The sequence below is a fragment of the Acinetobacter terrae genome, assembly GCF_013004375.1.
GTDB classification, from domain to species: domain Bacteria; phylum Pseudomonadota; class Gammaproteobacteria; order Pseudomonadales; family Moraxellaceae; genus Acinetobacter; species Acinetobacter terrae.
Window position 1 is genome coordinate 57672 of record NZ_JABERI010000041.1, and the last position, 115343, is coordinate 173014.

The 115343-nt window shown below is 39.6% G+C and carries 111 protein-coding genes, 4 pseudogenes and 1 riboswitch (1 of these 116 only partly in view); of the genes and pseudogenes, 61 read left to right on the forward strand and 54 right to left on the reverse strand.

Features of this window, described 5'->3' with window-relative positions:
* The 3 genes in view from HLH14_RS15050 to HLH14_RS15060 are tightly spaced (at most 13 nt apart) and all read left to right on the forward strand, a layout consistent with a single transcriptional unit that may run on beyond the window.
* Nucleotides 1-438, forward strand: the 3' end of a protein-coding gene (locus HLH14_RS15050) for a DUF2271 domain-containing protein (RefSeq protein WP_171533382.1). 1122 nt of this gene lie to the left of the window's left edge; only the last 438 of its 1560 coding nucleotides appear in the window; its start codon lies beyond the left edge, outside the window; its stop codon occupies nucleotides 436-438.
* A gap of 10 nt (nucleotides 439-448) precedes the next feature.
* Complete coding sequence (locus tag HLH14_RS15055; protein ID WP_171533383.1) at nucleotides 449-1039, forward strand: PepSY-associated TM helix domain-containing protein; 591 nt, start codon at nucleotides 449-451, stop codon at nucleotides 1037-1039.
* Nucleotides 1040-1052: 13 nt separating this feature from the next.
* Nucleotides 1053-2531, forward strand: a complete 1479-nt coding sequence (locus tag HLH14_RS15060) for a sulfite reductase subunit alpha (RefSeq protein WP_171533384.1) — start codon at nucleotides 1053-1055, stop codon at nucleotides 2529-2531.
* A gap of 198 nt (nucleotides 2532-2729) precedes the next feature.
* Here HLH14_RS15060 and HLH14_RS15065 read toward each other — a convergent pair whose 3' ends face one another.
* The 7 genes from HLH14_RS15065 to HLH14_RS15095 form a co-directional block, all read right to left on the reverse strand.
* Nucleotides 2730-3359, reverse strand: coding sequence for a CoA transferase subunit B (locus HLH14_RS15065; protein WP_171533385.1), 630 nt, complete (start codon nucleotides 3357-3359; stop codon nucleotides 2730-2732).
* The gene (locus tag HLH14_RS15070; RefSeq protein WP_171533386.1) at nucleotides 3360-4067 is read right to left on the reverse strand and encodes a CoA transferase subunit A; all 708 of its coding nucleotides are present in this window, start codon (nucleotides 4065-4067) and stop codon (nucleotides 3360-3362) included.
* 82 nt (nucleotides 4068-4149) lie between these two features.
* Nucleotides 4150-5052, reverse strand: a complete 903-nt coding sequence (locus tag HLH14_RS15075) for a hydroxymethylglutaryl-CoA lyase (RefSeq protein ID WP_171533387.1) — start codon at nucleotides 5050-5052, stop codon at nucleotides 4150-4152.
* A complete protein-coding gene (locus tag HLH14_RS15080) occupies nucleotides 5049-7043 on the reverse strand; it encodes an acetyl/propionyl/methylcrotonyl-CoA carboxylase subunit alpha (protein WP_171533388.1) in 1995 nt (664 codons plus the stop codon). The genes HLH14_RS15075 and HLH14_RS15080 overlap by 4 nt, the downstream gene beginning before the upstream one ends.
* Before the next feature lie 13 nt (nucleotides 7044-7056).
* Nucleotides 7057-7857 carry an enoyl-CoA hydratase/isomerase family protein gene (locus tag HLH14_RS15085; RefSeq protein WP_171533389.1) on the reverse strand — a complete coding sequence of 267 codons (801 nt, stop codon included), beginning with the start codon at nucleotides 7855-7857 and terminating at the stop codon, nucleotides 7057-7059.
* A gap of 12 nt (nucleotides 7858-7869) precedes the next feature.
* Complete coding sequence (locus HLH14_RS15090; protein ID WP_171533390.1) at nucleotides 7870-9471, reverse strand: carboxyl transferase domain-containing protein; 1602 nt, start codon at nucleotides 9469-9471, stop codon at nucleotides 7870-7872.
* Nucleotides 9472-9513: 42 nt separating this feature from the next.
* Nucleotides 9514-10686, reverse strand: a complete 1173-nt coding sequence (locus HLH14_RS15095; protein ID WP_067722818.1) for an isovaleryl-CoA dehydrogenase — start codon at nucleotides 10684-10686, stop codon at nucleotides 9514-9516.
* 147 nt (nucleotides 10687-10833) lie between these two features.
* On the opposite strand from HLH14_RS15095, the gene HLH14_RS15100 reads away from it, so the two are divergent.
* Together HLH14_RS15100 and HLH14_RS15105 are read left to right on the forward strand one after the other, a co-directional pair.
* Entirely contained in the window at nucleotides 10834-11469 is a 636-nt protein-coding gene (locus HLH14_RS15100; protein ID WP_171533391.1) for a TetR/AcrR family transcriptional regulator, read from the forward strand.
* 93 nt (nucleotides 11470-11562) lie between these two features.
* Complete coding sequence (locus tag HLH14_RS15105) at nucleotides 11563-13254, forward strand: AMP-binding protein (RefSeq protein ID WP_171533392.1); 1692 nt, start codon at nucleotides 11563-11565, stop codon at nucleotides 13252-13254.
* 213 nt (nucleotides 13255-13467) lie between these two features.
* Here the strand turns inward: HLH14_RS15105 and HLH14_RS15110 are convergent, their stop codons facing one another.
* The 4 genes from HLH14_RS15110 to HLH14_RS15125 all read right to left on the reverse strand — a co-directional run bounded on the left by HLH14_RS15110 (nucleotide 13468) and on the right by HLH14_RS15125 (nucleotide 18800).
* Entirely contained in the window at nucleotides 13468-13905 is a 438-nt protein-coding gene (locus HLH14_RS15110) for a DUF2147 domain-containing protein (RefSeq protein WP_378320585.1), read from the reverse strand.
* A gap of 607 nt (nucleotides 13906-14512) precedes the next feature.
* Nucleotides 14513-16225: an electron transfer flavoprotein-ubiquinone oxidoreductase gene (locus tag HLH14_RS15115; protein WP_171533393.1), complete on the reverse strand. Its 1713-nt coding sequence runs from the start codon at nucleotides 16223-16225 to the stop codon at nucleotides 14513-14515.
* Between the two features lie 124 nt (nucleotides 16226-16349).
* Complete coding sequence (locus HLH14_RS15120; protein ID WP_171533394.1) at nucleotides 16350-17588, reverse strand: MFS transporter; 1239 nt, start codon at nucleotides 17586-17588, stop codon at nucleotides 16350-16352.
* 57 nt (nucleotides 17589-17645) lie between these two features.
* Nucleotides 17646-18800, reverse strand: coding sequence for an acyl-CoA dehydrogenase family protein (locus HLH14_RS15125; RefSeq protein WP_171533395.1), 1155 nt, complete (start codon nucleotides 18798-18800; stop codon nucleotides 17646-17648).
* 309 nt (nucleotides 18801-19109) lie between these two features.
* On the opposite strand from HLH14_RS15125, the gene HLH14_RS15130 reads away from it, so the two are divergent.
* The 5 genes from HLH14_RS15130 (at nucleotide 19110) to HLH14_RS15150 (ending at nucleotide 24842) form a co-directional block, all read left to right on the forward strand.
* Nucleotides 19110-19889 (forward strand): enoyl-CoA hydratase, encoded by a 780-nt coding sequence (locus HLH14_RS15130; protein WP_171533396.1) that lies wholly within the window; start codon nucleotides 19110-19112, stop codon nucleotides 19887-19889.
* A 3-nt stretch (nucleotides 19890-19892) separates the two neighbouring features.
* Nucleotides 19893-21410 carry a 3-hydroxyacyl-CoA dehydrogenase gene (locus HLH14_RS15135; RefSeq protein ID WP_171533397.1) on the forward strand — a complete coding sequence of 506 codons (1518 nt, stop codon included), beginning with the start codon at nucleotides 19893-19895 and terminating at the stop codon, nucleotides 21408-21410.
* 23 nt (nucleotides 21411-21433) lie between these two features.
* Nucleotides 21434-22636 carry a 3-oxoadipyl-CoA thiolase gene (locus HLH14_RS15140; protein WP_171533398.1) on the forward strand — a complete coding sequence of 401 codons (1203 nt, stop codon included), beginning with the start codon at nucleotides 21434-21436 and terminating at the stop codon, nucleotides 22634-22636.
* Nucleotides 22637-22648: 12 nt separating this feature from the next.
* On the forward strand, nucleotides 22649-23866 hold the full coding sequence (locus tag HLH14_RS15145; protein ID WP_171533399.1) for a CaiB/BaiF CoA transferase family protein: 1218 nt from the start codon (nucleotides 22649-22651) through the stop codon (nucleotides 23864-23866).
* 130 nt (nucleotides 23867-23996) lie between these two features.
* A complete protein-coding gene (locus tag HLH14_RS15150) occupies nucleotides 23997-24842 on the forward strand; it encodes an IclR family transcriptional regulator (RefSeq protein WP_067722553.1) in 846 nt (281 codons plus the stop codon).
* An 81-nt stretch (nucleotides 24843-24923) separates the two neighbouring features.
* Here HLH14_RS15150 and HLH14_RS15155 read toward each other — a convergent pair whose 3' ends face one another.
* Both HLH14_RS15155 and HLH14_RS16310 read right to left on the reverse strand, forming a co-directional pair.
* The gene (locus HLH14_RS15155) at nucleotides 24924-25358 is read right to left on the reverse strand and encodes a PaaI family thioesterase (protein ID WP_171533400.1); all 435 of its coding nucleotides are present in this window, start codon (nucleotides 25356-25358) and stop codon (nucleotides 24924-24926) included.
* Between the two features lie 540 nt (nucleotides 25359-25898).
* A complete protein-coding gene (locus tag HLH14_RS16310) occupies nucleotides 25899-26075 on the reverse strand; it encodes a CoA transferase (RefSeq protein ID WP_155859773.1) in 177 nt (58 codons plus the stop codon).
* A 369-nt stretch (nucleotides 26076-26444) separates the two neighbouring features.
* Here HLH14_RS16310 and HLH14_RS15165 point away from each other — a divergent pair, with 369 nt between their 5' ends.
* The 7 genes from HLH14_RS15165 to HLH14_RS15195 all read left to right on the forward strand — a co-directional run bounded on the left by HLH14_RS15165 (nucleotide 26445) and on the right by HLH14_RS15195 (nucleotide 30572).
* Nucleotides 26445-26729, forward strand: a complete 285-nt coding sequence (locus tag HLH14_RS15165; protein WP_171533401.1) for a hypothetical protein — start codon at nucleotides 26445-26447, stop codon at nucleotides 26727-26729.
* Nucleotides 26730-27107: 378 nt separating this feature from the next.
* Entirely contained in the window at nucleotides 27108-27374 is a 267-nt protein-coding gene (locus HLH14_RS15170) for a hypothetical protein (protein WP_067722547.1), read from the forward strand.
* A gap of 130 nt (nucleotides 27375-27504) precedes the next feature.
* Nucleotides 27505-27939, forward strand: a complete 435-nt coding sequence (locus HLH14_RS15175) for an I78 family peptidase inhibitor (RefSeq protein ID WP_171533478.1) — start codon at nucleotides 27505-27507, stop codon at nucleotides 27937-27939.
* Between the two features lie 164 nt (nucleotides 27940-28103).
* The gene (locus tag HLH14_RS15180) at nucleotides 28104-28373 is read left to right on the forward strand and encodes a hypothetical protein (protein WP_131272194.1); all 270 of its coding nucleotides are present in this window, start codon (nucleotides 28104-28106) and stop codon (nucleotides 28371-28373) included.
* Nucleotides 28374-28855: 482 nt separating this feature from the next.
* Nucleotides 28856-29074: a hypothetical protein gene (locus tag HLH14_RS15185; RefSeq protein ID WP_171533402.1), complete on the forward strand. Its 219-nt coding sequence runs from the start codon at nucleotides 28856-28858 to the stop codon at nucleotides 29072-29074.
* A 286-nt stretch (nucleotides 29075-29360) separates the two neighbouring features.
* Complete coding sequence (locus HLH14_RS15190; RefSeq protein ID WP_086193225.1) at nucleotides 29361-29585, forward strand: hypothetical protein; 225 nt, start codon at nucleotides 29361-29363, stop codon at nucleotides 29583-29585.
* Nucleotides 29586-30329: 744 nt separating this feature from the next.
* Complete coding sequence (locus HLH14_RS15195; protein WP_171533403.1) at nucleotides 30330-30572, forward strand: hypothetical protein; 243 nt, start codon at nucleotides 30330-30332, stop codon at nucleotides 30570-30572.
* Nucleotides 30573-30892: 320 nt separating this feature from the next.
* Here the strand turns inward: HLH14_RS15195 and xseB are convergent, their stop codons facing one another.
* Entirely contained in the window at nucleotides 30893-31087 is a 195-nt protein-coding gene (gene xseB / locus HLH14_RS15200; RefSeq protein WP_171533404.1) for an exodeoxyribonuclease VII small subunit, read from the reverse strand.
* Nucleotides 31080-32342: an exodeoxyribonuclease VII large subunit gene (gene xseA / locus HLH14_RS15205; protein ID WP_171533405.1), complete on the reverse strand. Its 1263-nt coding sequence runs from the start codon at nucleotides 32340-32342 to the stop codon at nucleotides 31080-31082. The genes xseB and xseA overlap by 8 nt, the downstream gene beginning before the upstream one ends.
* 467 nt (nucleotides 32343-32809) lie before the next feature.
* Between xseA and HLH14_RS15210 the strand changes: the two genes are divergently transcribed.
* A complete protein-coding gene (locus tag HLH14_RS15210; protein ID WP_171533406.1) occupies nucleotides 32810-33103 on the forward strand; it encodes a hypothetical protein in 294 nt (97 codons plus the stop codon).
* A 640-nt stretch (nucleotides 33104-33743) separates the two neighbouring features.
* Here HLH14_RS15210 and HLH14_RS15215 read toward each other — a convergent pair.
* Nucleotides 33744-34343: a hypothetical protein gene (locus tag HLH14_RS15215; RefSeq protein ID WP_171533407.1), complete on the reverse strand. Its 600-nt coding sequence runs from the start codon at nucleotides 34341-34343 to the stop codon at nucleotides 33744-33746.
* Nucleotides 34344-35049: 706 nt separating this feature from the next.
* Between HLH14_RS15215 and urtA the strand changes: the two genes are divergently transcribed.
* The 5 genes from urtA (at nucleotide 35050) to urtE (ending at nucleotide 40703) form a co-directional block, all read left to right on the forward strand.
* Complete coding sequence (urtA, locus tag HLH14_RS15220; RefSeq protein WP_171533479.1) at nucleotides 35050-36330, forward strand: urea ABC transporter substrate-binding protein; 1281 nt, start codon at nucleotides 35050-35052, stop codon at nucleotides 36328-36330.
* A gap of 86 nt (nucleotides 36331-36416) precedes the next feature.
* Nucleotides 36417-38090, forward strand: coding sequence for an urea ABC transporter permease subunit UrtB (gene urtB, locus HLH14_RS15225; RefSeq protein WP_171533408.1), 1674 nt, complete (start codon nucleotides 36417-36419; stop codon nucleotides 38088-38090).
* Between the two features lie 5 nt (nucleotides 38091-38095).
* Nucleotides 38096-39166 carry an urea ABC transporter permease subunit UrtC gene (gene urtC, locus HLH14_RS15230; protein WP_171533409.1) on the forward strand — a complete coding sequence of 357 codons (1071 nt, stop codon included), beginning with the start codon at nucleotides 38096-38098 and terminating at the stop codon, nucleotides 39164-39166.
* The gene (gene urtD, locus HLH14_RS15235) at nucleotides 39167-39994 is read left to right on the forward strand and encodes an urea ABC transporter ATP-binding protein UrtD (protein WP_171533410.1); all 828 of its coding nucleotides are present in this window, start codon (nucleotides 39167-39169) and stop codon (nucleotides 39992-39994) included. It abuts the gene before it with no gap.
* Between the two features lie 10 nt (nucleotides 39995-40004).
* Nucleotides 40005-40703, forward strand: coding sequence for an urea ABC transporter ATP-binding subunit UrtE (gene urtE, locus HLH14_RS15240; RefSeq protein ID WP_171533411.1), 699 nt, complete (start codon nucleotides 40005-40007; stop codon nucleotides 40701-40703).
* Between the two features lie 434 nt (nucleotides 40704-41137).
* Here the strand turns inward: urtE and HLH14_RS15245 are convergent, their stop codons facing one another.
* Together HLH14_RS15245 and HLH14_RS15250 are read right to left on the reverse strand one after the other, a co-directional pair.
* Nucleotides 41138-42559 (reverse strand): cryptochrome/photolyase family protein, encoded by a 1422-nt coding sequence (locus HLH14_RS15245; RefSeq protein WP_171533412.1) that lies wholly within the window; start codon nucleotides 42557-42559, stop codon nucleotides 41138-41140.
* A 107-nt stretch (nucleotides 42560-42666) separates the two neighbouring features.
* A complete protein-coding gene (locus tag HLH14_RS15250) occupies nucleotides 42667-43254 on the reverse strand; it encodes a lipocalin family protein (protein WP_171533413.1) in 588 nt (195 codons plus the stop codon).
* 469 nt (nucleotides 43255-43723) lie between these two features.
* Here HLH14_RS15250 and HLH14_RS15255 point away from each other — a divergent pair, with 469 nt between their 5' ends.
* Nucleotides 43724-43945 carry a hypothetical protein gene (locus tag HLH14_RS15255; protein WP_171533414.1) on the forward strand — a complete coding sequence of 74 codons (222 nt, stop codon included), beginning with the start codon at nucleotides 43724-43726 and terminating at the stop codon, nucleotides 43943-43945.
* A 107-nt stretch (nucleotides 43946-44052) separates the two neighbouring features.
* Here HLH14_RS15255 and HLH14_RS15260 read toward each other — a convergent pair whose 3' ends face one another.
* From HLH14_RS15260 to HLH14_RS15275, 4 genes are all read right to left on the reverse strand, one after another.
* A complete protein-coding gene (locus tag HLH14_RS15260; protein WP_328703908.1) occupies nucleotides 44053-44886 on the reverse strand; it encodes an SDR family oxidoreductase in 834 nt (277 codons plus the stop codon).
* A gap of 212 nt (nucleotides 44887-45098) precedes the next feature.
* Nucleotides 45099-45407, reverse strand: coding sequence for a hypothetical protein (locus tag HLH14_RS15265; RefSeq protein WP_171533416.1), 309 nt, complete (start codon nucleotides 45405-45407; stop codon nucleotides 45099-45101).
* Nucleotides 45408-45500: 93 nt separating this feature from the next.
* Nucleotides 45501-45758 (reverse strand): hypothetical protein, encoded by a 258-nt coding sequence (locus HLH14_RS15270; RefSeq protein ID WP_171533417.1) that lies wholly within the window; start codon nucleotides 45756-45758, stop codon nucleotides 45501-45503.
* 223 nt (nucleotides 45759-45981) lie between these two features.
* Nucleotides 45982-46455: a CinA family protein gene (locus tag HLH14_RS15275; RefSeq protein ID WP_171533418.1), complete on the reverse strand. Its 474-nt coding sequence runs from the start codon at nucleotides 46453-46455 to the stop codon at nucleotides 45982-45984.
* Between the two features lie 239 nt (nucleotides 46456-46694).
* Between HLH14_RS15275 and HLH14_RS15280 the strand changes: the two genes are divergently transcribed.
* Together HLH14_RS15280 and katE are read left to right on the forward strand one after the other, a co-directional pair.
* Nucleotides 46695-48113 carry an iron-containing redox enzyme family protein gene (locus HLH14_RS15280; protein WP_171533419.1) on the forward strand — a complete coding sequence of 473 codons (1419 nt, stop codon included), beginning with the start codon at nucleotides 46695-46697 and terminating at the stop codon, nucleotides 48111-48113.
* 93 nt (nucleotides 48114-48206) lie between these two features.
* Nucleotides 48207-50333: a catalase HPII gene (gene katE, locus HLH14_RS15285; protein WP_171533420.1), complete on the forward strand. Its 2127-nt coding sequence runs from the start codon at nucleotides 48207-48209 to the stop codon at nucleotides 50331-50333.
* 215 nt (nucleotides 50334-50548) lie between these two features.
* Here katE and HLH14_RS15290 read toward each other — a convergent pair whose 3' ends face one another.
* Nucleotides 50549-50872, reverse strand: coding sequence for a pyrimidine/purine nucleoside phosphorylase (locus HLH14_RS15290; protein WP_067723577.1), 324 nt, complete (start codon nucleotides 50870-50872; stop codon nucleotides 50549-50551).
* 716 nt (nucleotides 50873-51588) lie between these two features.
* On the opposite strand from HLH14_RS15290, the gene HLH14_RS15295 reads away from it, so the two are divergent.
* Complete coding sequence (locus HLH14_RS15295) at nucleotides 51589-52779, forward strand: MFS transporter (protein WP_171533480.1); 1191 nt, start codon at nucleotides 51589-51591, stop codon at nucleotides 52777-52779.
* A gap of 95 nt (nucleotides 52780-52874) precedes the next feature.
* On the opposite strand, the gene HLH14_RS15300 is transcribed toward HLH14_RS15295, so the two are convergent.
* From HLH14_RS15300 to HLH14_RS15320, 5 genes are all read right to left on the reverse strand, one after another.
* A complete protein-coding gene (locus HLH14_RS15300; RefSeq protein WP_171533421.1) occupies nucleotides 52875-54308 on the reverse strand; it encodes an alpha,alpha-trehalose-phosphate synthase (UDP-forming) in 1434 nt (477 codons plus the stop codon).
* Nucleotides 54296-55144 carry a trehalose-phosphatase gene (gene otsB, locus HLH14_RS15305; RefSeq protein WP_171533422.1) on the reverse strand — a complete coding sequence of 283 codons (849 nt, stop codon included), beginning with the start codon at nucleotides 55142-55144 and terminating at the stop codon, nucleotides 54296-54298. Before otsB ends, HLH14_RS15300 begins: the two co-directional genes overlap by 13 nt.
* 1134 nt (nucleotides 55145-56278) lie before the next feature.
* Complete coding sequence (locus tag HLH14_RS15310) at nucleotides 56279-56827, reverse strand: hypothetical protein (RefSeq protein WP_171533423.1); 549 nt, start codon at nucleotides 56825-56827, stop codon at nucleotides 56279-56281.
* Nucleotides 56828-56913: 86 nt separating this feature from the next.
* The gene (locus HLH14_RS15315; protein ID WP_171533424.1) at nucleotides 56914-57510 is read right to left on the reverse strand and encodes a hypothetical protein; all 597 of its coding nucleotides are present in this window, start codon (nucleotides 57508-57510) and stop codon (nucleotides 56914-56916) included.
* Nucleotides 57510-58661: a hypothetical protein gene (locus HLH14_RS15320; RefSeq protein WP_171533425.1), complete on the reverse strand. Its 1152-nt coding sequence runs from the start codon at nucleotides 58659-58661 to the stop codon at nucleotides 57510-57512. Before HLH14_RS15320 ends, HLH14_RS15315 begins: the two co-directional genes overlap by 1 nt.
* Before the next feature lie 790 nt (nucleotides 58662-59451).
* Here HLH14_RS15320 and ureE point away from each other — a divergent pair.
* The 14 genes from ureE (at nucleotide 59452) to HLH14_RS15390 (ending at nucleotide 70804) form a co-directional block, all read left to right on the forward strand.
* Entirely contained in the window at nucleotides 59452-59934 is a 483-nt protein-coding gene (gene ureE, locus HLH14_RS15325; RefSeq protein ID WP_171533426.1) for an urease accessory protein UreE, read from the forward strand.
* Nucleotides 59921-60586, forward strand: a complete 666-nt coding sequence (locus HLH14_RS15330) for an urease accessory protein UreF (RefSeq protein WP_171533427.1) — start codon at nucleotides 59921-59923, stop codon at nucleotides 60584-60586. The genes ureE and HLH14_RS15330 overlap by 14 nt, the downstream gene beginning before the upstream one ends.
* Before the next feature lie 35 nt (nucleotides 60587-60621).
* On the forward strand, nucleotides 60622-61236 hold the full coding sequence (gene ureG, locus HLH14_RS15335; protein WP_171533428.1) for an urease accessory protein UreG: 615 nt from the start codon (nucleotides 60622-60624) through the stop codon (nucleotides 61234-61236).
* Between the two features lie 11 nt (nucleotides 61237-61247).
* A complete protein-coding gene (locus HLH14_RS15340; RefSeq protein WP_171533429.1) occupies nucleotides 61248-61814 on the forward strand; it encodes a HupE/UreJ family protein in 567 nt (188 codons plus the stop codon).
* Nucleotides 61815-61842: 28 nt separating this feature from the next.
* Entirely contained in the window at nucleotides 61843-62727 is an 885-nt protein-coding gene (locus HLH14_RS15345; protein WP_378320528.1) for an urease accessory protein UreD, read from the forward strand.
* 146 nt (nucleotides 62728-62873) lie between these two features.
* Nucleotides 62874-63176, forward strand: coding sequence for an urease subunit gamma (ureA, locus tag HLH14_RS15350; protein ID WP_067723553.1), 303 nt, complete (start codon nucleotides 62874-62876; stop codon nucleotides 63174-63176).
* Nucleotides 63177-63190: 14 nt separating this feature from the next.
* Entirely contained in the window at nucleotides 63191-63502 is a 312-nt protein-coding gene (locus tag HLH14_RS15355) for an urease subunit beta (RefSeq protein ID WP_067723551.1), read from the forward strand.
* Between the two features lie 33 nt (nucleotides 63503-63535).
* Complete coding sequence (gene ureC, locus HLH14_RS15360) at nucleotides 63536-65236, forward strand: urease subunit alpha (RefSeq protein ID WP_067723549.1); 1701 nt, start codon at nucleotides 63536-63538, stop codon at nucleotides 65234-65236.
* A gap of 284 nt (nucleotides 65237-65520) precedes the next feature.
* Nucleotides 65521-66564 (forward strand): hypothetical protein, encoded by a 1044-nt coding sequence (locus tag HLH14_RS16105; protein ID WP_235940531.1) that lies wholly within the window; start codon nucleotides 65521-65523, stop codon nucleotides 66562-66564.
* Nucleotides 66565-66643: 79 nt separating this feature from the next.
* On the forward strand, nucleotides 66644-67606 hold the full coding sequence (gene puuE / locus HLH14_RS15370) for an allantoinase PuuE (RefSeq protein ID WP_067723545.1): 963 nt from the start codon (nucleotides 66644-66646) through the stop codon (nucleotides 67604-67606).
* Between the two features lie 142 nt (nucleotides 67607-67748).
* Nucleotides 67749-68252 (forward strand): 2-oxo-4-hydroxy-4-carboxy-5-ureidoimidazoline decarboxylase, encoded by a 504-nt coding sequence (uraD, locus tag HLH14_RS15375; RefSeq protein ID WP_067723543.1) that lies wholly within the window; start codon nucleotides 67749-67751, stop codon nucleotides 68250-68252.
* Nucleotides 68249-68569 carry a hydroxyisourate hydrolase gene (gene uraH, locus HLH14_RS15380; RefSeq protein WP_067723541.1) on the forward strand — a complete coding sequence of 107 codons (321 nt, stop codon included), beginning with the start codon at nucleotides 68249-68251 and terminating at the stop codon, nucleotides 68567-68569. Before uraD ends, uraH begins: the two co-directional genes overlap by 4 nt.
* A 32-nt stretch (nucleotides 68570-68601) precedes the next feature.
* On the forward strand, nucleotides 68602-69960 hold the full coding sequence (locus HLH14_RS15385; RefSeq protein WP_067723539.1) for a nucleobase:cation symporter-2 family protein: 1359 nt from the start codon (nucleotides 68602-68604) through the stop codon (nucleotides 69958-69960).
* Between the two features lie 130 nt (nucleotides 69961-70090).
* Nucleotides 70091-70804, forward strand: coding sequence for an outer membrane protein OmpK (locus tag HLH14_RS15390; protein WP_067723604.1), 714 nt, complete (start codon nucleotides 70091-70093; stop codon nucleotides 70802-70804).
* Between the two features lie 58 nt (nucleotides 70805-70862).
* On the opposite strand, the gene HLH14_RS15395 is transcribed toward HLH14_RS15390, so the two are convergent.
* Together HLH14_RS15395 and alc are read right to left on the reverse strand one after the other, a co-directional pair.
* Nucleotides 70863-71360 (reverse strand): ureidoglycolate lyase, encoded by a 498-nt coding sequence (locus HLH14_RS15395; protein WP_067723537.1) that lies wholly within the window; start codon nucleotides 71358-71360, stop codon nucleotides 70863-70865.
* A gap of 14 nt (nucleotides 71361-71374) precedes the next feature.
* Nucleotides 71375-72379 (reverse strand): allantoicase, encoded by a 1005-nt coding sequence (alc, locus tag HLH14_RS15400; RefSeq protein ID WP_067723534.1) that lies wholly within the window; start codon nucleotides 72377-72379, stop codon nucleotides 71375-71377.
* Nucleotides 72380-72586: 207 nt separating this feature from the next.
* Between alc and hpxO the strand changes: the two genes are divergently transcribed.
* Together hpxO and HLH14_RS15410 are read left to right on the forward strand one after the other, a co-directional pair.
* On the forward strand, nucleotides 72587-73744 hold the full coding sequence (gene hpxO / locus HLH14_RS15405) for an FAD-dependent urate hydroxylase HpxO (protein ID WP_067723532.1): 1158 nt from the start codon (nucleotides 72587-72589) through the stop codon (nucleotides 73742-73744).
* Nucleotides 73745-73908: 164 nt separating this feature from the next.
* Complete coding sequence (locus tag HLH14_RS15410; protein ID WP_067723530.1) at nucleotides 73909-74796, forward strand: DMT family transporter; 888 nt, start codon at nucleotides 73909-73911, stop codon at nucleotides 74794-74796.
* Nucleotides 74797-75074: 278 nt separating this feature from the next.
* On the opposite strand, the gene HLH14_RS15415 is transcribed toward HLH14_RS15410, so the two are convergent.
* Nucleotides 75075-76007, reverse strand: coding sequence for a LysR family transcriptional regulator (locus HLH14_RS15415; protein ID WP_171533430.1), 933 nt, complete (start codon nucleotides 76005-76007; stop codon nucleotides 75075-75077).
* 280 nt (nucleotides 76008-76287) lie between these two features.
* On the opposite strand from HLH14_RS15415, the gene HLH14_RS15420 reads away from it, so the two are divergent.
* The 7 genes from HLH14_RS15420 to HLH14_RS15450 all read left to right on the forward strand — a co-directional run bounded on the left by HLH14_RS15420 (nucleotide 76288) and on the right by HLH14_RS15450 (nucleotide 84756).
* Nucleotides 76288-77343: an aromatic ring-hydroxylating oxygenase subunit alpha gene (locus tag HLH14_RS15420; protein WP_171533431.1), complete on the forward strand. Its 1056-nt coding sequence runs from the start codon at nucleotides 76288-76290 to the stop codon at nucleotides 77341-77343.
* Nucleotides 77344-77518: 175 nt separating this feature from the next.
* Nucleotides 77519-78004: a nucleoside deaminase gene (locus tag HLH14_RS15425; protein WP_171533432.1), complete on the forward strand. Its 486-nt coding sequence runs from the start codon at nucleotides 77519-77521 to the stop codon at nucleotides 78002-78004.
* A gap of 408 nt (nucleotides 78005-78412) precedes the next feature.
* Nucleotides 78413-79513, forward strand: a complete 1101-nt coding sequence (locus HLH14_RS15430) for a BMP family ABC transporter substrate-binding protein (protein ID WP_171533433.1) — start codon at nucleotides 78413-78415, stop codon at nucleotides 79511-79513.
* A gap of 127 nt (nucleotides 79514-79640) precedes the next feature.
* On the forward strand, nucleotides 79641-81242 hold the full coding sequence (locus HLH14_RS15435) for an ABC transporter ATP-binding protein (RefSeq protein ID WP_171533434.1): 1602 nt from the start codon (nucleotides 79641-79643) through the stop codon (nucleotides 81240-81242).
* Between the two features lie 39 nt (nucleotides 81243-81281).
* Nucleotides 81282-82379, forward strand: a complete 1098-nt coding sequence (locus HLH14_RS15440) for an ABC transporter permease (RefSeq protein ID WP_171533435.1) — start codon at nucleotides 81282-81284, stop codon at nucleotides 82377-82379.
* 33 nt (nucleotides 82380-82412) lie between these two features.
* Complete coding sequence (locus tag HLH14_RS15445; protein ID WP_171533436.1) at nucleotides 82413-83333, forward strand: ABC transporter permease; 921 nt, start codon at nucleotides 82413-82415, stop codon at nucleotides 83331-83333.
* A gap of 49 nt (nucleotides 83334-83382) precedes the next feature.
* Nucleotides 83383-84756, forward strand: a complete 1374-nt coding sequence (locus HLH14_RS15450; RefSeq protein WP_171533437.1) for an amidohydrolase family protein — start codon at nucleotides 83383-83385, stop codon at nucleotides 84754-84756.
* Nucleotides 84757-84930: 174 nt separating this feature from the next.
* On the opposite strand, the gene HLH14_RS15455 is transcribed toward HLH14_RS15450, so the two are convergent.
* Nucleotides 84931-85380, reverse strand: a complete 450-nt coding sequence (locus HLH14_RS15455) for a universal stress protein (protein ID WP_171533438.1) — start codon at nucleotides 85378-85380, stop codon at nucleotides 84931-84933.
* Between the two features lie 150 nt (nucleotides 85381-85530).
* Nucleotides 85531-85920, reverse strand: coding sequence for a hypothetical protein (locus HLH14_RS15460; protein WP_067723509.1), 390 nt, complete (start codon nucleotides 85918-85920; stop codon nucleotides 85531-85533).
* Between the two features lie 317 nt (nucleotides 85921-86237).
* Nucleotides 86238-86349: riboswitch (guanidine-I (ykkC/yxkD leader) on the forward strand.
* Between the two features lie 28 nt (nucleotides 86350-86377).
* Between HLH14_RS15460 and HLH14_RS15465 the strand changes: the two genes are divergently transcribed.
* Genes HLH14_RS15465 through uca form a run of 3 tightly spaced genes read left to right on the forward strand, consistent with a single transcriptional unit; the run spans nucleotide 86378 to nucleotide 91416 of the window.
* Nucleotides 86378-87118, forward strand: a complete 741-nt coding sequence (locus HLH14_RS15465) for an urea amidolyase associated protein UAAP1 (protein ID WP_171533481.1) — start codon at nucleotides 86378-86380, stop codon at nucleotides 87116-87118.
* Nucleotides 87119-87134: 16 nt separating this feature from the next.
* On the forward strand, nucleotides 87135-87788 hold the full coding sequence (locus HLH14_RS15470; protein ID WP_067723507.1) for an urea amidolyase associated protein UAAP2: 654 nt from the start codon (nucleotides 87135-87137) through the stop codon (nucleotides 87786-87788).
* A 16-nt stretch (nucleotides 87789-87804) separates the two neighbouring features.
* On the forward strand, nucleotides 87805-91416 hold the full coding sequence (uca, locus tag HLH14_RS15475; RefSeq protein WP_171533482.1) for an urea carboxylase: 3612 nt from the start codon (nucleotides 87805-87807) through the stop codon (nucleotides 91414-91416).
* A 40-nt stretch (nucleotides 91417-91456) separates the two neighbouring features.
* Here the strand turns inward: uca and HLH14_RS15480 are convergent, their stop codons facing one another.
* Nucleotides 91457-93247, reverse strand: coding sequence for a GmrSD restriction endonuclease domain-containing protein (locus tag HLH14_RS15480; RefSeq protein ID WP_171533439.1), 1791 nt, complete (start codon nucleotides 93245-93247; stop codon nucleotides 91457-91459).
* Between the two features lie 994 nt (nucleotides 93248-94241).
* Here HLH14_RS15480 and HLH14_RS15485 point away from each other — a divergent pair.
* The 3 genes from HLH14_RS15485 to HLH14_RS15495 are packed head-to-tail and all read left to right on the forward strand — an operon-like array spanning nucleotide 94242 to nucleotide 97525.
* Nucleotides 94242-94682: a CopG family ribbon-helix-helix protein gene (locus HLH14_RS15485; protein ID WP_086193177.1), complete on the forward strand. Its 441-nt coding sequence runs from the start codon at nucleotides 94242-94244 to the stop codon at nucleotides 94680-94682.
* Nucleotides 94683-94694: 12 nt separating this feature from the next.
* On the forward strand, nucleotides 94695-96506 hold the full coding sequence (atzF, locus tag HLH14_RS15490) for an allophanate hydrolase (protein WP_171533440.1): 1812 nt from the start codon (nucleotides 94695-94697) through the stop codon (nucleotides 96504-96506).
* Nucleotides 96503-97525 (forward strand): ABC transporter substrate-binding protein, encoded by a 1023-nt coding sequence (locus HLH14_RS15495; RefSeq protein ID WP_067723494.1) that lies wholly within the window; start codon nucleotides 96503-96505, stop codon nucleotides 97523-97525. Before atzF ends, HLH14_RS15495 begins: the two co-directional genes overlap by 4 nt.
* A gap of 110 nt (nucleotides 97526-97635) precedes the next feature.
* On the opposite strand, the gene HLH14_RS15500 is transcribed toward HLH14_RS15495, so the two are convergent.
* From HLH14_RS15500 to HLH14_RS15520, 5 genes are all read right to left on the reverse strand, one after another.
* Nucleotides 97636-97965: an SMR family transporter gene (locus HLH14_RS15500; RefSeq protein WP_067723492.1), complete on the reverse strand. Its 330-nt coding sequence runs from the start codon at nucleotides 97963-97965 to the stop codon at nucleotides 97636-97638.
* A gap of 9 nt (nucleotides 97966-97974) precedes the next feature.
* A complete protein-coding gene (locus HLH14_RS15505; RefSeq protein ID WP_171533441.1) occupies nucleotides 97975-98862 on the reverse strand; it encodes a hypothetical protein in 888 nt (295 codons plus the stop codon).
* Nucleotides 98859-99866 carry an isopenicillin N synthase family dioxygenase gene (locus HLH14_RS15510; RefSeq protein ID WP_171533442.1) on the reverse strand — a complete coding sequence of 336 codons (1008 nt, stop codon included), beginning with the start codon at nucleotides 99864-99866 and terminating at the stop codon, nucleotides 98859-98861. Before HLH14_RS15510 ends, HLH14_RS15505 begins: the two co-directional genes overlap by 4 nt.
* 72 nt (nucleotides 99867-99938) lie before the next feature.
* Nucleotides 99939-100832, reverse strand: coding sequence for an ABC transporter ATP-binding protein (locus HLH14_RS15515; protein ID WP_067723485.1), 894 nt, complete (start codon nucleotides 100830-100832; stop codon nucleotides 99939-99941).
* Nucleotides 100832-101776 carry an ABC transporter permease gene (locus HLH14_RS15520; protein WP_067723483.1) on the reverse strand — a complete coding sequence of 315 codons (945 nt, stop codon included), beginning with the start codon at nucleotides 101774-101776 and terminating at the stop codon, nucleotides 100832-100834. The genes HLH14_RS15515 and HLH14_RS15520 overlap by 1 nt, the downstream gene beginning before the upstream one ends.
* Before the next feature lie 378 nt (nucleotides 101777-102154).
* Between HLH14_RS15520 and HLH14_RS15525 the strand changes: the two genes are divergently transcribed.
* Complete coding sequence (locus HLH14_RS15525; RefSeq protein WP_067723482.1) at nucleotides 102155-102370, forward strand: cold-shock protein; 216 nt, start codon at nucleotides 102155-102157, stop codon at nucleotides 102368-102370.
* A 382-nt stretch (nucleotides 102371-102752) separates the two neighbouring features.
* On the opposite strand, the gene HLH14_RS15530 is transcribed toward HLH14_RS15525, so the two are convergent.
* The 4 genes from HLH14_RS15530 to HLH14_RS15545 form a co-directional block, all read right to left on the reverse strand.
* Nucleotides 102753-103097 carry a helix-turn-helix transcriptional regulator gene (locus HLH14_RS15530; protein ID WP_171533443.1) on the reverse strand — a complete coding sequence of 115 codons (345 nt, stop codon included), beginning with the start codon at nucleotides 103095-103097 and terminating at the stop codon, nucleotides 102753-102755.
* Between the two features lie 78 nt (nucleotides 103098-103175).
* Nucleotides 103176-104326, reverse strand: a protein-coding gene (locus tag HLH14_RS15535) for an IS3 family transposase (protein WP_235940532.1) whose coding sequence is annotated in 2 segments (ribosomal slippage) — nucleotides 103176-104086 and nucleotides 104086-104326 — 1152 coding nt in all. Because the reading frame shifts where the segments join, the coding sequence is not laid out codon by codon here.
* A 121-nt stretch (nucleotides 104327-104447) separates the two neighbouring features.
* Nucleotides 104448-104684: a VF530 family protein gene (locus tag HLH14_RS15540; RefSeq protein WP_067724253.1), complete on the reverse strand. Its 237-nt coding sequence runs from the start codon at nucleotides 104682-104684 to the stop codon at nucleotides 104448-104450.
* 284 nt (nucleotides 104685-104968) lie between these two features.
* Nucleotides 104969-105274 (reverse strand): transposase family protein, encoded by a 306-nt coding sequence (locus tag HLH14_RS15545; protein WP_171533444.1) that lies wholly within the window; start codon nucleotides 105272-105274, stop codon nucleotides 104969-104971.
* 76 nt (nucleotides 105275-105350) lie between these two features.
* Here HLH14_RS15545 and HLH14_RS15550 point away from each other — a divergent pair.
* Nucleotides 105351-105773: pseudogene (locus HLH14_RS15550) on the forward strand (transposase family protein); the annotation flags it as partial.
* A 316-nt stretch (nucleotides 105774-106089) separates the two neighbouring features.
* Here HLH14_RS15550 and HLH14_RS15555 read toward each other — a convergent pair.
* Together HLH14_RS15555 and HLH14_RS15560 are read right to left on the reverse strand one after the other, a co-directional pair.
* Nucleotides 106090-106806, reverse strand: a pseudogene (locus tag HLH14_RS15555) (OmpA family protein).
* Between the two features lie 50 nt (nucleotides 106807-106856).
* Nucleotides 106857-107494: pseudogene (locus tag HLH14_RS15560) on the reverse strand (type VI secretion system-associated protein TagF); the annotation flags it as partial.
* On the opposite strand from HLH14_RS15560, the pseudogene HLH14_RS16110 reads away from it, so the two are divergent.
* A pseudogene (locus HLH14_RS16110) lies at nucleotides 107493-107618 on the forward strand (M15 family metallopeptidase); the annotation flags it as partial. The pseudogenes HLH14_RS15560 and HLH14_RS16110 overlap by 2 nt on opposite strands.
* A 48-nt stretch (nucleotides 107619-107666) precedes the next feature.
* Here HLH14_RS16110 and HLH14_RS15570 read toward each other — a convergent pair.
* The 8 genes from HLH14_RS15570 to HLH14_RS15605 all read right to left on the reverse strand — a co-directional run bounded on the left by HLH14_RS15570 (nucleotide 107667) and on the right by HLH14_RS15605 (nucleotide 112618).
* On the reverse strand, nucleotides 107667-108431 hold the full coding sequence (locus HLH14_RS15570) for an alpha/beta fold hydrolase (RefSeq protein ID WP_171533445.1): 765 nt from the start codon (nucleotides 108429-108431) through the stop codon (nucleotides 107667-107669).
* A 298-nt stretch (nucleotides 108432-108729) separates the two neighbouring features.
* Entirely contained in the window at nucleotides 108730-109599 is an 870-nt protein-coding gene (locus HLH14_RS15575; protein ID WP_171533483.1) for an MBL fold metallo-hydrolase, read from the reverse strand.
* A complete protein-coding gene (locus HLH14_RS15580; RefSeq protein WP_171533446.1) occupies nucleotides 109599-110021 on the reverse strand; it encodes a DUF6691 family protein in 423 nt (140 codons plus the stop codon). Before HLH14_RS15580 ends, HLH14_RS15575 begins: the two co-directional genes overlap by 1 nt.
* A gap of 1 nt (nucleotide 110022) precedes the next feature.
* On the reverse strand, nucleotides 110023-110439 hold the full coding sequence (locus tag HLH14_RS15585) for a YeeE/YedE family protein (RefSeq protein ID WP_171533447.1): 417 nt from the start codon (nucleotides 110437-110439) through the stop codon (nucleotides 110023-110025).
* 182 nt (nucleotides 110440-110621) lie between these two features.
* A complete protein-coding gene (locus HLH14_RS15590) occupies nucleotides 110622-110825 on the reverse strand; it encodes a hypothetical protein (protein WP_067724280.1) in 204 nt (67 codons plus the stop codon).
* Nucleotides 110826-110924: 99 nt separating this feature from the next.
* Complete coding sequence (locus HLH14_RS15595) at nucleotides 110925-111677, reverse strand: zeta toxin (RefSeq protein WP_171533448.1); 753 nt, start codon at nucleotides 111675-111677, stop codon at nucleotides 110925-110927.
* 4 nt (nucleotides 111678-111681) lie between these two features.
* Nucleotides 111682-111939, reverse strand: a complete 258-nt coding sequence (locus HLH14_RS15600) for a hypothetical protein (RefSeq protein ID WP_171533449.1) — start codon at nucleotides 111937-111939, stop codon at nucleotides 111682-111684.
* Between the two features lie 328 nt (nucleotides 111940-112267).
* Nucleotides 112268-112618 carry an immunity protein Imm33 domain-containing protein gene (locus HLH14_RS15605; protein WP_171533450.1) on the reverse strand — a complete coding sequence of 117 codons (351 nt, stop codon included), beginning with the start codon at nucleotides 112616-112618 and terminating at the stop codon, nucleotides 112268-112270.
* Nucleotides 112619-112743: 125 nt separating this feature from the next.
* Between HLH14_RS15605 and HLH14_RS15610 the strand changes: the two genes are divergently transcribed.
* Nucleotides 112744-113352, forward strand: coding sequence for a LexA family protein (locus HLH14_RS15610; RefSeq protein WP_171533451.1), 609 nt, complete (start codon nucleotides 112744-112746; stop codon nucleotides 113350-113352).
* Between the two features lie 149 nt (nucleotides 113353-113501).
* Here HLH14_RS15610 and HLH14_RS15615 read toward each other — a convergent pair whose 3' ends face one another.
* Nucleotides 113502-113663: a hypothetical protein gene (locus HLH14_RS15615; protein WP_165493752.1), complete on the reverse strand. Its 162-nt coding sequence runs from the start codon at nucleotides 113661-113663 to the stop codon at nucleotides 113502-113504.
* Between the two features lie 319 nt (nucleotides 113664-113982).
* Here HLH14_RS15615 and HLH14_RS15620 point away from each other — a divergent pair, with 319 nt between their 5' ends.
* A complete protein-coding gene (locus HLH14_RS15620) occupies nucleotides 113983-115299 on the forward strand; it encodes a Y-family DNA polymerase (protein ID WP_171533452.1) in 1317 nt (438 codons plus the stop codon).
* The last annotated feature ends 44 nt before the right edge of the window (nucleotides 115300-115343 follow it).

Sequence of the window (115343 nt, forward strand, 5' to 3'; positions counted from 1 at the left end):
GGTTATCAAGCCATTATTGACCTGACGATTCCTAAAATTGCGGTTGAAAAATACCGTGCCCCATATGTTTCGGTTTGGGTGACAGATGCCAATAAAAAAATTGTCCGTACCTTGGCAGTTTGGGGAAAAGATGAGAAATGGATTAACTCGAACTATGTCTGGTATCGCCGTTATGGACGCCAAATGCCAAATTTGGATGCCGTAGCGAAACCTTCACGTCAACCGGGTCATTACAAATTGGCTTGGGATGGTAAAGATGAAACCGGTAAAGCGGTAGCAGCAGGTCAGTACCTGATTCATGTTGAAACCTCGCGTGAGCATGGTGAACATTCTTATCAAACATTCAATCTGGATGTAAAAGCCAAAGGCTCAAATCAGATGTTACCTGCGCAAAAAGAAATTGGTGCAGTACAACTCAACTTTCAAAAAGTGAACTAAGGCCGAATACGTGTATCAACGTCGTGATTTTTACCGCCATGCACGCTATGTGCATGGTTGGCTTTCAGCTTTTGCATTTATCACTTTACTGTTTTTTTCTGTGACGGGCTTGTTGCTGAATCATCCCGAATGGTTTGAACCGGCTAAAACAGAAGAAACGACTAAATTGACTTTACCTGCGTCTGTTCTAAAGTCGATTGAGCAGCAAGAAAACCCAAGCGATACTATTTTGAATTATGTCCGCCAACAGCAAAATCTGGTGGGACGTTATCAAAGTAGCGAAGTCATGGACAACGAAGTGATGATTCGCCTGGAAAGTCCAGCCGGAGCGACCGATATTTTTGTGACTACCGATACTGGTGAAACTGAAATTACCCAAAAGCCCGCGTCTACAGTATCGATGCTGAATGATTTACACCGTGGTAAAAATTCAGGTTTGGGTTGGAGCTGGCTGATTGATATCAGTGCGATTATTTATATTGTGTTGTCATTAGTAGGTTACATTTTGTTTTTAAGCATTAAAACACGACTCGTCACCCACCTTGTGCTCACAGCAGTCAGTCTGGCGATGATTATTTTGCTGATCTGGTCTGCGGTATAGGTAATCTCATCTAATGACACATTCTGTTGCTGTGGTTTTAATTGCACTCGCCATTTTATTACTGCTTTATGCCGTGATTATTGCTTACTTGATTTTAATCAATCGTAAGCAAAAACAAGAAACGATATTTAATCAAAACGATTATCTGATTGTTTTTGCAAGTCAGTCGGGTCAGGCAGAAAATTTTGCTCGGCACAGCGCCCAACAGTTAAAAAATATTGGGCAAACTGTCACCGTGGTCGATATTCAATATTTGACTGTTGAACAATTACTGCAAGCTAACAAAGTCTTATGGTTTGTGAGTACCTATGGAGAAGGCGATGCACCTGATACTGCACGAATGGTGGTAAAGAATATCTTTAGCCATCCGGCTTTAGACCTTTCCCATCAGTCTTATGCGATTTTAGCCTTGGGTGATAAGCGCTATAACAATTTCTGTCAATTTGGACAGCTTTTAAATCAATATTTGCAGCAGCATCAGGCACAGGCTTTATTTGAAATGGTCTGTGTTGACCATTTGAAGCAGGTAGATTTAAATCTCTGGACACAACGTTTAGAACAGCTCACGCAGCAACAATTAACACCGGTAGAACAAAAGCAAAACTGGCATTCCTTTATCTTAAAAAATCGGGTGTATTTAAATAGCGGCAGTCATGGCAATCCAATTTATCAAATTCAGTTGTCTTATGCGGAAGGACTTATCTGGTCATCTGGAGATATTCTAGAAGTTCAAAGTGGTAATCGGCTTGAAGATATACAGGCATTTTTACAAGCCCAGCAAAAAACAGTCAATGAAGATGTATTAGCGGCATTGCAGTTTAAGAATTTAAGACAAATCCCCGAACAGTTGCCGAATGAATCCTTTGCGAATTGGCTGCAACGCTTTGATGACTTAGCCATTCGTGAATATTCAATTGCCAGTATTCCTGAACAAAGCATTCTAGAACTGGTGGTGAGACAGGAAAAAACGGCAACAGGTTTAGGTCTAGGTTCTGGTTGGTTAACTGAACATGCCTTGCTTGGACAAGCGATTGTTGCAAAAATCCGCTCTAATCCTACATTCCATTTAAAACCGACCCACAAACCTTTAATTCTAATTGGCAATGGAACGGGAATCGCGGGTCTAGTCGCTCATTTAGCGCAAAGACAGCAATGGGGCGATCAGCAAAATTGGCTTATTTTCGGTGAACGCCAGCAGCAGTTTGACCATCTGTATAAAGAGCAGATCCAACTGTGGAAAACGCAAGGTTTGCTGCCTTATGTGGATTATGCATTTTCCCGTGATCAAACTGAAAAAATCTATGTACAACATATCTTGCAGCAAAAATCTGAACTGCTTTTGCATTGGGTTGAAACTGGTGCATCCATTTATGTTTGCGGTAGCTTAAAAGGCATGGCGCAAGAAGTAGATCAGACCTTGTTAAATATTTTAGGTACTGAACAATTAGAGCAGTTGAGCATCGAAGGGCGCTATCAACGAGATGTTTATTAAAGCTAGGTTTATTTATTGAGTTGAATTAGTCATAAAAAAGGGCATGTTTACATGCCCTTAATTCTATATTTTATTGTTAAAAAGTAGCTGGAATATAGCTAAACGTTCGACCTGATATTCATGCCCAAATGATTTCCCCTTAAAACTTTAGTCAGCTTTAAGGGGAGAAAGAGAATAGAGTTTCACATCAAGACAGCATTATTGAAGCAGTTTTACACCGGTAACTTTTTGAATCTCTTCAAAGCTGACGTCTTTCGCCAGTTCAACCAGTTTGACCCCGTCAGCGGTAATATCGAGTACACCCAAGTCGCTAATAATGCGGTGTACTACGCCTTTACCGGTCAGTGGCAGGGCACATTGCTCAACAATTTTTGGCGTGCCATCTTTGGCGCAGTGTTCCATCAACACCACCACTTTTTGCACACCCGCAACCAAATCCATGGCACCGCCCATACCTTTGACTTTTTTACCCGGAATCATCCAGTTGGCCAAATCGCCAGTTTGGGAGACTTCCATGGCACCTAAAATGGCAATGTTGACATGACCGCCACGAATCATGGCGAAAGAGTCAGCACTGGAGAAAAAAGCCGCTCCTTTGCGAGCAGTAACGGTTTGTTTACCGGCATTAATTAAATCAGCATCGACGGTTTCCTGCGTTGGAAATTCACCAATCCCGAGTAAGCCATTTTCCGACTGTAACCAGACATCCATATTTTCAGGGATATAGTTCGCCACCAATGTCGGTAAGCCAATGCCTAAATTGACATAGAAACCATCTTCAAGTTCCAAAGCGGCACGTTGTGCCATTTCATTACGAGTCCAAGCCATTTATACAGCCTCCGCTTTTAATGTCATTTGTTCGATGCGTTTTTCAGGATGGGTATTTAAAATAATCCGGTTGATATAAATGCCGGGAAGATGAATTTCATCGGGATCTAAATCGCCAATTTCAACAATTTCTTCCACTTCGGCAATGCTGATTTTACCGGCCATGGCACACACCGGATTAAAGTTTTGTGCAGTTTTGCGGAAAATCAAATTGCCGGCTTTATCCGCCTTATACGCTTTAACCAGGGCAATATCGGCAGTTAAGGAATTTTCCAAAATATATTCCTTGCCCTCAAATTCACGAACTTCTTTACCTTCGGCAATTAAAGTGCCGACACCCGTTTGGGTGAAAAATGCCGGAATACCGGCACCACCGGCACGAAGTTTTTCCGCCAATGTGCCTTGCGGTGTCAGTTCAACTTCCAGTTCGCCGTTTAAATACTGACGTTCGAATTCTTTGTTTTCACCCACATAAGATGAAATCATTTTTTTGATTTGTTTAGTTTCGAGCAAAATACCCAAACCAAAACCATCGACGCCGGCATTGTTGGAAATGCAGGTCAATTGTTTGGCACCGGTGTCTTTGAGTGCCGCAATTAATGCTTCCGGAATGCCACATAAACCGAAACCACCGACTGCTAAGGTTTGACCGTCTTTGACGATATCTTGTAATGCCGCTTGTGCACTTTCATAAACTTTATTTGGCATTTAATCCCTCTTTTTATCCATGGTCAGTCCTTTGTATGACCAACTTTAATTTTTTTATCAGTTTAAAAATCGCCGCTTTGTGTCAGGCACACTGGGTTTGCCAATAGGCATTGGCATAGTTCGATGGATTATTGCGCTTTAATACCTGACTGATATTTTGACTTGCATGCATTAATGCATCCAAGTTGATACCGGTTTCAAAACCCATCTTGGACAATAAATAGTACAAGTCTTCTGTGGCCACATTGCCCGAAGCACCTTTGGCATAGGGGCAGCCACCTAGACCCGCAATCGACGAGTCAAATATCCGAATGTTTTGATTAAGCGATTGATAGATGTTGGCAATCGCCATGCCGTAAGTATTATGAAAATGACCCGCCAAAACCTGACTGTCTAATTCAGCAAGGCAGGCATCCCACACCTTTTTGACCCGATCAGGAGTTGCAGTGCCAATGGTTTCACCCAAAGACACTTCATAGCAGCCCATATCCAATAATCGCTTGCTGACTTTGGCCACTTGCTGAGGATCAATTGCGCCTTCATAGGGACAATCAACCATACAGGAGACATAGCCGCGAACCTTAATATCATTGGCTTTGGCTGCTGCCATGACATCTGCAAACTTTTCAAAGCTTTCGTCAATGGAACAGTTGATGTTCTTGCGGGTAAAGCTTTCAGAAGCTGCGGTAAAAACCGCAACCTCTTTACAGCCGACCGCTAACGCAGACTCAAAACCTTTTAAATTCGGTGTCAGCAAGCTGAACTGAATATTGGGATCTTGCGGCAATTGGGCAAAAAGCACGTCACTTTCTGCCATTTGCGGAACCCACTTTGCCGAAACACAAGAACCGACTTCAATAGACTTCAAGCCTGTTTGCATGAGGTCCAGAATAAAGTCTTTGCGTTGTTCAAGCGTAAGAGGCGTCTTTTCGTTTTGCAAACCATCCCGAGGACCGACTTCAACGATTTTGACAAATTCACTCATGCAACTTCCTCCACGAGGGCTTGAAATTCCACAAGTTCATCACCGGCTTTCACTTGGTCACCGGCTTGGAAGTAAGAAGCCGAAATGATGCCGTCATGCGGCGCACGAATTGAATATTCCATTTTCATGGCTTCAAGGGTCATCAGCACATCGTCTTTTTTCACCTGATCATTGGCAGCAACCAGTACTTGGGTAATTACACCTGGCATTGGCGCTTTTAAGTTGCCTTCAGTACTTTGTGCATCCTCAGAACTAAATTTCTGATTCAGATAACCAAACTTGTGGCTTTGACCATTTTTAAAAATGGTGATGCCGTGTATATTTCGACTAAACGCAATTTTGTCTTGTTTGCCATTAATATTGAAATGTGCCGTATTGGCATTTAGAAGCTGTCCGGAAATATGGAATTTTGCACCTTGATATTCAGCAATAAAACCTTCTTTTTCAGCACTTAAGTTAACTTGAAAAAGTGCTTCATCGAGCTTTAATTTAATGGCATAGCTTGGGCTGATATTAACGCGCCATAGCGTTTCACTTTGCCAAACCGGATTGCTTGCAGGTTTATTCTTACTGAAACGTAGCAGCAACTCTGTCAATGCCGTTGCAACTACCAACTCAGGTTGCAGCGATGGAATATTTTTAAACAGGAACTCATCTTCACGCTGAATCAGATTGGTATCCAATTCGGCTTTTTTAAATGAATCACAACGAATGATCCTATCCAAGAAGGCAATATTATTACCCAAACCATCAACATGGAACTGACCTAAGGCATGATGCATTTGCAATAAAGCGGCTTCGCGGTTTTCGCCCCAGACAATCAGTTTGGCAATCATCGGATCATAATAGCTGCTGATTTCATCGCCTTGAACAATCCCGCTGTCAACACGGACATGCTGATTTTGTTCAGGGTAGTGCAGATAGCTGATTTGCCCAATCGCAGGAATAAAGCCTTTTTCAGGTTCTTCAGCATAGACGCGGGCTTCAATGGCATGACCATGAATTTTTAACTGATCTTGCTGTTTCGGTAATGGTTCGCCAAAGGCAACACGCAATTGCCATTCCACCAAATCAACGCCGGTGATCATTTCAGTGACCGGATGTTCAACCTGTAGGCGGGTGTTCATTTCCATGAAATACGCGGTGCCGTCTTGCTCGACAATAAACTCGACCGTGCCAGCACCGACATAATCGACCGCACGCGCGGCATCAATGGCAGCTTGGCGCATGGCATCAAGTTTGTCTTGTGAAACCAATGGGGCAGGCGCTTCTTCAAGGACTTTTTGATGACGGCGCTGCACTGAACAATCCCGTTCAAATAAATGCACATAATTGCCGTGTGAGTCGCCAAATACCTGTACCTCAATATGACGTGGATTAATTACATAGCGTTCAATCAGAACTTCATCATTACCGAAGCTGGATTTGGCTTCGCTTTTACAAGAAGCCAGTGAGCTCAGGAAATCTTCACTGCGTTCTACCAGACGCATACCTTTACCGCCACCGCCAGCACTGGCTTTAATCAGTACTGGATAGCCAATCGCATCAGCCTGTTGTTTTAAAAATTCAGCCTCTTGATTGCTGCCATGATAGCCTGGTGTCAGCGGAACACCTGCTTTTTCCATTAAGGCTTTTGAGGTCGCTTTTAAACCCATGGCTAAAATGGCCGCTACCGGTGGACCAATAAAAGTAATGTTATTGGCTTGGCAGGCTTCGGCAAACTGGTCATTTTCCGACAAGAAACCATAACCCGGGTGAATGGCTTGTGCACCAGTTTTTACAGCTGCCTGAATAATGCGATCAATCTGTAAATAGCTTTGTGCCGCAGGGGATTCACCAATATAAATGGCTTCATCAGCCAGTTTGACATGTTGCGATTGTGCATCGGCATCGGAATAAACTGCCACTGTCGCAATACCCAGTTTTTTCGCGCTACGAATGACACGGCAGGCAATTTCACCACGATTTGCAATTAAGATTTTTTCAAACATTGTATGATCCTTATTATTGTTGTGCTGTAGAGATAATCCAGGAAGGACTTTGCTTATCTAAAAAAGCACTCAAGCCATTTTTCGCCTCTGATCCTTGGCGTACATGAGCAATATGTTGCGCTGTTTGCAGCAGTAATTCTTCAGTTAAAACCTGTTGGTCGACCAGTTGAATCAGCTGTTTGGATGCTGCCTGTGCTTCAGGGCCACCCAAGAGCAAGGCTTGAATAATTTCATCAATCTTGCTATCCAGCTCTTCAATAGCAGCGACTTCATGCACCAGACCTATTTTTTGTGCTTGCTCGGCAGTAATGCGTTCGGCGGTTAAGAAATAACGTGAAGCCTGACGGGCACCAATGGCACGAATTACATAAGGGCTAATTGTTGATGGCGCCAAACCTAAACGAACCTCTGAAGTAGCAAATTTGGCATCCGTGCTCGCAATACAAATATCACAAGCTGAAGCCAGACCCATACCGCCGCCAAAGGCAATACCGTGTACCCGGGCAATGGTGGGCTGTTTTAAAGTCGCCAAACTTTGCAACATTTTCGCCAGTTTCAGCGCATCAGCTTCATTTTCTGCTTGCGAAGCATGACCTGCCTGTTTCATCCAGTTCAAATCAGCACCGGCCGAGAAGCTCTTGCCTCGACCCGCCAAAATCACCACACGCACATCATCACGACTATTTAAAGCTTGAAAGCAGGCATGCAGTTCTTCAATCACTTGGGTATTAAAGGCATTGTGCAATTCAGCACGGTTAATCCAGACCGTTGCCACCTGATTCTGTTGTTCGAGTTGTAAAAATTGATAGGTCATTTTTTTCATCCCTTACATGCGGAACACGCCAAATTTGGTTGGTAAAATTGGTGCATTCAGCGCAGCTGCCAAACTTAAGCCCAAAACCTGACGCGTTTGCGCAGGATCAATCACACCATCATCCCAAAGGCGCGCTGAAGCATAATAAGGATGACCTTGGCGCTCGTATTGATCACGAATCGGTTGTTTAAATTGATCTTCCTGTTCGGCTGACCAGACTTCACCTTTTTGTTCAATCTGATCGCGCTTTAAAGTGGATAAGACGCTTGAAGCTTGTTCACCGCCCATCACCGAAATACGTGAATTCGGCCAAGTCCACAGGAAACGCGGAGAATAGGCACGACCACACATGCCATAGTTACCGGCACCAAATGAACCACCAATCACCAAGGTCAGTTTAGGCACATTGGCATTGGCAACCGCCATCACCAGTTTGGCGCCATTTTTGGCAATGCCTTCATTTTCATACTGGCGACCGACCATAAAGCCAGTGATATTTTGAATGAACAACAGGGGAATATTGCGTTGGGTACACAGTTCAATGAAATGCGCACCTTTTTGTGCAGATTCCGAAAACAAAATGCCGTTATTGGCAATAATGCCGACTTTCATACCAAAAAGTTCAGCGAAACCTGTAATCAACGTGTTACCAAAACGGGCTTTAAATTCATCAAAACGCGAACCATCGACAATACGGGCAATGACTTCACGCACATCAAATGGCTTACGTGCATCACTTGGTACAATGCCGTACAGCTCATCTGCATTAAATAATGGCGCTTCAATTTCATCTGCAGTTTTATTGGGTTTTTTATTTAAATTCGCCACAATATTTCGGGCAATGGCAATCGCATGTTCATCGCTTTCAGCCAGATGATCGGCAACCCCAGAAAGTCGGGTATGGACATCACCACCGCCCAAGTCTTCAGAGCTGACCACTTCACCAGTCGCTGCTTTTACCAAAGGTGGGCCACCCAAGAAAATGGTACCTTGATTGCGGACAATAATGGTTTCGTCCGACATCGCAGGGACGTAAGCACCACCTGCGGTACAACTGCCCATCACCACGGCAATTTGGGCAATGCCTTGACTCGACATACGCGCCTGGTTATAGAAAATACGTCCGAAATGATCACGATCTGGAAACACCTCATCCTGCATTGGTAAGTACGCACCGCCTGAATCGACCAGATAAATACACGGCAAATGGTTTTGTTCTGCAATTTCTTGGGCACGTAAATGTTTCTTCACTGTCAGCGGATAATAGGTTCCACCTTTCACCGTGGCATCATTGGCGACAATCATGCAGGTCACGCCATTTACCTGACCAATTCCGGCAATCACGCCAGCAGCTGGGACATCATCCGGATAGACTTGATAAGCCGCCAGTTGACCAATTTCTAAAAAGGCAGTTCCGGCATCAATCAGATGATCAACCCGTTCACGTGGTAAAAGTTTGCCGCGTGCCAAATGTTTTTCACGGGCTTTTTCGCCACCGCCTAAAGCAATTTGTTGCGCTTTTTGTTTTAAATCATCCACCAAAATCTGCATGGCAGTCTGGTTGGTTTTAAAATCTTCGCTTCGAATATTAATTTTGCTTTGTAATATATTCATTCTCGAACTTCCTTGTGATTCATTATGCAGACAGACTGTGCTTTAAGCTGTTTCATTGAACAGTTCGCGACCAATCAACATGCGACGGATTTCAGAAGTTCCCGCACCAATTTCATAAAGTTTGGCATCGCGCCATAAACGACCTGCTGCAAATTCATTGATATAACCATTGCCGCCTAAGGTTTGAATAGTTTCACCTGCCATCCAGGTGGCTTTTTCAGCTGCATATAAAATTGCACTGGCTGCATCTTTACGTAGGCTGCGGCTATGTTCCGCCTTGTCACATTCAGCACCCACTGCATACACCAGTGCTTTACATGCCAGCCAAGTCGAGTACATATCTGCAATTTTGCCTTGCATCAACTGGAACTCACCGAGTGCCTGACCAAATTGTTTGCGGTCATGAATATAAGGAATAACGGTATCTAAACAGGCATCCATAATGCCCAATGGGCCTGCACTTAAAACTGCTCGTTCATAGTCCAAACCGCTCATTAAAACTTTGGTGCCATTACCTACGCCACCCAGCACATTTTCTTTCGGCACTGCAACATTGTCGAAGAAAAGCGGGTAGGTGTTTGAACCGCGCATTCCTAATTTATCTAAATGGGTACCATGGCTAAAACCCGGCATGCCTTTTTCAACCAGAAAAGCTGTCATGCCTTTAGAACCGGCTTTCAGGTCAGTTTTGGCATAGACCACCAATACGTCAGCATCACCACCATTGGTGATCCACATTTTTGAACCATTCAGCAGGTAATGATCGCCTTTGTCTTCGGCTTTTAATTTCATGCTCACCACATCCGAACCCGCATTTGGCTCCGACATCGCGAGGGCACCGACAAAATCACCGGAAACCAGTTTAGGTAAATATTTTTGCTTTTGTTCTTCACTACCATTTCGCTTAATTTGGTTTACACATAAGTTAGAATGGGCGCCGTAGGACAAGCCAATCGATGCTGATGCGCGGGAAATTTCTTGCATGGCAATAATATGGGCCAAATAACCAAGGTTAGTACCACCGTATTCTTCACTTACAGTTAGACCAAGCAGTCCCATATCACCAAACTTTTTCCATAGGTGAGCAGGAAATTCATTGTCTTGGTCAACTTGCTGAGCAATCGGTGCAATCTCCTTTGCACAGAATGCTGCGATTGAATCTTGTAAGGCAACTAGCGTTTCATCCAAACCGAAATTTAAGCTTTGTAGATTCATTTCTTCATTCATCCTGATGGTTATATTTGTTGTTCCAAAAAGCATTTTTGTTGTGCTTGATTTTTACAATACAACTATTTTTCAAAAAAGTGAATCTAAATTCACAAAATGATTTACAATTCATTTTATCTGGTTGAGAATACGATTATGAGTTATAAAAGATCATCATTGATGCAGGAACGAATGGAACAAAATCGTCAAACGATTTTGCAGTCTGCTCGTGAACTGATTGCTCAAGGGGGATTTAAAGATGCACAAATTCAGGCGATTGCTGAGCGTGCTGGCGTTTCCAGTGGTCTGGTTTATCGTTATTTCGATAATAAAAGCCAAGTGTTAATTGAAGTATTGTCAGATGCTATTCAGTATGAAATTCAAATTTTGAATAACATTGCTGCAAGTGATCTGCCCGTCGCTGAAAAATTACATAAGGCAGTATCAACTTTCGTTAAACGTGCATTAAACAGTCCTCAGCTTGCGTATTCGCTGATGTTTGAACCTGTCGATCCTTCGATAGAACATGAGCGTTTTCGTAGTAAGCAGCTGATTAAACAAAGCATTAATGAAATACTTGCCGAAGGTAAAATCAATGGTGAGTTTGGATTTGAAGATTTAAATACCGCAGCGCTGTGCGTGGTTGGCGCAATGACTTTTGTGGTAATTGAACCGTTAAATCCTTCTAAAAATGTGAGGTTTGATCAGGCCTATAAAGACTATTTTGTCAAACAAATTGCCGATTTTTGTGTCAGTGGAGTTTGCTTAAAAGGAGGGAGATTGGTCGGTTAAACACAAAAAATAAGGCTGTTTTGGAAAGTTGTCTGAGTCAAAACAATTAAAGTGAAAGAATCATAATTACAAAGAATCAAGGAGAGTGATTCAATGACACAAGTACGGTTAAGTTATGCCTATGGAACAAGCAGTCAGCCTTTACTTGGGATGACCATTGGTGAAAAGTTTGATCAGGCCTGTCAGCAATATGCTGAACAAGATGCTGTGGTCAGCGTGCATCAAAATGTACGCTTAAGCTATAAACAGCTACAGGATCAAGTCAATGCATTTGCTTGCAGCCTGCTTCAATTAGACCTGGAAAAAGGCGATCGAATCGCGATTTGGTCACCCAATTGTGTGGAATGGACCATTACACAATTTGCAGCCTTTAAAGCCGGCATGATTTTAGTCAATTTGAATCCAGCGTATAAAAGCAGTGAACTTGAATATGTGCTGAATAAAGTATCCTGTAAGGCATTGGTCATTGCACCTCAATTTAAGAGTAGTAATTATCAGGATATCTTGACTAAAATTGCCCCTGAAATTACCCAATCGATAGATAAACTGCTTTCTTCTCAAAGACTCCCGCATTTAAAACACATTATTAAAATTGACCATGAACAGCATACCGGTATTCACCGTTTTGCTGATTTATTGCCAGAACCGACGGCTGCACAGTTAGATCAATTACAAGCGATTGCCGCTGATTTACAGTTTGATGAAACCATTAATATTCAATTTACTTCTGGCACCACGGGTAATCCGAAAGGAACCATGCTGACGCACAATAATATTTTGAATAATGGCTATTTTGTCGGTGAAGCGATTCATCTAACCTCGCAGGATCGGGTGTGTATTTCGGTTCCATTATTCCACTGTTTTGGCATGGTGATGGGCAATTTGGCCTGCATTACCCATGGTTCAACCATGGTGTATCCATCGGCTGTGTTTAATCCGCTAGATACCCTGAAAACTATCCAGCAAGAAAAATGTACCGCGGCGTATGGTGTACCCACCATGTTTATCGCCATATTGGAACATGAGCAGTTCGATGAATTCGATCTTTCAAGCTTACGTACCGGTATCATGGCGGGCAGTCCGTGTCCGCGTGAAATTATGCAGCGCGTGATTGAACGCATGCACATGACAGAAATCACCATCTGTTATGGTATGACTGAAACAGCACCTGTGAGTGCACAAAGTTCAACGGCAGATTCTGTGGAACGTCGTGTAGGTACGGTTGGCCGAGTCCATCCACATCTTGAAATCAAAATTGTCGATGAAAATGGAAAAGTTGTACCGCGTGGAAACCTCGGTGAACTCTGTGTACGCGGTTATTCAGTGATGCTCGGTTATTGGGAAGATACGGACAAGACTCAAGAAGTGATTGATGTTGCCAAATGGATGCATACCGGTGATATTGCCGAAATGGACGAAGAGGGTTTTGTAAAAATCAAAGGCCGGATTAAAGATATGGTTATTCGTGGCGGCGAGAATTTATTCCCGAAAGAAATTGAAGATTTTCTGTATACTCATCCAGATGTTTCGGATGTACAGGTGATTGGTCTGCCAGATGCACGTTATGGTGAGGAACTTTGTGCGTGTATTATCCTGCACGAGCATCATCAGATCAATGAAGAAGCGATTCGTAAGTATTGTGCAGAGCATATCTCGCACAATAAAGTACCGCGATATGTACGCTTTTTTACTGAATTTCCAATGACCGCCTCAGGCAAGGCACAGAAATTCAAATTGCAGGAATTGATGCGTCAGGAACTAAACTTACTGGAAGATATTGCTTAACATTAATTCAATATTTGCTTTTAAGATCTGTATACCTCCCGATATTATTAAATAACGGGAGGAGCAGATATCTGCTGAAATCAAGATATTAAAAATGATTCAGGTTGAATAACATAGGTATTCATTGTCATGAAAGATGATTAATCATGAGGATAGACACCCATAAAAAAGCGACTTTAATAAGTCGCTTTTTTTGATACATCAACCAGAGAATTAGTTTATACGAATCCAGGTTTGGCTACGTCCTAAAGCAGAAATACCAATATAGCCACGTCCCGCTAAGGTTTTACCATCATTGGATATCTTTGCACTAAAGCTATAAGTTTTACCATTTTTAGGGTCGGTAATTTTTCCGCCATCATAAACATTATTGGCAGTCTTTTTCAGACCTGAAACAATCTGTATACCTTCAATTGATTTGTTATGGAATTTACCTGCACATTTCGTGCATTTTTCACCTTCAGTACCGTCCAGTACATCTAGAATTTTTGCAGAAAGTACACCGTTCGAGGTTTCAGAAAATTGAACAATCGATAATGGCTTTTTGGTTTCATCATCGATGGTTTTCCATTTAGTGCCATGTAATGGATCAGAAGCTAAAGCAAGGCTAGAAACTAGAGATAGTCCTAATACACTTAGAGTTGTTTTTATCATCATTAGACCTCAACTGATTTGAGTAAGTTTTTTCTTTAAAATTAATAGAAATTTTGTATTGCACATGCAAGACTTCTACTCGGAAAAGAAGAACATATGTTCAATTAGAATTATTATAAAAAAAATAGTAGTTATTATGGATTTTTTATACATTTATGTTTGTAGTCTTTACCCAGATAAAGTAATCGGTAAATAAATAGAGCCTTGGCATTGAATCATATATTCGCTGTCTTATATTTAATTAAAATCTAGCTCATATCATTAAATATCTTCTTTATATCAATAAGATAAAAGAAGAGAATGAGTTAAATTTTATGTGCTGTATTTAGAAAAATTTGTATAACAATCATCGATATAAAATTTTATAGTTTTTATTAATTTACTCTATGAAATTTTTATTATAAAAATTATTTGTCAGTCTCAAGTCAGAAATTTCATTGAAACGAATAACGTTTGATTTCAAAATTATGCGAAAAGTCAGTAAAGATATTTTTAATCTGAGCCTCCTTGGAGACTCAGATTACCTAAAAAATAAATGAAGGCGTTATTTAAACGTCTGCATTGTGGGTATGAGCTGCATTGCAGCGCAAGAACTACCTTAACATTACATATTCGGGTAGTTCGGACCACCGCCACCCTCAGGTGTTACCCAGGTGATGTTCTGGGACGGATCCTTGATGTCACAGGTCTTGCAGTGCACGCAGTTGGCTGCGTTAATCTGGAAGCGTTTCGAGCCGTCATTCTCTTCCATAATCTCGTAAACACCGGCAGGGCAGTAGCGCTGAGCAGGCTCGTCCCATTTCGGCAAATTCACGTTGACAGGAATCGAGGCATCGGTCAGTTTCAAGTGCGCCGGCTGGTTTTCTTCATGTACCGTGTTCGATACAAACACTGAAGACAGACGGTCAAAAGTCAGCTTGCCATCCGGTTTTGGATAGTTCGGCTTGAAGGTTTCTGCAGCCTGAGTTTTCAGTGCTGCATAGTCAAGGACTAGATCGTGTAGTGTAAATGGCACCTTAAACACGTTCTGGTCGATAAAGTTAAACGCACCGCCAATCCACTGACCAAATTTGTGCATCGCCGGGCCAAAGTTGCGCGAGTTATACAGCTCTTCTTTCAGCCAGCTGTTGTTGAACTTGTCAGTATAAGCCGTCAATTCTTTAGTGAAGAAATCTTCGCCCTCTAAAACGCGTGCAACCGCCAGGTCACCGCCTTTTTCCACACCGGCAGCAATTGCTTCAAATACTGCTTCACCGCAGAGCATGCCGGATTTCATCGCGGTATGAGAACCCTTGATTTTGGCAAAGTTCAGGAAGCCGGCATCATCACCAATCAATGATCCACCCGGGAAGGTGAATTTCGGCAGCGAGTTAAAGCCGCCTTTGGTCACGGCACGCGCACCATAAGAAATACGCTTTCCGCCTTCAAGATACTGCTTGATTAAAGGATGGGTTTTCCAGCGCTGCATTTCCATAAATGGATACATGTGCGGGTTGGTGTAGGAAAGATCCACGATCATGCCCAAAGTCACCTGGTTGTTTTCAGCGTGATAGAGCCACCAGCCGCCTGAAGAACCGGTTTCATTCAATGGCCAGCCAGCACCATGCATCACCAGACCGGGTTTGTGTTTAGCCGGGTCAATTTCCCAGAGTTCTTTAATCCCTATGCCGTAGTGCTGCGGATCGGCATCTTTGTCTAAGTTATATTTTGAAATCAGACGTTTACCGAGGTGACCACGGCAACCTTCAGCAAAAATGGTGTATTTGGCATGCAGTTCATAACCCGGAGTAAAGTTATGCGTCGGTTCGCCATCCTTGCCGATGCCCATGTCACCGGTTTGAATGCCTTTAACGGTGCCATCTTCATGATACAAAATTTCTGATGCGGCAAAGCCCGGAAAGATTGACACTTCCAGTTCTTCCGCTTTTGTACCTAACCAGCGCACCACGTTGCCAAGCGAGATGACATAGTTGCCATCATTGTGCATGGTTTTCGGCACCATCCAGTGTGGCGCTTCTTGTGATTTTTCATCAGACAGCAAGAAGAACGTTTTGTCTTCAGTCACCGGAACATTTAAAGGCGCGCCTTCTTCCTTCCAGTTCGGGAACAGTTCATTCATGGCACGCGGTTCAAGCACCGCACCGGACAAGATGTGCGCACCAACTTCGGAGCCCTTTTCCACCACACAAACGGACAGATCGTTCAGATTGTTTTCAATTGCAAGTTGACGAATTTTAATCGCCGCAGAAAGACCCGCAGGGCCTGCGCCTACGATAACGACGTCAAACTCCATCGATTCTCTAGTTATATCATCCATAATGTAAAACCTTATTTCGCTTAGCGGTATTTTATCATTTTTAAAATTTGTTATGAAGTTTAATTTTCATATTTTTCAAATAAAAAAAGCCTCCTGAGAGACTTTTTTTAATGGCTTTAAAACTTTATGATTTTTGTGGATCGTATTGTTTTTCTTTGATGAAGAGAGCAGGGATCACACCACAAATAAAGTATGCTGCACCCATTACAAGGAAACCAAGGCCAATAGAACCACCGCTTGCTAAGTAACCAATTACGGCAGGTGCAATGGCAGCGCCAAGACGACCAACATTGTATGAACCCCCGATTGCTGTACCACGTACGGCTGTCGGGAAACTTTCAGTCATGTAGGTTGCATTTACACCATATGGAATACCGTATAAGAAACCGAAGATGACTAATAGATAAAGAATATTTTCTGGTGAGTTATAGAACACGATCAGAGGTAAGAAAATCGCTGTACCAATGGCACCGAATGCATAAGTAAAACGTCGCCCAACTTTATCTGCCATATAGCCTGCAAGGATTTTACCCAAGATCATTGCCGTATATGTACCGACCATATAAGCCGTCATTTCTTTAAATTTCATACCCAATTCAGTTTCCAGGTATGTTGGCATCCAATTGTTTACACCGTAGTAACCAAATTGTAAGAAGCCAGCAGTTAATGCCCAAAGAATGAACATATTACGGTTTTTCTTATCTTGGAAAATCATTTTCCAAGTCGATTCAGCTGGCTTGTCGGTTACTTCAACTTTCTTGAAACGGTTTTCTTGCCATGCAGCAGGTTCTGGCACCAAGAAATGCATCAGAATCGCTAAACCAACGGGTATTGCAGCCACATAGAACAACATACGCCAGCCATGGTCTGGAATCAGCCAGCCTGCAAGTAAAGTTGCGACGATATAACCCACCGTCCAACCTGCCTGAAGTGTACCGAGTACAGTGGTGCGATATTTGGTTGGTACGTATTCTGCCATCAAGGTGTTAGAGGCAATATATAAAGAACCTAAACCGAGGGATGCGAAGAAACGTAAAGCACCGAATTCTGCAAAACTTTGAGTGAAGCCCAAACCACAAGTCAATACAGAGAAGAGTAAAATAGAAACCACTACAGTGCGCACGCGACCAAACTTGTCACATGCCCATCCACCAAAAATGCCCCCAATGGCCATACCAGCAAGGGTGAAGCTTCCAAGCATCCCTGCTTCGACCGTTGTTAATCCAAACTCAGCTTTAATACTGCTTAAACTGTAAGATAAAAGCATTAAGTCTGCACCATCAACCAATAAGGCCAAAAACGCAAAAATAAATGCAATTTTCCATGTATTTGAATTAATTTTGGATAAAGTATTAACAGCCATAATCCATTACCTTATAAAAAAGGCCGAGTCGCAAGGAGAGTGACCCAGCCAAAACTGTTATTGCGTAGCTTCTTTAATCATGTTGCGCGCAATAATCACTTGTTGAATTTGAGTTGTACCTTCGTACAAACGGAATAAACGCACATCACGGTAGAAACGTTCAATTGCATATTCGCTGATGTAACCTGCGCCACCATGGATTTGCACACCACGATCTGCGACGCGACCGCACATTTCTGTAGCGAACATTTTTGCGCAAGAGGCTTCAGTGCTGACATTTTTGCCTGCATCGCGTAAACGTGCCGCATCTAAAACCATGCATTTAGCTGCATAGATTTCAGCTTTTGAGTCTGCCAACATGCCTTGAATCAACTGGAAGTTTGCAATCGCTTGACCAAATTGCTTGCGTTCAACTGCATATTTCAGTGAGTCATCTAGCATGCGTGTTGCTGCGCCAACGCTAAGCGCTGCAATATGAATACGACCTTTATCAAGTACTTTCATCGCAGTTTTAAAGCCCACACCTTCTACACCACCAATTAAAGCTGATGCTGGAATACGGCAGTTTTCAAAGATCACGTCACAAGTATGAGCGCCTTTTTGACCCATTTTCTTGTCACGTTTACCGAGTGAAATACCAGGCGTTTTACTGTCGACAATAAATGCAGAAATAGCAGAAGAACCTTTTAATTCAAGGTTGGTACGTGCCATTACCGTAAATGCACCGGCATGTGGGGCATTGGTAATAAAACGTTTGGTACCATTCAAGATGTATTCATAGCCATCTTTTACTGCGGTTGTTTTTAAAGATGCAGCATCAGAACCAGAATCAGGTTCAGTTAAGCAGAATGAACCAATAATTTCACCGCTTGCTAAGCGCGGTAGGAAATATTGTTTTTGTTCTTCTGTACCATCAATGATCAAGCCTGAAGCACCAATACCGTTGTTGGTACCAATGAGCGAACGGAAAGCAGGAGAAGTACGGCCCAATTCAAAGGCAATATAAACTTCTTCTTCCATAGTTAGGCCAAGGCCTTCATATTCTTCAGGAATTGTTAAACCAAACAATCCTAACTCTTTCATTTGCTGAATGATTTCTGCAGGAATTTCGTCTGTTTCAGCAACGAGTTCTTCATTGGGGATTAATACACCTTCAACAAATTGACGAATCATATCGACTAACTGGTCTAAGGTTTCCTGATCACGAATCATGTCCTAACTCCGTTTTTAGGGTTAACACCTTGTTTTTTCCACGCAATAAAATCGAACAAGATGTAGTCACTAAGCTAAATTTATGCGGATACTAATCAAAAAAGATCGCATATACAACATATACGAAAGTATATTTCGCACTGCGGTATTTATTATTTATTAAATTTTTGATATTAACTTATTGTTTTTAAAAGATTGACTAGATCTATCATGGTTATTAATTATTTTTCATATGAAAAAATTTGATTTAACATTAGCCTGGAATTATGTATATTGTAATTATATACCGCTGTGCGAAATGAGAAGATTATGAAAAGCACTCAAATATTAAAACTCAACATTCAAGAAGATGGCGTGGCGCTGGTAGAAATACATCGACCTGAAGCAAGGAATGCACTGAATCTGGAATTACGTCAGACACTTTCAGAAACTTTTCAAGCGCTGAATCAGAACCCCGCTGTACGCGCAATTGTGATTACTGGCGGTGAAAAGGTCTTCGCGGCCGGCGCTGATATTAAAGATTTCACCACAGCAACGACTGCGCAAATGTATTTACGCCATACCGAACAGTACTGGCAAAGCCTGGTTGATTGCAGCAAACCGATCATTGCGGCTGTAAATGGCTATGCCTTGGGTGGCGGCTGTGAACTGGCGATGCATGCCGACATCATCATTGCCGGTCAATCGGCAAAATTTGGTCAACCTGAAGTGAAACTCGGTCTGATGCCGGGCGCGGGTGGTACACAACGTCTACTACGTGCGATTGGTAAATTCCAAACGATGCTGTTGGTGTTGTCGGGTAAATTCATCAGCGCAGAAGAAGCAAGCCAAATGGGCTTGGTCTCGGAAGTGGTTGAAGATGAAAATACCATTCCACATGCATTAGAACTGGCTAAGACTATTGCAAGTTTCTCTCCAATTGCAGTTCAGCAAATTAAAGAAGTGACCAATTTAGGTCAGGATTTGTCTTTACAGGGTGCGCTGACTTTAGAGCGTAAAGCCTTCCAGATTCTATTTGATACCCAAGATCAAAAAGAAGGCGTGAATGCATTTTTTGAAAAACGTCCTGCACAGTACACTGGAGAATAAGACATGACCATTCAATCTATGGCGTTGATCGGTACCGGTGTAATGGGGATGGGAATTGCGCAAATTGCTGCGCAAGCCGGTGTTGAAGTTCGTTTATTCGATGCAAAGGCAGGTGCTGCAGAAGCGGGCTTAGCCAAACTCAAAACCATGCTGGAAAAATTGCAGGCCAAAGGCAAATTCACCGAAGAAGTGTTAAATGAAACCTTGGCGCGTTTTGTGGTTTTAGACAGCATTGAGCAAATCGCAGGTGTGGACATGGTGGTTGAAGCCATCATTGAAAACCTTGAGATCAAGCAAAGTCTGTTTAAGCAAATTGAAGCGATTGTTGCACCAACAACGATTTTAGCCACCAATACATCGTCATTATCTGTCACTGCGATTGCCTCAAACCTTGAACATCAAGGGCGTATGGCAGGTTTCCATTTCTTTAACCCAGTACCTTTGATGAAGATTGTGGAAGTGATTGCAGGTCTGGCAACAGAAGAACAGGTGGTTGCGGACTTGCTTGAACTTGCACAGCGTATGGGCCACTTTGGTGTGCGTACCAAAGACACACCGGGATTCATCGTCAATCATGCGGGCCGTGCCTATGGTACTGAAGCGCTGAAAGCACTCGGTGAAGGTGTTACCTCTGTTTCAGACATCGACCGTATTTTGCGTGACGGTGCAGGTTTCCGTATGGGGCCGTTTGAGTTATTCGACTTGACTGCACTTGATGTTTCACATCCGGTGATGGAATCAATTTTTAACCAGTATTATCAAGAAGACCGTTATCGTCCGCATGCTTTAACCCGTCAAATGCTGGCCGGTAAAAAAGTCGGTCGTAAAGTCGGTGAAGGCTTCTATAAATATATCGACGGCAAAAAAACCAACGAAGCACCTGTACAAGCTGTTCCGTCAGTCAACCACTTTAATGCGGTGTGGATTGCGGCGGATCATGAGCAAGATGCCAGCGTTTTACGTGACTATATCCGTGAGCAAGGCTTAGTGCTCGATAGTGCTGACGTTCCTGCGGTAGACAGCTTAATTATTTTGGCAACCTATGGTGAAGACACGACTACAGCAGCTTTACGTTTAGGTGTCGATGCAGCGCATGTTGTGTCGATTGATATGCTGACGGATTTTGCCAAACACCGCACCTTGATGTCATCTATCGTGACAGCTAAACACTATATTGATCAAGCACATGCCATTTTTACTAAAGATGGGCAGGGCGTGACCGTGATTGCAGAAAGCGTGGGCTTTATTGCACAGCGTGTCTTGGCGATGGTGGTGAATTTGGCCTGTGACATTGCACAGCAGCAGATTGCGACTGCGTCCGACATTGATAAAGCCGTGAAACTGGGTCTAGGTTATCCGCATGGTCCAATTTCATGGGGCGATGTTTTAGGTGGCGATCGAATTTTACTGATTCTTGAACGTATCTATGCCAATACCGGTGATCAACGTTACCGTCCAAGCCCATGGCTAAAACGTCGTGCGCAATTGAATTTATCTTTACTTCATACCGCGGCTGTTTAAGCGCGAACCAAGAGAATATTCCTATGTTAAATGCTTATATTTATGATGGCGTACGTACTGCTTTTGGTCGCCATGCCGGTGAGTTAGCTACCATCCGTCCAGACAACTTGGCCGCTCACGTGATTAAGACTTTGGTTGAAAAACATAATTTACCGAATAATATCTATGATGATGTGATTTTGGGCAATACCAACCAAGCAGGTGAAGACAGCCGTAACATCGCGCGTCATGCGACTTTGCTGGCAGGTCTAGATGTAAAAACCCCTGCACAAACCGTGAACCGTCTTTGTGCATCAGGTTTGGCAGCAGTCATCGATGCAGCACGTGCGATTACATGTGGTGAAGGCGAGATCTTTATTGCCGGTGGTGTCGAATCGATGTCGCGTGCGCCTTTTGTATTTGCCAAATCAGAAACGCCATTTAGCCGTGATTTCAAAGTCTTCGATTCGACCATTGGTGCGCGTTTCCCAAACCCATTGATCGAAAAACAGTTTGGTAACGACACCATGCCACAAACCGGTGACAATGTTGCGGCGGAATATGGTGTGACGCGTGAAGATGCAGACCAGTTTGCGGCTGCATCACAAGCCAAATACGAAGCAGCGAAACAGTCTGGTTTCTTTGCTGGCGAGATTATTGGTGTTGAAGTATCTCAAGGCCGTAAGTCGCCACCGAAGCTGGTTGATCAAGACGAACATCCACGTCCGTCTTCTAATTTTGAAGCGCTACAAAAATTACGTCCACTGTTTGAAGGCGGTGTCGTGACTGCAGGTAATGCTTCAGGCGTCAACGATGGTGCAGCAGCACTGTTAATTGGTTCTGAGCAAGCTGAGCAAACATTGGGCATTAAACCGATCGCGAAAATATTGGCATCGGGTGCAGCAGGGATTGAGCCACGCATTATGGGTGCAGGTCCTGTCGATGCAATCAAGCTGGCATTAAAACGTGCCAATCTGACTTTGGCGGATATGGACATCATCGAGATCAATGAAGCTTTTGCTTCTCAAGTGTTGGCATGTCTCCGAGGTTTGGATGTGGCGTTGGATGATCCGCGTGTCAATCCAAACGGTGGTGCGATTGCAGTCGGTCATCCACTGGGTGCATCGGGCGCTCGCTTGGCATTATCAACGGCACGTGAACTACAACGTAGCGGCAAAAAATATGCTGTGATCAGTCTATGTATTGGTGTGGGGCAAGGTCTCGCAATGGTTATTGAACGCGTATAAAGGGAAAGATACATGGGTGCATTAGAGGGTATTCGCGTACTGGATTTAAGTCGCGTACTTGCAGGTCCTTGGTGTGGTCAAATCCTCGCGGATTTGGGCGCAGAAGTGATTAAAGTTGAACGTCCAAAAACCGGTGATGACACCCGTTTATGGGGTCCACCTTGGATGAAGAACAATCAAGGCGAGGACACATGTGAAGCAGCTTATTATCAATCTGCGAATCGAAATAAACTTTCCGTTGCGATTGATATTTCGACCGCTGAAGGTCAGGAATTGGTCCGTGCTTTAGCTGCCGACTCTGATGTGATCATTGAAAACTATAAAGCTGGCTCGTTGAAAAAATACGGACTGGATTACGATAGTTTAAGTGCAATTAACCCGAAACTGGTTTATTGCTCAATTACCGGTTTTGGTCAAACAGGTCCGCGTGCGCCTGAACCAGGTTATGATTTTATCATTCAGGGCATGGGTGGCTTAATGTCTGTGACCGGTGAGAAAGATGATTTACCGGGTGGTGGCCCACAAAAAGTCGGTGTGGCATTTGCCGATTTAACCACGGGTCTGTATTCAACAATTGCCATTCAAGCGGCATTGTTGAATCGCACCATTACTGGCTTAGGTCAATACATTGATATGGCATTGCTAGATGTGCAAGTGGCAACGCTTGCCAATCAAGGCATGAACTATTTAGCTTCGGGTAAAGTGCCGGGTCGCTATGGTAATGCACATGCCAATATTGTGCCTTATCAAGTATTTAAAGCAGCAGACCAAGATTTTATTATTGCCTGTGGTAATGACAAACAATTCGTTGCACTCAGTAATGCGATTGGTTTGCCGGAATTACCCAATGATCCGCGCTTTACCACCAATGCACTGCGGATTAAGTACCGTACTGAAATTGGCGAGTTATTGTCTGAGCATTTCCTTAATAATAATGCGAAACATTGGGTTGAAGCGATTCATGCAGTCAAAGTTCCAGTCGGTTTAATCAATAACCTCGAACAAGCTTTTGAAGAGCCGCAAATTCAGGCACGTAACATGTTGATTGAAATGCAGCATCCTTTAAAAGATAAGCTTAAAGTGATTGGTTCTCCCATCAAACTTTCTCGTACCCCAGTGGAATACAAGAAAGCACCACCGATGCTGGGTGAACATACCAATGAAATCTTAGCGCGTATAGCTGATGCTGAAAAATTAGCAGAACTGCGAACAAAAGGCATTATTGGTTAATCTATATTAAAAGCCTTTTTCAAATGAATAAAGAAGCAACTTTTTATAAGTTGCTTCTTTGCTATTAATAGGATATTTATATTATAATTTTCGCCATGCGAAACAAAATTAAAGAATTTAGGCCATTTAAATGACTGAAATGACAGAATCGGAACAAGCGGAGAAGCTGTTAGCTCCATTACGACATGAACTCTTGGATCCCATTGAGGATATGCAGGATGAAAATGATCGCCAATACATTACCGCTCTTGCCCGTGGCTTGGAACTGTTACGTTGTTTTACACCAAAACATCAACATTTAGGTAACCAGGAACTCTCTCAAATGACAGGGTTGCCTAAACCAACCATTAGTCGTTTAACCCATACGCTGTCACGTTTGGGGTATTTGAAACAAGTACCAAACTCAAGTAAATTTCAGCTTTCTGTGGGCGTACTTTCATTTGGTTATTCGATGTTGTCGAATCTTTCGGTCCGTTCGATTGCTCATCCATACATGAAAGAATTAGCGGATTACGCAGGTGCAGCAGTTGCTATGACAACCCGTGACCGCTTAAACATGATCTACTTAGATGTTGTACAAGGCAAAGGTAGTGTTACTATGCGACGCCAAGTCGGTACCTATTTACCCATTCATTTAAGTTCTGTTGGTCGCGCATGCTTGGCAGCAATGCCAGAAGATGAACGCGAATTTTTACTGAATGCCATTCGTGCCAAACACAAAGAAGACTGGATCAAGATTAATCGCGATTTAGATAAAGCTTTTAAAGACTATCAAGACTTTGGATATTGCTTCTCGGTAGGTGATTGGCATAAAGATGTAAATTCAGTGGCTGTGCCTTATTATCATGAGCAACACGGTTTATTGGTATTTAACTGTGGTGGACCAAGCTTTATTTTAAGTCGTGAAAAGCTGGAAGATGAAATCGCCCCGCGCTTAGTACATATGGTAAATAATATTCGTACAGATGTTGGATAGTTGTTATTAAGACGCTATACCTATTATTTAAATAGTCACATAAAGAGCAGTATTAATTCAAAAAGATACTACTCTTTTTGTTTATTTTCGAATAATCATCAATGTTGCAGTAGCATGTGCATAAATTTTATCATTTTCATCAATAATTTTGCCTTCAGTACTGACTATTGTCCGTCCAGCATTAATCAAGTGCCCAATGCCTCGATAGGTTTTTCCGACTTGCATGGGACGGATCATTTTTATATTCAAGTCTACAGTAGCAAAGCGATTGCCTTTTCCCATAATTGAGTGGGCAACTCCACCAGTTACGCTGTCTAGAACAGTGGCACAGAATCCACCATGCACGCCACCTTGTAAATTAATATGTTCTTCACCGGGTGTAACTTCATACACGACATAACCTTCTTGCACATCCACCAGTTTCATGGGAATGGTCTTGGCCATCGGTGCATGTGGAATTTCACCATTTTTAACAGCAGTTAAAAATTCTAAACCTGTATATTGATCCATCGACATTTAATCTTATTTCCTATACGCCTTGTAATTACTTCCCATTTTAATATTTATTGAGTTATTTTGAAATAAAATACCGCAATGTAAAACTAAGGTTTTATGACTCTTTTTTCTTATTTGAAATAGTTCCTGGCATTTTTAGAAATTTAAGTAAATCTACTCTTAATTAATTGTATTGAAATTTTTCATTTTTGGAGTAGGGTGGTTCCCGAAAGATGAAATTGAGCATGAATCAATGGAATTTGATGTCGCTATTGTTGGGGGAGGATATCCCAATCATTTCTAGTGAAAGTAAAGACTACTTGAAGTAATTAAACTTCATCATTCAATCCTGAGTGTAATTCTCTGATGTAAGAGAAAAAATCCAATCTCTGGCCTCAGAAGGCTGGATAAACTTTTAATTTTTAATCATGCCTTGTTGAATCAAGTTTTCTATTTGCTGAGTGTTCAAACCTAACTCTTGTAAGGTTTTTTTGTGAATGTTCCACTAAATCTGGAATCGCGTGAATATTAAAATCCTTTTCTTCCGTCAAACCCACAGACTTAAGTGGTAGGTATTTTGCCTATAGGGGAATCCACTTCAATCCAACGTTTGAGCGCTTTGAGTTGTGGATGTTCCCAGATATCCTGAAATTCATTCACACTGGCATTGGCAACTTTTGCCTTTTCTAAGCGTTCCAGAATCTCGTGCTGATCCCTTTGTTGGAATAACTGTGTAATGAAGTTTTTTCGAGAATATGTAGGATGAGAAGGATCACTAACCGACCGTTTAACGCATACATTTTTGTGTTTGGGTTATTTAAAATAATTGACCGACTTGAGTAAATTTAAGCTTTCTATTGGAGTACTTTCGTTTGGTTATTCGTATTGTCGAATTTATCCATTCGCTCAATTGCTCGTCCTTATATTGAAGGATTTATTCACTAACACGAGAGTGTATGGCAAGTATAAACAATCACCATGATATTGATTTCGCAATTTATTAAACCGCGTTAAATTTGCGATTTTTTATTGCCTGTGATTTGGTTTTACTTGTGAAGGTGTCTGCACTTCCTGTTATAGTTCAATATAGCGGAGAATACTTTTACCATGAATCTTACTTATAAATATTTGTACACTCGCTTTCATGTGTTTGGTTCTTTACCAACCCATAAGGTTTTTAAAAGCGAAACTGGAAGTCAATCTAAATTAGTGTTTGCAGATCAGTCTTTTATTTATGGTTTAGTTTCCGAGTGGGCTATTAACAATACACATTTTGATGGCTGTAAACCTACATGGGAGCAAGAGTCAAAATTGTTTTTAGCCAAGGAAAAGGAAGCATTGAGCCTATATAGATTACAGCATCCACAGTTTAAGACTGAAACTCTTATTTGATCTCTTTTATATGATAAAAATCATAGATTACTGCATTTAGTTGAGTTTGTAGATTATACGCAGAATGTAGTGGATTAGTCTTATAAACGGGGTATGATTTAATTCTGTTACGATATAATTGGGGTGTAAATTCATCGTTATTTGAATTACCCTAGTTTAAGCAAAAGCTCATCAAAAGATGGGTTTTTTTATTGTATAAATTTTTTCTCTTTAAGCCAAATGTAAAGAGGATGCAGCATTAAAAAATAACATTATGTGATTTGTTTAAATTAATTTACGTAAAGTGTGAATTTGTTAACAAATAGGCAAATAAACTTAACATAATAAAATAAATGATTTTCTATAATTTATTGGGAAAATAATAATAAGGCTATAGAAATGTCTAAAATTCTCATTTTGAAAGAAGTAAATGCTATAAGCAGTTGCGGCACAGAGATAATCGTAGAACAAATCTTTGAAAAGAATTTAAATGAGGATGGAGCAAGCTTGAATTGGATGGCGTTACCTAAAATAGTAATTAGTGAAAAAGTATTTAATTTAAATAAAGATAATATTTTTACTCATCCTGGAACTGGGAAAGTATTCAGGGTAATAAAACAAACAGATATGTTTAAATTTAAAAAAAAGACTAAACGTTTATTTTAAGTTTTTAATAATCTAATAGCAAAATAGAAAGAAAAAAAGCTCATCCAAAGATGGGCTTTTTGTTTCAAATAACAACATTGATAATCTTCCTATTTTTGATATCTTTGAATTTTGGTAAGAATTTAAAATGATGAAAAAAATATTGTTTCTTGGAATGATGATTTCCTCACTTGCAGCATGTTCAACTGTACATAACAAAGACACTCATGCACCAAAATTAAGTGCAGCCAATCCTGCTAGTGAATATTGTATTAACCAAGGTGGAAAATTAGAAATAAGAAACGAAGTGAATGGTCAGGTTGTTTATTGCCATTTTCCAAATGGTCAAATCATTGAAGAGTGGAAATTTTTCCGCGATAGCTCAAAAGAATGTTTAGCAGAGGAGGCTAAAGTTCTGGTGGGAAAAACTGATTTAACTGATAATGAAATTAAACAAAAAACTCAATCTGAAATTATTCGTCGTATTGCGCCTGGTCAGCCAGTAACGATGGATTATCGTTCAAATCGAATTACAGTTACGATTGATCCTGTTTCTAAGAAAATCACCCATGCAAGTTGTGGTTGATTTTTATCACAGTTATTAAAGTATAAACAAGAAATTAAAAACTCACTGAAAGGTGGGCTTTTTTATAACTAAATGTGAACAATCAGCTAACAAATGCAGTGAATATTTTTGAAATTCTTCAGGGGTATAGTGTTTAATTAATATGCTTGCTGGAGCAATCAAAAATGAAAAGTGCCCCTAATTTTCAGATGTTACAGCAAGTTTATAACTTTATGGCTGAGAAACCAAACTTTAAAACAAAAGCAGAGCTAGATCTATTATTAGAATTTTTTTCAGAAATACAGCAAGATCAAAAAACAGGAGTCAGGCTTGACTCACCTTCTAAAATTATCGGTAAATTTGGGAGTCGACAAATAATCAATATTAATTTAGCGCCTCCCATACGGCATAAAAATGAGTTTCTGGCATGGGTATATAAACAATTGCATCGATAATGATTTAATTTAACAATATCACCTTTAATCTTCGCAAATGACAAAAGGAAGCCTACTTAGCAAAAGGTAGGTTTTTTTATTACCCTTAAAATAGCTATATTATTGAAAATAAAAAGTGAATTAAAGAAAGGGTTGAAAATAGTTTCTCTATATTTTTTCGACGAAATGAGGGGGATATTTTAGTTATTCGAAGGAAAAGATAAATCAAAAACTTAAATAGGACTAATTCACCGGGTTAAGCGGTTTTTTATTGTCTGAAATTTTAATTCCTTTTAAGAAAGTTTAGATGTGTTAATTCCTCGGTAAATTATTTTGTATCCATGCTTCTGAATACTTTGATGAAATTGAGTATCGGAAGTGAATTGGTAAATATTGCATATAGAATTAGTAATATAAAACAAATGTTTGTGATTTATTTGTAAGGCCTTCATGATTTTTTATTTAGATTATAATTGTATTTTTGGTAATCAATGGTGACCAAAATGACTGTATCAACTTCGCTATTAACGTTTGAAGAATTATTTACTGAACTTTACCATGCTATTGCTAAGCGAGAGCAAAATCTCGTGCTGTTAAAAGCACCTTTAGATTCTATCGAGATAGGGTGTTATTTTAGAATTGGAAGAATACTGCCCCCCGCTTTTAATTTTCAAACTCATTTAGAGGGTGAGAATACATTTGTGATTACTGTGGAGTATTAATTTGATGCAATTTTTAAGAGAGTTATATTGTTGGTATGAGTATGAGCAGGATGACAATGGCAAGATGATCAAAGTGTGCCGCAAATGTGGAAAAAACCTAAACAAAATATTAGCTATTCTCCTATAGCTGGAATGTACTATGGCCCATAAAACTCCGCTACATACGAGATATGGGCGGTTTTTTTATATTTTCTTATGTAAGGATCAGTATGTGGTAAGTTCGTGGATGAAATTGTATTCATCTGTCATGATAAATTATAGAGTCTAATCCATATAAGGTATTAGAATGAAAATTATTGCTAAAGACCGAAATACAGGTGAAATGATAGAACTTAATGCTGAAGAAGATACGAGCATGGGAACTTTAAATTATTTTTATTGTGATCAAGAGGGAAATTATTTACGTTCATCCAAACGTCCTTATGACAAAATGCCTAGACATTCGGTGATGCCTAATATGCATTTTGCTTTAGGTCAGCGATTAATCTTAATTATAGAAATAATAGAATGACAACAAGCCTCCTACGGGAGGTTTTTTATGGGTAAAATTTTATCAACAGACCATACCAGCCATTAATCTAATCAATTAAGAGGAAGATGAACACCTCATGAAAATTGTGCTGGTACGTAGATAGACAGGTAGGCAGTTAGTACATTCCTGACACCTGAAATTTCGCTATATCATCCTGATAATCTTTGTCAGTTAAAACATACATCTTTCACATAATTCATCTTATTTAAATTATAGATCGATCACTTGTATAAACATCTCTATGTTAGGAGGTGTTCTTAACGTTTGTAGGTAATTGCTTACAAGGAAACAGGAAATTTCCGATATGATTCATTGTTAATATTTGTAATTATTTGTTAAGTAAGTTCCACTCTATATAGATGGAAAAATCGTATAATAATTATAAGAATATAACTCCGAACTTACATAAACGTAAGTCATAAAGGGGAAGCTACACGATTAAGCCTTATAGTTTTGGGAGAGACTATAGGGCTTTTATTTTTGACTAAGATAAGAAATTATTAATAGGCTAAAAAAGATGACCAAAAACTGCCTCATTGTTAAGTAGTATATAATTTTTATATTAATGAAAGGGTTCTAATAAATTTTATAATTTACAACCCCACTAATTTTATCCGTAGCAGTCGGTTTTTTCTGCAATCAATCAAGTATAAATGTCAAAAATTAATTGCCCATTTACATTCAAGCTAACAAAGTAAGTTATACATTAACCCCAGATTCCCTATGATAGAAATAAAAGTAGGGAGTAAAAAAGCTATGATCAAAATTAAAAATCCAAATTCTGGAGAAGAGAGAACGATTAATAAAGTTCTCGGTGATGAAGACACCTTAGCCAAGGCCCAAGAGCATGCCGGTTATTATGATATGCATAACAATCATTTTATTCCTCAAATCAATATCACTAATGAGGTTGTTGGGTTTTGTGAAGCCGAAGAAAATTCTACTATTTGGGAAATAATTGTTTAAATTATTTAATCGAAGAAGGATATCTTATAATTCGGTCGATAAATAGACGATACCGAAAGCAACTTGAATTAGCCACAACTCACTGGACCACAGAACAGGATAGTTATTTGATTGAGAACCATGCGCTCAGGTTTGCAGAGCTGATAATCAACTTACTATTCACTGATGGTCAGATTATCCGGCGAAAAGAACGATTTGGGTTGTTACGAAGATAAAAATAATTGCGAAGGTTTTAAAAGGTTTCCTGTAGGCTTTTCCCTAAAATTAAAATACGGATTAAGCACCTAAAGTTACTTAATTAAATTTAAAAAGCCTATTGATTAATCTTTAAATGTTTCATTCAGAGCTTGCTGCACTGCATCTATCCTTGTCTTGCAGGCTTTGTATGCGATCATGGACTCTTCAACAATCTTCATTAAGTTATCAATATCCGGCTCTTCCTGAGACTCAAGCAGTTCAGCATTCTTTTTAAGCACTTCATAACCTTCTTTAAAGCTTAATTCTTTTTTAGCCATTGCGGATTACCTCTTTAACATCGGCGTTGATAATGCCGTCCTGTAATTCTACCTGAATGTCATCACCTGAAATTTGTTGAATCGAACGAATGGATTTGCCTTGGCTGCGCACAATAGCGTAACCTTTGGCCATCACATTTTTAGGATTCTGTAAAAGCGTTTCACGTAATAATGATTCAACTTGGGTTGATGCCAATTTAATTTGTTGTTGCGCAAAATATTGGCTATTGCCTTTTATTAACTCAAGCGTTTGCTGAGTCGTATTAATCTGATTTTGAGCCAGTGTCTTGATCACTTTGATGTACTGATCATTTTGGCTTTGATAGGCCGCGATCTGGTGTTGAGATAAATGTTTGATGGCCTGTAATGATTGCAGTATTTGTTGTGTCCGCTCAACAATCAAGTTTCGAATACCTCCAATCACTTTACTTGGCGTATCAAAAGATCGGTGGGCGACTTCATCTAAAATAGTACGGTCTTTTTCATGGCCAATACCCACCCATATCGGAACTGAACATGTACACAAGAAAGCTGCTAAAGGGTAGTCATTCAAATACGCTAAATCATTCACAGCACCACCGCCACGAATAATCACAATCAAATCGGGAGCAAAAGTGAAATCTGTCGCCCACTGAGCTAAGCCATTCGTTAATGATTCAATCATACTGACAGCTGCAGTATTTCCCTGAAATGTCGCCGTGTGATAGACGAAGTGACAAACCCCAGCCTGATCCAAAGCATCTGCATCTTTTTTAAAGTCACCTAAACCTGCAGCGTTTTCAGGAGCAATTACCAAGACGTTTTGAATATCGAAAGGAGCAGGGAGTAATTTATTTTTATTGGCTAAGCCTTCTAAGCGAAGATGCTCTAATATTTGCTGATAACGTTTAGCAATCTCCCCCAAGGTATAGCTTGAATCAATATTTTCTACATTGACTGAAAAACCATACTGAGGACTAAAATTGGCTTTTACTTTTATCAGGACATTTAAATCTTTTGATAGCTCAATACCACTTTCACGCTCAAACTTTAAAACCATTTTGGCAGCTGAAAACTTCCATATCGTTGCCTTACAACTGGCAATCACTTTATCTGTATCATGTTCTTTTTCTGCAAGCTCTAAATAGTAATGACCACCTTTGATACTGAGATTGCGAATCTCTGCTTTTACCCACACTGGCTCGTCAAAAGCTATACGGATAACTTCCTTTACCGTAGACAAGTATTCACTTAATGAAAGCTGGGGTTCAAACATAGATATGCTGGCAAGGTATCGTTATAAAAATAGTATCGAACTGATCGTTCAAAGGCAATTGAACTTGCTTAACTCGGCATTGTGTTTATACGATTTTTTCAAAAAATTGATATAATTCAAAAATTTTACTTAAGTTGCAAAATGAATCCTTACTTGAACATCTATTCGCCTGTTAGTTGGACACTTTAATAAAGCTTTCTCAAAATCAAAGTGGCAATTAACTTGGACACTTAATGTATGGTAAAAGTGACAATCTTTCCGATGATAATAATTCTAACAGCGTAAGTTCAAAAGGATTTATACCTTACAGACTAGACCCTACATCTATTTCAAATCAATTCAAAATTATACATCGGGCGAAAGATCTTAATTACTATGAAATAGCTCCACGCTCTGGTTCAAATTTAACACCAGAACAATATATTAAATTGTATTCTGGAATAAAATGTTTAGATTAAGAGATTTTTATGAAAAATTATAAGATTAAATTACCAGATGATTTCAATGAATATGCATGGGAAATTGAATCAAAAGGGTGTCTCGAAATAGATATTGAAATCTATGCTAATGTTTATACCTTTAACTTTTATGATCCTGTTAGGTTAAATCAAACAATACAAGATGATTTAGATTCTAATCAATATTTCTTTTATGAAAACATAGTTGTTATACCTAGTGTTAATATAGAAAACATTGAGTCCTTTATAAAGAATATAATTGACACACCTTATTTAACTTCATTTAATATAAAAACAAATTAAATCAATATCTTATTTCCTTCATGTATAGCATTTTCTTTTTTATATTAGCTAAGAATTAAGCCAATTATTCATACGTAGGTAATTGGCTTTTATTTGTCCAATGAAGGAAGAACGAGTGTCCAGTTATATGCACTACTAAGTGTCCATTTGGATAAGAATATGCATTAAGTATAAAAACACTAAAAAATAACCTTGTTACAAATGGGATTTTTTTGAAAAATTCTGAATTTTTTTGCTAATTAACATGATCAATAAGTAAATAAATTAAAAATTCACTCTGAGTTAGCAATGCTTTTAGGACAGAAAATATTCTCAATTTTTGCAGATAAGACTTGGGATGGTTTTATACAGATCTGTACGTTTTTTAACTCACATACATTTAAGGTCTTTGCGGATAGGTATTACTAAAATTTTTTCTTATGATAGGAAACAACAGGTACAGGAAGTTCCGGAACAAAAAACAATAATAATGAGTTCTCGCACGAGGATCGTGAGGTACGACAGGAGTTATACCTAAGTCATCAATACGAAAAAGCCCGACAGGATGTCTGGGCTTTTTTATTGCGTAAAATTTGTATCATGTAAATAGTAGAAAAAATAAAAAATGTCTAAAGGTCGTCTTATATGATTTAAAAAGGGCTTATTGATTTTCCAAAATTGATAAAAATGCTTCAATAAAGTTAGGTCGTTTTTTTTGATGACTTTGACCTACTTTTATCACTTCGAAAGTTAAATCTTCGAGTTTTAATTTGTCACTTTCTGTTTTTAGTTTTTGATGAGTGGATTGCAAGCCTTTTACCCAATCTTCAAGCACCTCTATAGACATATCTTTTTTAATATTTAGAACTTGAGTGGCTGTTTTAAAATGGCTTAAAGTTGTACTATCTTTAAAAGATACTTCTATACGATGATCTATGCTCTCAAATAGATCATGCTTAATAATAAATTCGAATTTTCCACTTGCGGGTTTTATAACACTTATATAAATGTTTTTGAAAGCTTGCGTATATCTTTTATTCTTTGCATCATGGATTTCTGAAATCCATCCTTGAGATTCTAAGAATTTATCCATCTCAATAAATATTAAATTCGTGACTTTTTCTTCAATTTTATTGGCTAATTCTTTAAGTTCATGACTTGTTGCGACCAGCTTATTTTCCAATTTAGATCGATAAGATTGCTCATCATCATGTTGTATTGATTTGGCAAATATTGCTTGCAAGCGTTGTTCTGGTGTCATGATTTATACTCACTTTTAATTAATAAAAGCCTTATTAATTATAATGTGGCTCAGTTCATATATTTCAAGTAAGCATGAAAAAATAGCACTCAATCCTAAAACTGAGTAAAGGATGGGAGTTTTACTTCTGTTTTTTCGTTTCGTATAAATCGCTTTATATGTATTGTAAATAGATGATTGAAAATAGCGCTATAAAATTGATAGCGCTTTATTTTTGTAGGTAAAGGCTTACGAAAAAACAGGAAATTACCGCTATAACTTAGCTTAAATATCTGTAATTATTCATTTAATGAATTCCATCATGTATAGATGGAAATTGCATAATAATAATTATAAACACATAACTGTGACCTGATAAAAAGGTAGGTTATGAAGAGGAAGCTACAGATCTAAGCCTTATAGTTTTGGGAGAGACTATAAGGCTTTATTTTTTTAAATTTTTCTTATCTACTGAAAAAATGAATTCAAGCTAGATACTTTCAATTCTGCATCATCATCTGTCAATTATTTATATTTATTCCATTTCTATTGTGCAGCACTCGTTCCATTTTAGTGCTCATAGAAGAGAAAGAGCCTGCCATTTAATAGTTAATATTAATAATAATCATTGATTTAAGTATGGATAGTCACAATTGGCACATTATTTGAATAATACATTCTGACTTTACAAGAAAATGCCTTAAAAAGGGTCGGAGAATAAATGATGATGCAACAAAAATTGATTTCTAAAAGTTTACTTACAGCTGCATTACTGGCAAGCATTACACTTACAGGATGCTCAAAACCCGCTGAAAAAAATGAAGCAACTCAGCCTGAAGCGAAAGCAGCTGCGACAAGTGACGATACGATCAAAGTCGGTATTTTGCATTCCCTTTCAGGCACGATGGCAATTTCTGAAACCTCATTAAAAGATACCGCATTAATGGCGATCAATGAAATTAATGCGAATGGCGGGGTATTAGGTAAAAAATTGGAACCTGTAGTGGTTGACCCTGCTTCCGATTGGCCTTTGTTTGCAGAACGTGCACGCCAGTTAATCACTCAAGATAAAGTGGCAGTGATTTTTGGTGCCTGGACTTCAGTATCGCGTAAATCTGTACTTCCTGTAGTTGAAGAGCTGAATGGCTTAATGTTCTATCCAGTTCAATATGAAGGACAGGAACAGTCAAAAAATATTTTCTACACCGGTGCTGCACCAAACCAACAAGCAATCCCTGCAGTTGAATATCTCATGAGTGAAGAGGGCGGTAACGCCAAGCGTTTTGTATTGTTGGGTACAGACTATGTTTACCCACGGACCACCAACAAAATCCTGCGTGCATTCTTAAAATCTAAAGGCATTGCTGAAACCGATATTATGGAAGAGTACACACCTTTCGGTCACAGTAACTATCAAACCATTGTGGGGAATGTGAAGAAATTTGCTGCGGGTAAAAAGACTGCTGTAATTTCAACAATCAATGGTGATTCAAACGTACCGTTCTACCGTGAATTGGGTAACCAGGGCATAAAAGCTTCGGATATTCCGGTTATGGCATTTTCAGTGGGTGAGGAAGAACTTCGAGGAATTGATACCAAACCGTTAGTTGGACACTTGGCAGCATGGAATTATTTCATGACTGTGAAAAATCCAATTAATACTAAATTTATTGATAAATACAAACAATTTGCAGTGGAGTACAAGCTACCAAATGCAGCTAAGGTTGTCACCAATGATCCAATGGAAGCAACTTATGTGGGCATTAATATGTGGAAGCAAGCGGTAGAAAAAGCGGGCACCACAGAGGTCGATAAAGTACGTGAAGCAATGGCGGGGCAAACTTTTGCGGCTCCATCTGGTTATACCTTGAAAATGGATGAAACCAATCACCATTTACATAAGCCGGTCATGATTGGCGAGATTCGTGGGGATGGTCAGTTTGATATTGTTTACAAAACACCTACTGCTATAAAAGCGGAGCCATGGAGTCCGTATATTCCTAAATAAGTTTCCCCAAAGCCTGTTGCATCTGTAGCAGGCTTTTTTGATTTATTTTTCCCTCATGGAAATAACACTTAATAGGGAGGCTTAGCATGATTGATCGAATAAATTACCCCACTATTCTATTCATTATTACTCAATTTTTTTTCCTGCAAAATTTGAATGCAGAGACGCCAAATTCTTCTTCAGCAGAAAACACTCAAGCTATTATCAGCCAGACTAAAAATACCCATAAGGCAGTTGCCTCATCGGGTGATGCGATTCAACAATTTGTCCAAGCAGGGTTTTCTGAACGTCGCAATATGTTGAACCAATGGCCAGCCAGTATCGAAGAACTCGATCGTTTGGTTGCCTATGTGAATAACAATGAACTGTACACAGATGGTTCTGGACAAACCTATATTTTAAAAAATGATGAAAAGTTATTCAGCTATCCAAATGAACAGGTTGTGGCAACTTGGCCATCAGATTTATCCCAAGTTACTTTGGTGAACACCTTGCGTAAGGCATTGAGCTTTGGACAAGCCAAAGTAAGATTACAGTCTGAAGATGCTTCTCAGCGTTTAGAAGCGATAGATATTTTGGAAAATAATTTATCTGAATTAGATACAGCAATGGTGAATACGCTGTATTTAAATGAAACGAATAATAAGGTTAAAGCCCGATTAGAACAACTCAAAGCACGTTTGGACTATGGCAGTACAGACGTACGGGTCAAGATCCAAGCGGTAAAAGTACTCAAACAATCAAATCGTCCCGAGGTATTGGCTTTGGTCGAACAAGAACTCCAACAACCGAATTTAAATCCAGAATTAAAAACAGTATTGGTCGATGCCAAAGGGAGTATTAAAACCCGACTTCAAGCCAGTGAATGGACAGGACATGTCTTTTCAGGTTTGAGTACAGCCAGCATTTTATTATTGGCGGCCTTAGGGTTAGCCATTACCTACGGTTTGCTGGGTGTCATCAATATGGCGCATGGCGAACTGATCATGATTGGTGCATATACTACCTATGTGGTGCAAAGCCTGTTCAAGACCCATTTTTCAGGATATGTCGATTGGTACCTGATTGCTGCAATTCCTGCTGCATTCGTGGTCAGTGCATTGATTGGCATGTTGATTGAAAGGACCGTGATTCGTCCCTTATATGGTCGTCAACTTGAAACCTTATTGGCAACTTTTGGTGTCAGCCTGATCTTAATGCAATTGGTGCGCATGATTTTTGGTGCACAAAATGTCGAAGTCTCCAATATTTCATGGCTTTCGGGTGGGATTTCAATCACCCCAAGCCTGATGCTGCCTTATAACCGCATCGCCATTATCGTCTTTACTGTGGCTGTTTTTCTGCTCTTGGTTTATCTACTGAATAAAACGCGTTTTGGTCTATTCGTTCGTGCCGTGACGCAAAACCGTCAAATGGCACGTGCCGTGGGGATTCGTTCAAGTCACATCGACATGCTGGCTTTTGGTTTGGGTTCAGGTTTGGCAGGCCTGGCAGGTTGTGCTTTGGCACAAGTCGGTAACGTTGGCCCTGACTTGGGTCAAAACTACATTATCGATGCTTTTCTTGTTGTGGTCGTCGGTGGTGTAGGACAAGTCTGGGGCGCAGTTCTTGCCGCACTGGGTTTAGGAATCAGCGGTACCGTTCTTGAGATTGGCATGGGGGCTGTGCTTGCAAAAATTATTTTACTGGTTCTTGTGATTTTGTTTATTCAAAAACGCCCACAAGGTTTATTCGCCATTAAAGGTCGATTTGTGGAGTAAACACTATGAAAATCACATCATTCCTATCCGATAAACCCTATAGCGCAGTGGCCATTGCCATGTGCTTTGCCATCATGCTGATTTTACCCTGGTTTCATTTGTTGCCAAGCGATTCAAGTCTGCATCTTTCTGCATATTGGGTGACCTTGATTGGCAAAATCATGTGTTTGGCTTTGGTGGCTTTAGCACTTGATTTGGTTTGGGGTTATGCCGGAATTTTAAGTCTTGGACATGGTTTGTACTTTGCCCTAGGTGGTTATGCCTTTGGCATGTACCTGATGCGTGAATCCGCAGGGGACGGCTTGCCTGACTTTATGCGCTTTTTAAGCTGGACGGAACTGCCGTGGTATTGGGTGGGAACAGAACATATTTTATGGTCACTCACCTTGGTGATCTTGGTTCCTGGACTGATCGCTTTTATCTTCGGATATTTTGCTTTCCGTTCCAAAATCAAAGGCGTGTATTTCTCCATCATCACTCAGGCAATGACTTTTGCAGCAGCCTTATTGTTCTTCCGTAATGAAACAGGCTTTGGCGGGAACAATGGTTTTACGGGTTTTAAAACTATTTTGGGTATGGATATTACCTCTACTTCAATGCGTGCAAGCTTATGCTTTATCACCGCTTTAGTATTGTTACTGTGTTTTATTGGCTTACGTCATTTGATGAATAAACCTTATGGACGTGTATTGGGGGCAATTCGGGATAGTGAAAATCGTCTGCAATATTTAGGTTATCGAACGCTTTGGTACAAGCTGTCTGCATGGGTACTTTCTGCAGTTATTGCAGGTATTGCAGGAGCATTGTATGTCCCACAGGCGGGGATTATTAATCCCAGTGAAATGAACCCGGTGAACTCGATTGAAATGGCAGTGTGGGTTGCGGCAGGCGGTCGGGGAACCTTGATCGGACCCATTCTAGGGGCAGGTTTAATTAATGGCGTAAAGACCTATTTCACAGTGGCCTATCCAGAAGCATGGTTGCTTATTCTCGGAGCACTGTTCATCGTCGTGACCATCTTCCTTCCTAAAGGGGTGATCGGTATGTTCGACCGCTTTAAAAAGGAGAAAAACTAAATGTCAGATTTAGGATTAAACCCACAACAACATGGCGGTCAACTGGGCGAAGGCTATGGACGTTTAAAAGAAGCAGGACCTGACTTTAGCCATGGCATCGCTTTATATCTAGAGAAAGTCAGTGTCTGGTTCGATGCATTCCGTGCATTAAACGATTTGTCGCTTTACATCAATGAAGGTGAGTTACGTTGCATCATCGGTCCGAATGGTGCGGGTAAAACCACGCTGATGGATGTGATTACAGGGAAGACGCGCCCAACGCAAGGCACCGCATTTTTCGGTCAAAATTATGACCTCGCGAAAATGAGTACCGAAGAAATTGCTGAAGCAGGGATTGGACGTAAATTTCAAAAACCGACTGTCTTTGAAAACTTCACCGTGATGGAAAACCTGCTCCTTGCCGCCCCTAAAAATAAACAGGTAAAGAAAAGTTTTTTCAGCAAGCTAGAACCAGATGCTCAACTTGCTTTAGAACAATCACTCGAGCAAATTCGTTTGAAAGAATTCATTAACAAACCTGCAGGTTTGTTGTCCCATGGTCAAAAGCAATGGTTAGAAATTGGCATGTTGTTGATGCAACGTCCAAAACTGATTTTGCTGGATGAACCTGTGGCAGGAATGACTGATGCCGAAACCGAACGGACAGCGGAACTTTGTCTAGAACTCAAGAAAAACCACACCTTGATCGTGGTGGAGCATGACATGAGTTTCATTAACAGCATCAGCGAAAAAGTGACGGTACTGGCTCAGGGGGCAATTTTAGCCGAAGGTACATTGGCAGAAGTTCAAGCCAATGAAGATGTGATTGAAAAATATTTGGGACGTTAAGGAGCAGACCATGTTAGAAGTCAAAGACGTCAATCAGTTTTATGGGGGCAGTCATATTTTACGTGACGTGTCTTTCCAGGCACCTGTAGGCGAATGTTCAGTTGTACTTGGACGTAATGGCGTAGGAAAAACCACTTTATTGAAATGTTTGATGGGGATCTTGCCAATTAAATCGGGACAGATTTTATTGGATGGCAAAGACATTTCAAAAATGAGTCCCGAACAACGTGTTCGTGCTGGCTTGGCATATGTCCCACAAGGACGGGATATTTTTTCCACCTTGACTGTTGAAGAAAATATCCTGATTGGAATGGCTAAATTTTCAGGCGCTAAAACCAAAAAAGTTCCTGAGCATCTTTATGAGATTTTCCCCATATTGGATGAAATGAAACATCGCCGTGGCGGAGATTTATCGGGTGGTCAGCAACAGCAGCTTGCGATTGCACGTGCGCTCGCTTCTGAACCGCGTGTATTGATTTTAGATGAACCGACTGAAGGCATTCAGCCATCGATTATTAAAGATATTGGCAAGGTGATTCGTAAACTTGCGGATGGTGGAGAAATGGCCATTATTTTAGTGGAGCAGTTCTATGACTTCGCTGAAGAACTCGCGGATGGCTATACGGTCATGGCACGTGGGCAGGTGATTGCTCATGGTGTAGGAAGTGAAATGCCTGAGAAAGGAATTAAAGATTTGGTGGCGATTTAATATTCTTCTTAAAAAAGGGAGGGACTGTCCTCCTTTTTTCATAGGTATGTTCCCTCATGAAATTGCATTTTATAATTGAAGGTTTACTCTGAGTTATGAACCCTTCAAAGCCAAAAATAATCTCCAATTTGTATGGAAAAATTTAATTAATTTTTGTCAGTTTTAACTTACAAAAATTCAAGTCTATCTCTTATATTTTCCATATTGGCTGTTCCTTATGATCAAAATATAGGGAACAGGATGTTCCGGAACAAAAAACAAAAATTATAAGTTTTAGTAGAAGGAAAGTAAGGCAGAGCAAAGAGATAAAAAATCCCAACAGTCATGTTGGGATTTTTTATTACGTATAACTCGTCTTATATAAATTAAATGGTAGAAAAAATAGGAAGCTTTGATTCTGCTATTTCAGCTTAAACACCTACTGTATGTTGTTTTTAAATATTTTTAAAAGCCTCAATCGCCCGAATTCGGGTTTGTTTCAAATCTGCAATTGGTTTGGGATAATTCAAAGCCAAATTGGAATTTCTAGTATAAGGCTCATGGATGGCTTTGGCATCTAAATGGGCCAGTTCCGGAACCCATTGGCGAATATAGTCACCATTTGCATCAAACTTTTGCGACTGGCTGATAGGGTTAAATATACGAAAATAGGGCACTGAATCCGTGCCTGTAGAGGCACACCATTGCCACCCGCCATTATTTGCTGCCAAATCACCATCAATTAAATATTGCATAAACCATTGTTCACCCAATCGCCAGTCAATCAGCAGGTTTTTGGTCAGGAACATGGCTGTGATCATGCGAACACGGTTATGCATCCAGCCCGTTGCCAATAATTGGCGCATTCCTGCATCTACAATAGGAATACCGGTTTGCCCTTGCTGCCAGGCAGCCAAATCTTCGGGGGAATCACGCCATTGGATTTTTTTTGTGTCTGCCTTAAATGGCTGATGTTTAGAAACCTGCGGAAAATCAAATAAGATATGTTGATAAAACTCGCGCCATAATAATTCATCCAGCCAGGTTTGCTGACCTAAATCTTCTATATGGAAGTGTCCATGCTGTCGACGAAATAGAGCCTGAATACATTGACGGATAGAAATCATCCCTAAGTTTAGATAAGGTGATAATTGGCTGGTCGAATCCAGATGAGGAAAGTCTCTCTCTTTCTCATAATGAATCACTTTATCATTGATGAAATCATCCAATAAAGTTAAGGCATATTCTTCGCTGACTGGCCAACGATCCTGTAATTTTATCGAAGGATGATCTGGATATAATTCTGCAAAAGTGCAAACCGGCTCATCCTCGAGAGAGTCAAGTTGAAGATCAGCCTGTGCTTCAATTTGAGGATAAGACTGCGGCAAACTCACACTGAGTCGTTCATAGCAATTTTTCTTGAATGCGCTGAAAACCTGATAAGGTTGCTGACTCTTATTACGAATGCTGCCCACAGGAAATAAAGTGCGGTCATGATACAGCTCGAGTGATTTATTATATTTATCTAGGAGCTTTTGAAGCTGGGCATCGCGCTTTAACTCATTTACACCCAATTCAATATTGGCATGTATGCTATTGATATTGAATTGTTGTGCAAGCTGTAAAACGCCTTGCGGAACATCTTTCCAAAAAGGAATATGCCGAATTACTAGGGGGATATTCAGGTTTTTTAGCTGCGTTTTAAGTGATTGAAGTTGTCTTAAATAAAAATCTATTTTAACAGCAGCATCATGGTGTAAAGCCCATTGTTCAGGTGAGATAACGACCAATGCGATGCAGGGCCCCGCTTGGGTGGCATGCCAAAGAGCCGCATGGTCGTGAATGCGTAAATCCTGTCGAAACCAAATGAATTGCATAGATGTATAATGTCTCGAAAAGATGATTGATTATGATTCTATGCAATGTTGAGACATAAAAAAAGCATGAACATTAAGTCCATGCTTTAGATGCTTCATTATGGAAATTAGTTTTGAGTCTGTTTGGTTTTGATTACATCACTCAAGTCATATCCAATGGATTCAGCATAATCCAAATATTCCTGTACGACTTCTGGTTGTGGCTGCGGTGAACGAGAAAGAATCCACATATATTTTTTATCTGGTCCACCCACTAATACTGTCTCATAATTCTCATCAATTTTTAAAACCCAATAATCACCACGTCCGACAGCCAGCCAGCGTACAGCTTTTGGTAAAAAACTTACTTTAAGTTTAGAGTTAAAAGGGGCATTTTGTACAAAATCTTCACCAATAGATTGTTTGAACTTTCCATCTTTTGTATAACAATTATTATCGACTTTGATATTGCCATTCTTATTCAAAGAATAGTTTGCGATCACATTGCTTTCGCATTTATTTTGAAAATACAAAGGTTTTCTGGCAATTTCATGCCAAGTCCCTAAATACTTATTTAATTCAATTTTTTCAACAGCCTGTAATGGTTCAGTTTGTGCATGCGCCAGAGTTAAAATACTGCTAGTACCAATCACAATACCTAATCCAATTTTCGCCAAGGGGAGACTTGAGCTTTTATGCATGTTCGACATAAACATTTATTCCAATAAAAAAATAGGATATTAACTTCATATACTTACCTTAATTATTTTTTAAAACTTGGGTTAATATTATGTAATAAATAGAATAAACATTAAGTCATTATGCATTTTATATAATCTTGCAAAGCTTAAGTTTGATTATTCCGTTATAATAATTAAGAAAAGTTTTCGGAAAATTCATTCTATTTAATATCAAGATTATTATATGGGTTTTATTTAAAAAATTATTCTTTTAAAGAATTGAAATTTTATCTATGTCTTGATTAAGTAAAAATTGTAATTAACATTTTTTAAAAACCTTTAAATAATCTGATTTTAATGAATCATTTATTCTGATTTTAAAATATCTTCTTTTACAATGACAAGAAATGTCACATGAGCCTCATAGCTTTATCATAATGGATATGTAAATGTAGGGTGGTTACAAACCACTGTGACTTATTTTAAAAATAGGATATATATAAAAATGGCTAATCAACCGCAAAACCCGCAAGATCAACAACGCCAGCAGCAACAACAGAATGACCCACAGCGTCAACCCAATCAGCAAAATCCGCAGGATCCACAACGTCAGCAGCAGCAACAAAATGATCCACAGCGTCAACCCAATCAGCAAAACCCGCAAGATAAGCAACGTCAACAGCAGCAACAAAATGATCAACAACGTCAGCAAAATCAGCAAAAATAATCGCTGATAAATAAAAAGGCGCGGATCTTAGGTCCGCGTTTTCGTATCAACTCCTATTTAATAATCATCTTGCATTATCTAATATGGATTTAACTTTTTAAACCTTATTAGCCATTTACGATGCTGCCACCATTGATATGAATGACTTGTCCAGAGATATAACTTGCTTCGTCAGAGGCAAGAAATAAATATGCTGGAGCGACTTCGCTAGGTTGTCCCATACGTCCCATTGGCGTGTTTTTACCAAAGTTTTTCAAGTGTTCCTCATCAAAACTACTGGGGATCAAGGGTGTCCAAATAGGTCCTGGAGCGACAGCATTCACTCTAATTCCTGTTTTATTTTTTAACAGGTTTGTAGATAAACTTTGTGTGAATGAGGTGATTGCACCTTTGGTACTCGCATAATCTATAAGCAGGTCATGTCCATGATAACTGGTGATGCTTGTAGTATTAATAATCGTATCACCCTGTTTCATATAGGGTACTAACAATTCAGTTAAATAAAACATTGAAAAAATATTAATTTCAAAGGTTTTAAAAAGCTGTTGTGTATTGATATCTGTAATGTATTTTTGTGGATATTGAACACCTGCATTATTGATTAAAATATTGATGGTTTTAAATTCTTGAAGGGCTAGCTCAACCATTTTCTTTATTTCATCTTGATGTTGTAAATCACATTTAAGGAGTAAGCAACGTCGTCCTTCATTCTCCACCATTTGTTTAGTATCAAGAGCATCTTGATCTTCTTCTAAATAGCAGATGCAAATATCTGCACCTTCTCGGGCAAACAGTACGGAAATCGATCTACCAATTCCGCTATCGCCGCCAGTGATCAATGCGACCTTATCTTTTAATTTGTTACTACCTTCATAATTGGCTTTGATGATTTCAGGTTGGGGATGCATTTTGGATTGAATACCAGGTTGATGGCTTTGCACTTCTGTTAATTAAAGGTATCAGTGGTGAGAGAGTTTCTCGGATATTTTTCAATATAGTTATTGTTATTTATTTTTTAAATGCATTAACGCTTAGAATTATCGTTATGATATGAATAAATATTTCAAAGAAATCAATTTTATTTATTCTTGAAAATTATTTTTTCATGCTTAAAGCAAAGATATGGGCTATAAAAGCCCATGTTTTATAATCTTTATATTTTATCCCACGCATCTTTTACAGCATGTTTAGCTTGATCCCATTTTAAACGAGACGCTGCTTTAAAATTATCCCATTTGGTTTGAAGGTCAGATTCTGAATCTTCAAATCGGGCATTTTCCCCATATTCAGAACGTGAATTTTGACCAAACTTATAAGCTGAGGACAGATCTCGATCATATTCAATATCTGGAATATCACGCTGTAAGTCAGTGTAATAAGGGCGATTGATATAGTTTTCGCGCCAATACTGATCAGACTCGCTATTTGGAGTAGGGTTTTGATTTTCTAAATTGGTCGTCATTATTTAACTCCTGATTTTTTCAACCCACATGGGAGAGTATTATTCAATACTCTCCACAGGTGAAAATATGAAATCTAATCGTTAATACAGCACTTATTGCTGCTGATCATCATTTACATGTTTTAAAGGCTGATTAGGATTTTGTTGTTGCTGTTGACCAGTTTGCTGACGTTGTTGATCATTTTGTTGCTGCTGTTGACGTTGTGGATCTTGCGGGTTTTGCTGATTGGGTTGACGCTGTGGATCATTTTTTTGCTGTTGCTTACCTTGATTTTCATTTTGCTGTTGGGATTGATTTGGATTATTGCGGCTACCATTATTTTGATCTTGCTGATTATTTATATTACTCATTTTTACACCTCAATATAATATATTAGTGATTTTTTAAAAATCTGTATAAGCTAGATATAATTATTATTAGCATGAATTTTAGATTAAAAAACCCAATAGATGTTACATATTGTGTAATATTTAATTAATTTAATTTTAAAACAAGTTATATGATTGGAATGTATTAATAAATTACACAGAAAAGGAGTAACTAATTTAAATTAAAATTACAAAACACTGAAAATTAATTATTTTGAATAATTTTAATTAAACTCTTGCAAATATAATTAATCAGTTTTTTTAGTTTATTCTCCTTTTGTCCTTTGCAAAAACATCGATAACTATAAATTTTATTATTATATAAAATGGAATAGAAAAAAGTTCCTACTGGCTTATTTTTGGATTCTGAGCCACCATGTTTGAGTAGCCCAGTACATCCAACATATATATCTGATTTAAATATTTTTTTTGATTTTTTAACTACTTCTTCAGTAATTTTAGAAGATTCAGGTGTATATTTCTTAATCATTTTTGATGAAATTTTCAAAACATTTTCTTTGATTTTTAAATCATAACAAACCAGTCCACCATTTAAAATTTCACCCGAAAATGGACTAAGGGAAAAGCGGTAAGCCAAGTAGCCTGCAGAAGCACTTTCAATAAAAGTAATATTAAGTTGATTTTTGGCCATTAATTCACAACATTTAGTAGTAGACATATTTATAACTTTATTTAGGCTTAATTAAATTATCTTAAGAATGAATTTAGATATTAACAATATCTTTTTTATAGGTGTTTTTATCACAATTTTGGATTTATATATGTTAAGTGATTGAATTGTATAAATAGATAGAAATTAATCAAACACAACTTAAACGAATAATAACAATTTGAATCTTTCACCATGTCATATTGATAAATTAGGTTTATAGCAGACTTACCGCGTGGAGAATAAAAATGCCAGTAGCAGTAAAAGAAAAATTGCTAGATTTACTTGATAAAAACCATCAAAGTTATTGCGATTTAGTTACCTTTTTCCTAGATTCAAATATTTCTACACCCGATAAGGAACGAAAAGCATCTATTTTTTTAAAAAGAGAAATTCACACGCTCAATTCAAGTTATTCCAATTTTCCTTCCAATTTAGGTGAAATTCATCAATGGATTGTGAATAACAATAAAATTCAATGTCATGAATACCAATTGTACAAAGAAAGAAGAAATAGCGGAGCAGAGCGTGAATATTTTAAAAATGTAGGTCAAGCATTTGAATTTTTAATCGAAGTTGCTCCCGTAAAGCGAGTAGACGGTTCATGGTTATATAGCATAGTCCATTACTGGAATGATCCAGTTTTCAGAGACTTAATCCAGATTTATGTTGAAGAATTAGGATTAGGGCTGGCTAAATCGAATCATGTGTGTTTATTTGATGATTTACTTTTTAATTTAGGCTTAGAACATTTCATATTAGAACTAGAAGATGAATATTATCATCAACCTGCAATTCAATTAGCCCTTGCTTACGCTCCACCAGAATTCATTCCAGAAATTATTGGTTTTAATTTGGGATATGAGCAACTTCCATTGCATCTTCTGATTACCAATTACGAGCTTAAAGAATTAGGGATAAATTCCCAATATTTTAATCTGCATATCACCATAGACAATATTGATAATGGTCATGCAAATTTATCTATTAAAGCGCTTGAGAAAATCTATAGTAAATTCAAGGATAAAGATTCCTTTATGGATAAAGTGAAGGCTGGTTTCGCTTTAAATAATAAAGGATTAGCCTCATTACAAATTATTAAAAACCTCAATTTAGAAGCTTTGGTACTTAAAATTCTTAAACGTAAAGCTTTAGTGGGGAATATGATTCACAGTGATAAATGCAAACTAAATAATCGATCTATTAATGAATGGCTTTCAGAACCGAATCTGGTCGAAGAATTTGTAGAACTTTTGATTGATAAACAATGGATCAAGATGGATAGAGACCCTGAAGAAAGTCGCTTCTGGCAGTTGATTAGTCATGAAGATGGGAAAATGTACGGCGTCTTTAATTCGACAGAAAAGCAGATTATTTATGATTGGATTGCAGGAGAGCATTCTAAACACTTTGATTTAAATACGCAGAAAATTACTCCCGCTGATAAAAATAAAAATGATTTTATGTTCAGTTACTTGTCTGATGGAGAGTTGGAGGAAATTCAACATCAGATTTCAGCAACAGGCAATCTCGCGATGAAGATGAATAAATTGCTTCCTTACTTGGCACCTCATGCCCACCACAGTGAAATTGGACTTTGGTGTACTCAACGTTTTGTCAATTTTCTTTTTCCATTTCTGAGCGATAAAAATTCATCACCCCATTAGCTGAATATCGATAAAAGGTTTTGACAGTTATTGATGATTTAAACGCTATCCCCCCAAAATTATTATTTTGATCAATTGTATAGGTAGAAAAACATGGACAATAAATCGAACAAAAGTGAAGTGGCAGGCACTGATACTTTAGATAAACAAAATCAAAGCGTAAAAAACCAACAGTTAGATGCTTTCCGTAGTGATGCCACTGATCAAGCACTGACGACCAATCAGGGGGTAAAAATTGCTGATAATCAAAATAGCTTAAGGGCTGGAGTTCGAGGTTCAACCTTATTAGAAGATTTCATACTCAGGGAAAAAATCACCCATTTTGATCACGAACGTATACCAGAGCGAATTGTGCATGCGCGTGGTGTGGGTGCACACGGTTATTTTCAAGCTTATCCGGGAAATGAAAAATATACCAAAGCCGGCTTTCTGACTGATCCTGATATTGAAACGCCAATTTTTGTACGTTTTTCGACAGTTCAAGGACCACGCGGTTCGGCAGATACGGTACGTGATATTCGTGGCTTTGCCATTAAGTTTTATACTCAGGAAGGCAATTATGATCTGGTCGGTAATAATGCACCGGTGTTTTTTGTCCAAGATGGGATTAAATTCCCCGACTTTGTCCATGCAGTCAAACCAGAACCGCATACAGAAGTACCTACAGGTGGTTCTGCCCATGATACCTTCTGGGATTTCGTTTCATTGGTTCCCGAATCGGCTCATGCCGTGATGTGGGCGATGTCTGATCGGGCGATTCCTCGCAATCTACGTTCAATTCAAGGTTTTGGCGTACATACGTTCCGGTTGATTAATGCCGAAGGTAAAGCCATATTTGTGAAATACCATTGGACACCAAAACAAGGTTTGAGCCAGTTGGTGTGGGATGAAGCGCAAAAATTAGCAGGGAAGGATCCAGACTTTCATCGACGTGATTTATATGATGCGATTGAAGCAGGGAATTATCCTGAATGGGAACTGGGCATCCAAATTGTACAAGAACAAGATGAAATGAAGTTTGATTTTGACTTGCTTGATCCAACCAAAATTATTCCTGAAGAACTGGTTCCTGTTACACCCATAGGAAAATTTGTACTGAATCGCAATGTCGATAATTTCTTTGCTGAAATTGAACAAGTCGCATTTTGTCCTGGACATATTGTACCGGGAATTGATTTTACCAATGATCCACTTTTACAAGCCCGCTTATTTTCCTATACAGATACACAGCTTAGCCGTCTGGGTGGACCTAATTTCCATCAGCTTCCGATTAATAAACCGGTTTGCCCATTTCATAATAACCAGCGAGATGCGATGCACCAAACCACGATCCATAAAGGTCAAGCATCGTATCAACCTAACTCCATTGACAATAACTGGCCTGTAGAAACAGCACCTGCTGCAGAAAATGGCGGTTTTGAAAGCTATCAAGAACGTATTGATGGCAAGAAAATTCGTGCACGCAGTGAGTCTTTTTCTGATCATTTTTCTCATGCACGTCTGTACTATAAGAGCTTGGCGCCTCACGAACAGAAGCATGTGGTAGATGCCTATACTTTTGAGTTAAGTAAAGTGCAACGCAAACATATCCGAGAAAGGGAAGTGCAAGAAGTACTGGCGAATATTGACTTGGATTTGGCTCAACAAGTGGGTAAAAACTTGGGAATAGAAGTTCCTAATTCAGCACAAAATATGAAGTCCTCCACAGTAGAAAAATCAGCAAAATTTACCATGCAGGCTTTTATTCCAGAAGATATTAAAGCAAGAAAAATAGCAGTATTGGTTCATGACAAGGTGAACCAAGAGAATATTGAAGCCATTCAACAATGGGCTAAAACTGAAAATGCAGTGGCTCATATACTTACTCCTATGCCTGCACCCGTTTTAAATAGTAAACAAGCGAAACTGGATTCTAATGGAATGCAGAAAGCAGAGCCATCGATTGCTTATGATGCAGTGATTGTTGTGGATGGTGATAACTATGAAGTCGTGAAACAAGATGGTGTAACTAAACATTATATTCTTGAAGCTTATAAGCATTTAAAACCGATTGTATTTTTAGGTGATAAGCAAAAACTACTTGATGCTCTGCAACTGGTTACGGATGAGGGTACCTTGAGTACGGACAGTTTTGCTGCAATACAGGATAAATTTAAGGATTTAATTCGTCATCATCGTATTTGGGCGAGGGGAAAAAATGCGGAAGCAATTCCTGCTTAAATGCTTAAAAAGCATCTGTTTATGATTAAGCGAATGTAGAACGAACTATCACTGAATGGGGCAACAGCAATGTTTCTCCATCCAGTGATATATCATCATTTTAAATGTAAAGCATGGGATCATACTTCCATGCTTTGCATAATTATTTTATTTAAATTATATAAAAATCAATAAATTAAATTAATATAATTCTTTATTTTTATTAATGAGAAAATTTAGTCCTCTAGGTGACAAATATAATCTAAGACGTCATCTGTCATAATCTTGAAACGACTATTTCTGGGGACATAAAATGATTGTCCAGCATAATAAATCTGACCTTCTATATCATTTGCAATTTGAACATGACACTTACCTGAAATGATTTCTATACGTTCAGCTACATATGTTTCAAAGGTTAAAGGTCGTTCTGTAGGTAAAATGACGCCTAGTGTTTTTTTTATTCCATTTTTGAACTGGATCGTACGGCTAATAGATAAACCATCAAAATAAATATTTGGTTTTTTTACTACAGAAACAAAATCGAATTGAGTTGACATTAAGATGCTCCTGAAAGGTATTTTTATAATAATTGAGCCCTTACAGAATATATAATGGGAATAAAAACATGTACCTAAGATATATATTTTTTTGTTTAGTTGTGTAAAATTTGTACAGTTTCTTCTTGTGCAAAAATTATACCTTTGAGACATATCAGCATTTAAAGCTTCTAATATTCTGAGGATATCTCATCATCATCCTATCTATTCCATCGAAAAAATGCATAAGCTATTTCTATTAATGAAGTGATTTTTTCCTACGAACAAATCCCTAAAACCCAATGTATAAGTCGGTTTGTGTAGTCTAAATTATTGAACACTCAGCACGCCTAGTAGCCACTTGAATGCTCGTGTAGCGAATGGATTTTCAAGTTTATTACTTCAGTCCAAAAACAACATTTTTGGCCATCAACTCATTTGAAATAACGGGACCTTTCATAAAAGTAAGGACTATTTTAAGGACTCAGATTAAATAATCTATGATTTTAATATCTTATCACTGGGTTCTAGGGACTGTGTTTTTGTAGTCATTAAGGCAGTTACAAAACATTTTTCAAATACTCAAAAAAGAAATTTATTGACGATTTTTTTGTGTATAATTTCGCCAAATTTAGCCTCTGTATAGTTATCGGTTTTCCGATAAGTCTACAGAGGTTTTTCTATGGAAATTATTTTGGAATGGGATGCCAAAACTTTCTTACCGTGGTGGCTCACACATGTTTTCTTCCAAAACAGCACATCTAGACCATGCAACACAACATCATGCACAGCGTCTATCCACACTGCTGTGTTTTTTCAGTCTGGGATTGAGTACCGCGGCTTGGGCTCCGCTTATTCCTTATGCGCAACAACGACTTCATCTTAATCATGCTGACTTCGGTACGTTGTTACTGAGTATAGGATTAGGTTCCATGATTGCTATGCCGGCAACAGGACTCTTAATTCAAAAAGTTGGCTGTCGTGCGGTTATATCGGTAGCAATTTTACTCTTATTACTGATTTTACCTACGTTTGCTTTGAGCAGTAGCGTGTTAATCATGTCAGTCGCTTTGTTCTTGTTTGGGACAGCTGCTGGTAGTTTAGGGGTTGCTATTAATTTACAAGCAGTCATTGTAGAAAAAAATAGTGCTAAAAGCATGATGTCTCAATTCCACGGTATGTGCAGTTTAGGTGGTTTGGCGGGAGTAATGACGGTTACAGCATTGCTTGCGATCGGCGTATCACCACTGTTGAGTGCTTTGGTTATTTGTATTTTACTGATGATAATCAGTTTAATTGCTGTTCCGAATAGTTTATCTGAGATTGAAAATGATAAAAAAATCAATTCTGCTGAAATACAGAATAAGCCTAGAAAATTACCTAGCCCACTGATTCTCTTGATTGGTCTGGTCTGTTTTATTGCTTTTCTTTCAGAAGGTTCAGCCATGGACTGGAGTGGTATTTATTTAGTCAGTGAATATGGCTTAAAACCGGCATTTGCTGGACTGGCTTATACATTTTTTGCTATCGCAATGACTGCTGGACGTTTTTCGGGTCATTACTTGCAAAAAATACTGGGTGAAAAAAATATCATTGTTTATAGTGCAATTTGCGCATCACTGGGTCTTTTCACTGTCGTCATGGCGCCACATTGGATGGTTGTGCTATTCGGTTATTCTTTACTGGGTTTAGGTTGTTCTAATATTGTACCGGTGATGTTTTCGCGTGTAGGTCGTCAAAATATCATGCCCAAAGCTGCAGCATTATCGTGTGTTTCGACAATGGCTTATAGCGGATCTTTATTAGGGCCTGCTTTGGTGGGACTGAGCAGTGAAATGATGGGACTTACCCTTGTTTTTGGGATGATTGCTGCTCTATTAATGCTGATTGCTTTTTTAAATCATTTTACTCAGGTCAAAACCTCTTAATTTTTAATCCTTCATTTAAAAAATATACAGCCGGTCTATCAGATGATATATCGGCTTTTTTGCAGCTAAATATATAGATGACCTCATGCATATCTTTAATAACTGACAATTCGATTATAGGATTTTCGAAGGGGAGATTTAAAAATATGCAATACAGGAACTCGTCTAAGATCCTTTAAAAAAGCATTACGCCAGTCATTAATATCAAAACTTTTTAGACCCTGCATTAATTGTTTATAACGCTCTAAACGTTCTGATTTTGACATGGTTAAAGCTGTCTTTAATGCCTTGATCATATCGCCACGATTTTCAGGATCGACAATAATGGCTTCTGACATTTGCTCTGCGGCACCGGTATATTTAGAAAGAATCAGTACACCGGGATTATCAGGATTTTGTGCTGCGATAAACTCCTTTGCAACCAGATTCATGCCATCACGTAATGAATTGACCCAACAGATATCGGACTGAAGATAAATTTTCATCAAGTCATCATGCGCTACAGTCTCATGACTACAATTGATAGGCTGCCAATTATCCTGTGAAAACTCGTGATTAATAAAGTCGACTTTTGAATCTATAAGCTCATATAAATTTTTATATGCCGGGATCTCCATGCGACATGGACAGGCGATTTGTAAATCGGTGATGTGTTTATGATATTCAGGGTTATTTTTCAGAAACTCTTCAAAAGCATTAAAACGCTCAATCAAACCTTTGGAATAATCAATACGATCGACGCTAATAATTGTTTTTTGATCAATTAAATCCTCAAATTCAAAGATAGGGTGAGGATTCTCTTTTTTTTGTTGAGCAACTTTTTGGATAAGTTCCGGATTAATACCAATTGGATAACATTGAATAGTGATCTGGTGGTTATTATAGTTCAGCACATTGGAATGAATGACTTGAGATGCCAAAAAATGGTGACATACATCCATACATCGTTTTTGGTCATGTTCAGTCTGTAATCCGATCACATCATACTGACAAAGATCTTGAATGAGGGATGGGGCGGTCGGAAGTAAATTCCAGATATTTAAATCAGCAAAGGGGATATGTAAAAAAAATCCGATTCTATTTTGCATACCTAATTCACGACAATAATGTGCCACACTTAAAAAATGATAATCATGAACCCAAATGATATCATCCGGATGAGAAATTTGAGAAAGCTGCTGGGCAAATAAACGATTAACTTGTTGGTAGATTTTAAATTCTTCTGGTTTATATTCTATTAAATCTGCACGATTATGCATCGCTGGCCAAAGAGCACCATTTGCAAAGCCGCAATAATAGCCGCTATATTGTGCTTCAGTTAGAGGGCAGGTAATGTATTCCACACCTTCATATTCAGTCGGGCTAAAATGCGGATCATGGTGATTTTCAATTTTTTCTCCATTCCAGCCTAACCAGATTCCTCCGATATCGTTCAATGCATCTTGTAGAGCTACAGCTAAGCCGCCAGCAGTGGATTTATCGGGATTGGGTAAACTCACACGATTCGATAATACAATTAATTTAGACATGCTTTTTCTCCATTTGATACTCCAGACTGTCTTGAAAAATGTGTTTTTAAAAATTGTGAAAATAAATCCAGAAAATGAGCGACATCTGCAAAATTTTTAAGGCGATAGTGCGCTTGGGTTTGTTCCTCTCCAACTTTTATACTGACGCCGTGATAGTGATTGATTATTTTAAAACCGGATTCATCCGTTTTATCATCTCCAATAAAAATGGGTAAAACATTGCTGAAATTAAAATGATCTAAAATCTTTTCAATTGCCCGTCCTTTATCAGCCTCCGCAGGTAATAATTCAAATACATATTTACCTTCATTAATTTTAAATTTTGGGTACATGCATTGGATATCATGCGCAATTTTTTTTGCGATTTCAGCCAGCTCAGGATATTCACGATAATGTATAGCGACTGAATAATCTTTATTTTCAATTAATAGCTGAGGATAGGCAAGGCAAGCCTTTTGAACATTGTGTTGGAGCAAAGAAATATCAGTTTCATCAACGCATGTATTTAATTTATCTTCTTGATCTATTTGTATTTCTAAACCATGGGTTCCTGCAATAGGTAACTGAAGAGGAGAAAATAGCTGAGATGCTACTTTTACAGAACGTCCAGTAATAGCAATAACAGCAATGTCTAAATCTATGAGTTGCTGCAATGTTTGCAAGGTACTTTTAGGAATAAAACTTTGTGAAGGATCGATGCGAAATTCGGAAAGTGTCCCATCTATATCAAGAAACAAACAGTATTGTTTTCCTTTAGAAAAATGATGAGAAATAAGTTGTAATACGTTTGAAGAATAAGATTCATTATTTAAAAATTGGGTGGTAGCATTACGCATATTTGATATCTACTACTTATTCTGATTAATAACTAATAGCATTAAAAATTTAAATATCGCCTCAATTTATTATTAAGCCTACATAATTTAAATAAAATTTACATATTTTCTTCTTATTTTAACTCTGTTTGTTTTTTGTTTTTATTTACATGTGCTTACCAATTTAATCAACGTGATTTATGGTTTTTTATATTAAAAAAATTAAAAACAAATCACCTTAATAAGGATGAAATTAAAGTAAATCTCATTATTTTAATCAGTGGTTTTTATCATCTAAAAACTAAAAAATACTTGTGGTAGCTAAGGCAAAAATAGCCAACTTTTTGAACTTAAAATCTTTAACTCCGATGTAATGTCCCCATATAAATATATGATCCACACATAGCGATACCCAATTGGGGGTACTGCTTGATTGCTATGGCAGGAGGTCAACGATATGTTTCACTTTTTCCGTAAATTATTCTGCGTGCACACTTATGAATATTTCGAAGAAGTTGAATGTCGTAAGTGTGGCAAAACCAGACCTGATTAATTGCAGGTATGACTTCAAATAAGAAATACTATCTTGAAATTCTTGTCGAAATTTTAAGCTTGAAACCGAGTAGCATAATAAAGAGCTACTATGCGATCTTGAAAGTTTAGGGGATGGTACAAAATCACCTAAATTTGAAGTGACTTATGCATAGACTGTTACCGGAACAATAGGTGTGGTGAGTAGTCATATTGCAGATCACTTTGCTGCTGATATGCCAAGTGGTGTGATTGATCGTTTTGATGTCATTACAGGGGAATGACATTGGGTGTTTGATCCGGGTAATTCAAATTCAAGCTATGGGTTGTGGAAGCACTATTTCAGCATAAAAGCATTGTTTCGAAATAAAAGTGCTTTAGATCCTGTAAAAACCTTGTAGTATTTTCCAGAAAGTTTAGACATTAAATTGCATGATGAGGGATTACAGGTCTCATCATGCAATACATTTTTTCTTGGATTAGATTCACCAGATAAGGACGTAAAATATCGATTCACTTTCCGGTCTCAAGTTGCCGGAACAGTATAAATTGATTGCCCTGCAAGAATCACTCGCTTTTTCCTGGGTTTATCTTTGCAACTTATTATTGTTCATTTTTATTTTATTAACTTGCTTTTGACCAGGTTTCAAATTCATTTTGAATTTCATCAATCATAAAACGCTGACAGTCGAAATTCCAAAAGCTGATTACAGTCTCAGTGATCTTATAACCTTTTGGCGTTTTCTTATAGTGTGTATCGAAGCGCTCTAGCATATCTTTTGGTACTTCACTTGACTTAAGAAGGTTGCGTGCAATCATTGCACGATACAACCAAGCATCCCATGCTGCCTGATCTTCTTTTAGAAGGAACTGCTGTGTCTCAGTGTTATAACCAATATTTAAAACATGGGGTTGTAATTTGAGGAAGCGAATGAACATTTGACGTTCAGCCTCCTTTTGTTCTGCAGTTAATTCCCCAAGCTGAATGGGCACTATAGACTTGCGACCTGAAAAGATTGGCGTAATCTCGACAGGTTCAGCGAAAGACTCTTTCAGAATTGAGCCTAAGTGAACGAAGATATTGACCAAATCCAATTCGCTTATTGTTGTTGGTTTACGGACTAACTTGTCCACTGTTTCTAATAAGTTACGTTTTGCTTGAATGTCGTTCATATCATACCTTTTGAAAAAATATATTTTTAGAATTGATGAAAAATAAGCTGGAAAACAAGATTCTCCAACCTTAAAAAGTCCTGTCTTTAAAGGAACATTTCCTCAAAATACAATGGAAGTGGTAAATAGATTTCGCCTGATTTTGTCTCGCCTAAATACAGCACGAAAATTTGAAATGTACGTTCATTAGATACATTTTGAATATGCACAAGCTGCTCGGCAGCCTCGGAAAGATCATGCATACAAGTGGCGTATCGGGGCGATTCATAAAAGTGGGCATTGGCATGGGGTTGTCCAGGTTTGTCCGACGCTTTCGAAATATTAGCGAATGCAAATTTGTCCTCATGCCAAAAGCCAATCACAAAACCTTGAAACTTTGCTTTTTTAAAAATTTTTTGGGCTTCGTTATCGATACTCATCAAATCTAAAACAGCTTGTTCATAATTCTCTTTTTTGAAAATGACCTTGCCTGCATGGTATGAGACAGGATCATATTCATTGTTGATCTTTGTAGATCTTTTTAATGGGTCAAGCCGTATATTCTTATTTTCACCCACCACAAAAGTAATTTTATTGCTGTCATCAATGTTCGAGGCTTCATTTAAGCAGCCGTTTAAATTGGAATCTTCTACGTTTAGATGTTCGGTTGCTTGAAAGATTTTATTAAAATCGTTAATTTTCACTATTTCACCTTTTGTTCAATAGTTGCCTTATTATTGTTTAATGCAACTTCAGATTCATCGAAATTGACGTCATCATATAGATAGGCTGCTTCAATCACTTCACCCGCTTTGTTGAGGCGATAAATGAGTGGAGCTGAACCGTCACCATGTGCAGTGTAAGAATTGGCACCAAACTCAAATACACCACCTTCTTTCATTGATTTTTTGACACTTCGATCGTGATTACCACCTGATGATAACGTGCATAAGTTGAAGTAAGCAGGAAGGTCTTGGCTGTTGCTATCTCCGTTATAACGTTCATACCAAAGCTCATCGAAAAAGCCTGCTTGTCCCGAATCAACCCCTACATCAAAGTCAGTGTTGAAATACCATTTCCCGGTTTCAATTGAATTAAAATTGGGTACTGATTCATGCTTGATCCGCAGAAAGTGAGTGCGGAGCGGTTTCCCTGCAGCATAAGCATCTTTCAGGTCAGTGATTTTTCTTTCGAGGTTCGCAATAAAGTCGCGTCGTTCGTCCGCTTCAATTTTCTTAACCTTTCCTCTGATCTGATCTTCGCTCAGGTGTTGGCTGTGTTGGTCAAGCATTAATGCACGGAACTTGGAAGGACGTGTGCTGATCGAAGGTCTTGCGTGGGCAAAAGTGGAATTGATTTCAAACAGTAACCAACTTTGTTTTCCCCAGTAATTGTATTCTTCTGACACATAGCACTTCGAATACCATTCCACTGCATCGTCTGCTAATTCTTTATAGATGCGTTGTTTTTCAACGTCCAGTTCTTCTTTGATCAGTTGAAAGAGTCTTTCAACGCTTTGCAACTTTCCGTCCCAATTGGCTTGATCACGCGCTTTACTGACCAGTTTTTCAAAAGAGAACAAGTGATCTTTGTAGGTCTCTCCAAACTTTGCGTGATAGTGCAGGAGGTATTTAAATTGGTCGATTTTTTCCAACATACTGCGTTCATCGTAGGGATCGCGGAAAAAACCGATCTGGGCTTGGTACTTACCGTTGGCTGCCAGCATTGAACCTTTGCACCAAACGTCATTGGCATAACAAGGGTCAGTGAAGCGAATCGCTCCTGATACAACACTGAACTCACCTAAATCACGGACGTAGCGTGTACGTGAACTCTGTTTAATTTGGGTAGGCATGTTATTTATTCCTGAGTAAGAACTTCTATTGCTTTTGTAGTAATTCCGCCTTTTGTGCAACGATTCCAAAATTGTTAAATACCTCCAGTGCCTCTTCGAGCTAAATTATTTCTGAATTGCATTTTTTCAGTTTGAGCAATATGTTTCTTGATTATTGGTTTGGTGTAACAACTCGTTTTGTGCTGTAGCTTACGCTTGAATTGTTAGCGTTTTATTTCAAAGATGCTTTTTTTTTCATAAGAATTTTATTTCAAAGATACTTTTTTTCGTTAGCATTTTATTTCAAAGATGATTTTTTTCGTAAGCATTTAATTTTATTCTGTGATTAGTCGACTAGTCCTACCAAGAGTGGCATCCCTACATTTCACCTTAATGTTAAGCAAGTTATGCTTGTCGTAAAGCGTTGATCTTACGAGTGGAATTGCTACCGTACAGATTCGAGGATTTCCTGGGATGTTTTGAGCTTTGGCTTAAGAAAAGTGGGTGACATTACCTATCAGCGCATCAGCAAGCTGCTTCAATCTTGGTATTTACGTCGATCATTAAGATCTTGAACATTGGGAAAATGGCGTTGAAGCAGAAATATCTAGCAGTACATGATTTAGTCGGGGTGGGTTCTTAAGCATATGGGTTAATTTTAATAAAAATATTCTCTAAAACCTAATCTATAAAAATAACTTGGTATGAAAATTGCCTAATAATCATAATGATGCACTTTTATATTCATGCTGCTTTTATTGCTTTATTTCAGAGCAAGAGTGAAATCAAGAAATACTAAAATGGAGCAAAAATGAAAATTTATACTCAACGATTAGAACAACTTAAACACAATGAGCGGTTTGAAACGATTGAATTAACTTTTGATGTGCGTCAAAAGAGCCGTTTTCGTGCAACCTTACAAAATGGGGTTGATATTGGTGCGGATTTACCGCGCAACGGCATTTTACGTAGTGGCGCTTATATTGCAACAGCGCAGGGCGATGTGTTGCAAGTGAATGCACAAGCTGAACAACTCATGCAAGTCACAGCACAATCAGACTTTGATCTGTTAAAAGCAGCCTACCACTTGGGCAATCGTCATGTTCCTTTAATGTTAACGCCTAGGGCACTTTATTTTGAACCCGATCATGTTTTGGCGGAGATGGTGGTGGGCTTAGGACTCAGCGTGACAGAAACGTTGCATCCTTTTGAGCCTGAAAGTGGCGCCTATGCCCAACATCAACATGATCATCGTCTAAGCCCAATTAAAGCTTTACAGCATGTCCATCACTAATGCGGCACAGCTGCTCAGTTTACTGACGCTGTCTTCTACGGCCTTGCCGATTGGAGCATATTGCTACTCGCAAGGAGTAGAAACTGCGATTGATCGTGGCATGATTCATGATGAAGCATCCAGTATTGCTTATTTTGAAGAAGTGCTTGAGATGTTGCTGGTTCGTTTCGAGTTGCCTTTACTTAAGCGCTTAATGCAGTGCTTTGATGATGAAGCTCAATTTGAATATTGGGCCAATCTGTATCGTGCAAGCCGTGAAAGCAAAGAGTTGCTCGCAGAATCCACCCAGTTGGCTTTTTCACTCAATGCCTGGATTCGCGATGTTTTAAAACAACCGGTCATGGTCAAAAAACAGCTGGGGTTTATGCCGGTGTATGGGCATTTATGTGGCACTTTAGGCTTGAACTCAGCCGATGTACTCACGGCTTATACCTTCACCGTATTAGAAAACCAGGTGTTGGCTGCAGTCAAAACAGTACCGTTAGGACAAATGAGTGGACAACGGATTTTATGGCATTTACATGGTCTTATACCTGACGCAATTCAGCACGCTTTGGCTTTAGAAGATAGCGAAATCAGTAGCGCTTTACCACGATATGCCATGCTGAGCATGCAGCATGAAAACCAGTATTCAAGATTGTTCAGATCGTAAATATACAAATTAAAGAAATAACAGGGGAAATACAGATGTCAGAACGTAGTCCATTACGGGTGGGAATTGGCGGACCGGTCGGTTCAGGTAAAACAGCGTTAACCCTAAATTTATGTCAGGCGTTGCGTGAAAAATACAATATGGCCGTGGTCACCAATGACATCTATACCAAAGAAGATTCTAACTTCCTGACCCGTCATGAGGCGATGTCTCCAGACCGCATTGTGGGCGTAGAAACGGGCGGTTGTCCGCATACCGCCATTCGTGAAGATGCCTCAATTAACTTGGCGGCGATTGATGACTTGTGTGAGAAATTCGACGGTCTAGAACTGATTATCATCGAAAGTGGCGGTGATAATTTAGCGGCAACCTTTAGTCCAGAACTGTCTGATTTAACCTTGTATGTGATTGATGTCGGTGGCGGCGAAAAAATCCCGCGTAAAGGCGGTCCGGGCATTACCAAATCTGATTTATTGATTATCAACAAAACAGATTTGGCACCCATGGTTGGTGCCAACCTGGATGTCATGGATCAAGACGCCAAACGCATGCGCGGCGAAAAACCGTTTTTATTTTCCAATATGAAAACCAAGGATGGGCTGGAATCCATTATTTCTTTTATTGAAAAGCAAGGTTTGTTTAAGGCCTAAGCAGGAGCACGATGTCAATGTTAAAAAAAATGATTGCTGTTGGGTTAAGCAGCTTACCGATGATGGCGATGACACACCCTGGTCATGCACATGAAAGCAGTTTCTGGATGGGCTTTAGCCATCCTTTTACCGGATTAGATCATCTGATGATGGCAATTGCTTTTGGGGTATTACTTTGGACTGCCACTCAACGCAGGAAAGTCGCAGGATTTTTCGGTTTAGCGGTAGCCATGATTACAGGTTTTGTTTTAGGACAACAGCAAGTATTACCCAATGTTTTTGCAGAATACGGCATTGTTTTATCTTTAGCCGTTTTGGCGACAGCGTTATTGATGAAATCCAATCGTATTTTTGCTGTCGCGACCATGGTACTCGCAAGTTTCCATGGCGTGGCACATGGCAATGAATTGGGACAATCAGGTCACATGATGCAACTCATGTTGGGTATGGTCTCTGCGATGTCGCTCATTTATTTGATAGGTTTAGGCTTAGGGGCGTTTACTGAAAAATACCTGCCACAGGGTCGTAAGATTATTGCAGCATTGGCAGCAATCCTTGCTGTTATTGGTCTGGCCTAATGCGCGTTAAGCAGTATTGATTATGAATATGTTGAGCATCTTACCAACTGCTGATGCACAGAACCCATCGCAGCTTTGGTACGCGTGCCTCGAGCTTGGTTTTCGTTATCAAGCTGCGCAGCAACGCACGACCTTGGCGCATCGTAAACATTCAGGTCCGGTTCGGGTACAAAAGATGCTTTGGCCGGAAAAGAGTGGGGTGTGTCATGCCATTATTGTCCATCCTCCTGCAGGTATTGCCGGAGGCGACCACTTAACTTTTGATATGCAGGTGGATGCCGATGCGCATGCCTTGGTGACCACACCCGGAGCCGGGAAATGGTACAAAACCAACGGTAAATCGGCCTTTCAGCATATTCATATTCGCTTAAAGGACAACGCTATTTTCGAATGGCTGCCTCAAGAAACCATGTTGTTTAATGGCGCACATGCGCATTCTGAAACCGCCATTCACTTGGATAAAGCAGCAAGTTTTATAGGCTGGGATATGTTGGTGATTGGTCGTCAAGCCTGTGCAGAGCAGTTTACGAATGGTCAATACCGCAATCATTTTAAGCTGCTGCGTGAAGATAAATTGCTGGTAGCAGACAGTTTGAATTTTGTCGGTAATGATCGCTGGTTAAGCTCATGTTTGGGTATGAATGGTCAGGCCGTCATGGGCAGCTTTTGGGCTGTTGCACCAGAAAAATATCGTGCCACTGTGTATCTAGAAGAATATGTTGCCGTGATTCGTGAACTGATCACGCGGATGAAAATTAATGTCACTTTGACGGTACTCGGCGATGTGATTTGCGCACGTTTCTTGGGTGATGATGTACGGCAGTGCCATGATGCTTTTGCTGCTATTCGGGCACGGTTAAGACGTTACTGGTTTGATTTAGACGAAGAGTTTCCAAGAATCTGGCGGACTTAAAATCCCTCCCTTGCGCAGCAGTGCTGCTCACCTTTGCCAAAGGGAGGAGAAAAGCCCACCTCTTTTATAAAAAAGAATTTGGGGGGGGGAGATTCAACCTTGCACACATTTTGCTTAGTAATAAATACATGAATTAGGAACCGTTTATGGAACTCAATCCAACAGAAAAAGACAAACTCCTGATTTTTACTGCGGGCTTAGTCGCAGAACGTCGTAAAGCACGTGGTTTGAAACTCAATTATCCAGAAGCAATTGCTTATATTTCTGCGGCACTGCTTGAAGGTGCACGTGATGGTATGAGCGTGAGTGAACTGATGCATTTTGGTACAACCTTACTCAGCCGTGATGATGTGATGGATGGCATTGCCGAAATGATTGCTGAAGTTCAAGTCGAAGCGACATTTCCCGATGGTTCGAAACTGGTCACTGTCCATCAACCGATTATTTGAATAAGGATAAGTCGATGATTCCGGGTGAAGTCATCACGCCTGATCGTGATATTGAATTAAATGTAGGACGTGAAACCTTGAAAATGAGCGTGGCCAATGTAGGCGACCGACCGATTCAGATTGGGTCACATTTTCATTTTGCTGAAGCCAATGATGCTTTGCAATTTGACCGCAATGCGGCACGTGGCTATCGGCTGAATATTGCTGCCGGTACTGCTGTACGTTTTGAACCCGGGCAAAGCCGAAATGTTGAACTTATTGCATTGGCCGGGAAACGTGAAGTTTATGGCTTTGCAGGACGAGTGATGGGTAAGCTCGATTCATAAAAATTGCATCAGAATTATATAGGTTTATAAATCATGAAAATGTCGCGTCGTGCGTATGCCGAAATGTTTGGACCAACGGTAGGTGATCGGGTCCGCTTAGCCGATACCGAATTATTTATCGAAGTTGAACAGGACCTCACCACATATGGCGAAGAAGTTAAATTTGGTGGTGGAAAGGTGATTCGCGATGGCATGGGGCAATCGCAGCTTTTGTCATCCGAAGTGGCTGACACTGTCATTACAAATGCCCTGATTATCGATTGGTGGGGCATTGTTAAAGCTGATGTTGGCTTGAAAAATGGCCGAATCTGGAAAATTGGTAAAGCTGGTAATCCGGATATTCAACCGAATATTACTATTCCTCTTGGTGCTGCAACGGAAGTGATCGCAGGCGAAGGTCAGATTTTAACTGCTGGGGGGGTTGATACCCATATTCACTGGATTTGTCCGCAACAAGTTGAAACGGCACTGATGTCTGGAACAACTACCATGATTGGCGGTGGTACCGGACCCGCAGCAGGCACATCTGCAACCACGGTTACACCGGGGCCATGGCATATTGCCACCATGCTACAAGCCATTGATGACTTACCCATGAACATTGGTTTACTCGGCAAAGGCAACTTGAGTCTGCCCGATCCGATTCGTGAACAAATTGAAGCCGGTGTGGTCGGTTTAAAATTGCATGAAGATTGGGGATCAACGCCGGCGGCCATCGATAATTGTTTAACTGTGGCGGATGAATATGATGTACAAGTTGCGATTCACACTGACACACTAAATGAAAGTGGTTTTTTGGAAGAAACCTTGGCGGCCTTTAAAAACCGCACTATTCACACTTATCACACTGAAGGTGCGGGTGGTGGACATGCACCGGATATTTTAAAAGCTATTGGTCAGCCGAATGTCTTGCCATCTTCAACCAATCCAACCCGTCCTTATACCGTCAATACTATTGATGAGCACTTGGATATGTTGATGGTCTGCCATCATTTAGACCCCTCTATTTCGGAAGATGTCGCATTTGCAGAAAGTCGTATTCGCCGTGAAACCATTGCTGCGGAAGATATTTTGCAGGACTTAGGCGCAATCGCGATGATGTCATCTGATTCTCAGGCGATGGGACGAGTCGGTGAAGTCATTATTCGCACATGGCAAACCGCCCATAAAATGAAAGTGCAACGTGGTTCATTAGACGGCGACACTGCTGCGAATGATAACAATCGTGTGAAGCGTTATATTGCCAAATATACGATTAATCCTGCTATTACCCACGGTTTAAGCCATGAGATTGGTTCGGTGGAAGAAGGCAAACTGGCCGATTTAGTGCTCTGGAAACCGGCATTTTTTGGTGTGAAACCGGCCATGATTATTAAGGGCGGGATGATTGCAGCAGCACCGATGGGTGATATTAACGGTTCTATTCCAACGCCACAGCCTGTGCATTACCGTCCGATGTTTGGGGCAAGCGCGCGCGGTGTACATAACACATGTATTACCTTTTTGTCACAAGCCGGAATTAACAATGGCGTGGCGGAAAAGTTAGGGCTGAAAAAAATCATTTCACCGGTTAAAAATACCCGCAATGTTTCTAAAGCCGATATGAAGCACAATACCTATACACCAGTCATGGAAGTCGATCCGGAGATTTATGAAGTGCGTGCGGATGGAGTGCATTTGACCTGTGAACCTGCGGAAGTGTTGCCTATGGCGCAAAGGTATTTCTTATTTTGATTTGACCTCTCCCTGACCCTTACTTGCGCTAAGTTTTAAAGCTGTGCTTTAAAATTTGCTCAGGAGAGGGAATTTCCATTATTTAAATAAATTTTGGAAAAGTTCCTTCTCCCTTTGGGAGAAGGTTAGGATGAGGGCTATATTTACATTGCTTTAGTTTTTGATTTATAAGAATATTAAAATTAATTTTGTAAAAATAATTTAGGTAATCAATGAGTTTCTCATTAAAGACAAATGAATTCCAGAATGTAATTAGTAGAATAAGATCTGTTTCAAGTCAAGCAATGGAAAAATCAGACTCAGATTTAAAGCATTGGGCACAAAAAATCATACTTGTTAATTTTGTATTTAACGCTGAATCGATTGATCAACTTGAACAAAATTTGCCTGAAACAAGAAAATGGGATTTATTTAACTTAGTTGAGTGTTATAAGCATTGTAAAGATGATGAATTAGAGCTTTTAAAAGTTGCTTCAATAATTATATTTATTTACTTGCAAGAAGCCTATTTTAGATTAGGAGTTGATAAAGAAGATCCAGCTTTTAATAGGTTTAAAGATGCAATTTATGATCTCAAAATGAATGAGTATCAAACATACAAAACATATTTTGATTATTTAAATGAACTTCCATACAGAATTACTAAGGATATTTATAGTAATTCTAAATTAAATGAAATTAGAAAATTTCTAGAAGAAAAGGATTTTTCAGATTTTAATAAATTGATTATTAGTACGGAAGAGACACTCAAAAAGATTGAAAAATGGGAAGAGTCATTCGATCAAAAACAAAAAGCTGTTCAAGATTTAGAAGAACGATTAGAACAAAATAAATTAACTTATGACTTTGTCCTGCTTAGCAAAGGTTTCCAGCAACTTTATGATCAAAAGAAACTTGAGTTAAAAGAACGAAGAGATGGCTACTCAATGTTTGGAGCGTTATTAGTTTGTACTCCTCTTGCCGTAATTGTAGCTATTGTGATTATGATTCTATCAGGTTATGAAGCTAAGCTTTCTTCACTTTGGTTCTTAGCTTTGCCCATTACAACTTTAATACTTTTCCTCTTTTATTTTACGAGAGTAGGATTACAGCATGTTCGTTCAATACAATCCCAAATGATGCAACTTGAACTTCGTATGGCGCTATGTCAGTTTATCCATAATTACGCAGAAGATTCAGAAAAATTGCATAAGAAAAACCAAGCCGGGTTTGAGAAATTTGAAAATATTATCTTTTCACCCTTAGTTTCATCAGATGACAAGATCCCAACTACATTCGATGGTATGGAACAGTTGGCAAAACTAATAGGTGAATTTAGAAAGAATTAAATGAACTTTTTTGGCGCATAAATTGCTTATCGCTGTTATAGAAATTTAACGGTTTGATATAACACATTAGGGAATTGACGTGACCACAACCTACTTACGCGGCCAAGCACTCATTGATGACATTCGCAATGCACCCTATTCACGAGACCTGATTGGCTACCACGGCGAACCTCCCAAAGTGAAATGGCCAAGCCAAGCTCGTATTGCGGTGCAGTTTGTACTGAATTACGAAGAAGGTGGGGAAAACCATGTTGAACATGGCGATGCCGGCTCGGAACAGTTTTTATCTGACATTATTGGCGCAGCAAGCTTTCCAGATAAACACATGTCGATGGATTCTATGTACGAATATGGCTCACGTGCAGGCTTTTGGCGCATTCATCAAGAATTTCAAAAAAGAAATTTACCCATGACCATTTTTGGCGTGGGCATGGCATTGGTGCGTAATCCTTATATTGTCGAAGCAATCAAAGAAGCCAATTATGATGTGGTTTCGCACGGTCAACGCTGGCTGAATTACCAAAATATGAACATTGAGACTGAACGCCAACACATGGATCAAGCCATCAGCGTATTACAGGCATTGTTTGGTGATGCTCCCATGGGTTGGTATACCGGTCGTGACAGCCCAAACACGCGTCAGTTACTGGCTGAATTTCCTCAGATTAAATACGACTGCGACTACTATGGCGATGACTTGCCATTTTGGAGCACATTGACCAATGCCGCAGGTGAAATACGCCCTCATTTGATCATTCCATATACCCTTGAAACCAATGACATGAAATTTACTTCAACGGGTGGCTTTAATAGCGGTGAACAATTCTATCAATATCTGAAAGATGCCTTTGATGTGCTCTATGCAGAAGGGGAAACTGCACCGAAAATGCTGTCGATTGGCATGCATTGTCGTATTTTAGGGCGACCGGGACGTTTTAAAGCCCTACAAAAGTTCCTCGACTATATTCAAAGTCATGACAAGGTCTGGATTTGCCGACGTGGTGATATTGCCGAGCACTGGTATAAACACCACGCGCCATAATCAAAAAAACATATTTAAAGAGAACCTTGGGTTCTCTTTTTTGATTTATGCAGTTTATAAAAATAATAGAGAAATCAAATTTGGCATTGTTATTGCAAAACCAGTTTTGAACAAACATTCAATATAATCAGGCGATTTAATAGTGCAACTCGTTGAATTTAATCAAGCATCACCACAAGATGCCATTAGCTTTTTAAAGCACTGTGTGCAAATACCCAGCTGGTCGACCGAGATTGCAGCCAAGCGCCCTTATGCATCAATTGAAGCGGTTATGCAGTCAGCCAAACAACAGGCAGCCACCTGGACATGGGACGAAATTAAAGCGGCTCTGGATAATCATCCGCGTATTGGCGAGAAAAAAGCACAGGCTGAATTGAGTGAAATCGAGAAGAACTTTTCTAACCGTGAGCAATCATCCATTACAGCGGATGAAGAAACCCAGCTCGCTTTGCTTAAAGGCAATATTGCCTACGAAAAAAAATATGGCCATATTTTCCTGATTAAAGCCTTTGGTTTAACCAGCGAAGACGTGCTTCAAGCGCTGAAATATCGTTTGGTCAATGATCCAGAGATTGAAAAACGCATTGTCCACAATCAACTGGCTGAAATTGCCTTGTTAAGACTGTCTCAGGAGCTTAAAGCATGATCAGCACCCATATTTTAGATACCCATCTGGGTAAACCGGCGGCAAAAGTCGCGATCAAACTTTTTTCCGAAGATGGCACTTTACTTGGTGAAGCATTGACCAATACGGATGGCCGGGTGACCGATTTTGGTTTCACTGAATTTAAGGCAGGGGCTTATAGTCTTGAATTTGCCACCTCTGCTTATTTTGAAGGCTTGGGATTAGAGACCTTCTTTCCCAAAGCAGTCATTCATTTCTATGTGAAAGATGCATCGCAGCACTTTCATATTCCTTTGCTGATTAGCCCATTCGCATACTCCACATATCGCGGAAGCTGATTTTATTTTTGACTTTGAGGGAGAGAAAAAGAATGACAGAACAAAGCAAAACAATTTCACCAGAACATGAATATTTAGGCGCTGGCAAAAGTGCAGCCTATGGTTTACAACATGTGTTGACTATGTATGGCGGAATTATCGCGCCACCATTAATCGTGGGAACAGCAGCAGGTCTGGAACCTTATCAAATAGGTTTGCTGATTGCTGCTGCATTATTTGTCGGCGGTTTGGCCACAATTCTGCAAACTCTTGGGGTGAAATATATCGGAGCCAAATTACCGCTGGTTCAAGGTGTGTCCTTTGCCGGTGTTGCGACGATGGTGGCGATTGTGACGACAGGTGGAGGATTATCAACAGTTTATGGGGCAGTAATCATTGCATCTTTAATTGGTTTCTTCCTTGCGCCTTATTTTTCCAAGATTATCCGTTTTTTCCCACCCATTGTAACGGGGTGCGTGATTACCGTGATTGGTCTGTCGTTACTGCCGGTGGCGGTACGTTGGATGATGGGCGGTAACAGCAAAGCGCCAGAATGGGGTAGTGTAGAAAATATTGGCATTGCACTGATGACCTTGGCCATTGTGATATGCCTGAATTTAACCCGTAATCCGGCCATCCGTCGTTTATCTATTTTACTTGCCATCGTATTGGGTAGCATTCTTGCCTATATTTTTGGCTTTGGTGATTTTTCTAAAGTGGCCAATGGAGCGTGGGTACAAGTGCCGAGTTTCTTTGCTTTTGGACTGCCAACCTTTGAGCTAACCGCTATCATTTCCATGCTGATTGTGACTTTGGTGATCATGACTGAAACTACGGCTGATATTATCGCGGTCGGTGAAATTGTCGGAACAAAAGTGGACTCGGAACGTATTTCCAATGGTCTACGTGCCGATATGTTGTCGAGTGCTGTTGCACCTATTTTTGGATCGTTCATGCAAAGTGCTTTTGCACAAAATGTTGGCTTGGTCGCTATTACCGGGGTGAAAAGCCGTTTTGTGGTGGCAGCAGGCGGCATGATTTTAGTGGTCTTGGGATTGTTGCCCGTTATGGGGCGTTTAATTGCCGCCATTCCCGTTCCCGTATTGGGCGGTGCAGGTCTGGTACTTTTTGGTACTGTGGCAGCGAGTGGGATCCGTACTCTGGCTAAAATTGATTACAATGAACAAAAAAACCTGATTATTGTGGCAACTGCGATTGCTGCAGGCATGATCCCGATTATTGACCATTCATTTTATGCAAATTTCCCCAAATGGGTGCAAACCTTATTCCACTCAGGTATTAGCTCTACCTGCTTGATGGCGATTATTCTTAATCTTCTGTTTAATCACCTGAATGTGTTTAAAGGGAATCCATCTGTCGGCTCTAAAGCAGCGGTAGATACACAACATTAATTCTGTAAATGTTTAGGCTACATTTAAGCCCATATCTATGGGCTTTTTTATACCAACAATTAAAAACTTGGCTTTGTTTTTGCTTTATTTAATACGTGATTATTTTATTCGTTATTGGGGGACCTTATTTATGAAATTCACTCAAGTTACTGTTGCAACATTACTCGCATTAGGTGCTGTATCTACACAAGCAAAACCAATCTGGCAAGACTTCAGCGTGTCTGGTCTTTATGGGGAAAATTATGAAGTTGTAGACGAGAAGCAAACGACTTTAACGCTTGAATATACAGCAAAAGTTAAATATGCAGATGTATTCTTCTTTGTTGACCGCATGCGTGGTGGAGATGATGGTAAATCAAGTTATTTTGAATTGTCACCGCGTTTAAGCTTAGGTGAAGTATCAGGTCAAAAACTTGCGTTCGGTCCTGTGAAAGATGTATTGATTTCGACCACTTGGGAAGGTGGAGAAGGTTTTGATAACTTCTTATATGGTGTAGGTTTCGATCTGGATATTCCATATTTCCGTTACGCAAGCATCAATCTTTACCGTGCAAACAATGAAAACATTGATGATGACTATCAATTGACCCTTACCTATGGTGTGCCATTCAAATTGGGTACTGAAGAATTCCTGGTCGATGGCTTCCTGGATTGGTCAACAGAAGAAGACGATCATAAGAGTGAGATGAACTGGACCACGCAGTGGAAATGGAATGTAGGTAAACATATTTCTCCTGATACTAATTTATATCTAGGTATCGAACACTCTGTATGGAACAACAAATATGGCATTCCAAATGCTGATGAAAACAACGTCAGTGCATTAGTGAAATATCACTTCTAAGCAGAGTTATGGCTAAATATTAAAAAAGCCCTTGTTCACAAGGGCTTTTTTAATTGGCTTAGCGTTCTATAAGAATTTTTTCTGGAAAAGAGTAAACATCGCAGTTCGGTCCTGTTCCTATACGATCAACAACCACAAACTCACTGGGTGCTTCAAGAGTTAGTAAGGGATGATGCCATGTCCCGGCACGATAATTCACGCCTTGTGAACCATTCGTAATAAATGCCTGAATATGGTTCAGATCTGGCTTTTCATGATCAAGACTCGGTGCGACCACAATCAAAAACTGTTGTCCCTGCATCGGAATAAAAGCTTGTGAACCGAGGGGATGTCTTTCGAGCATTGAAATTTCAAAAGGAATTTCAGTGATTTGAATATTCTTAAAAATACTGAGTCCAACTTTTGCATCGGTTTGTGCTTCAGCCAAAGCATGATAACGCTCGGTATGTTGATCATTGATATGAAAAAAGTCATTGCCTTTACACGCAATGACTTCGCCATAAGGCGCAAAACTTTCCGCATCTAAAGGCTGTATTTTTATCGTTTGCATGGTCATAGTATTCATATCGATTAAGCGACTTTACCCCATAAGCGAATCCGGCTGATCCCGCCGTCAGGAATCATGTTGATACGGATATGGGAAATTTTTTCCTGCTTTAAGATTTCCTCGACAAAAGAATGAATATGGTCCATTTGCATATCTTGCGCTTCTAGCAGGAAAGGCCAGAACATGCTTTGCGGAATCAGCTGCTGGTCTGTTGCATCTTCTACGTAAATCGCCTGGATGGACACTTGTGCAGGAAAGTTTCCCTTAAAGTGTGCGGTATCGATGTCAATTTTTTCAATATGGCCACTTTGACCTAAAGCCAGAATACACCAGTCAAAACCAGGTGCACGGCGACGTTTGGTTTCCCAGCCATCTCCCATATTAATGCCACGACCCGGATTAATCAGATTGCGCGGATGACCAAAATGCGCATCACTATAGGCAATCACGCGACCACCGTTTTCTAAAGCTAATAAATCCAGAGTTTGAGTACCATCTTTTACTTGAATTTGCACTTCACCATAGACTCTAAAACGTGCCACACCGCCATCTGGATAAATATTTAAACGGATATGGGTAAACACCTGTTCGGTATCAATATTAAAAATGTGATGGTCACTTGGGCCTAGAAGGTTATTTTTTAAAATATTTTGCCATTCTATATGACTCAGTTCTCCATCTGGTGCATAGCATGCTTCTACAATAGCAGAAGCCGGATAGTTCCCTGTAAAGAAAGTGGTATCGATATCAAGTGCTTTAATTTTTCCTGCCACACCTAGTTTAATAACGGCCCAGTCATAGCCTGCATGGCGTTTACGGCGGGTTTCCCAGCCGTCCATCCATTTGCCATGTTCATCAAATTTATCTTCTACAAATACTGGAGAAGTGAATTGCAACATGCGTTTTGCTTCAGCAAAAAAATCATCAGAACAAGCAATGATTTCTGCACCAATTCGGTCATCTGCCAGATTAGTCAGTTGCTGTATATGGGTAGGAGCATCAAAAATTGGTGCAAACAAAGTTGCCATAAATATCTTCCATTAACTTTATTAATTAAATGAATAGACTTGTTTTGTTGGGTGATTCATTTTGAACAATTGATAAAAACAAGCTTTTACATATGTTTAGAAGCACAGCTTGTGCCAACTTTTGAAATTTTTAAGTGCGTTATCAAAAAAATGGCACGTTTTTAGCATTTTGTGGTGCAGATACTTAAATATACAAAGGAGTTATAGATGGAAATTATAATTATTGGTGCAGGTATGGGCGGTTTAACCACAGGAATTGCACTAAAAAAGTTTGGACACCAAGTCACCATCTATGAGCAAGCAGAACAAATTTTAGCTATGGGAGCAGCCATCTCTTTATGGTCAAATGGGGTTAAATGTTTAAATTATTTAGGATTAACTGATCAGGTCGCGAAACTGGGTGGGCAAATGGATCACTTGGCCTATATGGATGGATTAACAGGTGACGTGATGACACAGTTCAGCTTGCATCCCCTCATAGCAGAAGTTGGACAACGTCCATATCCGGTGTCGCGTTCAGATTTACAAAACATGCTGATGGATGAGTTCGGCCGTGAAAATATTCATCTGGGCAAAAAAATGTTGTCCTTTACAGAAGCCAATGATGTAGTCACAGTGCAATTTGCAGATGGAACGCAAGTACAAACACAACTCTTGGTCGGTGCGGATGGTACACATTCAATTACCCGGGCTTATGTATTGGGCGAACAGGTTGAGCGCCGTTATGCGGGTTATGTCAACTGGAATGGTTTAGTTGAAATTTCAGAGGATTATGCACCTGCTGATCAATGGACCACCTATGTCGGTGAGGGCAAGCGTGTTTCGTTAATGCCAGTGGCTGATCATCGTTTCTATTTTTTCTTTGATGTACCTTTACCCGTGGGCTTAGAGAATAATCGTAGTAATTATAAAGCTTTGTTAAAAGAATATTTCACAGGATGGTGTCCGCAAGTTCAAAAATTAATTGACAATATAAATGAGCAAACAACCAATCGTGTGGAAATTCATGACATTGAACCGTTTGCACAATTTTATAAAGGGCGTGTGGTGATCGTCGGTGATGCTGCGCACAGTACCACGCCGGATATTGGCCAAGGTGGTTGCCAGGCGATGGAAGATGCGATTTATTTATCTCGAGCTTTGCAAATTAACACCTTGGGCTTGGAAGACGCTTTAAAGCGTTATCAAAACAAGCGTAATGAACGTGCCAATGAATTGGTGCTGCGTGCACGTAAACGTTGCGATGTGACGCATATGAAAGATAAGCAAATCACCAAAGAGTGGTATGAAGAACTCCGTAAAGAGCAGGGGCCGCATATCATGAAAGGCATTATCAGTAATATTGTGGGTAATCCACTGGATTAATTCCTCGTTCAGCCAAAAAGCCCTTCATCATAAAGGGCTTTTGATTATCGTATGCTGCAAAGAACTGATGAAAACTTAAAATCTTTTTTTAGAAAAAATGATTCGTCAAGTTGGTGATGAGGGAGTAAATTACTTACATTTTATAGCTTTAATAAGGTCAAGTGATGGCATCCACATGGATTCTGTTTACGCTGATGGCTGCATTTATGCAGGCTTGGCGTAATGCATTTCAAAAGCAACTGAGTACCACTGTTGATGTCTATGGAGTAACACTGGCGCGATTTATTTTTGGTTTTCCTTTAGCCATTCTTTACTTGACCTTTTTATATCAGAGTCAGCCCATACCACTTCCGGTTAGCTTTACACCACGTTATGCCATTTATATTGTCATTGCCGGGATCAGCCAGATTGCTGCCACTGCATTAATGGTGCAATTATTTAAACAAAAAAACTATGCTATCGGTGTGGGACTGTCCAAGAGTGAAGCCATTTTAGCCGCGCTGATTGGCGCTTCATTGCTGAGTGATCATTTAAGTGCATTGGGATGGTTTGGGGTAGCCTTAGGTGGTTTGGCAGTCTTTTTACTCAGTAAAGGATCCAGAGCGGAAAAGCTTTCCATGCCGACATTAATGATCGGTATAGGCAGTGGCCTGTGCTTTGCCATTACCTCACTACTGGTTCGTGAAGCCAGCCTGGAATTGCCACAACTGCCCTTTATTCATCGGGCGGCGTGGGTATTGCTCAGTATTATTGGTTTTCAATGTGTCAGTATGCTGATTTATTTAGGTTTATTCAGTCGCCAGACCTTAAAGGCCATGTGGGCAAGATTAGGCTTAACCTTCAAAGTCAGTCTGTGCAGTTTTATTGCGTCCTTGGGATGGTTCACTGCCATGAGCATGCAATCGGTGGCCATTGTAAAAACACTGGGACAAATTGAAATCTTGTTTAGCCTGTTAATTTCTGCCTATTTTTTTAAGGAAAAACTGGCAAAAGCGGAACATTGGGGCTTACTGCTGGTGGTTATCGCCGCCATACTGGTGATCTGGGCTTAATTATCATGAATCCCGAAAAAATGTATGCCATCTAATAATGATTTCAGAAATAACCACTAAATTTTGAGCATTAAAAGTTTCATCAATAGGGCGAATGGGTGTTTGCCCTAAAGGCACCAGCTCAACGATTTTCCCTCTGAAATGACTATGCCACCACGTGCATCGCTTTTATTCCCAGTAAAAATAGCCAGTGGCTGTTTAATCCAAATAGTCGACATAATCTTGCCTTAACAATTGAAATTTCAATCAAAACAGCAAGAGCCATACCAATAACGGGTTTAGGCACAGAAAATATCTTTAACCTTGCTTTTCAAGTCTTCCATTTGTTCAATGATATTTTTAATCATCAACTGGGAAACGCGTGAAATTTGTCGTTTTGGCGCAACACATAGAGCAATGGTCAGCGGATGCAGCCCTTTGTCTAAAATAGGCTTAAAGATTAATTCCTCACGCTCAAGCTCAGGAAAAACGTCCAAATAACTTAAAATTCCGATGCCGGTATTGGCTTTGATTAAGTTATTCATCAAGCGAATATCATTCGATTCAGTTTTACGTGCGGGTATAAATTTATGATGTTTATACATGGCTTGCACATAGTCATGAATAATCAAGGGTTCTGCGGGAATAAAATGATTGTCACTTAAGGTATCTGAAAAATAAATCTTTTCGACTTCTGCAAGTGGATGTGATTTTCCCATCACAAAACCTAAAGGCAATTCTAAAAAATGCACCACTTCAAGGTGTTGATGGGCTTTGGGATTCAGGATTAAACCAAAATCCAATTCTGCATCGATGATCTTCCGGGCGATAACTTCACTGTCTGCGACCCGAATATTAAAATTGATCCATGGATAGTTTTGATACATATATTGCACCGATTGCATGACAAAACCATCACTTAAGGCAGAGATTAAACCAAACTCGATGGTTCCACGGGTAAGCCCCTGAATTTCATCAAAACGGATTCGGGTTTGCTGGAATTCTTTTTGCCATTTCAAGACATCGGCATAGAGTAATTCACCGGCAAGAGTGAGTTTTAAGCCGCTCGGCAAACGCTCAAATAACACAATTCCCAACTCTTCTTCAGCCAAAGCAATTTGCCGATGTACCGCAGACACGGAAATAAATAATTGATCTGCGGCTTTACGTAAACTTCCAGTTCTCGCCACAGCTATAAAATATTCTGAAAATCGGGAAAAAGGCGTATTCATCAATTTAGTCAAAGCTTGGAACCAACTTTTATTTATATCAACATTTTAGATAAGCGTTCTTATGCGAGTTTTATGCCAAATGATGATGTTCTATATATAAATATATTCACACACCAATTGAAGTGTTCTCATTTTTAGAATGATTTATACGAAACATTCTAATAGACAGAATGATAAAAAATTAAGTAATTTCAATGATAAGTAAAGCCAAAATTACATGAAAATGCAAATTTTAAGGCCTGTAAAAAGATATGACATAAAGCAATGATATAGGTTTGATATGAACGCAATTCCAGTCACCAATTTATTCAACAAGCCCTGTTATAGCCAGTTTGATAATCAGGACTGGGACATTCTGGCACATCATTGGTATCCGGTTGCACGTATTCAGGACGTTTCGACCCAACCGCAACAAGTGACGCTGCTTGATGTCAAACTTGCACTGTATAAAACAGAAAGTGGCGCTATTCATTTGGTGCGTGATATCTGCCCACACCGCGGTGTACCTTTGACCAAAGGCTGGGTATCGGGTGAAAATATTGTCTGTCCTTATCATGGCTTACATTACAACGCCGAAGGGCAATGCATCAAAATCCCGGCACAACCTGAACTGACCAAGATTTCTGACCGCTTTTCCTTGACTAAATTTCCAGTGGTCGAAAAATACGGTTTAATTTGGACCAGTATTTTTAGCCGTGATGAATCGAAAGCCAATTTTCCTGAACTAGAGACCTGGGATACTGCAGGGCACCAATCGATCTTACCGCCGTTTGTTGATATTGGTGGTTCCAGTGGCCGTCAGCTGGAAGGTTTTATTGATGTTGCGCATTTCGCTTGGGTGCATCAAAGTTCATTTGCAGATCGTGAAAATCAGGTGGTGCCCAAATATTCAACAGAACGGACCGAGTATGGTTTACATAGCGAATATGTCAGTGATGTCAGCAACTATCCGCATGGTATGCAACATTTGGCACCAGAAGGTTTCTTGTGGAAACGGGTATTTGATGTCTATCCACCATTTTCTGCGGTGTTGACGGTACATTTTCCTGAACAAGGGCTGTTAAAAATCCTCAATGCCTGTTGTCCGGTTTCACATAATAAAACCCGTTTATTCGTGCCGCTGACACGCAACTTCGATACCACCGGTGATTTACAAGCCGTGTATGACTTTAATGCACAAATTTTTGCAGAAGATCAGGAAATGGTGGAAAGTCAAAAACCCGAAGAGTTACCCCTTGATATTTCAATGGAAGCACATTTTGAAGCAGATCGCTCTTCAACGACTTATCGTCGAATATTAGCCGAGTGGGGGTTAAGCAAACGTTATATTGTTTAATCTATTTTAATTTAATCAATATAAAATAGAGATTAAAATATAAATACTAAATTTTATAATGCTAGATTCTATAATAATGATTTTTATTTTTATTATATTTTAAAGTGCAGGATTATTTTAAATTCTCTGCTTAATAATAACTGCAGAATGAAAACCGTATAGGATGATGAATAAAATGGATCGACCCAATCAAGCTCAAATCATCCAGTTTTTAACCTTATCGAATGAGGTTGGGCGAAGAGCGATGTCTTTGGGGCATCACCCTTTTGGCGCAGTATTAGTGGGACCGGATCATCAAACAGTGTTGTTAACCCAGTGTAATATTGATACGGTAAATCATGCCGAGTCAACCTTGGCACGTGTTGCTGCCAGTAATTATCTAGCCGAATATTTATGGCAATGTACCTTGTATACTGCGGTAGAGCCTTGTTGCATGTGTGCCGGAACGATTTATTGGGCCAATATTGGCCGCGTGGTTTATGGCATGACCGAACAACGGCTATTAGAATGTACGGGAAATCATCAGGAAAATCCGACCATGAGTGTGTCATCTGCTTATGTCTTTGAACATGGTCAGAAAAATATTGATTTGATTGGTCCAGTTGCAGAAATTGAAGAAGAAACAGCGGCATTACAACAGGCATTCTGGACACAACGCTAAATTAATTTAATCCATCTGCATTATCTTATCCTTCTGTTCACGCAGAGGGATTTTTAATATTTGGGTCTTGCTACTCAATATTGAAATTATATATTAAATGTTCACATTTAATGCACTTTATTTAAATGCACCAATGATAAGCATAATTGGAATAAATTTGTTTTAAAATAATTTATGTTGTTTAATTAAATGCAAAACATAAAATAAAGACTTATAAATTTAATATAAAAATGCTTCGTTTAATGTTTAAAACAAAAATATTTTATTTAAATAGCCTCTATTTATTATTTTTTTCAAAAGTTGGAATAGTTATTGCTATTTATATATTGAACAGACTGAGCTCATTCGAGTGAAGCCATTTTTAAGGCGTGTGTCAGTGGACACAGAGAACAGCAAGAGCAGAACATAATGAAAGAAAAAAACGCATTGAAAACAGAGTTTAAAAAATTAGTGGGTGCATTGCTGGCAAGCGGTGTAGTGGGCATGGCAGCAATGGGGAATGCTCAGGCTGAAGATAAAGCGGCATTTGTTTATATTGGTCCAACCAGTGACCATGGCTGGACCTATTCGCATGACCAGGGCCGTATTAAAACTGAAAAAGCACTCGCTGGAAAATATAAAACCTCCTATATCGAAAACGTACCTGAAACGGCAGATGCTGAACGTGTGATCCGTAACTTGGCACAACAAGGCAATAAAGTCATTTTTGCAACCTCGTTCGGTTATATGAATGCGATGGAGAAAGTATCCAAGCAATTTCCAAATACTGTGTTTATGCATGCAACGGGTTATAAGCAGGCAAAGAATTTAGGGGTATATGACGTACGTACCTATGAAGGTGCTTATATGCTGGGTGTGGTTGCAGGTCAAAAAACCAAAAACAATGTATTAGGGGTGGTTGGCTCTTTCCCGATCCCTGAAGTCGTACGCAACATCAATGCCTATACCTTGGGTGCACAAAGTGTAAATCCAAAAATTAAAACCAAAGTAATTTGGGTGAGTTCATGGTTTAACCCGGGCAAAGAACGTGATGCAGCATTGGCATTGATTGCTCAAGGTGCCGATGTACTGATGCAAAATACCGACTCTCCAGCTGTGGTACAAGCAGCAGAACAAAAAGGCGTCTTTGCCTTTGGTTGGGATTCCGACATGAGCAAATTTGGTCCGAAAGCCCATCTTGCAGCATCGGTTTTACATTGGGAAAAAATTTATACCCCTGTAATGACGCAAGTCAGTAATAAAACCTGGAAACCAAGTGCGATCTGGTATGGCGTTAAACAAAAAGCAGTCGATATCGAAAGTTTTGGTCCTTCAGTGTCGGCAGCATCTAAAGCAAAAGCACTCAGCGTACGTGATGCCATTCTGAAAGGTACCTTACATCCATTTGCAGGTCCAATTTATAAACAGGATGGCGCATTGGTCTTGGCAAAAGGCAAATCATTAGATGATGCGGCTTTAAGCAAAATGAACTATTACGTGAAAGGCGTAGAAGGGGCTTTACCGAAGTAAGTCTGAAGCTGGTTAAGTTGTAGTAATGCGGTTTGATACCTCATTTTGAATTTTCACTTTTCATCCATCTGAATGCATAACGCGCTTCAGGTGGATGCCGCATGTCGCAGCATTAAATAGAGTGCCTATGATGACTCCTCCACACGATATATCTGCTCATACGCGAGAGATGAACCCAGAATCTGCTTCGAGTGTAGCGCGTTTACAGCTGATCAATATCTGTAAAAGTTACAATTCATTGAAAGCGAATGACCAGATACATTTAACCGTTCAACCTGGACAAATTCACGCCATCTTGGGTGAAAATGGAGCCGGAAAAAGTACCCTGATGAAAATCATTTATGGCGCAACCAAGGCCAATCAGGGACAAATGCTCTGGAACGGTAAAGAAGTCAAAATTGACAATCCATCGATGGCAAGAAAACTTGGTATTGGCATGGTGTATCAGCATTTTTCTTTGTTTGAAACACTCACCGTAGTAGAAAATATTTCACTGGGTTTAGATGAAAAAATTGATTTAGCCGTGCTCAGTCAAAAAATTATTGAAGTCTCTGAACAATACGGTTTACCGGTCGATCCACGGCGTGAGGTGTATTCCTTGTCTGTGGGTGAGCGTCAGCGTGTAGAGATTATTCGCTGTCTATTACAAAATCCCGCTTTAATTATTCTAGATGAACCGACTTCTGTCCTGACCCCACAAGCGGTACGTCAACTGTTTAAAACCTTACGTTTATTGGCATCCCAAGGTGTTTCGATTTTATATATCAGCCACAAACTGCATGAAATTAAAGAACTCTGTGATGAAGCGACCATTTTGCGTAATGGCTGTGTCACGGGAAATGTCGATCCCAAAGACAATAGTACCAGTGATTTAGCGCGCTTGATGATTGGTCGTGATTTACCGAGCTATGTCCGCCAAGAATATCAAGGCATCCAACAGACCTTATTCCAGATTGAAAATTTACATGCCGAATCCGATGACCCATTTGGCGTGTCACTGAAAAATATCAATTTAAGCATTCAGGCCGGCGAAATTGTTGGTATTGCTGGTATTTCGGGTAATGGTCAAGCAGAACTGCTGTCTTTGCTGTCCGGTGAACAGCGGCTGAAAACAGGCAAAATCTGTTTAGCGCAGCAGGATATTTCAAGCCTAAGCGCAGGGCAGCGCCGCGACCTAGGACTGGGCTTTGTCCCTGAAGAACGGCTTGGACGCGGTGCAGTACCGAATATGACCCTGTCACAAAATGCCTTACTGACGGCTTTTCGCCAAGGATTCACCCGTTGGGGATTGATTAAATTTGCCCAATGCAAAACCTTTGCCGAGCAATGTATCGAAAAATTTGGCGTCAAAGCCAGTGGCAGTGATGCGGAAGCACGTTCTTTATCTGGCGGGAATTTACAAAAATTTATTGTCGGTCGTGAAATTCTGCAAAATCCAAAAATCCTGATTGTGGCGCAGCCGACATGGGGCGTGGATGTTGGCGCCTCGATGTTTATCCGACAAACCCTGATTGATTTATCACGTCAGGGCGTTGCCATTTTGGTGATTTCAGAAGAACTGGAAGAACTGTTTGAAATGAGTGACCGGCTGTGCGTGTTAGCCAATGGCGAGTTATCTGAACCGGTCAACACAGATGAGACCAATGCAGAAAATATTGGGATGCTGATGTCGGGAATCCATCGTCCGCTGACAGCAGAACAAAGCGTAGAGGAGCAAATTCATGCTTAACACGCTTTTAATCTCTATTTATGTCTACAGGAGGATGCAATGCATTTATTAGAACCGCGTGAACATCCATCTAAAATGATGAAGTGGCTTTCTCCTGTGATTGCACTTGTGGCCATGCTGATTGTCGGCAGCATTTTATTTTTAATGTTGGGCGTCGATCCTGCCAAAGCCATGTACATCTTTTTTATTGAACCGCTGGCATCTGGGTATGGGTGGAGCGAACTGGCGGTCAAAGCCGGTCCATTGATCTTAATTGCCTTGGGTCTGGCGGTCGGCTTTCGGGCCAAATTATTTAATATTGGTGCCGAAGGTCAACTCACCATGGGCGCAATTTTTGGTGGCGGTATTGCCATTTTATTCCATGATCAGATCGGCGGGTGGATTTTACCTTTGATGATCGTGATGGGTGCGCTAGGCGGGGCATTATGGGGCGCGATTCCTGCCTTGCTAAAAACCCATTTTAATGCCGAAGAAACCCTGACCACTTTAATGATGAACTATGTTGCGCTGTTTGTGTTGCTGTACTTGGTCAATGGACCTTGGCGTGATCCCGATGGGATGAATTTTCCACAATCAGTGATGTTTAATGACAGTGCCACGCTACCGTTGATTATGGAAGGGACCCGCATTAACGCGTCACTTTTTATCACACTTTTTGCCGTGGTGCTGTTTTGGGTGTTTATGGGTAAGAGTCTGACGGCTTATAAATTGGAAGTCAGTGGTCAGGCACCTTTGGCGGCAAAATATGCCGGTTTTTCATCCTCAAAAGCCATTTGGATGAGTCTGGTGATTTCCGGCACCATGGCAGGCATTGCCGGTATTTGCGAAGTTGCTGGCCCGATTGGACAACTAAATCCGAATCTGTCACCGGGGTATGGCTATGCAGCCATCATTGTGGCGTATTTGGGTCGTCTGAATCCGATTGGCATTGTGCTGTCGGGCTGCTTTATGGCGCTGATTTATTTGGGCGGGGAAATGGCGCAAATGCAACTGCAACTACCGGTGGCCATTACCGGAATTTTCCAAGGCTTATTGTTGTTCTTCCTGTTGGCTTCTGACGCGCTGATTGAAAACCGTTACCGTTTTGCCAAAAAGAATGTTGTGCCTGTTCCTCAGTCCGCAGCAACCAGCTCTTAATCCAATGTTGTCTACAGTAAAAGGAAGCATGATATGGCTTTAGAATTAACCGCAATTCTTGCAGGTACTGTTGCTGCAGCAACGCCGCTGATTTTTGCCGGTTTGGGGGAATTGGTCACGCAGCGTAGCGGTGTAATTAATTTGGGCGTCGAAGGCATGATGCTGGTGGGTGCCATTGCTGGCTTTGCCTTTGCAGCACAATATGATGCCAGTGTGTTTAGCGCCTTATTGATGGGCGGTTTAGCAGGCATGTTAATGGCATTGATTTTTGCCTTTTTTACCTTGTCACTCAGCACCAACCAATCGGCGTGTGGTTTGGCTTTAACCATTTTTGGTTTGGGGATTTCCGCATTTTTGGGGCAAAACTATGTCAGCACTGCGTTACCCGGTCTAGCCAATTTTAATATTCCACTGCTGGCTGATATTCCGGTACTTGGCCCGATTTTATTCCAACAAAACTATGTGGTGTATCTGTCGATTTTTGCATTTTTTGCCGTGTGGTTTGTCTTGGCAAAAACTCGCTTGGGTTTACTGCTTAAAGCAGTCGGTGAATCACCGGAAAGTGCGCATGCCATGGGTTACCACGTGTTGGCGATTCGTTATGGCGCAGTTCTTTTTGGCGGCATGATGGCTGGTATTGGTGGGGCATTTTTATCGACGGTCTATACCCCGATGTGGATTGAAAATATGGTTGCCGGACGTGGCTGGATTGCGATTGCCTTGGTGGTGTTTGCCGTGTGGAAACCAACCCGTTTAATGCTCGGTGCTTACCTGTTTGGCGGCGTGACTATTTTGCAATTTCACGCGCAAGCCTTGGGCATCAATGTACCGAATGAGTTTCTTGCCGCATTGCCGTATTTAGCCACTATTGTGGTGTTGGTGATGATTTCACGCGATAAAAAATTACTGAAAATGAATTTACCAGCCTCTTTAGGCAAAACCTTTGTGCCCTAAGTACATGAATTCATAAATCAATAAAACGAAATAAATTTGAGTAGGAACGATGAAAATTTTAACAGCGGCTTATGTCCTGACCATGAATGCGCAGAACGAATGCATTAAAAATGGCGCTGTACTGATTGATGGCGACACAATTAAAGCCGTGGGTTCACTCGCGCAGTTAACCCAGCGCTATCCCGAGGTACTCATTGAGCATTATCCACAGACCCTACTGATGCCGGGCTTAATCAATACCCATTGTCATTCCGGTTTACTGCGCGGTACGGCAGAAGGATTACCGGTTTGGGATTGGTTACAGCAGTTTATTGATCCGATGCACAGAGTACTTAGTCCTGATGATGCCAAAATCGCCTCTTATTTGTGCTATGCAGAGGCACTTTTATCGGGCACAACCACCATTGTCGATATGTGGCGTTATATGGATGGCAGTGCTGAGGCAGCAAAAGACTTGGGGATTCGTGCCGTTCTTGTGCCCTATGTTGCGGAGCATCCGGATCACAATTATTTTGAAACCTTAAAAAGTAATGAAGCTTTAATCAATCGTTGGCATAAGCACGCCAATGGGCGAATTCAAGTCTGGGTTGGTTTGGAACACCTGTTTTATGCAGAAACTTCGGCACTGACGCGCATTGAAAAGTTGTGTCATGATTATCAAACCGGCTTTCACACCCACAGCAACGAAAGTCAGTTTGATGTACAAGAAAACTTACGTCGTTCTGGCATTCGCCCAATTGAAAGTTTACAAAAATTGGGCTTGCTCGATGTACCCAAAACCTTATTGGCGCATTGTGTCTGGGCAGATGCCAGAGAAATTCAAATTTTAAAACAACACGCAGTTGGTGTGGCACATAACCCGATTTCCAATATGAAATTGGCATCTGGTGCCGCGCCTATCGTTGAAATGCTGCGCCAAGGTGTTGCGGTGGGTTTAGGCACTGATGGCGAAAAAGAAAATAATAACTTGGATATGTTTGAAGAAATGAAAACCGCCTCGTTATTGGCTAAATTCTCGAACCTCGATGCTGCTGCACTGGATGCTTGGTCGGTATGTCAAATGGCGACGCTTACAGGGGCAAGGGCTTTGGGCATGCAACATGAAATCGGTTCGCTAGAAGTCGGAAAACAGGCGGACATGATTGCAGTGAAGATTGATACCCCACGTATGACACCATTGATTGATCAAGGTCGTTTATTTAACTTACATACCAATCTGGTCCATGCAGTACAAGGACAAGATGTGTTGATGACTATGGTCGCAGGACAAGTCGTGGTGGAAAATGGTCACTTGGTGCATGCCGATTTACAGGCACTGATTGATCAAGTCAATCAAGCTGCGCCTCGTTTGTTTGAACGTCGTGATCAGTGGTTTGCCAAGCAAGGTCAAGCCATCAATGAATTACAGCGTGAAAAATCCTAAGTTTTTGTTAAGCTGAATTGCTAAATCAAGCTACTGGATGACCTATATGGAAAACCTATTTAGTATAAATAGGTTTTTTTAATCATTTTTAATTACTTTTATAACCATTTTTATAGAAAATCATAAGACAAATTAGCCCACTAAAAAGTGGGCTAATTTATTGCTCATCCAGAATTATTTTGTGTGTTTTACCACGAGTACCGGTACATGGCTTGAGGTCAAAATCTCTTGTGCCATACTGCCGAGAAAAGCTTTTTTTAAACCGGTACGCCCATGAGAACCGACGACGATTAAATCAACATTTAATTCATCAGCGAGTTTGGTGATGGCTTCACTTGGGGATTGACCACTGAGAAGTTTTGTATGGGTTTCAATACCTAGATTGGTAAATTTCAGTCCTAACTCAGCCAAAATGTTTTTAGCATGAGCTTTTGCTTCCATATAATAATCCGTTATTCCAGGTACACTTTTATAAAAACTGACACTGGTTAAAGGATCTATCACGACAACGCTCGCTATGGTTACTTTACTGCCTAATGCTTTGGCTAAAAGAATGGTCTGATCAGCTGCAGCAATGGCAATAGGGGAATCATCAACAGCCAGTAATATGTGTTGGTAACCCATGATACGTTCCTCTTGTTTCAGGATTCTTTATCAATTCAAAATCTACCCAAAGATTAACATAGCTAGAGTACAGTGATAAAAAAGGATAAAAATACATCTTTTAGTTCTGTTATCTTGCGAAAGCATTTAGGAGAATACTTTAAATACTGATCAATCCGCCCAGATAGACGTAGATAAGAAATATTTCAAAGATTTTTTTAAATCGTCACAACTATCAAAACTATGGGTTACTTCTTTGAAAGCAGAATGATATTCACGTTTATAGGGTTTACCGGTTAATGTTTCTCCATGCGTATTTTCATAATCATAAATTGCAGTCCTAAGATATATTTCTAATATTTTTTTATGTTCGGGAGAGGCACAGTTTTTTTGAACTATTTCATCAGTAGACTGACAATCAAGTTTGACGTGGCGATAAAATTCACTCGAGTTTTGATAAATATTATTTAATGCTTTTGATTCACTTGTTGATAAGCATTGTGCTGCATGAGCAAAATTACAAGTCAAAGCCATATAAACAACGAGCAAATGGAATTTCATTTTTTTATTCCTTATTATTTTTTTAATGATCTAACCATACAGTCAAAATTTACACAACTACAACATTACAAAATCAGACGAATCGAAATTTTGTTCAAACCGATATAGGGGGAAAATAATCATAAATATTATCAATAGCCCCCTAAAAACCAAGAATATAAAAAGTATTAAGCCTTATAAACTCTAGAAATTGACTAATCATGGTGCATTCATTTTAACAACTATCTTAAATGCATCATTTTTGAAGCAAAATAGTGTGACTAAAACAAAAAATCGTATTACTAAATTGGCACAGCCTTTGCTTTATGTATGACATGAAAAAAGTGATCTAGGGTTCCGGTACATTTTCAAAATCTAGAAAATGCTATGTCTGAGACCGAGAGTTCACGGTTCGCAAGAACTACACGGAGGGATAAAAGCCCGGGAGGTCATGCCAACAACCGAAGAGGTAACCGCAATGGGCTTAAGCAACTATCATAATAATCAAACACTCTGGACTGAAGTTTTGCCGGGAGGGCATCATTGGTCGGGACGCATTCAAAAAGGTGCTGTGCTGCAGTTTAAAGCACTTGGTGCAAATGCCAATGTATCGCTGTTCTGTGTCAATGCTGATGACAAGCTTGAACGCTTTAACATGCCAGATAGCCTAAAAGGTCAACACACTACATTTTTAAGCACTGGCAATGTGCTGTATTCAGACTTGGGGCGTGTCATAGCGTCTATTGTCACTGATGATCATGGTTGGAATGACACACTTTGCGGTGCAAGTCGTGCCGAACAAATTGAAAAACAATTTGGGACACGTACATTTCAAGATGCCCGCAATGAGATGTACCAAAGCGGTGTGGATGGTTTATTGGTGGAAATGGCGAAATTTTCCTTAGGTCAAACCGATCTCAGTGCCACCGTGAATCTTTTCTCTAAAGTTGCCCCAGATGCTACAGGCAAACTGTCTTATGTAAGTGCAGATAACAGTGATCAAATCGTAGAACTGCGTTTTGAAATGGACTGTCTGGTGTTCCTGTCAGCCGCGCCACATGGTTTAGATTCAAGTACGAGCTATAGTCCTGCAGATATTCAATTGTCTTTATTCAAAGCCAATCCCTTAAGTGAAAGCGATATTTGTCGTGATGCCTGTCCGCAAAATCAGCGTGCATTTGCGAACAATGCTCGTTACTACGCCCTAAGCAGCATCTAAGATCAGGAGAAGCATCATGACAGTTTTACAATCATTCGAAAAAACAGTGCTCAGTGAAGTTTGTCCTGCTGGTGAAGCATGGATGTGCGAAGTCAAAAAAGGCCAGTATTTCCGCATTATTGACTTAGAAGGTAACCAAGCCGTAGATACCTTATTCATATCGGCAGAAAATCCGTCCGAGCGTTATAGCGCAACCGATACTTTGGCGATTAACCAATATATTTATCTAGAAAAAGGCACCACTTTATACAGCAACCTTGGTCGTCCGATGGCCATCATTCATGATGATAATTGCGGTCGCCATGACACTTTAGGCGGTGCATGTTCATGTGAAAGCAATACCGTACGTTATGCACATGAAACCTATCCGATGCACAGCTGCCGTAATAACTTTATGTATGCGCTCGCAAAGCATCCGATTGCGCAAAAACATGGCTTAAACGTGCGTCATATTGGACCGAACATTAATTTCTTTATGAATGTACCGGTGACGGCAGAAGGTGCGCTTAAATTTGACGATGGTATTTCCGCACCGGGTAAATATGTCGAAATTCAAGCAGAAATGGATTTGATCGTGCTGATCTCAAACTGTCCACAACTGAATAACCCATGTAATGCCTACAACCCGACGCAAATCCAATTGGTGGTTCGTGAAGGCGAGGAAGCCTAAAATGAAAAATAATAATATGCCTAAATTGACTAAAGTTTTAATTGCCAACCGCGGTGCCATCGCTTGCCGTGTCATTCGTAGTTTAAAAAAACTGGGCATTCAATCCGTTGCCGTTTATTCCGAAGCCGATCGTGATTCACTACATGTCACTTTAGCGGATGAAGCCGTTTACATTGGTGATGCTCCTGCCAGCCAAAGCTATTTAAATGTCAATAAAATTTTAGAAGTGGCAAAACAGACCGGTGCACAGGCGATTCATCCGGGCTATGGCTTCCTCTCTGAAAATGCTGAATTTTGTGACTTGTGTGAAGCTGCAGGCATTGCCTTTATTGGCCCAACTTCACAGCAAATGCGTGAGTTCGGTTTAAAACATACCGCGCGTGAACTGGCGATTCAGGCGAATGTGCCATTACTTCCGGGCAGTCAGTTATTAGCAGATGAAGCTGAAGCGTTAACGGAAGCTGCGCGTATTGGCTATCCGCTGATGCTGAAAAGTACCGCAGGCGGTGGTGGTATTGGCATGCGTCTGGTCTGGAATGAAACCGAACTGAAAGATGCCTATGTCACTGTATCTTATTTAGCCCAAGCCAATTTTAAAGATGCCGGTTTGTATTTAGAAAAATTCGTACAAAACGCACGTCATATTGAAGTGCAAATTTTTGGTGATGGTCAAGGGCAAGTCTTGGCACTGGGTGAACGTGATTGTTCGGTACAACGCCGTAACCAAAAGGTGATTGAGGAAACCCCGGCACCGCACCTGAATGATACGCAACGTGATTATCTACAGTCCGTGGCTATTCAATTGATGCAATCGGTGAATTACCGTTCGGCAGGGACAGTTGAATTCGTGATGGACACCGACACACAGGAATTCTATTTCCTGGAAGTAAACACCCGTCTGCAAGTCGAACACGGCGTGACGGAGCAAGTCTTTGGGGTGGACTTGGTGGAATGGATGGTGAAGTTGGCAGCAGGCACGTGGACTGCACCAACAGCACAATTGGAATCAAAAAGTCATTCAATTCAAGTCCGTTTATATGCCGAAGACCCGATTAAGAACTTCCAGCCGAGCGCAGGTTTACTAACTTTTGTTGAGTTTGATAAGAATGCACGTAATGAAACATGGGTTGAAACCGGCTCCAATGTGTCATCTTTCTATGACCCGATGATTGCCAAAATCATTGTGACAAGCGAGACCCGTGAATCTGCAATTCAAGCCATGACAGATACTTTGGCGAAAACTCAAGTTGCGGGCATCGAAACCAATCTTGAATATCTGCAAAACATTATTGCCGGTGAAGTATTTAAAGCCGGTACACAGACCACACGTTTTTTAAATACCTTTGAATGGAAAACCCAAAAGATTGAAGTCTTGCAAGCCGGCATTCAAACCGCTGTGCAAGATGTCACCGGACGACTTGGTTATTGGAATGTCGGTGTACCGCCATCGGGTGCGATTGATCCGTTATCGTTAAATGTGGCGAATCAACTTTTAGGCAATGAACCCAATACCGCAGGTCTGGAATGTACGCTACAAGGCCCAAGTCTGAAATTCCACTGTGATAGTCAAATTGTCATTACCGGTGGTGATATGCCATCGACTTTGGATGGTGTAGCGGTTGCCATGTGGCAAACCATCAACATCAAAAAAGGGCAGGTTTTAAAATGTGGCAAAGTCACCACCGGTTGCCGTAGTTATATCGGCATTAAAGGCGGTCTGAATGTACCTGAATACTTAGGCTCTAAAGCGACTTTCACTTTAGGTCAATTTGGTGGGCATGCAGGGCGTAACTTACTGATTGGCGATATGTTGCCGATCACAGCATATAGTTCAATTGAAACAGTCGCTTTAGCGGAAAATCAAGTTCCGGCCTTCTCCCATGATTGGGAAATTGCGGTGATGTATGGCCCGCATGGTGCGCCGGATTTCTTCACCAAGCGTGACATTGATACTTTTTTTACCAACACCTTTGAGATTCACTTTAACTCAAGCCGTACCGGTATCCGTCTAATTGGGCCAAAACCGGAATGGGCCCGTGAAGACGGCGGTGAGGCAGGTTTGCATCCATCCAATATTCATGACAATGCCTATGCGATTGGTGCGATTGATTTCACTGGCGATATGCCGATTATCTTGGGTCCAGATGGTCCAAGTTTGGGTGGTTTCGTCTGTCCTGCGGTGGTGATCAATTCAGAACTTTGGAAACTCGGTCAATTGAAAGCCGGTGACAAAGTAAAATTTGTCCCTGTCAGCTATCACCAAGCCAAACTTTTAAATGAAAAATATCATGCGCAATTAGAAGCAAGCGATACGCAAGCTGTGGTATTTGATGAATCATTTTATCCTGAGCTATCAACACTGAAAAATGCCGTGCTTGATAGCTTAAAAGGTGAAAATGGTTTGCCTGATGTGGTGTATCGTCCTGCAGGCAACAACTATATGTTGGTGGAATATGGCGAGTTGGTGCTTGATCTGAACTTACGCTTCCGTATTCATGCCCTCATGCAATGGGTTCAAAAGCAAAAAATTGCCGGCATCATTGACCTGACACCGGGGATTCGTTCGCTACAAATCCATTTTGACTCATTAAAACTCGATCAACTGGATTTATTGCGCTTATTACAGGTCGCAGAAGCAGAATTGCCTGATGTGACCGAAATGGAAGTGCCATCGCGTACCGTGTACTTGCCGCTGGCTTGGGAAGATTCACAAACTCAGTTGGCAACTGAGCGTTATGTGCAAACAGTACGAAGTGACGCGCCGTGGTGTCCGGACAATATCGAATTTATCCGCCGTATTAATGGTTTAGCATCTAAACAAGCCGTTAAAGATGTGGTTTTTGATGCCAATTATTTGGTGATGGGCTTGGGCGATGTGTATTTGGGTGCACCTGTGGCTACGCCACTTGATCCGCGGCAACGTTTAGTGACCACCAAATATAATCCTGCACGGACATGGACACCGGAAAATGCCGTAGGTATTGGCGGTGCGTATATGTGTGTCTATGGCATGGAAGGTCCGGGGGGCTATCAATTTGTCGGACGTACTACGCAAATGTGGTCACGCTACCGTAAAAACCCGGACTTTGAACAAGGCATGCCTTGGCTGTTACGTTTCTTTGACCAAATCAAGTTTTATGAAGTGTCTGAAACTGAACTGATGCAGATGCGTGAGGACTTTAAAGCCGGTCGTTTAAAGCTACGCATTGAAGACGGTGTATTGAACCTGAAAGAATATAATCAATTCTTAAAAGACAATAGCGATACCATTCACAGTTTTAAAGAAACCCAACAAGCCAATTTTGAAGCGGAGCGCCGTCGCTGGCATGAAGCAGGTTTGGCGGAGTATATGACTGAAAGCCTTGATGCTGTGGATGATGGCGAAGGCGTAGATATTCCTGAAGGTGGTTGTGCAGTGGAATCACATATGCCGGGTTCAATCTGGAAAATTGAATGTGCATCGGGGGATATTGTTGAAGAAGGTGCAACTTTGGCAGTCATTGAAGCAATGAAGATTGAGATTCCAATTATTGCGCCTGAACGTATGCGTGTAGATGCCATTACAATTGAAAAAGGGCAAACGGTGAAAACGGGGCAGGTGTTGTTTACGTTAGCGCCAGTGGCTTGATGAAATAGAAATAAAAAAGACCGCTTATGCGGTCTTTTTTTTATAAGCTGAAGTAATAATTTTTAATTTTATGTGCCATAAGTTTTCTTCGTTGCTCCAAGAATTCAAAATAATTGTCTATAGTCATATGTTCAATTTCTTTAGGAATACAATGAGCCTTAAAATTATTTATTAATTCAATTTCATTTGTAATACCTGAGATCGCAATTTCATTCGTTTTAATTTGATTTCGAATAATTGAGAAATATTCTTGAGGAGATTGTTTACCCACTTTAATATTAATATCCTGTTGCATATAGACATAATTAGCAATCTGATTGTATTTGCTCCGGTCTAACCCTGCATTTTTTAGGTATTCTTTGGGGAAAAGATGATGAACATCACCTCGATGCTCGATCATATGACTAACAGTAATGTCTTTGGATAAGAAACCTAGATCATGGTCTTTGACTTGTGATGCTAAAAATACGTGAAAATATGGACTGCTAGCAACTGAAGTATCTAAGCTTAATGGCAATGATGAATTCCAAAAAGCATCAGATAACTCACTTTCTTCTTTTTCTTTTAAATAAACATCGAATGACTTTTCTGAAATTTGTTTAATATCGTAATCAATCGTACTTTCAGGAGATGCAGAATAGCGTCCAGTTAAAATACTATAGACCAACCATCGTTTTACATATCTTTCAATTTTTACTGAATTAACTGCTAAGTCTTTTAACTTTAAATATAAAATATATGCAAAGTTAAGGGCATTCTGCGAACGTATAAGCTTAGGTGAAATGAAACCAGCAGATTTAACAATCATTAAGAATCTTTTAAAATTCGTTTCATTTATATAATTTTGTACGCCTACTTTTAATTTTTTATAAGACTCTGTTGAAATGTCAGCTTCGAAAGTACGTGTTTCAAAATTACGACCCGAGAGTAAGCTAACAAGATCGGAAAGACGCCCGCGATTAAACTGAGAAGTAAATGCTACTCGTAATAAATCGTTATAGCTCGGATCATAAAGATCCTCATTTTCTTTTTTCAACCATATCATTTTTTGATAATAGTCTGTATTGGCAAAATCAGAATCATAATCTTCGATATGTTTATAAAATTCAGGTGAAATTGCTAAATGACAGAAGTAATCAATTGCTTTACGTAATGTATTTCCATCATTTTCAGTGTCTGAAGCAATTTTACTCATTGCGAAGTCGGCCTGACTAAGTACTACACCTTTAGAGTTAATACGAATAAAAATTTCAGTAACAGTTTCAATATCAAGTTCAGGGGCTAATTCAATCATCCCAATAGGTTTTTTAGTAATGCTGATTAAACGTGTAAAAGCATTTTCAATATGATCTTCATCGACATCAGGATTAAGTTTTAAGTATTCACGCACCAGTTTGATCAAACTAATTTGTCCGGAAAAAGCGTCATGAATATCTGCTAACCAAGTTTTATCTTTTAAAATTGCTGGGTTTTGTACTTCAAATTTTTCTTCAATAGGATTAAAGGCGATTTTAATTTTTACACGTTGATAGCTTTTATTAATAACGTATTGGCCTAGAATACCTGCTGTTAAGGCTGTAATACGCTGTTGTCCATCGATAAGTACTTTCTTACCTTCGCTTAAAGTACCATCTTTCAGTTTTACGTTTGGATTTTTCCAAGCAATTACATAACCAATAGGAAAACCTTGATAAAGGCTATCCATCAAATCACGTACTTTCGAGCTGTCCCAAACAAAGGGGCGTTGAATTTCAGGAATTGCAATTTCACCCGATGACACCCATGAAAGTATATTTTCAATTAGATATTGGTTAACTGTATATTTTTGCATGAAAAATTCTTGAAATAAAGTCATAAAATTTGTGCAAAACTAGCACATATCAGTATAAAACTGAATATTTTTAATTAAATTGAAAGTAAAGACCGCTTAAGACTCTTATACCTCAAATGTTGATAAATTCAATAAAACAAACTAAGTGGCTCAGTTGACCTCTATAAAGTGAAATTGATATCGGCAGGCTACTGCTTGGTTTATCAAGTGCTTGATTCAAAAATTGTGTGATTGGTTCTAGATGTAGACCACCGAGATAGCATTTATAAGAATATGTAAAAAAAAGACCATCCTAAAAATGATTCTCATGAATGATGAGTAATACGTTCAATCTCACAAGTACACGTCACATAATCATCAATCTTATATAAAGTCGGTATTTAAAGAGAAAGCTGACTGAACAACTCAGCCACACTTTGATGCACACCCGAACCCCAATGGTGCAATATGGTACATTTTTTAAGCATATTTGAAGTGGGTAAATTACCCTCGTATTGTCTCACTAGGCTTTGGTGGGGCTTTTTATATGCCATTGCGACTTAATGCACTTAATTTTAGATTTTGGCACGCTTTCTGCTTTTATTTATATACCACATAAACAGAGGAGAGCAATCCACTTGATCACTCAACTACAATCATCGGTCAACCCATCATGTATAAAAAAAATTACAGTACATGAGCAATAATATGAAATAAGCCGGTGAATCAATCAACTCAGCTTAATTCCAAGCAAGCCCCATCTCAGCGTAGTGGGGCTTTTTTTTTTGCCATTTTATCCGAGTTTTCCATTCCAATAATAAAAGCCAAAACTGGCACGCTTTCTGCATTTCTTTAAGTAATACAAAACAAAGTTTTGGTAATACCCAAAAGGAGATGCACATGAACGCTGCTAAACAGAAAAAAGCACTGCATCCATGGAAACAATTTTTAATCGAAATTTTAACTGCACGTGCCGGTTTATACGTGAAACAGGATCACCCGCGAGGATAACACTGTGCCAAAACAGAAACTGGCACGCATCAGTATTACCGTGCCTGAACAAACGCTGAATGCGCTCGATCAAAAAATTGTAGAGCAGCACTACGAAAGTCGTTCACAAGCCATTGTCGACATGATCAATAAACATTTAATTGCCGATCATATCGAAAATAACGCGGTGATGGTCGGCACGTTGACCTTACTTTATGACGTGAGCCTAAAACCCTTGCGTACACAACTTATTGACCTGCAACAACAGTTTTTATCTCAAGTCATTAGTTCGCTGCATATTCAGCTGGATGACGAAAAAATTTTACAAGTGATGCTGATGCAGGGTGTCAGTGATGAACTACAGCACATCAGCCAACAATTTATTGCTTTAAAAGGGGTCATCAAAGGGCATTTGGAGATGATGGATGCCGTGATGCCACCCATTCCACAAAATGATGAAAAATAAGGAAGACTGACTATGTCAAAGTTATGGACCATTCAAGATTGGAAAACCGCATATTTAACGCAAAAGATTCAGCTTAGCGATTTAATTCAGTATGTCAAAACATTCAATAACGATGATCATGCCTGGATTGAAATTGCCTCAGCCGCGCATATTCAGGCACAAATTGATGCCTTAAAAGATCAATCTGCACAAGATTTACCCCTCTACGGTATTCCTTTTGCGGTCAAAGACAATATTGATGTTGCAGGTTTTCATACGACTGCGGCATGTAAAGAAGCGGCCTATTTGGCAACAGCAGATGCTAGTGTGGTCGCGCGCTTAAAAGCCGCTGGTGCCATTGTGGTGGGTAAAACCAATCTGGATCAATTTGCCACGGGTTTAGTCGGGGTGCGCTCACCTTATGGTGCAGTAAAAAACAGTTTTAATCCTGAATATATCAGTGGTGGATCAAGCTCAGGTTCATCCGTTGCCGTGGCCAATGGTCAAGTGCCATTTTCTTTAGGTACAGACACTGCAGGTTCCGGTCGTGTACCAGCAGGACACAATAATATTGTCGGATTAAAGCCAACCAAAGGCTGGTTCTCAACGACAGGTTTAATTCCTGCTTGCCGTACCATTGATGTGATTTCAATATTTGCCTTAACAGTCGATGATGCATGGCAAGTTGCACAAGTCATGCAAGGCTATGACGAAACCGATGAATATTCACGTCCGCATCCCGCTAATGTGCCAACCCAATTTTCTAAAGGTAAAATTGCCATTCCGGCACAACTGGAATTTTATGGTGATGTCGACAGCCAAAAAGCCTTTGAACTGGCTGTAAAGCGCGTCCAAGCATTGGGTTATGCAGTTGAAGCGATTGATTTTAGTGTTTTTAACCAGCTGGCATCCGCACTCTATAACAAAGCCTGGGTGGCAGAGCGTACCAGTGCCGTAGAAAAAATGGTGCAACGTGAACAGGCACATCCTGTTATCGCCCAAATTATTGCTCAGGCAGATCAGTTTAATGCTGTAGATAGCATGAATGCTGAATATGAACGTGCGCAATTGGCGCGCCAAATTAATTTAGCATTACAGTCTTATGATGCCTTAATGGTTCCAACGGCACCGACGATTTATACCATTCGCGATGTAGAAGCGGATCCTATCGTGAAGAACAGTCACATGGGGGCGTATACCAATTTCGTGAATTTTGCAGATCTTTCAGCATTAGCCTTGCCGAATACTATTCGCGCTGATGGATTACCCAGTGGTGTCACTTTTATTGCGCAGGCATGGATGGATCAGGCCTTGGCGCATTTTGGTCAAAGCTGGCAACAAGCGGCAAATCTATCACTGGGCACATCAAATCTGCACTATGAAAAAACCCAAAATATAGCCTCTCAACATTCAGTCAAACTGGCAGTTGTTGGTGCCCATCTTAGCGGTATGCCGCTGAATTTCCAGCTCAGCCGCCGCGGTGGAACTTTATTACAGAAAACCAAAACTGCATCGAACTACAAACTGTATGCACTAAAAAATACCACACCGCCAAAACCAGGCCTGCAATGCACTCAAAAGGGCGGTCAAGCCGTTGAAGTTGAAGTGTGGGATATTCCGTTTGCCTTATTTGGACAAATTGTGGCGGAAGTTCCTGCGCCACTCGGTATTGGGAATGTGCAACTGGCAGATGGGCGTTGGGTGAAAGGCTTTATTTGCGAAGCTTATGCCTTAGCAGATGCAACGGATATCAGTCATTTCGGCGGATGGCGTGACTATATTCAATCAACCAAAACGACTAACACAAAATTTAAATGCAATTGTATAGGGGAAGTTGCGCAATGATGAAGAAGGCATTTTTATCGTCAGCTGTTGTATCGGCTATTTTACTCAGTGGTTGTGACAACACGGCAAAGATTCCAGAACCTAAAGCCAAAGTTGAAGGCAGTGTAAATAGCAAACCAATTACGATTGGTTATAGCGACTGGCCGGGTTTTGTGGCTTGGCAAGTCGCGATTGAAAAGGGCTGGTTGAAGGAGGCAGGTGTCAATGCAGACTTCAAATGGTTTGATTACTCAGCGTCACTGTCTGCTTTTGCAGCGAATCAATTAGATGCGGTCATGGTCACCAACGGCGATAATCTGGTCACAGGTTCTGGGGGTACCAAAGGCGTGATGATCATGGCAACCGATTATTCTTCGGGAAATGATGTCATCATTGCGAAAAACGGTATTAACTCCATCAAGGATTTAAAAGGCAAAACCATTGCCACTGAAAAAGGCTTAGTCGATCACTTGCTATTATCCACCGCTCTAGATGATGCAAAAATTAGTTTAAAGGATGTGAAACTGGTTAACACCATGACCAATGAATTGCCTCAGGTCTTTGCAACAGGCGATATTGATGCCATTGCAGTTTGGCAACCTGTGGCCAATCAGGCTTTGAGCTCAGTGGCGGGTGCCAAAGTGATTTTCACCTCTCAAGATAAACCGGGTTTAATTTACGATACCTTAACGGTTAATCCATCGCATTTAGAAGCCAATAAAGAGCAATGGAAAAAGATCATCCAAGTGTGGGATAAAACCGTTAAATACATTAACGATCCTGCAACACGGGCGGATGCAGCTGCCATTATGTCTAAACGGGTCGGTGTAGATGCAAAAGTTTATGAACAGTTTATTAATGGCACGCACTTGCTTGATCTAGAAGCGAACAAGAAAGTATTCACCAAGGGAACAGGGTTTGATTCAATTTATGGTTCAAGTTATCACGTCAATAAATTCAACGTCAGCAATGGTATTTACACCACGGAAATGAATGTCGACAATGTGATTGTGCCTACCTTGGTTGAAGAACTGAAATAAGCATGGCATGAAGTTCAGCATCCCAAACCCTGATTTGGGATGCTGTTCATTCAATTTAGCGATATAAAAAATCCCCGAAATGGGGATTTTTTATTATTCGCATGCAAAGCTTAAAGTTCTGTACTTTTGGAAAAGACATTAATAATGATAATACCCACTATCATAAAGCCCAAACCAATTAAAGCAGGAATATCAAGCTGTTGTTTATAGACCAATAAACCCACGGTTGAGATTAAAATAATGCCGGCGCCTGACCAAATGGCATAAGCAATGCCCATCGGAATGGTTTTCATGGTCAATGACAGGAAAAACAAGGCGATGGCATAGCCAATAATCGTAGCGATAGCAGGCCATAAGATGCTAAATCCATTGGACGCTTTTAATGCAGAAGTGGCTATGACTTCCGCTATAATCGCAATAGATAAATAAATAAAAGACATAGGTCGCCTCTACAGGGTCAATTTAGCGTGATGCAAGAGGTGACTTTCTTCAGACCTTAACCAATGTTCACTGCTTGGTGTAGTAAGCGTCTGCTGTTGAAACAGATAATTTTTCTGATAGATATCGATGTCAAAAATCAAATCAATTTGACGCCCGTTTAACGACGTACGTTGCTTTAAAGTTGAATCATCGAGGATTTCAAAATCGTCAAAATTAAATGGCTGATCGGTTTGCCCAGATGATGTTGAATAATATTTCGTATGGCCATCAGTGCCTATAGAGACTTCAAAGCTTTCAATATGTTCAATATTATTGCTTTCCAGACCATCTGCAGTTAGATCCAAATGACTCACGATGTTTTGTATTTCTGGCAAACGCGTTAGCGTATAAGCCACGTGTTGATCACAGATAATCAAGCCGCCATCCATATTCAGTTGTTCGCCACATTCAACATCAACTGCCGTTTTTAATCTGAGGCCTAAATACAGACCTGAATAGACTTGCTGACGCCAGTCTTCCACATATGCATTGCTTGGTGAAAACTCCAAAATACAGTTGCCGATGGCATGTAGTTTTGCAGGCTCAGGCCATTGCACATGATTTTGGTAATTTGCAGTGTCAGAAACTTGCCATGAAAGTAATTCTTGCTCGACATCCCAAAGCGTATGACCAATCCAGCCCTGACGTTCATTGACAGGGGTTTCGGTACGATGTTTTAAGCGTAAGTCGATGGTGAAACTGCGCGATTGAAACCAATACACAATGGTATTTTCATCTGTCAGTCCATTAAAAAAACTAATACTTTTACGTCTGAATGCACCATATAAGTAACAGGGAATCGGGCCAGCAGTCATTTGTCTTTCGGGTGTTTTCTGGAGAACTTCGAACAGATTCATGCCGTTTCCTCCGGTATTTCACCTAAACCGAATGAAGACAGTGGCACTGCATTTTTTAGTATCAGTTCACCCGATGCAATCCGTTGCTTTAAGTATTGAAAGGTTTGCGCCGTTTGATTAAATAAATGCTCACCGCCAATCAAGGCGGAATATCGAGGTGCATCTGTTTCCACAATAGGCTCAATCACGGTGTCGTAATTGCAGGCACAAAACAGCGGGAAGGAATAACGCTCTTCGCAGACTTTTTTAACCCGGTGTTTGGTGGCCAGATATTTACCATTGGACAAAATTTCCATCATGTCGCCAATATTCATCACCAAGGTATTTTCAATGAGCGGAATATCAATCCATTCGCCTTGTTTATTTAATACTTGTAAACCTGGCGCCGTGGGTAAAAGTAAGGTAAAGCACTCATAATCGGTATGTGCACCAATCCCTTCAGCATCTTTAACCTCAGGATTGTAAGGATAATGAATTAAGCGCAGCTGGCTCGGCGCATCAGTGATTTTAGCATCAAAGAAATCTTCATTTACCCCCAGTGCCAAAGCAAAACTGCGAAAAATCTGTTGGCTAATGCCACGTAAATGCTGGTAATACTGACTCACTGTGCGCTTAAATTGGGCATCATCTGGCCAAAGCGTAGGCCCGAGTAATGGACAATCGCTTTTTGCCCCGTGATAATCATAATTGACATCAAAGGCTTCCTTTAAATCATAACTCTGGCCAGAGAACTGTTCTTCTCCAATCGGTACATAACCGCTATGATTTTTCGATAAGCCAATATAACGCTGCATTTTAAGCGCAAGATCTTGCTCAAAATACGCTTTGGTGACCTGAATTAAATCTTGAACATATTCAAAATTAAACTGTTCACCAGTTAAATATAAAAAACCAACGTCTTTACATGCTTTATCCAAAGCGGCAGCAACTTCAAGTCGATCTGACAATGCAGAACTTTGCAGTTTTGAGATATCAACAAGGGGGAGTACATAGTGCATTTGCATCGCAATCACCTCAATTGTTGGTCGTCCAACACAGCGTGAGAACCTCTGGGTCGTCCCACAGGCCTTTTAGATTTATTTTTTCGTGCTGACTTTGGTCATGCGTGGAATAATGGGTAAATCTTCCAGTGCAGGATCAAGTTGGTCTTCTTGTGCATGCACAAGAAAATCGACCCGTTCACGTAAGCGTTTAAATTCTGGGGTGAGTAACAGTTCCGGCGAACGCGGACGCGGTAAATCCACTTCAATAATTTCTTTAATTTCACCCGGATTGGCCTTTAGAGCCACAATCCGATCGGCCAGTAAAATTGCTTCGTCCATATCATGGGTGACAAAAATAATGGTGATATCGATGTTTTGCCATAAGTCCATCAAGTGTCGCTGCATCTTCTGCCGTGTATGTGGGTCTAACGCACCAAAAGGTTCATCCATCAGTAATATTTTCGGTTCATTGACCAATGCGCGGGCAATCGCAACTCGTTGTTTCATCCCGCCCGAAAGCTCGTTGGGATAATGATTTTCATATTTTTCCAGACCAATAATATTGATCCATTCTCGCGCATGTGCTTCTGCTGTTGCATTACTTTGACCCTTCATTTTTGGGCCAAACATCACATTTTCTTTGACGGTTTTCCATGGAAAGAGAGTGTAGCCCTGAAAGACCATGCCACGCTCTGGACTCGGGCCATGAATCGGCTGACCATCAACTAAAAGCTCACCGCTGGTGTAGTCATCAAGTCCGGCCACTACCCGGCTAAAGGTCGATTTGCCACAACCCGATGGTCCAATCACACAAATAAATTCGCGCTTATGAATTTTTAAATCCAGTTGATTTAAAACAGTGCGCTGCGCTTTGCTTGTTCCAAACACCTGGCTGAGTTTTTTTGCTTCTAAAATGACCGGGCGGGCATAAATGCGCTGAAAATACTGCTGTGCATTAAATTTTTCTGGTTTTAATTCTATAGTCATTATTTTGCTCCTGCTTTCCACTTAAACATGCGTTGTCCAAGTTTCATTAAAATCACATCGCATAACAGTCCAATCACGCCAATAATCAAAATCGCTGCATAAACATTGTCGAAGTTTTGATAACGCGCTTGTTGGGTAATAAACCAGGTAATCCCTGACGTCGTACCAATCAGTTCAGAAACAATCAGGTAGGTCCATGCCCAACCTAGAAGTACGCGTAAATCTCGGTAAATGTCCGGTAATACAGCAGGAATGACGACGTGAAATAGACTTTTGAGTTTATTGGTGCCAAGGGTGTAACCAGCTTCAATCAGGCCGCGATCGACCATCCGTGTGGTATTGGCAATAATTAAGATTTGTTGAAATAAAGTTCCAATCACAATGATGGCAATTTTTGGTGCATCGTTGATCCCTAAAATGGCAACCGCCAAAGCACCGAAGGCTGGTGCAGGTAAATAACGGAAAAACTCAACAAAGGGTTCGGTCAGCTGCGAAATACTGGCTGAAAAACCACATAAAATGCCTAAAGGAATACCAACCAGTGAGGCAATGAAAAAAGCAGTAAAGACAATTTTAATACTGTGCCATAAGCTTTGGTGAAACCATGGTGCATCCGGTTGAACAGGCGCAGTGACAAAGGCAGTCACCAAAGCTTTTGCGACTTCATGCGGTGCAGGTAAGTAAATCGGGTTGACCAATTTGCCTTGTGGTGGGGCTAAGCCAGCATTCACTGCATTTTGCGCTTCCCTATAGAAAGTGTTTTTATCGACACGACTATCGACTTGTAAATATGTCACGCTGCCTGAATTGGTAATCTGTACTTGTGGATGCCAAATAAAAGGTAAATAGCTGACCGCACACCAAATCAAAATCGGTATCAGGAAAGAAGACAAGCCAAGTAATAGCTTGTTCCTTTGACTGAGTTCTTTTGCAACATAACTCATCTATATTTGCCCCAATATTACTATTTTTATAAAACGTAATATTGTTAAGCAAAATGAATGCCAGAATAATGATTAAATAGAGGAGCTATTTTAATTTACTGTTTAATTAAGTATGGGAGATTCGCTGTCATCAAATTTAATGTCTTATTTATCATCAAAATAAATAATAAATATAAAAAAACTTGAATATTCATTTAATTCATGTATTATTAACTCAACTAGAAAAAAAGTCTTGTTTCGGTAAATCTTCTTTAAGTATCGCAGTTTTAGTCATAATCCTTCGTTTTTTCAGATTTTAAGTTTCATTCTTTATTATTTTCCAAGTTATGAATAGTCAACAAATTGGCTAAAAATTATTAAAAATCAGTAGGATTTATTATGTCTAACTCAAATGTTGTTAAAGGTACTGTTAAGTGGTTCAACGAAACTAAAGGTTTTGGTTTCATTCAACAAGAAAACGGTCCAGATGTTTTTGCTCATTTCAGCGAAATCGCTAGTTCAGGTTTCAAAACCTTAATGGAAGGTCAGCAAGTAGAATTCAGCGTTGCACAAGGTCAAAAAGGCCCAAATGCAGTAAATATCGTTGCTATCTAAAAGATATTAAAATACAAGAATCAGATAAATTAAATGTGATGTAAATTACGAATTATTTTTCTTATTTTGTATGCCAAAAAAGCCGAGAATCTCGGCTTTTTTTATGTCTATATATAATGTAATTCAACTTGCTCGACAGGGCAGTGAAGCTATCATTTGTTAGTTCCTGCATTCAATATGCATAGATATCAGCCTTGTTGAATAACAATAATATGTGATTGCAAAAATACTCTGAAAATTTTAAATCAAATCCACCATGATATTATACGCAGGCTATCAAGTTTCTGCGTAATACTCATGGAGTTCTTATAATGAATCCAGATCAACAACAAAATATACCTCAGCTCAGCGAGAATCACGCGTTTAACTAAAAATATAAATATTACTTTTTAATTTTCAAATGATACGCGCTTGGCGACATATTGAACCATCGTTTAAACGCTCGACGAAAATTTGCACTGTCATGATAGTTCAGTAATGTTGCGATGGCATCAACAGATAATTCACTGTCAAGTAAGTAGTTACTGGCTTGTTTGGACAAGATTGAATCCCGAATTTTCCTAAAACTTGTCCCATCTAACGCCAATCTGCGTGCAAGGGTCCGTTTACTCATAAATAAAGCTGCCGCAACATTTTCTTCGCTCAGTTCACTTAATGGATTGGATAACATCATTTTTTGTATTTGATAAATAAAGCTATGCTCAATGGGATTTAGTTTGGACAGCATTGATTCACATTGACTCTTGGCGAGCAAATAATTGTCATGATTTGCTGATGCATTAGGAATTGAATAGCCACTAAAATTCTAGACACACGTAACCATCTTTTGATGGGCCTTTTCATAATCTAATGGAGAACGCTGACCATTGGAACCATGTCGTCGTTTCGAGTTGTAAAACATTTCAATATATTCAAATATGTCTGCTCTAGCATCTGATCTCGATACGTAAATTTTCTTCTTAATACGCTCTCGCTTTAGCAACTGAAAGAAACTCTCAGCAACAGCATTATCATGGCAATTTCCTCTCCTGCTCATACTACTTTCCAGATTATGATGTTTGAGGAAATCTTGCCATTCATGACTTGTATATTGGCTACCTTGATCTGAGTGGATGAGTACTTTGTTCTTCGGTTTCCTTCGCCATAGAGCCATCAATAAGGCATCTAAAACCAGATCTGTCGTCATTCTCGATTTCATAGACCAACCAACAACAAGACGTGAAAATAAGTCAATCACCACAGCAAGGTATAGCCATCCTTCATGTGTACGAATATAAGTAATGTCAGTCACCCACAGTTGGTTGGGATGAGTTGGATTAAACTGCCGATCTAAAGTATTTTCAGCCACAACCGCTGAAGTCCCAGTATGTACTCTAGGTTTACGATAGCCACGTTGTGATTTAAGACCACCCACTTTCATCAACCGATGGACTCGATTGATTCCACAACTTTCACCTATGTCTTTTAAGTCACAGTAAATCTTACGATAGCCGTAAACTCCACCAGATTCGAGCCAGAATTGTTTAATCAATCCTGAAAGCTCTTGCCGTTTCTGAGCAGTCTTACTGATGGGTTGCTTTAACCATGCGTAATAGCCACTGTGATGAACATCTAAAGTTGAACACAAACGACGGATCGGCCAGATACGCTGGTTGTCCTGAATAAAGGCATACCTCACCTGGACTGGCTTGCGAAGTACACCGCGGCTTTTTTTAATATGTCTCTTTCTTCTGTGACTCTTTGAAGTTCTTTTTTTAGCTTTGCCAATTCCGCAAGTGGATCACCAGATTCTGTGATTTTAGGCTGTTGAGGATCATAACGTTTAATCCAGGCATAAAGACTATGCGTGGTTATACCTAAACGTGCGGCAACTTCAGCCACGCTATGACCTTTTTCAGTCACTTGCTTTACTGCTTCAATTTTGAATTCTTCAGGATATCGTTTGCTACTGCTCATAAACACCTCGTTAATTAGCCATTTTATCTAACTAAAGAGTGTCTACAAAATTGGTGGCTATTCAATAAGTGTAGTTTACTATTTGGTATAAAATATTATGCTGAGGCTAGGGTTTTGATAGCTACGATTTCTGTTTGGCTTTTTGGCGTAAGACATACAAATATAAGCTTTCTACTTTTTCACGTGCCCATGGTGTGGTACGTAAGAATCGCAATGATGATTTAACACTTGGATCTATGCAAAAACATCTAATTTCAATTTTACGATTTAAGCCTTCAAAGCCACCGTAGTAATCCAATAATTCATCCAAAATGTCAGCAAGTTTTTTGCCGTGTAAAGGGTCATTGGAGGTGTTCATAATAGATCAACCATATTTTGGGAGGCCATTATTATAACCTGAGCTAGTTGGAAAATGAGAGGGTTGGAATTTAAATGTAATTAACATAGAAAATTACAGCTTATCTTCCTATTTACAACAGTGCTGATGCATAAAATATTTCGAATAATTAATAATTCAAAGAAAGCTTTTTAATATTGCAATAGACCTCTTTCATAAATCAAAAAATGATCTTCTTTTTGGTTAATATTTGCACTCCGGATTTCTTAGCATTCGTGCATAATCTGCGGATGAAATACATCGATTCAAACAAGCTTTTCTTCTGTTTTTTTAGGCCTTTGTATTGGAATTTCTGTGGCATCCACGATCACAACATTCCAGTCGATGCCTTCGCCCTCGGGTAAATCTTTGGGTAAATTAAACAGATTGGACCGAATTAGGCAGTCTTCAACATGACGGACAATTCTTGAGGCTGTGGGCTCTGAAACCCCGTAACTCGTCGCAACGTGAAATAAGGTTCGGTATTCCCGCCAATAGCTCAGACAGAGCAGAACCTGATCCTCCAGGCTTAACTTGGGCGGTCTGCCTTTGGCAGGGACATGTATTTTCAATTGCTCAACCATTAAATAGAAGGTTGACCATGAGATGCCTGTGTATCGCTTGAACTGAGGATCAGAAAGCTATAGCGGCAAGAAAAAGACCCATACCTTTAAAGTACAGGCCATGATTCACTACAAGACTCGGCAAATTCTGAGTTTATGTAGCAGTCGCGGTGCAGTGCATGATTTCGAGTTGTTCAAATGCAATTTAAACCAGATTCCTTTGGGGTCTTTTATCCTTGCAGATAAAGGCTATCAGGGGATTTATACTTTGTATCCCAATAGCCTGTTGCCTTTAAAAGCCAAAAGACCCTGTAAATTGGATCCTGAACTAAAAATCTATAATCAGGAAATCAATAAAAGAAGAATAGGAATAGAGCATGTATTTGGCAGTCTAAAAACTTTCAAGATCCTTGCGGAACGTTATCGAAATAGAGCGAAAAGACTCGGTTTGAGATTCAATTTAATTGCTGGAATCTATAACTTGGAGCTGAGTAAAAATGATTTATGAAAGAGGTCTAATGACTACCTAATTATTAGAATAAATAATTCAATAAGTATTTAAATTTTATTAACTAAATTTATTTACCTAAAATTACATGACTAGTTAATATTAGAATTTCATTCTTTTTGACTAGTTAACTCTTAAAATGAAAAAAACTCAAAAAATTACCACAATTTCAAAATTAACTTTTATCGACAGCAACCATAGATAGGACAGTGTTTATGAAGTTATGGTTAGGTGTATCGGATTTAACATAATATACATTATACGAAATTTAATACATTTAATAAAAGCCACATAACTGTAGCTCTTTATGAAAAGCTTATAGAACTTCAAACTCGATCCGACGGTTTTTCTTACGACCTTCAGCTCTTGTGTTATCTGCAACCGGTTTATTGGAACCTAAACCTTCAACACTTAAACGATCTGTTGGAATATTCTTTCCAATTAAATAATTTTTAACAGCAGCTGCTCGTTCCTGGCTTAAAGTTAAATTTTTAGCTGGATTACCTGAACTATCCGTATGCCCAATAACTTTTACTTGCTTTCCAGCAACCTTGTTTAAGGCAACTGCCATCTCATCCAAAATTTGGATACCTGATTCAGCCAATATCGCACTCCCAGATTCAAACTCAATAATTCAGTTTTTTAAAGCCTCATCGATAATTTTCTGTTCTGCCTGATTCACTGTTAATTGAGTATTTAAACGATATGGTGCTTGAACCAAATTCTGAAAATTTACTGTGGTTGGCTGAATATCATTTTGATTTGACATGTTTCCAGCTAATTCAACCTGTGTACCACGTACAGACAATTTTCCTTGTTTAACTTTTTTTAAGTCTTCCATAATGACTTCTGAAACAGAATCACTCCAGCCATTTGGTGCAGATACAGCACGAACCTGAATTTTATCAACCACTTGATCTTTACCGTAAACAGCATAGATTTTATTTAAAATCGCTTGTTTACTCGTTTCATTGGGTACAGCACCTTCAACTACAATCGGTTCTGCATAAGCAATGACTGGGACACTAGACATAAAAAAAGCGATATAAAAAATACTTTTAATTATTTGTTTTTTCATAATTTTTATTCATTAATAAATGTTTGTTTAAATAATTTCATAGCTTGACTTAAGCTGAGTTGGCGCTCACTTAAAGATTTTTCCAAAGTTGCTAAACCGGCATTCTGTTCTCTAAATAAGGATCAATCCAGTTCGCTTCAATCAATGAAACCCAATGTTCGGAATGCATTTTTTGATTAAATATTTCACTTAATGCAATAATATCAGCACCTTGGAATCCAATCAACAATACGGGTGAATCACGGTGTAAGATTCCAATGAACAATTCGGTATTCAGTTTAGAGACAAAACCATTAATTAAATTGACCCAAAATGCGGCAATTTCATAGCAATGACCTGGATTATTTATAGGTAAAATTAGTACCTTTTTTAACCGATCAGTTCCTTGTTGAATCACTGGTTGTAACAATAGCCCCAATCCAATCATACTTTGTGCAAATTCATAGGCACTTATTTTCATTAGCTGTAAAAATGAATGAATCGTATGATTATCATAAAATGCTGCGCTTTCCGTATTGGTGGATATATGAATTTCATTACTTAATTTACCTAATTTATTCAGCAAAATCTCAGAATCACGTATGGCATGCATCTCCCGATTTATTTGAAATAAATCAGTTAATGTCTGTTTATAGCGATATGGCCGCTGGAAATCCATTCAGGATTATGGTCATACAGAATATCGTATGCCAGGACTCAGAAAAACGGCTGAAATGGCTGAACAACTCACCTCTGAAGGTCAACTGCTGGCAAATAACATAAATTAATAAAGTAGCAGCTGAATTAAATTTAGCTGCTTCTTTCAAGATTTGAAACTAATTTAAGTATTTATTCATTTCATCAAGAACTTGTTGAGTTTTCTCTGCATGCAACCAATGCCCAGCATCTTCTAGCACTGCAATTTTGGCATGGGGAAATTGCTGCTGGATTGCAGCAAAATGTTCATCTTTACTTATATATGCAGATTTACCGCCACGAATAAACAATGCTTCTTTTTGCCAAGGCTGAATCACATTCCAATTGATAATATCCGGGTAATGGTTAAATAAAGCTTCAACATTAAATAGCCATTGTCCCTTGCTAAAGGATTTCATTAAAAATTGAATCACCATTTCTTCATGCAAATATTCACGCATGATCTGCATTGCTTGTTGTCGGCTATCAGTCTGTGCATTTTGCACCGCAAATAAGGCTTTAAAAATTTGATCGTGATGACTTTCTTTATATGCAAATGGTGCCATATCCAGAACAACCAATTGTTCCAAACGCTCCCCTGCGCTATTCGCCAATTGCATGGCAATTTTTCCACCCATTGAATGACCAATCACAGAGAATTTTTGAATATTCAAAGCATCCAGTGTTTCCAGAATATCCGCTGCCATGACTGCATAATTCATTTCTGGCGAATGCGCTGAATGTCCATGATTACGGACATCAATTTGAATCACTGAATGGGATTCATAATATGCACGTGCCAGCATGCCCAAATTACTTAAACTGCCAAAAAGACCATGAATAAATACCAGAGGTGTTTTTCCTTTAGCAACTTCATTGAGATAAATTTGATGATTGAGAATCATGGATTTCTTTCATTACATTTTTAGATGAGCTTATGTTTATTGATAATTGGGATTTAATCAATTGCCATTTTTAAAAAATTTACTTTTGCTTAGGCTATTTTAAGGTTATAAAAAATGGATATAAAAAGACTCCTCCTCGGCAACATCATTCACTTTGGATAATTTTTAAGATCAAGAAATACACGAGCCTAAATTTATAACAATTTATTTAAAAACATATGCTTATATTCAAAATCCCACAGGATTGATCCTTAGCTACATTTAGACCTTTCCTGTTGTCTTACTATTATAAAGTTGGCTATTTGAAATAGTTCAAGGGCAATTTTAAATAGCGAATGCCATTTGCTTCAGCTTCTGGAAATTGCCCGCCTCTCATATTGATCTGGATTGCAGGTAAAATCAGTTTAGGCATAGACAATGTGGCATCACGGCGGTTTCGCATCTCAATAAATTCGGCTTTAGTGGTACTGGTATTCAGGTGAGTGTTGGTATTCTTCTGCTCGGCAATACTACTTTCACAGCAATATTCCTGCCGCTCTTTAGGTAAATAATCATGACAGAGGAAAACACGAATATTTTCATCTAATTGATATAGCTTTTTGACTGAATCAAATAAATCAGCAGCACTGCCCTTCGGAAAATCACAACGCGCGGTCCCATAATCTGGCATAAATAAGGTATCCCCGACAAATACCGCATCCCCAATCACATAGCTTAGACAGGCTGGCGTATGCCCTGGCGTTGGAATGTTATAGGCAGTCAATTCGCCAATGTTAAACTGTTCGCCATCTTCAAATAAATGATCAAATAATTGATGTGTATTTAAGTATTTGATGTCTATATTATAAATTGCACTAAATGTTTCCTGCACAATGGCAATTTTTTTGCTGATTGCGATTTTTCCACCTAATTTTTCTTTTAAATACTGTGATGCTGTGAGATGGTCTGCATGGACATGGGTTTCCAGAATCCATTCTACGCTTAGGCTATTTTGATGTATATAATCGATGATTTGATCTGCATGCGTGGTCTTGGTTGTTGCTGACGATGCATCATAATCCAAAACACTATCAATAATTGCACAGCGCTGACTTATAGGATCTGTCACGACATAGCTAAAAGTATTGGTCTGCTCATCAAAAAAATGCTGCACTTGTGGATGCTGCATCATGAATTTTTTCCCATTAACTTGCGATGAATTAACATGCCAATCATCATTGCGGCTATAAAATAAAGGGCTTGATAATATCCCAGACCAATCAGAGTCAGACTGGGTGCTGGACAAATCCCTGCAATCCCCCAACCGATCCCAAATATCAAACTTCCCGTTACAAGCTTAGAATCTATCTTATTATTTTTAGGTAAATCAATGGTATCTCCATACACTGTTTTAGGTGCCTGCTGATGGACTGCTTTTTGAAATGGAATAAATGTCACGGCGATCGCACCGAGCATCACAAATGCAAGACTTGGATCCCATTGTCCAAAGAGATCTAAAAAATCCAATATCTTTTTCGGATTAGACATACCTGACAGCATAAGTCCGACTGAAAAAATTCCACCAAAGACAAAAGCCCAAAGATTTTTCATATCAGAATGCTCCGGCAATATGGCGAATGATATAAACTGTCACAAACCCTGCGAACATAAATACCAACGTTGCAACGATTGAACGTTTAGACAATCGGCTTATTCCACAAATCCCGTGACCACTGGTACAACCACACCCCATTTGGGTACCAAAGCCCACCAATAATCCTGCAACGATCATCATCAACGGGCTGGCAGTGATGTGGATATTGGGCGCTTGCACCATGCCATAGAAAAATGGCACCACAAATAGCCCCAATACAAACCATAATGCTGGGGTCTTAAATATCGTTTGAGGATTTAATACTTGGGCAATGAGGCCACTGACCCCAGCAATACGACCATTGACATACAAATATCCCACTACGGACAAACCTATAAGTGTTCCACCTAGAAATTCGAGCAGGAAATCGTGCATGTCAGAGCGCTCCAAACAATATACTTTTATATATTAAAATATATTCATATAAGTGATATTTTGTGGATTAGATATCGAACGATGAAAAATCAAGCAAACCTGTCCTATAAATCACTATACGTCTTACACGGCGTAAGTAATATAAAGTATGGTTAAATCTTGTTTAATTTATTGCAGACCTTTTATAAATCCAGACTGATCCCACTCACTACGTCTCCCAATACATCAATTAAATCACTGCCTACTTCTGCTGCCAAATCAAATATATCTAATCCTGAAGTCACATCTGTATTGTTATTCTTGTCTTGTTGCTCTTGCTCAATCTCTGGTACAGCAAGATCTGCAGCAATGGTTTCTATCTTTTCAGAAGGTTGAATATTTTCCATTTTTATCTAAGCCTTTGTTATTGACATCTAAATTATTATTTAATTTTATGAACCAGATTTTATAATATACACAATGTTATTTATTTTTAGAGATGATTTTTATTCTTCTGTGAAATCTTTAAGGACTTTTTCTGCAAACCACCATGGCAATTGCTGAACATGAGGATTCATTTTCAAAGTTTCTGCAGACTGAATCTCCGCAATAAATGCAGCCTTTTCACCATTGGAAGAGTTATCAAACAAATAGGTTCGATCACTGGCATCCACCGCTTGCATGAGTAAGTCCATACTGCGGTAATAGCGTTCAACAATCTTTTGTTCAGGTACAGGATGTCCACCCACACTGACTCGATATTTAACTCGAGCAATATTAATCATTGGATCAACAGTCGATACATAATACAAATAGGTTTTAAAACCCTGCCGTTTGGCTTCTTGTAGAAATTCCACTTTAGAAATATGAGACATCACCGTTTCAAAAGTAAAACTGATCTTTAAGCGTAAAAATTCCAGGCGAATATAATCAATAATACGTGCGCAGAGATAGGAATCTATTTCCGATGCATCAAACTGAATGTTCGACTCATCTAATAAAACAGGCTCACTTTTCAGTAAAGAAAAGAGCTGCCCAGCATTCGGACGTTTTTTCTGTTTGAGGAAATCAATGAGATCTTGTGCTTTTAAGGCAGGATGATAAGCCATCAAATCTAGTTGATAGCTAGTATTCAGGTTTTGTTCTAATTCATCGGCATTTAAATAAGCCCCAATATGATGGGGCAATAAATATTCTTTGACTGTACTCTTTCCAGATCCATTTGGACCGGCAAACATCCTTATTCTTGGTTGAGGCATTCAGTTATACAGCTGCCTCTTGTTTTCTCTTGCGTTTTAAAACTTTAGGAAGATGATCAACGCTCACATAAGCCTGAGACAGGTCATGAATCACGGTTTCTTGTCCATTGACTTCGCGTTGTACCAGTTGCTGCTCTTTTGCGTAAACGACCGTCGCTACCGAACATGCTTTATCAAAGGCATGACGGAATGCATGTATAGCAAGTTTAGGAATCATATCGTCCTCATATTTGCCTGCTTTCATGATGCTATAAGCTGTCATGGAACAACTCCCGTTACACAAGGTATATTTCTATCTCATATTAACATAGTACAAATAATTGTCTATTTATACACCAACATAGAAATGTAACGCTTGGGTAGATGAATTCAAAATTTAATCACGCTGTTTCATTCAAAGCGATTAAGTGACTTAGTGTGATTTATTAACCCACTAGAATCGCTTTAATCATTGCAGAAGTATTTATTTGCGTCTTAATCTTTATTTAAAACATTGTTACTTTCAAATCCAGACGCTTAAAAAATAAAAGCCACTTATTCAGTGGCTCATATCATCAATTTGAACAGCTTACTTTTATTTAAGCTTAGGGTTAGTCTTCTTTCCATACATCTTCATAATCTTCACGATCAATCATAAAGCGGAAACCTTCAGCCAAAGCCAGGTATGGAAGTACTTCAGGCAAAATATCCTGTAACTCTCGAACAGTCATGGTTTGAAAAAAATCTTGCCCCTCTCCCAGTTCTCCACCATAGATGAACCAAGCAACATTTTCTTCTGTTTCAGGCTTTTTACGAATCCCGACAATGGGTTCCTGATTTAAGGTGTCTACAGCAACCGCAACAACATCGTCACCACTGACTTTGATATAAGCAGAATCAAATTCCTCGCATAATAGCTTTTGTTCTGCGATTAATTCTTCTAATGGAGATTTCTGGTGCATGGCTTATACCTTGGTAAATTGAGCTGAATAAGACATTTTATCCTAGATCATAAATATGTAGGCAATCTTTTTATTTTCAGTGTTTTTTGTTAAACTTGAAATTGTTACAAAATCAAGAAATAACAATGAAACCTAAAGATCCGACGATAATAGAACATAGCCACGGCGGCAGACGCAAAAATGCCGGGCGAAAAACACAGTATCAAGAAAAAACGGTGGTCATGCGTGTGCCAGAGTCTAAAGTGCTGGAAATCAAGGCATGGTTACAGCCAGAGCCTGAAGATGATCGCATTAAGAACATTGAACTGCATCCAATTCAAATCCGAACACAGTTAGATATTCCTTATCCTCTGGAATCGGTCGCCGCGGGTTTTCCCTCGCCTGCTCAAGATTACACCGAAGACTTTATCGACTTAAATGAATATTTGATCCATAACCCACTGAGTACATTTGTATTACGGGTGAATTCATTGTCGATGAAAAATGCAGGTATAGATATAGACGACCAGATTCTCATTGATCGCAGCTTAAATGCAGAACACGGCGATATCGTTTTAGCTTTAATCAATAATGAGTTCACTGTAAAACGCCTGATGAAAGAGAAACAAAACAATGCTCAAGCCAAGATCTGGTTGAAAGCAGAGAATCCAGAATACCCAGATATTTATCTACATAGTGAAGATCAATTAATTATTTGGGGAGTGGTGACCTGTATTTTAAAAAAATTACGCTAATAAAATTATATAAGTGCAATAAAAACCAGTCTCTTTCTTTATCAATTAAAGACTCGAGTAAAATAGTCAGTGTTTTATTGCCGTAAAGCAGCAAACATTTACAGATAGACAAAAGCCCCAAGATGATCTTGGGGCTTTTTGTTTAACCCTTAGCGTTGCTGAGGATTTTTTTGCTGCTGTTGATTGGGTTGTTGCTGTTGTTGTTTACCACTTTGTTGCTGCTGCTGTTGTTGCTGTTTGTCACTTTGTGGGTTGTGTTGCTGTTGTTGACGTTGATTTTCGTTTTGTTGATTCGGTTGTTGATTAGCCATTTTCATATCCATCCTTTAATTGTTAGGGATATGCCGTACTAATTACGACTCTTACTAATCTAATGGATATTTCCATTTCACCAACCCCCAAACTGTATCGACTTAATTCATTGTAATATTCAAAATATTAATCTATTGATTTGTAGTCAGTAACCCTTGCCTAGTTTTACGCTATTAACCGGAATTACACTAAAGCTTACACGAGCTTAAACGCCCTCATCTGATGCCCTATTGATTATTCACAATTTTTTAATTTGAGTTTTTTTGAACATCTCTTTATTCTCAACTTGATAACGTTACAAAATCAAGATTAAAAATAATGAAAGAACAACTGTTTGCTTTAATAGATATTAATAACTGCTATGTCAGCTGTGAACGCGTATTTAACCCGCAGCTGAATGGAAAACCTGTCGTTGTACTCTCCAACAACGATGGCTGTGTGGTTTCCCGTAGTAATGAAGCCAAAGCTTTAAACATTGGGATGGCGATTCCCTGGTATGAAATTGAGAAAAAGGCTTTGCAGGCGGGTGTAAAAGTATTTTCAAGTAATTATGCTTTATATGGAGATATGTCACGGCGCTTCTTTTTAATCCTGGAGCAATACTTCCATATAGATGATCTGGAAGCTTATTCTATTGATGAATGCTTTATCCGGTTAACGCCTTATGCAAAAAACCTGGATATTGAACAATATTGCCGTGATTTGATCAGCACCATTAATCAATGGATTGGCTTGCCCTGTTGTATAGGCATTGGCACGACCAAAACCCAAGCCAAACTGGCGAATCATTTTGCGAAAAAACGAACCGGTTTTAAGTCACTGTGCTTTCTGCCTGATTTAGATTTATGCAGTTATGAAAGCTTGCTTCAAGAAACACCGGTAGCAGATGTTTGGGGTATTGGTCGTAAAATCAGCAAGCAACTTCAAGATTATGAAATTTATAATAGCTATGACTTAACTTTTGCCAATGAACACCATCTGGCCAAGCAGTTCTCGGTGATCATTGCACGCACCATTCGTGAGCTAAAAGGTCAATCCTGTATTGCCCTGGATGACCCTGCAATTCCTTCAAAAAGAATCCTGTCCTCCCGCAGCTTTGCTTCAGCTTTAAGTGAAAAGACCATCATAAAACAAGCTGTTACTTTTCATGTAAACCGTGCTTATAAACGCTTAACTGTACAACAGCAACTTTGCGCATGTGTGCATGTTGCGCTGTATGAAAAAATACCCAACCCACCCTATAAAAAGAGTGTTTCCCATGCATTAGGTCTGGAATATGCAACTGATGATTTACTGACTTTAAACCACGCAGCATTAAAGCAAATAGATGTTTTATTTAAAGAAAATAAAAAATATGTCAAAGTTGAAGTTATGCTTACTGCGCTGCATTCCAAGCAACAGCATATTCATGACTTATGGCAGCCATTAGAACTGATTCAACAGCGTGATGATTTGATGAAAACCTTATTAAAAATGAAGCAACGCTACGGTTCCAATTGCATACAAGTCGGTTACCATTCCACCAGCCAAGCATGGCAAATGAAACAACATCACCGATCTCCACGCTACACCACCTGTTGGCAGGAACTTCTGACTATCGATGATTCAGCAATGGCTGTTACAGAAAATAAATGAGCTGTTTTGGTCAATTCAGTTTACAATGTAAAAAATAGTAATAA

What these genes read in the sequence shown, in the direction of transcription:
- HLH14_RS15060 (WP_171533384.1), top strand. Translation starts at nt 1,053, where the DNA reads ATGACACATTCTGTTGCTGTGGTTTTAATTGCACTCGCCATTTTATTA.
- HLH14_RS15065 (WP_171533385.1), bottom strand. Translation starts at nt 3,359, where the DNA reads ATGGCTTGGACTCGTAATGAAATGGCACAACGTGCCGCTTTGGAACTT.
- HLH14_RS15070 (WP_171533386.1), bottom strand. Translation starts at nt 4,067, where the DNA reads ATGCCAAATAAAGTTTATGAAAGTGCACAAGCGGCATTACAAGATATC.
- HLH14_RS15075 (WP_171533387.1), bottom strand. Translation starts at nt 5,052, where the DNA reads ATGAGTGAATTTGTCAAAATCGTTGAAGTCGGTCCTCGGGATGGTTTG.
- HLH14_RS15080 (WP_171533388.1), bottom strand. Translation starts at nt 7,043, where the DNA reads ATGTTTGAAAAAATCTTAATTGCAAATCGTGGTGAAATTGCCTGCCGT.
- HLH14_RS15085 (WP_171533389.1), bottom strand. Translation starts at nt 7,857, where the DNA reads ATGACCTATCAATTTTTACAACTCGAACAACAGAATCAGGTGGCAACG.
- HLH14_RS15090 (WP_171533390.1), bottom strand. Translation starts at nt 9,471, where the DNA reads ATGAATATATTACAAAGCAAAATTAATATTCGAAGCGAAGATTTTAAA.
- HLH14_RS15095 (WP_067722818.1), bottom strand. Translation starts at nt 10,686, where the DNA reads ATGAATCTACAAAGCTTAAATTTCGGTTTGGATGAAACGCTAGTTGCC.
- HLH14_RS15100 (WP_171533391.1), top strand. Translation starts at nt 10,834, where the DNA reads ATGAGTTATAAAAGATCATCATTGATGCAGGAACGAATGGAACAAAAT.
- HLH14_RS15105 (WP_171533392.1), top strand. Translation starts at nt 11,563, where the DNA reads ATGACACAAGTACGGTTAAGTTATGCCTATGGAACAAGCAGTCAGCCT.
- HLH14_RS15115 (WP_171533393.1), bottom strand. Translation starts at nt 16,225, where the DNA reads ATGGATGATATAACTAGAGAATCGATGGAGTTTGACGTCGTTATCGTA.
- HLH14_RS15120 (WP_171533394.1), bottom strand. Translation starts at nt 17,588, where the DNA reads ATGGCTGTTAATACTTTATCCAAAATTAATTCAAATACATGGAAAATT.
- HLH14_RS15125 (WP_171533395.1), bottom strand. Translation starts at nt 18,800, where the DNA reads ATGATTCGTGATCAGGAAACCTTAGACCAGTTAGTCGATATGATTCGT.
- HLH14_RS15130 (WP_171533396.1), top strand. Translation starts at nt 19,110, where the DNA reads ATGAAAAGCACTCAAATATTAAAACTCAACATTCAAGAAGATGGCGTG.
- HLH14_RS15135 (WP_171533397.1), top strand. Translation starts at nt 19,893, where the DNA reads ATGACCATTCAATCTATGGCGTTGATCGGTACCGGTGTAATGGGGATG.
- HLH14_RS15140 (WP_171533398.1), top strand. Translation starts at nt 21,434, where the DNA reads ATGTTAAATGCTTATATTTATGATGGCGTACGTACTGCTTTTGGTCGC.
- HLH14_RS15145 (WP_171533399.1), top strand. Translation starts at nt 22,649, where the DNA reads ATGGGTGCATTAGAGGGTATTCGCGTACTGGATTTAAGTCGCGTACTT.
- HLH14_RS15150 (WP_067722553.1), top strand. Translation starts at nt 23,997, where the DNA reads ATGACTGAAATGACAGAATCGGAACAAGCGGAGAAGCTGTTAGCTCCA.
- HLH14_RS15155 (WP_171533400.1), bottom strand. Translation starts at nt 25,358, where the DNA reads ATGTCGATGGATCAATATACAGGTTTAGAATTTTTAACTGCTGTTAAA.
- HLH14_RS15165 (WP_171533401.1), top strand. Translation starts at nt 26,445, where the DNA reads ATGAATCTTACTTATAAATATTTGTACACTCGCTTTCATGTGTTTGGT.
- HLH14_RS15170 (WP_067722547.1), top strand. Translation starts at nt 27,108, where the DNA reads ATGTCTAAAATTCTCATTTTGAAAGAAGTAAATGCTATAAGCAGTTGC.
- HLH14_RS15175 (WP_171533478.1), top strand. Translation starts at nt 27,505, where the DNA reads ATGAAAAAAATATTGTTTCTTGGAATGATGATTTCCTCACTTGCAGCA.
- HLH14_RS15180 (WP_131272194.1), top strand. Translation starts at nt 28,104, where the DNA reads ATGAAAAGTGCCCCTAATTTTCAGATGTTACAGCAAGTTTATAACTTT.
- HLH14_RS15185 (WP_171533402.1), top strand. Translation starts at nt 28,856, where the DNA reads ATGACTGTATCAACTTCGCTATTAACGTTTGAAGAATTATTTACTGAA.
- HLH14_RS15190 (WP_086193225.1), top strand. Translation starts at nt 29,361, where the DNA reads ATGAAAATTATTGCTAAAGACCGAAATACAGGTGAAATGATAGAACTT.
- HLH14_RS15195 (WP_171533403.1), top strand. Translation starts at nt 30,330, where the DNA reads ATGATAGAAATAAAAGTAGGGAGTAAAAAAGCTATGATCAAAATTAAA.
- xseB (WP_171533404.1), bottom strand. Translation starts at nt 31,087, where the DNA reads ATGGCTAAAAAAGAATTAAGCTTTAAAGAAGGTTATGAAGTGCTTAAA.
- xseA (WP_171533405.1), bottom strand. Translation starts at nt 32,342, where the DNA reads ATGTTTGAACCCCAGCTTTCATTAAGTGAATACTTGTCTACGGTAAAG.
- HLH14_RS15210 (WP_171533406.1), top strand. Translation starts at nt 32,810, where the DNA reads ATGAAAAATTATAAGATTAAATTACCAGATGATTTCAATGAATATGCA.
- HLH14_RS15215 (WP_171533407.1), bottom strand. Translation starts at nt 34,343, where the DNA reads ATGACACCAGAACAACGCTTGCAAGCAATATTTGCCAAATCAATACAA.
- urtA (WP_171533479.1), top strand. Translation starts at nt 35,050, where the DNA reads ATGCAACAAAAATTGATTTCTAAAAGTTTACTTACAGCTGCATTACTG.
- urtB (WP_171533408.1), top strand. Translation starts at nt 36,417, where the DNA reads ATGATTGATCGAATAAATTACCCCACTATTCTATTCATTATTACTCAA.
- urtC (WP_171533409.1), top strand. Translation starts at nt 38,096, where the DNA reads ATGAAAATCACATCATTCCTATCCGATAAACCCTATAGCGCAGTGGCC.
- urtD (WP_171533410.1), top strand. Translation starts at nt 39,167, where the DNA reads ATGTCAGATTTAGGATTAAACCCACAACAACATGGCGGTCAACTGGGC.
- urtE (WP_171533411.1), top strand. Translation starts at nt 40,005, where the DNA reads ATGTTAGAAGTCAAAGACGTCAATCAGTTTTATGGGGGCAGTCATATT.
- HLH14_RS15245 (WP_171533412.1), bottom strand. Translation starts at nt 42,559, where the DNA reads ATGCAATTCATTTGGTTTCGACAGGATTTACGCATTCACGACCATGCG.
- HLH14_RS15250 (WP_171533413.1), bottom strand. Translation starts at nt 43,254, where the DNA reads ATGTTTATGTCGAACATGCATAAAAGCTCAAGTCTCCCCTTGGCGAAA.
- HLH14_RS15255 (WP_171533414.1), top strand. Translation starts at nt 43,724, where the DNA reads ATGGCTAATCAACCGCAAAACCCGCAAGATCAACAACGCCAGCAGCAA.
- HLH14_RS15265 (WP_171533416.1), bottom strand. Translation starts at nt 45,407, where the DNA reads ATGACGACCAATTTAGAAAATCAAAACCCTACTCCAAATAGCGAGTCT.
- HLH14_RS15270 (WP_171533417.1), bottom strand. Translation starts at nt 45,758, where the DNA reads ATGAGTAATATAAATAATCAGCAAGATCAAAATAATGGTAGCCGCAAT.
- HLH14_RS15275 (WP_171533418.1), bottom strand. Translation starts at nt 46,455, where the DNA reads ATGTCTACTACTAAATGTTGTGAATTAATGGCCAAAAATCAACTTAAT.
- HLH14_RS15280 (WP_171533419.1), top strand. Translation starts at nt 46,695, where the DNA reads ATGCCAGTAGCAGTAAAAGAAAAATTGCTAGATTTACTTGATAAAAAC.
- katE (WP_171533420.1), top strand. Translation starts at nt 48,207, where the DNA reads ATGGACAATAAATCGAACAAAAGTGAAGTGGCAGGCACTGATACTTTA.
- HLH14_RS15290 (WP_067723577.1), bottom strand. Translation starts at nt 50,872, where the DNA reads ATGTCAACTCAATTCGATTTTGTTTCTGTAGTAAAAAAACCAAATATT.
- HLH14_RS15295 (WP_171533480.1), top strand. Translation starts at nt 51,589, where the DNA reads ATGTTTTCTTCCAAAACAGCACATCTAGACCATGCAACACAACATCAT.
- HLH14_RS15300 (WP_171533421.1), bottom strand. Translation starts at nt 54,308, where the DNA reads ATGTCTAAATTAATTGTATTATCGAATCGTGTGAGTTTACCCAATCCC.
- otsB (WP_171533422.1), bottom strand. Translation starts at nt 55,144, where the DNA reads ATGCGTAATGCTACCACCCAATTTTTAAATAATGAATCTTATTCTTCA.
- HLH14_RS15310 (WP_171533423.1), bottom strand. Translation starts at nt 56,827, where the DNA reads ATGAACGACATTCAAGCAAAACGTAACTTATTAGAAACAGTGGACAAG.
- HLH14_RS15320 (WP_171533425.1), bottom strand. Translation starts at nt 58,661, where the DNA reads ATGCCTACCCAAATTAAACAGAGTTCACGTACACGCTACGTCCGTGAT.
- ureE (WP_171533426.1), top strand. Translation starts at nt 59,452, where the DNA reads ATGAAAATTTATACTCAACGATTAGAACAACTTAAACACAATGAGCGG.
- HLH14_RS15330 (WP_171533427.1), top strand. Translation starts at nt 59,921, where the DNA reads ATGTCCATCACTAATGCGGCACAGCTGCTCAGTTTACTGACGCTGTCT.
- ureG (WP_171533428.1), top strand. Translation starts at nt 60,622, where the DNA reads ATGTCAGAACGTAGTCCATTACGGGTGGGAATTGGCGGACCGGTCGGT.
- HLH14_RS15340 (WP_171533429.1), top strand. Translation starts at nt 61,248, where the DNA reads ATGTCAATGTTAAAAAAAATGATTGCTGTTGGGTTAAGCAGCTTACCG.
- HLH14_RS15345 (WP_378320528.1), top strand. Translation starts at nt 61,843, where the DNA reads ATGTTGAGCATCTTACCAACTGCTGATGCACAGAACCCATCGCAGCTT.
- ureA (WP_067723553.1), top strand. Translation starts at nt 62,874, where the DNA reads ATGGAACTCAATCCAACAGAAAAAGACAAACTCCTGATTTTTACTGCG.
- HLH14_RS15355 (WP_067723551.1), top strand. Translation starts at nt 63,191, where the DNA reads ATGATTCCGGGTGAAGTCATCACGCCTGATCGTGATATTGAATTAAAT.
- ureC (WP_067723549.1), top strand. Translation starts at nt 63,536, where the DNA reads ATGAAAATGTCGCGTCGTGCGTATGCCGAAATGTTTGGACCAACGGTA.
- HLH14_RS16105 (WP_235940531.1), top strand. Translation starts at nt 65,521, where the DNA reads ATGGAAAAATCAGACTCAGATTTAAAGCATTGGGCACAAAAAATCATA.
- uraH (WP_067723541.1), top strand. Translation starts at nt 68,249, where the DNA reads ATGATCAGCACCCATATTTTAGATACCCATCTGGGTAAACCGGCGGCA.
- HLH14_RS15385 (WP_067723539.1), top strand. Translation starts at nt 68,602, where the DNA reads ATGACAGAACAAAGCAAAACAATTTCACCAGAACATGAATATTTAGGC.
- HLH14_RS15390 (WP_067723604.1), top strand. Translation starts at nt 70,091, where the DNA reads ATGAAATTCACTCAAGTTACTGTTGCAACATTACTCGCATTAGGTGCT.
- HLH14_RS15395 (WP_067723537.1), bottom strand. Translation starts at nt 71,360, where the DNA reads ATGACCATGCAAACGATAAAAATACAGCCTTTAGATGCGGAAAGTTTT.
- alc (WP_067723534.1), bottom strand. Translation starts at nt 72,379, where the DNA reads ATGGCAACTTTGTTTGCACCAATTTTTGATGCTCCTACCCATATACAG.
- hpxO (WP_067723532.1), top strand. Translation starts at nt 72,587, where the DNA reads ATGGAAATTATAATTATTGGTGCAGGTATGGGCGGTTTAACCACAGGA.
- HLH14_RS15410 (WP_067723530.1), top strand. Translation starts at nt 73,909, where the DNA reads ATGGCATCCACATGGATTCTGTTTACGCTGATGGCTGCATTTATGCAG.
- HLH14_RS15415 (WP_171533430.1), bottom strand. Translation starts at nt 76,007, where the DNA reads ATGAATACGCCTTTTTCCCGATTTTCAGAATATTTTATAGCTGTGGCG.
- HLH14_RS15420 (WP_171533431.1), top strand. Translation starts at nt 76,288, where the DNA reads ATGAACGCAATTCCAGTCACCAATTTATTCAACAAGCCCTGTTATAGC.
- HLH14_RS15425 (WP_171533432.1), top strand. Translation starts at nt 77,519, where the DNA reads ATGGATCGACCCAATCAAGCTCAAATCATCCAGTTTTTAACCTTATCG.
- HLH14_RS15430 (WP_171533433.1), top strand. Translation starts at nt 78,413, where the DNA reads ATGAAAGAAAAAAACGCATTGAAAACAGAGTTTAAAAAATTAGTGGGT.
- HLH14_RS15435 (WP_171533434.1), top strand. Translation starts at nt 79,641, where the DNA reads ATGATGACTCCTCCACACGATATATCTGCTCATACGCGAGAGATGAAC.
- HLH14_RS15440 (WP_171533435.1), top strand. Translation starts at nt 81,282, where the DNA reads ATGCATTTATTAGAACCGCGTGAACATCCATCTAAAATGATGAAGTGG.
- HLH14_RS15445 (WP_171533436.1), top strand. Translation starts at nt 82,413, where the DNA reads ATGGCTTTAGAATTAACCGCAATTCTTGCAGGTACTGTTGCTGCAGCA.
- HLH14_RS15450 (WP_171533437.1), top strand. Translation starts at nt 83,383, where the DNA reads ATGAAAATTTTAACAGCGGCTTATGTCCTGACCATGAATGCGCAGAAC.
- HLH14_RS15455 (WP_171533438.1), bottom strand. Translation starts at nt 85,380, where the DNA reads ATGGGTTACCAACACATATTACTGGCTGTTGATGATTCCCCTATTGCC.
- HLH14_RS15460 (WP_067723509.1), bottom strand. Translation starts at nt 85,920, where the DNA reads ATGAAATTCCATTTGCTCGTTGTTTATATGGCTTTGACTTGTAATTTT.
- HLH14_RS15465 (WP_171533481.1), top strand. Translation starts at nt 86,378, where the DNA reads ATGGGCTTAAGCAACTATCATAATAATCAAACACTCTGGACTGAAGTT.
- HLH14_RS15470 (WP_067723507.1), top strand. Translation starts at nt 87,135, where the DNA reads ATGACAGTTTTACAATCATTCGAAAAAACAGTGCTCAGTGAAGTTTGT.
- uca (WP_171533482.1), top strand. Translation starts at nt 87,805, where the DNA reads ATGCCTAAATTGACTAAAGTTTTAATTGCCAACCGCGGTGCCATCGCT.
- HLH14_RS15480 (WP_171533439.1), bottom strand. Translation starts at nt 93,247, where the DNA reads ATGCAAAAATATACAGTTAACCAATATCTAATTGAAAATATACTTTCA.
- atzF (WP_171533440.1), top strand. Translation starts at nt 94,695, where the DNA reads ATGTCAAAGTTATGGACCATTCAAGATTGGAAAACCGCATATTTAACG.
- HLH14_RS15495 (WP_067723494.1), top strand. Translation starts at nt 96,503, where the DNA reads ATGATGAAGAAGGCATTTTTATCGTCAGCTGTTGTATCGGCTATTTTA.
- HLH14_RS15500 (WP_067723492.1), bottom strand. Translation starts at nt 97,965, where the DNA reads ATGTCTTTTATTTATTTATCTATTGCGATTATAGCGGAAGTCATAGCC.
- HLH14_RS15505 (WP_171533441.1), bottom strand. Translation starts at nt 98,862, where the DNA reads ATGAATCTGTTCGAAGTTCTCCAGAAAACACCCGAAAGACAAATGACT.
- HLH14_RS15510 (WP_171533442.1), bottom strand. Translation starts at nt 99,866, where the DNA reads ATGCAAATGCACTATGTACTCCCCCTTGTTGATATCTCAAAACTGCAA.
- HLH14_RS15515 (WP_067723485.1), bottom strand. Translation starts at nt 100,832, where the DNA reads ATGACTATAGAATTAAAACCAGAAAAATTTAATGCACAGCAGTATTTT.
- HLH14_RS15520 (WP_067723483.1), bottom strand. Translation starts at nt 101,776, where the DNA reads ATGAGTTATGTTGCAAAAGAACTCAGTCAAAGGAACAAGCTATTACTT.
- HLH14_RS15525 (WP_067723482.1), top strand. Translation starts at nt 102,155, where the DNA reads ATGTCTAACTCAAATGTTGTTAAAGGTACTGTTAAGTGGTTCAACGAA.
- HLH14_RS15530 (WP_171533443.1), bottom strand. Translation starts at nt 103,097, where the DNA reads ATGCTGTCCAAACTAAATCCCATTGAGCATAGCTTTATTTATCAAATA.
- HLH14_RS15540 (WP_067724253.1), bottom strand. Translation starts at nt 104,684, where the DNA reads ATGAACACCTCCAATGACCCTTTACACGGCAAAAAACTTGCTGACATT.
- HLH14_RS15570 (WP_171533445.1), bottom strand. Translation starts at nt 108,431, where the DNA reads ATGATTCTCAATCATCAAATTTATCTCAATGAAGTTGCTAAAGGAAAA.
- HLH14_RS15575 (WP_171533483.1), bottom strand. Translation starts at nt 109,599, where the DNA reads ATGCAGCATCCACAAGTGCAGCATTTTTTTGATGAGCAGACCAATACT.
- HLH14_RS15580 (WP_171533446.1), bottom strand. Translation starts at nt 110,021, where the DNA reads ATGAAAAATCTTTGGGCTTTTGTCTTTGGTGGAATTTTTTCAGTCGGA.
- HLH14_RS15585 (WP_171533447.1), bottom strand. Translation starts at nt 110,439, where the DNA reads ATGCACGATTTCCTGCTCGAATTTCTAGGTGGAACACTTATAGGTTTG.
- HLH14_RS15590 (WP_067724280.1), bottom strand. Translation starts at nt 110,825, where the DNA reads ATGGAAAATATTCAACCTTCTGAAAAGATAGAAACCATTGCTGCAGAT.
- HLH14_RS15595 (WP_171533448.1), bottom strand. Translation starts at nt 111,677, where the DNA reads ATGCCTCAACCAAGAATAAGGATGTTTGCCGGTCCAAATGGATCTGGA.
- HLH14_RS15600 (WP_171533449.1), bottom strand. Translation starts at nt 111,939, where the DNA reads ATGACAGCTTATAGCATCATGAAAGCAGGCAAATATGAGGACGATATG.
- HLH14_RS15605 (WP_171533450.1), bottom strand. Translation starts at nt 112,618, where the DNA reads ATGCACCAGAAATCTCCATTAGAAGAATTAATCGCAGAACAAAAGCTA.
- HLH14_RS15610 (WP_171533451.1), top strand. Translation starts at nt 112,744, where the DNA reads ATGAAACCTAAAGATCCGACGATAATAGAACATAGCCACGGCGGCAGA.
- HLH14_RS15615 (WP_165493752.1), bottom strand. Translation starts at nt 113,663, where the DNA reads ATGGCTAATCAACAACCGAATCAACAAAACGAAAATCAACGTCAACAA.
- HLH14_RS15620 (WP_171533452.1), top strand. Translation starts at nt 113,983, where the DNA reads ATGAAAGAACAACTGTTTGCTTTAATAGATATTAATAACTGCTATGTC.